Source organism: Aeromonas sp. R4-2, from assembly GCF_040908295.1.
GTDB classification, from domain to species: Bacteria; Pseudomonadota; Gammaproteobacteria; order Enterobacterales; family Aeromonadaceae; genus Aeromonas; species Aeromonas veronii.
The window spans coordinates 115,344-228,831 of the sequence record NZ_JBFODL010000025.1 but is presented as its reverse complement, the minus strand read 5'-3'; the positions used below and the strand labels follow the sequence as shown (position 1 = coordinate 228,831).

At 60.0% G+C, this 113,488-nt stretch carries 108 protein-coding genes (2 of these 108 only partly in view); 61 read left to right on the top strand and 47 right to left on the bottom strand.

Features of this window, described 5'->3' with window-relative positions; all coding sequences use genetic code 11:
• From pnuC to nifJ, 8 genes are all read left to right on the top strand, one after another.
• Positions 1–498, top strand: partial view of a nicotinamide riboside transporter PnuC gene (gene pnuC, locus AB5Y99_RS20525; protein WP_100645328.1) — the 3' portion only. It extends 219 nt beyond the left edge of the window; only the last 498 of its 717 coding nucleotides appear in the window; its start codon lies beyond the left edge, outside the window; its stop codon occupies positions 496–498.
• Between the two features lie 3 nt (positions 499–501).
• Complete coding sequence (locus AB5Y99_RS20520; RefSeq protein ID WP_368210756.1) at positions 502–1,227, top strand: nucleoside phosphorylase; 726 nt, start codon at positions 502–504, stop codon at positions 1,225–1,227.
• A 105-nt stretch (positions 1,228–1,332) separates the two neighbouring features.
• Positions 1,333–2,004: a Crp/Fnr family transcriptional regulator gene (locus AB5Y99_RS20515; RefSeq protein ID WP_075114944.1), complete on the top strand. Its 672-nt coding sequence runs from the start codon at positions 1,333–1,335 to the stop codon at positions 2,002–2,004.
• A gap of 42 nt (positions 2,005–2,046) precedes the next feature.
• Positions 2,047–2,373, top strand: coding sequence for a N(4)-acetylcytidine aminohydrolase (yqfB, locus tag AB5Y99_RS20510; protein WP_368210754.1), 327 nt, complete (start codon positions 2,047–2,049; stop codon positions 2,371–2,373).
• A gap of 87 nt (positions 2,374–2,460) precedes the next feature.
• Entirely contained in the window at positions 2,461–3,381 is a 921-nt protein-coding gene (locus AB5Y99_RS20505; RefSeq protein WP_252412110.1) for an alpha/beta hydrolase, read from the top strand.
• A 61-nt stretch (positions 3,382–3,442) separates the two neighbouring features.
• Positions 3,443–3,823 (top strand): DUF1622 domain-containing protein, encoded by a 381-nt coding sequence (locus tag AB5Y99_RS20500; RefSeq protein ID WP_058055657.1) that lies wholly within the window; start codon positions 3,443–3,445, stop codon positions 3,821–3,823.
• Between the two features lie 200 nt (positions 3,824–4,023).
• The gene (locus tag AB5Y99_RS20495) at positions 4,024–5,664 is read left to right on the top strand and encodes an alpha-glucosidase (protein WP_252412109.1); all 1,641 of its coding nucleotides are present in this window, start codon (positions 4,024–4,026) and stop codon (positions 5,662–5,664) included.
• A gap of 228 nt (positions 5,665–5,892) precedes the next feature.
• Entirely contained in the window at positions 5,893–9,438 is a 3,546-nt protein-coding gene (gene nifJ / locus AB5Y99_RS20490) for a pyruvate:ferredoxin (flavodoxin) oxidoreductase (RefSeq protein WP_368210751.1), read from the top strand.
• 111 nt (positions 9,439–9,549) lie between these two features.
• Here nifJ and AB5Y99_RS20485 read toward each other — a convergent pair whose 3' ends face one another.
• A complete protein-coding gene (locus AB5Y99_RS20485; RefSeq protein ID WP_368210749.1) occupies positions 9,550–10,926 on the bottom strand; it encodes an MDR family MFS transporter in 1,377 nt (458 codons plus the stop codon).
• Between the two features lie 173 nt (positions 10,927–11,099).
• On the opposite strand from AB5Y99_RS20485, the gene AB5Y99_RS20480 reads away from it, so the two are divergent.
• The gene (locus AB5Y99_RS20480) at positions 11,100–11,702 is read left to right on the top strand and encodes an HAD family phosphatase (RefSeq protein WP_111900747.1); all 603 of its coding nucleotides are present in this window, start codon (positions 11,100–11,102) and stop codon (positions 11,700–11,702) included.
• Positions 11,703–11,786: 84 nt separating this feature from the next.
• Here the strand turns inward: AB5Y99_RS20480 and AB5Y99_RS20475 are convergent, their stop codons facing one another.
• The 19 genes from AB5Y99_RS20475 to tapM form a co-directional block, all read right to left on the bottom strand.
• The gene (locus AB5Y99_RS20475; protein ID WP_076491277.1) at positions 11,787–12,047 is read right to left on the bottom strand and encodes a hypothetical protein; all 261 of its coding nucleotides are present in this window, start codon (positions 12,045–12,047) and stop codon (positions 11,787–11,789) included.
• Positions 12,048–12,281: 234 nt separating this feature from the next.
• Entirely contained in the window at positions 12,282–13,079 is a 798-nt protein-coding gene (locus AB5Y99_RS20470; protein WP_368210747.1) for a DUF1338 domain-containing protein, read from the bottom strand.
• A 59-nt stretch (positions 13,080–13,138) separates the two neighbouring features.
• Positions 13,139–14,608, bottom strand: a complete 1,470-nt coding sequence (astD, locus tag AB5Y99_RS20465; protein WP_323888230.1) for a succinylglutamate-semialdehyde dehydrogenase — start codon at positions 14,606–14,608, stop codon at positions 13,139–13,141.
• A 72-nt stretch (positions 14,609–14,680) separates the two neighbouring features.
• A complete protein-coding gene (gene astA, locus AB5Y99_RS20460) occupies positions 14,681–15,700 on the bottom strand; it encodes an arginine N-succinyltransferase (RefSeq protein ID WP_005334994.1) in 1,020 nt (339 codons plus the stop codon).
• 76 nt (positions 15,701–15,776) lie between these two features.
• The gene (locus AB5Y99_RS20455) at positions 15,777–16,994 is read right to left on the bottom strand and encodes an aspartate aminotransferase family protein (RefSeq protein ID WP_040066904.1); all 1,218 of its coding nucleotides are present in this window, start codon (positions 16,992–16,994) and stop codon (positions 15,777–15,779) included.
• A gap of 276 nt (positions 16,995–17,270) precedes the next feature.
• Positions 17,271–17,852: an aminodeoxychorismate synthase component II gene (locus AB5Y99_RS20450; RefSeq protein ID WP_151286599.1), complete on the bottom strand. Its 582-nt coding sequence runs from the start codon at positions 17,850–17,852 to the stop codon at positions 17,271–17,273.
• A gap of 21 nt (positions 17,853–17,873) precedes the next feature.
• On the bottom strand, positions 17,874–18,089 hold the full coding sequence (locus AB5Y99_RS20445) for a hypothetical protein (protein WP_005334997.1): 216 nt from the start codon (positions 18,087–18,089) through the stop codon (positions 17,874–17,876).
• 118 nt (positions 18,090–18,207) lie between these two features.
• Positions 18,208–19,212, bottom strand: coding sequence for a tryptophan--tRNA ligase (gene trpS / locus AB5Y99_RS20440; protein ID WP_005362251.1), 1,005 nt, complete (start codon positions 19,210–19,212; stop codon positions 18,208–18,210).
• A 42-nt stretch (positions 19,213–19,254) separates the two neighbouring features.
• Positions 19,255–19,923, bottom strand: coding sequence for a phosphoglycolate phosphatase (locus tag AB5Y99_RS20435; protein ID WP_064335704.1), 669 nt, complete (start codon positions 19,921–19,923; stop codon positions 19,255–19,257).
• Positions 19,910–20,584, bottom strand: a complete 675-nt coding sequence (rpe, locus tag AB5Y99_RS20430) for a ribulose-phosphate 3-epimerase (RefSeq protein WP_005335006.1) — start codon at positions 20,582–20,584, stop codon at positions 19,910–19,912. Before rpe ends, AB5Y99_RS20435 begins: the two co-directional genes overlap by 14 nt.
• Before the next feature lie 189 nt (positions 20,585–20,773).
• A complete protein-coding gene (locus tag AB5Y99_RS20425) occupies positions 20,774–21,646 on the bottom strand; it encodes a Dam family site-specific DNA-(adenine-N6)-methyltransferase (protein WP_368210743.1) in 873 nt (290 codons plus the stop codon).
• Between the two features lie 70 nt (positions 21,647–21,716).
• Positions 21,717–23,297: an SPOR domain-containing protein gene (locus tag AB5Y99_RS20420; RefSeq protein ID WP_368210741.1), complete on the bottom strand. Its 1,581-nt coding sequence runs from the start codon at positions 23,295–23,297 to the stop codon at positions 21,717–21,719.
• Entirely contained in the window at positions 23,287–24,369 is a 1,083-nt protein-coding gene (gene aroB, locus AB5Y99_RS20415; RefSeq protein WP_368210739.1) for a 3-dehydroquinate synthase, read from the bottom strand. The genes AB5Y99_RS20420 and aroB overlap by 11 nt, the downstream gene beginning before the upstream one ends.
• 14 nt (positions 24,370–24,383) lie before the next feature.
• Positions 24,384–24,902, bottom strand: coding sequence for a shikimate kinase AroK (aroK, locus tag AB5Y99_RS20410; RefSeq protein ID WP_005335014.1), 519 nt, complete (start codon positions 24,900–24,902; stop codon positions 24,384–24,386).
• A gap of 191 nt (positions 24,903–25,093) precedes the next feature.
• Complete coding sequence (gene pilQ / locus AB5Y99_RS20405) at positions 25,094–27,328, bottom strand: type IV pilus secretin PilQ (RefSeq protein WP_368210737.1); 2,235 nt, start codon at positions 27,326–27,328, stop codon at positions 25,094–25,096.
• A gap of 16 nt (positions 27,329–27,344) precedes the next feature.
• Positions 27,345–27,878 carry a pilus assembly protein PilP gene (locus tag AB5Y99_RS20400; protein ID WP_005335020.1) on the bottom strand — a complete coding sequence of 178 codons (534 nt, stop codon included), beginning with the start codon at positions 27,876–27,878 and terminating at the stop codon, positions 27,345–27,347.
• Positions 27,875–28,474, bottom strand: a complete 600-nt coding sequence (gene tapO / locus AB5Y99_RS20395) for a PilO family type IV pilus biogenesis protein TapO (RefSeq protein ID WP_019446350.1) — start codon at positions 28,472–28,474, stop codon at positions 27,875–27,877. Before tapO ends, AB5Y99_RS20400 begins: the two co-directional genes overlap by 4 nt.
• Positions 28,471–29,049, bottom strand: a complete 579-nt coding sequence (tapN, locus tag AB5Y99_RS20390) for a PilN family type IV pilus biogenesis protein TapN (RefSeq protein ID WP_368210735.1) — start codon at positions 29,047–29,049, stop codon at positions 28,471–28,473. Before tapN ends, tapO begins: the two co-directional genes overlap by 4 nt.
• Positions 29,037–30,098, bottom strand: a complete 1,062-nt coding sequence (gene tapM / locus AB5Y99_RS20385; protein ID WP_042082638.1) for a PilM family type IVa pilus assembly protein TapM — start codon at positions 30,096–30,098, stop codon at positions 29,037–29,039. Before tapM ends, tapN begins: the two co-directional genes overlap by 13 nt.
• Before the next feature lie 300 nt (positions 30,099–30,398).
• Here tapM and AB5Y99_RS20380 point away from each other — a divergent pair, with 300 nt between their 5' ends.
• Positions 30,399–32,870, top strand: coding sequence for a penicillin-binding protein 1A (locus AB5Y99_RS20380; protein WP_257725280.1), 2,472 nt, complete (start codon positions 30,399–30,401; stop codon positions 32,868–32,870).
• A gap of 49 nt (positions 32,871–32,919) precedes the next feature.
• On the opposite strand, the gene oxyR is transcribed toward AB5Y99_RS20380, so the two are convergent.
• The 4 genes from oxyR to AB5Y99_RS20360 form a co-directional block, all read right to left on the bottom strand.
• On the bottom strand, positions 32,920–33,819 hold the full coding sequence (oxyR, locus tag AB5Y99_RS20375) for a DNA-binding transcriptional regulator OxyR (RefSeq protein ID WP_005354003.1): 900 nt from the start codon (positions 33,817–33,819) through the stop codon (positions 32,920–32,922).
• 156 nt (positions 33,820–33,975) lie between these two features.
• The gene (locus tag AB5Y99_RS20370) at positions 33,976–35,616 is read right to left on the bottom strand and encodes a methyl-accepting chemotaxis protein (protein ID WP_201992082.1); all 1,641 of its coding nucleotides are present in this window, start codon (positions 35,614–35,616) and stop codon (positions 33,976–33,978) included.
• A gap of 173 nt (positions 35,617–35,789) precedes the next feature.
• Complete coding sequence (locus AB5Y99_RS20365; protein ID WP_368210733.1) at positions 35,790–36,434, bottom strand: DsbA family protein; 645 nt, start codon at positions 36,432–36,434, stop codon at positions 35,790–35,792.
• A gap of 75 nt (positions 36,435–36,509) precedes the next feature.
• A complete protein-coding gene (locus AB5Y99_RS20360) occupies positions 36,510–37,370 on the bottom strand; it encodes a Vmh family MBL fold metallo-hydrolase (RefSeq protein ID WP_368210828.1) in 861 nt (286 codons plus the stop codon).
• A gap of 126 nt (positions 37,371–37,496) precedes the next feature.
• Between AB5Y99_RS20360 and AB5Y99_RS20355 the strand changes: the two genes are divergently transcribed.
• Entirely contained in the window at positions 37,497–38,396 is a 900-nt protein-coding gene (locus AB5Y99_RS20355; protein WP_005362277.1) for a LysR family transcriptional regulator, read from the top strand.
• A 66-nt stretch (positions 38,397–38,462) separates the two neighbouring features.
• Here the strand turns inward: AB5Y99_RS20355 and AB5Y99_RS20350 are convergent, their stop codons facing one another.
• Complete coding sequence (locus AB5Y99_RS20350; protein ID WP_368210731.1) at positions 38,463–39,242, bottom strand: BPSS1780 family membrane protein; 780 nt, start codon at positions 39,240–39,242, stop codon at positions 38,463–38,465.
• 301 nt (positions 39,243–39,543) lie between these two features.
• On the opposite strand from AB5Y99_RS20350, the gene AB5Y99_RS20345 reads away from it, so the two are divergent.
• A complete protein-coding gene (locus tag AB5Y99_RS20345; protein ID WP_368210729.1) occupies positions 39,544–40,365 on the top strand; it encodes a peptidoglycan DD-metalloendopeptidase family protein in 822 nt (273 codons plus the stop codon).
• Between the two features lie 88 nt (positions 40,366–40,453).
• Here AB5Y99_RS20345 and AB5Y99_RS20340 read toward each other — a convergent pair whose 3' ends face one another.
• Positions 40,454–41,791 (bottom strand): MATE family efflux transporter, encoded by a 1,338-nt coding sequence (locus AB5Y99_RS20340; protein ID WP_368210727.1) that lies wholly within the window; start codon positions 41,789–41,791, stop codon positions 40,454–40,456.
• A 155-nt stretch (positions 41,792–41,946) separates the two neighbouring features.
• Here AB5Y99_RS20340 and mscM point away from each other — a divergent pair, with 155 nt between their 5' ends.
• From mscM to AB5Y99_RS20290, 10 genes are all read left to right on the top strand, one after another.
• The gene (mscM, locus tag AB5Y99_RS20335) at positions 41,947–45,228 is read left to right on the top strand and encodes a miniconductance mechanosensitive channel MscM (protein WP_236341903.1); all 3,282 of its coding nucleotides are present in this window, start codon (positions 41,947–41,949) and stop codon (positions 45,226–45,228) included.
• 24 nt (positions 45,229–45,252) lie between these two features.
• Positions 45,253–45,936: a glycerophosphodiester phosphodiesterase gene (locus AB5Y99_RS20330; protein ID WP_368210725.1), complete on the top strand. Its 684-nt coding sequence runs from the start codon at positions 45,253–45,255 to the stop codon at positions 45,934–45,936.
• A 155-nt stretch (positions 45,937–46,091) separates the two neighbouring features.
• On the top strand, positions 46,092–47,969 hold the full coding sequence (locus AB5Y99_RS20325) for a methyl-accepting chemotaxis protein (protein WP_005335052.1): 1,878 nt from the start codon (positions 46,092–46,094) through the stop codon (positions 47,967–47,969).
• 509 nt (positions 47,970–48,478) lie between these two features.
• Positions 48,479–50,263, top strand: coding sequence for a fumarate reductase (quinol) flavoprotein subunit (gene frdA / locus AB5Y99_RS20320; protein ID WP_368210722.1), 1,785 nt, complete (start codon positions 48,479–48,481; stop codon positions 50,261–50,263).
• Complete coding sequence (locus tag AB5Y99_RS20315) at positions 50,256–50,990, top strand: succinate dehydrogenase/fumarate reductase iron-sulfur subunit (RefSeq protein ID WP_005335057.1); 735 nt, start codon at positions 50,256–50,258, stop codon at positions 50,988–50,990. Before frdA ends, AB5Y99_RS20315 begins: the two co-directional genes overlap by 8 nt.
• Positions 50,991–51,006: 16 nt before the next feature.
• Entirely contained in the window at positions 51,007–51,405 is a 399-nt protein-coding gene (locus AB5Y99_RS20310) for a hypothetical protein (protein WP_005335058.1), read from the top strand.
• Between the two features lie 10 nt (positions 51,406–51,415).
• Positions 51,416–51,772: a fumarate reductase subunit FrdD gene (frdD, locus tag AB5Y99_RS20305; protein ID WP_040066869.1), complete on the top strand. Its 357-nt coding sequence runs from the start codon at positions 51,416–51,418 to the stop codon at positions 51,770–51,772.
• A 251-nt stretch (positions 51,773–52,023) separates the two neighbouring features.
• On the top strand, positions 52,024–52,752 hold the full coding sequence (locus AB5Y99_RS20300) for a nucleoside recognition domain-containing protein (RefSeq protein WP_005335061.1): 729 nt from the start codon (positions 52,024–52,026) through the stop codon (positions 52,750–52,752).
• A complete protein-coding gene (locus tag AB5Y99_RS20295; protein ID WP_005335063.1) occupies positions 52,749–53,216 on the top strand; it encodes a YjiG family protein in 468 nt (155 codons plus the stop codon). The genes AB5Y99_RS20300 and AB5Y99_RS20295 overlap by 4 nt, the downstream gene beginning before the upstream one ends.
• 25 nt (positions 53,217–53,241) lie before the next feature.
• Entirely contained in the window at positions 53,242–54,366 is a 1,125-nt protein-coding gene (locus AB5Y99_RS20290) for a M20 family metallopeptidase (RefSeq protein WP_368210720.1), read from the top strand.
• Positions 54,367–54,455: 89 nt separating this feature from the next.
• Here the strand turns inward: AB5Y99_RS20290 and AB5Y99_RS20285 are convergent, their stop codons facing one another.
• From AB5Y99_RS20285 to AB5Y99_RS20275, 3 genes are all read right to left on the bottom strand, one after another.
• Positions 54,456–55,205 carry an ABC transporter substrate-binding protein gene (locus AB5Y99_RS20285; protein WP_110302585.1) on the bottom strand — a complete coding sequence of 250 codons (750 nt, stop codon included), beginning with the start codon at positions 55,203–55,205 and terminating at the stop codon, positions 54,456–54,458.
• A gap of 91 nt (positions 55,206–55,296) precedes the next feature.
• Positions 55,297–56,523, bottom strand: a complete 1,227-nt coding sequence (locus tag AB5Y99_RS20280) for a winged helix-turn-helix domain-containing protein (protein ID WP_110302586.1) — start codon at positions 56,521–56,523, stop codon at positions 55,297–55,299.
• A 107-nt stretch (positions 56,524–56,630) separates the two neighbouring features.
• Positions 56,631–57,224 (bottom strand): TetR/AcrR family transcriptional regulator, encoded by a 594-nt coding sequence (locus AB5Y99_RS20275; protein ID WP_110302587.1) that lies wholly within the window; start codon positions 57,222–57,224, stop codon positions 56,631–56,633.
• A gap of 107 nt (positions 57,225–57,331) precedes the next feature.
• Between AB5Y99_RS20275 and AB5Y99_RS20270 the strand changes: the two genes are divergently transcribed.
• Positions 57,332–58,255: an ABC transporter six-transmembrane domain-containing protein gene (locus tag AB5Y99_RS20270; protein WP_279488257.1), complete on the top strand. Its 924-nt coding sequence runs from the start codon at positions 57,332–57,334 to the stop codon at positions 58,253–58,255.
• 28 nt (positions 58,256–58,283) lie between these two features.
• Complete coding sequence (locus AB5Y99_RS20265) at positions 58,284–59,672, top strand: FAD-binding oxidoreductase (RefSeq protein WP_279488258.1); 1,389 nt, start codon at positions 58,284–58,286, stop codon at positions 59,670–59,672.
• 39 nt (positions 59,673–59,711) lie between these two features.
• On the opposite strand, the gene AB5Y99_RS20260 is transcribed toward AB5Y99_RS20265, so the two are convergent.
• A complete protein-coding gene (locus AB5Y99_RS20260) occupies positions 59,712–60,359 on the bottom strand; it encodes a class I SAM-dependent methyltransferase (protein ID WP_257696536.1) in 648 nt (215 codons plus the stop codon).
• Positions 60,360–60,503: 144 nt separating this feature from the next.
• On the opposite strand from AB5Y99_RS20260, the gene AB5Y99_RS20255 reads away from it, so the two are divergent.
• The 7 genes from AB5Y99_RS20255 (at position 60,504) to AB5Y99_RS20225 (ending at position 67,085) form a co-directional block, all read left to right on the top strand.
• A complete protein-coding gene (locus AB5Y99_RS20255) occupies positions 60,504–61,178 on the top strand; it encodes a thermostable hemolysin (protein ID WP_236289695.1) in 675 nt (224 codons plus the stop codon).
• Positions 61,175–62,641, top strand: coding sequence for an AMP-dependent synthetase/ligase (locus AB5Y99_RS20250; protein ID WP_368210715.1), 1,467 nt, complete (start codon positions 61,175–61,177; stop codon positions 62,639–62,641). Before AB5Y99_RS20255 ends, AB5Y99_RS20250 begins: the two co-directional genes overlap by 4 nt.
• Positions 62,638–63,291: a TenA family transcriptional regulator gene (locus AB5Y99_RS20245; protein ID WP_368210712.1), complete on the top strand. Its 654-nt coding sequence runs from the start codon at positions 62,638–62,640 to the stop codon at positions 63,289–63,291. The genes AB5Y99_RS20250 and AB5Y99_RS20245 overlap by 4 nt, the downstream gene beginning before the upstream one ends.
• Positions 63,292–63,325: 34 nt before the next feature.
• Complete coding sequence (locus AB5Y99_RS20240) at positions 63,326–64,195, top strand: SDR family oxidoreductase (RefSeq protein ID WP_279488260.1); 870 nt, start codon at positions 63,326–63,328, stop codon at positions 64,193–64,195.
• Between the two features lie 67 nt (positions 64,196–64,262).
• Positions 64,263–64,829 carry a tetratricopeptide repeat protein gene (locus AB5Y99_RS20235; RefSeq protein ID WP_234915135.1) on the top strand — a complete coding sequence of 189 codons (567 nt, stop codon included), beginning with the start codon at positions 64,263–64,265 and terminating at the stop codon, positions 64,827–64,829.
• 130 nt (positions 64,830–64,959) lie between these two features.
• Positions 64,960–65,646 (top strand): response regulator, encoded by a 687-nt coding sequence (locus AB5Y99_RS20230; RefSeq protein ID WP_368210709.1) that lies wholly within the window; start codon positions 64,960–64,962, stop codon positions 65,644–65,646.
• The gene (locus tag AB5Y99_RS20225) at positions 65,643–67,085 is read left to right on the top strand and encodes an ATP-binding protein (protein ID WP_325793561.1); all 1,443 of its coding nucleotides are present in this window, start codon (positions 65,643–65,645) and stop codon (positions 67,083–67,085) included. The genes AB5Y99_RS20230 and AB5Y99_RS20225 overlap by 4 nt, the downstream gene beginning before the upstream one ends.
• 94 nt (positions 67,086–67,179) lie before the next feature.
• On the opposite strand, the gene AB5Y99_RS20220 is transcribed toward AB5Y99_RS20225, so the two are convergent.
• The 3 genes from AB5Y99_RS20220 to AB5Y99_RS20210 all read right to left on the bottom strand — a co-directional run bounded on the left by AB5Y99_RS20220 (position 67,180) and on the right by AB5Y99_RS20210 (position 69,615).
• The gene (locus AB5Y99_RS20220) at positions 67,180–68,472 is read right to left on the bottom strand and encodes a phospholipase (RefSeq protein WP_368210707.1); all 1,293 of its coding nucleotides are present in this window, start codon (positions 68,470–68,472) and stop codon (positions 67,180–67,182) included.
• A 33-nt stretch (positions 68,473–68,505) separates the two neighbouring features.
• Positions 68,506–68,982, bottom strand: coding sequence for a CesT family type III secretion system chaperone (locus AB5Y99_RS20215; protein ID WP_234915133.1), 477 nt, complete (start codon positions 68,980–68,982; stop codon positions 68,506–68,508).
• 138 nt (positions 68,983–69,120) lie between these two features.
• Positions 69,121–69,615, bottom strand: coding sequence for a RimK/LysX family protein (locus tag AB5Y99_RS20210; protein WP_199427324.1), 495 nt, complete (start codon positions 69,613–69,615; stop codon positions 69,121–69,123).
• A gap of 381 nt (positions 69,616–69,996) precedes the next feature.
• Between AB5Y99_RS20210 and AB5Y99_RS20205 the strand changes: the two genes are divergently transcribed.
• The 5 genes from AB5Y99_RS20205 (at position 69,997) to AB5Y99_RS20185 (ending at position 74,944) form a co-directional block, all read left to right on the top strand.
• On the top strand, positions 69,997–71,040 hold the full coding sequence (locus tag AB5Y99_RS20205; protein ID WP_005348017.1) for a GMP reductase: 1,044 nt from the start codon (positions 69,997–69,999) through the stop codon (positions 71,038–71,040).
• A gap of 96 nt (positions 71,041–71,136) precedes the next feature.
• On the top strand, positions 71,137–72,333 hold the full coding sequence (gene earP / locus AB5Y99_RS20200) for an elongation factor P maturation arginine rhamnosyltransferase EarP (RefSeq protein WP_368210705.1): 1,197 nt from the start codon (positions 71,137–71,139) through the stop codon (positions 72,331–72,333).
• A 45-nt stretch (positions 72,334–72,378) separates the two neighbouring features.
• A complete protein-coding gene (gene efp / locus AB5Y99_RS20195) occupies positions 72,379–72,945 on the top strand; it encodes an elongation factor P (protein ID WP_005335100.1) in 567 nt (188 codons plus the stop codon).
• Between the two features lie 134 nt (positions 72,946–73,079).
• Complete coding sequence (locus tag AB5Y99_RS20190) at positions 73,080–73,844, top strand: DUF3530 family protein (protein ID WP_368210704.1); 765 nt, start codon at positions 73,080–73,082, stop codon at positions 73,842–73,844.
• 143 nt (positions 73,845–73,987) lie between these two features.
• On the top strand, positions 73,988–74,944 hold the full coding sequence (locus tag AB5Y99_RS20185) for a D-2-hydroxyacid dehydrogenase (RefSeq protein ID WP_368210702.1): 957 nt from the start codon (positions 73,988–73,990) through the stop codon (positions 74,942–74,944).
• Positions 74,945–75,040: 96 nt separating this feature from the next.
• Here AB5Y99_RS20185 and AB5Y99_RS20180 read toward each other — a convergent pair whose 3' ends face one another.
• Entirely contained in the window at positions 75,041–75,523 is a 483-nt protein-coding gene (locus AB5Y99_RS20180; RefSeq protein ID WP_021229759.1) for a YMGG-like glycine zipper-containing protein, read from the bottom strand.
• 487 nt (positions 75,524–76,010) lie between these two features.
• On the opposite strand from AB5Y99_RS20180, the gene AB5Y99_RS20175 reads away from it, so the two are divergent.
• A complete protein-coding gene (locus AB5Y99_RS20175) occupies positions 76,011–76,613 on the top strand; it encodes a nitroreductase family protein (RefSeq protein ID WP_157162097.1) in 603 nt (200 codons plus the stop codon).
• A gap of 112 nt (positions 76,614–76,725) precedes the next feature.
• Here AB5Y99_RS20175 and AB5Y99_RS20170 read toward each other — a convergent pair whose 3' ends face one another.
• The gene (locus AB5Y99_RS20170; protein WP_198304010.1) at positions 76,726–77,403 is read right to left on the bottom strand and encodes an HAD-IA family hydrolase; all 678 of its coding nucleotides are present in this window, start codon (positions 77,401–77,403) and stop codon (positions 76,726–76,728) included.
• A gap of 8 nt (positions 77,404–77,411) precedes the next feature.
• Positions 77,412–77,657 carry a hypothetical protein gene (locus AB5Y99_RS20165; protein WP_128835088.1) on the bottom strand — a complete coding sequence of 82 codons (246 nt, stop codon included), beginning with the start codon at positions 77,655–77,657 and terminating at the stop codon, positions 77,412–77,414.
• Between the two features lie 116 nt (positions 77,658–77,773).
• Between AB5Y99_RS20165 and AB5Y99_RS20160 the strand changes: the two genes are divergently transcribed.
• Entirely contained in the window at positions 77,774–78,682 is a 909-nt protein-coding gene (locus AB5Y99_RS20160) for a LysR family transcriptional regulator (protein ID WP_128835086.1), read from the top strand.
• Positions 78,683–78,776: 94 nt separating this feature from the next.
• On the opposite strand, the gene AB5Y99_RS20155 is transcribed toward AB5Y99_RS20160, so the two are convergent.
• From AB5Y99_RS20155 to AB5Y99_RS20140, 4 genes are all read right to left on the bottom strand, one after another.
• On the bottom strand, positions 78,777–79,715 hold the full coding sequence (locus AB5Y99_RS20155; RefSeq protein ID WP_128835084.1) for a sensor domain-containing diguanylate cyclase: 939 nt from the start codon (positions 79,713–79,715) through the stop codon (positions 78,777–78,779).
• Between the two features lie 199 nt (positions 79,716–79,914).
• A complete protein-coding gene (locus tag AB5Y99_RS20150; protein ID WP_128836583.1) occupies positions 79,915–80,571 on the bottom strand; it encodes an excalibur calcium-binding domain-containing protein in 657 nt (218 codons plus the stop codon).
• 132 nt (positions 80,572–80,703) lie between these two features.
• Positions 80,704–81,270 carry a cysteine hydrolase family protein gene (locus tag AB5Y99_RS20145; RefSeq protein WP_157162096.1) on the bottom strand — a complete coding sequence of 189 codons (567 nt, stop codon included), beginning with the start codon at positions 81,268–81,270 and terminating at the stop codon, positions 80,704–80,706.
• Between the two features lie 49 nt (positions 81,271–81,319).
• Positions 81,320–82,483 (bottom strand): FAD-dependent oxidoreductase, encoded by a 1,164-nt coding sequence (locus AB5Y99_RS20140; protein ID WP_368210696.1) that lies wholly within the window; start codon positions 82,481–82,483, stop codon positions 81,320–81,322.
• Between the two features lie 265 nt (positions 82,484–82,748).
• Between AB5Y99_RS20140 and miaB the strand changes: the two genes are divergently transcribed.
• The 5 genes from miaB to lnt all read left to right on the top strand — a co-directional run bounded on the left by miaB (position 82,749) and on the right by lnt (position 88,420).
• A complete protein-coding gene (gene miaB, locus AB5Y99_RS20135; protein ID WP_005335132.1) occupies positions 82,749–84,182 on the top strand; it encodes a tRNA (N6-isopentenyl adenosine(37)-C2)-methylthiotransferase MiaB in 1,434 nt (477 codons plus the stop codon).
• Between the two features lie 54 nt (positions 84,183–84,236).
• Entirely contained in the window at positions 84,237–85,286 is a 1,050-nt protein-coding gene (locus AB5Y99_RS20130; protein ID WP_005362369.1) for a PhoH family protein, read from the top strand.
• Positions 85,283–85,747 (top strand): rRNA maturation RNase YbeY, encoded by a 465-nt coding sequence (gene ybeY, locus AB5Y99_RS20125; RefSeq protein ID WP_005354089.1) that lies wholly within the window; start codon positions 85,283–85,285, stop codon positions 85,745–85,747. The genes AB5Y99_RS20130 and ybeY overlap by 4 nt, the downstream gene beginning before the upstream one ends.
• 95 nt (positions 85,748–85,842) lie before the next feature.
• The gene (corC, locus tag AB5Y99_RS20120; RefSeq protein WP_005354092.1) at positions 85,843–86,727 is read left to right on the top strand and encodes a CNNM family magnesium/cobalt transport protein CorC; all 885 of its coding nucleotides are present in this window, start codon (positions 85,843–85,845) and stop codon (positions 86,725–86,727) included.
• A 148-nt stretch (positions 86,728–86,875) separates the two neighbouring features.
• Positions 86,876–88,420, top strand: coding sequence for an apolipoprotein N-acyltransferase (lnt, locus tag AB5Y99_RS20115; protein ID WP_323893086.1), 1,545 nt, complete (start codon positions 86,876–86,878; stop codon positions 88,418–88,420).
• 67 nt (positions 88,421–88,487) lie between these two features.
• On the opposite strand, the gene AB5Y99_RS20110 is transcribed toward lnt, so the two are convergent.
• The 3 genes from AB5Y99_RS20110 to AB5Y99_RS20100 all read right to left on the bottom strand — a co-directional run bounded on the left by AB5Y99_RS20110 (position 88,488) and on the right by AB5Y99_RS20100 (position 92,185).
• Positions 88,488–89,672, bottom strand: coding sequence for a MerR family transcriptional regulator (locus tag AB5Y99_RS20110; RefSeq protein ID WP_368210694.1), 1,185 nt, complete (start codon positions 89,670–89,672; stop codon positions 88,488–88,490).
• Between the two features lie 169 nt (positions 89,673–89,841).
• Positions 89,842–91,572 (bottom strand): single-stranded-DNA-specific exonuclease RecJ, encoded by a 1,731-nt coding sequence (gene recJ, locus AB5Y99_RS20105; protein ID WP_216978180.1) that lies wholly within the window; start codon positions 91,570–91,572, stop codon positions 89,842–89,844.
• Positions 91,538–92,185: a disulfide isomerase DsbC N-terminal domain-containing protein gene (locus AB5Y99_RS20100; RefSeq protein ID WP_236319123.1), complete on the bottom strand. Its 648-nt coding sequence runs from the start codon at positions 92,183–92,185 to the stop codon at positions 91,538–91,540. Before AB5Y99_RS20100 ends, recJ begins: the two co-directional genes overlap by 35 nt.
• A gap of 316 nt (positions 92,186–92,501) precedes the next feature.
• Between AB5Y99_RS20100 and mscL the strand changes: the two genes are divergently transcribed.
• Positions 92,502–92,912: a large-conductance mechanosensitive channel protein MscL gene (mscL, locus tag AB5Y99_RS20095; RefSeq protein ID WP_042054731.1), complete on the top strand. Its 411-nt coding sequence runs from the start codon at positions 92,502–92,504 to the stop codon at positions 92,910–92,912.
• A 72-nt stretch (positions 92,913–92,984) separates the two neighbouring features.
• Here mscL and xerD read toward each other — a convergent pair whose 3' ends face one another.
• A complete protein-coding gene (gene xerD, locus AB5Y99_RS20090) occupies positions 92,985–93,884 on the bottom strand; it encodes a site-specific tyrosine recombinase XerD (RefSeq protein WP_368210691.1) in 900 nt (299 codons plus the stop codon).
• Positions 93,885–94,136: 252 nt separating this feature from the next.
• On the opposite strand from xerD, the gene fldB reads away from it, so the two are divergent.
• The 3 genes from fldB (at position 94,137) to AB5Y99_RS20075 (ending at position 97,597) form a co-directional block, all read left to right on the top strand.
• Positions 94,137–94,655 carry a flavodoxin FldB gene (gene fldB, locus AB5Y99_RS20085; protein WP_005335151.1) on the top strand — a complete coding sequence of 173 codons (519 nt, stop codon included), beginning with the start codon at positions 94,137–94,139 and terminating at the stop codon, positions 94,653–94,655.
• A 201-nt stretch (positions 94,656–94,856) separates the two neighbouring features.
• Positions 94,857–96,257 (top strand): TldD/PmbA family protein, encoded by a 1,401-nt coding sequence (locus AB5Y99_RS20080; protein WP_159157480.1) that lies wholly within the window; start codon positions 94,857–94,859, stop codon positions 96,255–96,257.
• Positions 96,257–97,597: a TldD/PmbA family protein gene (locus AB5Y99_RS20075; protein WP_159157481.1), complete on the top strand. Its 1,341-nt coding sequence runs from the start codon at positions 96,257–96,259 to the stop codon at positions 97,595–97,597. The genes AB5Y99_RS20080 and AB5Y99_RS20075 overlap by 1 nt, the downstream gene beginning before the upstream one ends.
• A gap of 84 nt (positions 97,598–97,681) precedes the next feature.
• On the opposite strand, the gene AB5Y99_RS20070 is transcribed toward AB5Y99_RS20075, so the two are convergent.
• Entirely contained in the window at positions 97,682–98,176 is a 495-nt protein-coding gene (locus AB5Y99_RS20070) for a zinc ribbon-containing protein (RefSeq protein ID WP_005335155.1), read from the bottom strand.
• 145 nt (positions 98,177–98,321) lie between these two features.
• Here AB5Y99_RS20070 and leuS point away from each other — a divergent pair, with 145 nt between their 5' ends.
• The 14 genes from leuS (at position 98,322) to lipA (ending at position 112,775) form a co-directional block, all read left to right on the top strand.
• On the top strand, positions 98,322–100,898 hold the full coding sequence (gene leuS / locus AB5Y99_RS20065) for a leucine--tRNA ligase (RefSeq protein ID WP_368210689.1): 2,577 nt from the start codon (positions 98,322–98,324) through the stop codon (positions 100,896–100,898).
• A 98-nt stretch (positions 100,899–100,996) separates the two neighbouring features.
• Positions 100,997–101,479: an LPS assembly lipoprotein LptE gene (gene lptE / locus AB5Y99_RS20060; protein WP_005335160.1), complete on the top strand. Its 483-nt coding sequence runs from the start codon at positions 100,997–100,999 to the stop codon at positions 101,477–101,479.
• Positions 101,479–102,516 carry a DNA polymerase III subunit delta gene (holA, locus tag AB5Y99_RS20055; protein ID WP_042054737.1) on the top strand — a complete coding sequence of 346 codons (1,038 nt, stop codon included), beginning with the start codon at positions 101,479–101,481 and terminating at the stop codon, positions 102,514–102,516. The genes lptE and holA overlap by 1 nt, the downstream gene beginning before the upstream one ends.
• Positions 102,510–103,160 carry a nicotinate-nucleotide adenylyltransferase gene (gene nadD, locus AB5Y99_RS20050; protein WP_335832458.1) on the top strand — a complete coding sequence of 217 codons (651 nt, stop codon included), beginning with the start codon at positions 102,510–102,512 and terminating at the stop codon, positions 103,158–103,160. Before holA ends, nadD begins: the two co-directional genes overlap by 7 nt.
• 103 nt (positions 103,161–103,263) lie before the next feature.
• A complete protein-coding gene (gene rsfS, locus AB5Y99_RS20045; RefSeq protein ID WP_101529552.1) occupies positions 103,264–103,605 on the top strand; it encodes a ribosome silencing factor in 342 nt (113 codons plus the stop codon).
• A gap of 19 nt (positions 103,606–103,624) precedes the next feature.
• Positions 103,625–104,092 (top strand): 23S rRNA (pseudouridine(1915)-N(3))-methyltransferase RlmH, encoded by a 468-nt coding sequence (gene rlmH / locus AB5Y99_RS20040; protein WP_368210686.1) that lies wholly within the window; start codon positions 103,625–103,627, stop codon positions 104,090–104,092.
• Between the two features lie 103 nt (positions 104,093–104,195).
• Positions 104,196–106,118 (top strand): penicillin-binding protein 2, encoded by a 1,923-nt coding sequence (gene mrdA, locus AB5Y99_RS20035; RefSeq protein WP_103250745.1) that lies wholly within the window; start codon positions 104,196–104,198, stop codon positions 106,116–106,118.
• A complete protein-coding gene (rodA, locus tag AB5Y99_RS20030; RefSeq protein WP_005335170.1) occupies positions 106,111–107,214 on the top strand; it encodes a rod shape-determining protein RodA in 1,104 nt (367 codons plus the stop codon). Before mrdA ends, rodA begins: the two co-directional genes overlap by 8 nt.
• Positions 107,214–108,212 (top strand): lytic murein transglycosylase B, encoded by a 999-nt coding sequence (gene mltB / locus AB5Y99_RS20025; protein ID WP_181223919.1) that lies wholly within the window; start codon positions 107,214–107,216, stop codon positions 108,210–108,212. Before rodA ends, mltB begins: the two co-directional genes overlap by 1 nt.
• The gene (locus tag AB5Y99_RS20020) at positions 108,154–109,134 is read left to right on the top strand and encodes a septal ring lytic transglycosylase RlpA family protein (protein WP_201946329.1); all 981 of its coding nucleotides are present in this window, start codon (positions 108,154–108,156) and stop codon (positions 109,132–109,134) included. The genes mltB and AB5Y99_RS20020 overlap by 59 nt, the downstream gene beginning before the upstream one ends.
• A 186-nt stretch (positions 109,135–109,320) precedes the next feature.
• The gene (locus AB5Y99_RS20015; protein ID WP_005335176.1) at positions 109,321–110,517 is read left to right on the top strand and encodes a D-alanyl-D-alanine carboxypeptidase family protein; all 1,197 of its coding nucleotides are present in this window, start codon (positions 109,321–109,323) and stop codon (positions 110,515–110,517) included.
• Between the two features lie 292 nt (positions 110,518–110,809).
• Entirely contained in the window at positions 110,810–111,073 is a 264-nt protein-coding gene (ybeD, locus tag AB5Y99_RS20010; protein ID WP_005335178.1) for a DUF493 family protein YbeD, read from the top strand.
• Between the two features lie 62 nt (positions 111,074–111,135).
• Positions 111,136–111,813, top strand: coding sequence for a lipoyl(octanoyl) transferase LipB (lipB, locus tag AB5Y99_RS20005; protein WP_040066806.1), 678 nt, complete (start codon positions 111,136–111,138; stop codon positions 111,811–111,813).
• A complete protein-coding gene (lipA, locus tag AB5Y99_RS20000) occupies positions 111,810–112,775 on the top strand; it encodes a lipoyl synthase (protein ID WP_005335190.1) in 966 nt (321 codons plus the stop codon). Before lipB ends, lipA begins: the two co-directional genes overlap by 4 nt.
• A 104-nt stretch (positions 112,776–112,879) precedes the next feature.
• On the opposite strand, the gene AB5Y99_RS19995 is transcribed toward lipA, so the two are convergent.
• Together AB5Y99_RS19995 and AB5Y99_RS19990 are read right to left on the bottom strand one after the other, a co-directional pair.
• Complete coding sequence (locus tag AB5Y99_RS19995) at positions 112,880–113,443, bottom strand: NUDIX domain-containing protein (RefSeq protein ID WP_064335642.1); 564 nt, start codon at positions 113,441–113,443, stop codon at positions 112,880–112,882.
• A 7-nt stretch (positions 113,444–113,450) separates the two neighbouring features.
• Positions 113,451–113,488 carry the end of a DUF2989 domain-containing protein gene (locus AB5Y99_RS19990; RefSeq protein WP_005335192.1) on the bottom strand. The gene runs 763 nt beyond the window's last position, so 38 of the gene's 801 nt are visible here — the last part of the coding sequence; its start codon lies off the right edge, out of view; it ends in the stop codon at positions 113,451–113,453.

Genomic DNA, 113,488 nt, shown 5'->3' with positions numbered 1-113,488 from the left:
ATGCTGCAGCTGTTCTTCTTCTGCGCCAACGTCTACGGCTGGTACGCCTGGACCCGCCCGGCCAACGATCAGGGGGATACCCTGCAGATCCGCTGGCTCAGCAGATCCAAACTGATGGTGACCGCCGCCGTGAGCGTGCTGGCCATCGCTCTGCTGACCCGCTATATCGACCCGGTCTTCGCCACCCTGGCGCGCACCTCGGTCTCCCTGCTCAACCTGTTTGGTGCCAACCTTGCCACCCCCGAGCCCTCCCCTGATGCCTTCCCCTTCTGGGATGCCAGCATGACGGTGCTCTCGGTGGTCGCCCAGATCCTGATGACCCGCAAATACGTGGAGAACTGGATCCTCTGGGTCGTCATCAACATCATCAGCATCGGTGTCTATGCCGCGCAGGGCGTTTACGCCATGTCGCTGGAGTACCTGATCCTGCTGTTTATCGCCGCCAACGGCACTCGCCTCTGGGTGATTGCCGCCAAGCGCCAGCCACAAGGTCTGTAAGCCATGAGTCTGTTACCCCATCTCCAGTGCCGCCCCGACCAGATTGCCGAGCGGGTGGTACTGTGCGGCGACCCGGCCCGGGTCGATCGCATCGCCAGCCAGCTCGAACAGTGTGAAGTGCTGGGGCAAAACCGGGAGTTTCGCCTCATCAACGGCCGCTATCAGGGGCTGCCCATCACGGTCTGCAGCACCGGCATCGGCGGCGCCTCGGCCATCATAGCGCTGGAGGAGCTGGTGCAAGCCGGTGCCCGCTCGCTTATTCGGGTCGGCTCCGCCGGTGCCCTGCAGCACGACATCGGGCTGGGCGACCTTATCGTGGTGGAAGGGGCTGTACGCAATGAGGGTGCCTCACAGGCCTATCTGCCCGCCGAGTACCCCGCCTGCGCCGATATCTGGCTGCAGGCCGCCTTGCTCAACCATGTGGCAACCGGCAGCCAGCCTCATTGGCACGGGTTGGTACGCTCCCACGACAGCTTCTATCGGGATGATGAGCAGGAGGTGTGCCGCTACTGGCATGCCCGTGGCGTACTGGGCGCTGACATGGAGACCGCCTCCCTGCTGACCGTGGGTCGCCTGCGCAAGGTGCGGGTCGCCGCCGTGCTCTGCAACGTGGTGCGGTTCGAGCAGGATGTGCAACAAGGGGTGGCGGATTACGCCAGCGCCGAACAGGCGATGATGGCTGGTGAGCAGCAAGCCATCGCCGCCGCCCTCCACGCTCTGGTGCAATAAAGCGCAAACCGTTAACTGCGGCACATCCGCTACCGTGCGGGCTGGTATCCGGCCCGCACTCTTGCTAGCCTCATGGCCCTCGTCATCCGGTGCGACAGGCAAGTCATGCAGCAACAGCCCTACCCCCTCGGCCGTTTTCACGCCGAACTCCAGCAGCTTGAACCCCGCTTTGCCGCGGCGCTCGACACCTGCACCCTGTTTCTGCGCCGCTACCTGCCGGGCGAATTGATCATGCGGCAGGGGGAGCAGAGCGAGCAGCTCTATCTGGTCGAACATGGCCGGGTCTCCCTCAACAGCACAGTGCACTCGGGCCGCCGCTTCCAACTCGGCGAGATTGAGTGTCACAGCCAGATCTTTGGCGAGATGGAGTTCTTCAGCGCCACCCCGGTGCAGTGGAACGTGGTGGCCGAGACCGAGCTGGATGCCCGGGTCATCTGCGCCCACAAGCTGGCCCAGCGGCTGCTGGCCGAACCCGAGCTGACCCTCTTTTTCGCCGCCGCACTTGCCAGCGACTATCTCGATACCCTGGAGATCACCACCAGCCGGCTGCTCCACCCCATCGCCTACAACATCGCCTACGAGTTGTGGCGAGAACGCCAGCGCACCCCCATGCTGGGGTCACGCAAGCGGGCCCATGAGGCGGCGCGCTTCGGCACCACAGAGCGGGTCTACCGCCGCGCCCTCAAGGAGCTGGTCGAACAGGGCATAGTTGCCGACGGCAGCGACGGCCCCGTCATCGCCGATCTGGCCAGGCTGCGCGCCTATCTCGATCTTTGATTTCCTTTCACCTCATTTCGATTCACCCAGTCAGGAGTCACCATGTCTGCCCATTCCTATCCCGAATTCACCTTCTTCAGCCGCTTCGTTGCCGATATTCAGGCGGGCCGCAAGACCATCACCATCCGCGACGAGAGCGAGGCCAACTGGAAGCTTGGCCAGCGGCTGGCGCTGTTCACCAACCCGGAACACCAGCCCTTCGGCACCATAGAGGTGCTCTCGGTCCAGGCGGTCACCTTCGATGAACTGAATGACGAGCATGCCCGTCAGGAGAACATGACCCTCCCTGAGCTCAAACAGGTGATCCGCGATATCTACCCCGATCTGCCGCCGCTCTATGTGATTGAATTCCAGCTGCTTGAAGTCTGATTTTGTGAGCTGCCTCAGCTAACGCCGGTTGCGCTCTCTGGCTAAAGGCGCAAAATAACTGTTTTTATATACAGTTATTGGTGCGTTATGGATATACAACTTGAACCGGCCATTGCGGCCATGGTGGCGGAGTTCATCGCTGCAGGCCGCCCCAAGGCGAGTAGCCTGAGCTGGCAGGCGCGACGTGAAGGCTATCTTGCTTCGGCCATATTGGGCGGTGAACGGGAGGAGGTTGGCGCTATCGAAGAGTGGCAAAACGGCCATTATTCCATTCGCCTCTATCAGCCAGCGCCCACCTCAAGCGCAAACCGTCCGGCCCTGATCTACTTTCATGGCGGCTGTTTTGTCAGCGGCGAGTTCGACACCCACGACCGCCAGATGCGCATGCTGTGTAATCGCGCCGAAGCACTGGTGTTCGCGGTACATACCCGCCTTGCCCCTGAACACACCTATCCTGCAGCACACGACGACGCACTGGCTGCTACGCTCGCCATCATGGCCGATGTGGAGAAATGGCATGGGAATCCGGCACGGATTGTCCTTGCGGGCGACAGTGCAGGCGGCCACCTCGCCCTGATCACCACCTTGCGACTCCAGGAGCAAGGCGCACCCTTGCCTGCAGCCCAACTGCTCATCTATCCGATGCTCGATGCTGCGGGCGACAGTGACAGCTATCGGCAGCTAGGGGATGACTACCTCATCACCCGCGACATGCTGTTAAGCGGTTTTCACGCCTATCTGGGCGAGCTACCCGCCACTCATCCCGAAGCCAGCCCGCTCCACCATCCAGCCCTGTCAGGATTGCCGCCGACCCATATCGTAACGGCGGAATATGATCCGCTGCGCGATGAAGGGGAAGCCCTCTATCGCAAACTGCTACAAGCCGGCGTCACAACCACCTGTCAGCGGCAACTGGGTGTTATACACGGCTTCTTCCAGTTGGCCGGAGTCAGCCCCACTGCGCGTCAGCTCATTGAACAGCTCTCACTGCTTATCAGGAGACTCTGATTTGGCCTTTGCCGAGCGATGTGTTAACAGTGTCCTCTTTTGAATCATGGAGGTGACCCGAGTGTTTGAGGTAGCGAGCCTGAAAGAGGGGATGATGCACGGGGTCGAGCTGTTCCAGCTGCTGTTGGAGATCATCTCCATCGCCTGTGTGGTGATAGGGCTTGGCAAGACCCTCTGGCTGGCGGCAAGAGTGCGAGATCACCAGCCCGGCTTTCCGCGCATTCGCCTCTGTTTCGGCAGTTGGCTCATCTTGGCGCTGGAGTTCCAGCTGGCCGCCGACATCCTGGCCACCACGGTCGCGCCGAGCAAGGAGGAGCTGATCCGCCTCGCCATCATCGCGGTGATCCGCACCTTCCTGAACTACTTCCTCGGCAAGGAGCTGGAGGCGCAGGCGGAACGCCAGCAGGAGCAGCGCAACGAGCAGGCCAAGGCTGCTCAATAACCTGTATTCCTGCAGAGTATCAGTGCTAAGTGCCGTGCCATCCCGACCACCTCCGTGGCCTGGGATGGCACCTTTGTGACCCTTCCCGCACTTTTGGCAATCAGCCAATAATGGAACCCTTTTCAAGGCTTCCCCTGCCCTGTTGACTGCCCGTTCATCTGCGTAAGATAGAAAATCTCTTCCCCCAACCGGCCACGCTGATGAACCCGCAACCCCGCCACACGCCCGCCATCAACCTCGATAGCTGCGTCATCTACCAGATCTACCCCATGAGTTTTCAGGACAGCGATGGCGACGGCATGGGCGATATCAACGGCATCCGCCAGCGCCTCGACTATCTGGCACAGCTTGGTGTCGATATGCTCTGGCTCACCCCCATCTATCGCTCCCCCAAGCGGGACAACGGCTACGACGTGGCGGACTACCGCGCCATCGACCCCGCCTTTGGCACCTTGGCCGAGATGGAGCTGCTGATAGCCGAAGCGGCCGCTCACGGCATCGGCATCATGATGGATATCGTTGCCAACCACACCTCCACCGAGCACGAGTGGTTTATGAAGGCACTGGCCGGGGATCCCCGTTATCAGGGTTATTACGTATTCCGGGATCAAGCCTTTGTCGATGCTCACCCCATTACCTCGATTTTTGGCGGCAGCGGCTGGCAGTATGTGCCAGCGCTTGATCGCTACTACCTGCACAACTTCGATGTGAGTCAGGCCGATCTGGACTGGGACAACCCGGCGGTGCGTGCCGAAATGGCAGAGGTGATCAACTTCTGGCTGGGCAAAGGGATCAAGGGGTTTCGCTTCGATGTGATCGACATGGTGAGCAAGGAGTGGGACCGGCTTGCCATGAGCAATGGCCCGCGCCTGCACGACTATATCCGCGAGCTCAATGCAGCGAGCTTCGGCGGCAAGGGGATCATCACTGTGGGGGAGACCTGGGGGGCCGACCTCGCCCATATGCAGAACTATTCAAACCACGACGGCAGCGAGTTCAGCATGGTGTTCAACTTCGAGCATCTGGGGCTGGGCAGTGACAAGTGGTCATCCCGCTTTGATCTCCTCGCCTTCAAGCGAGCCATGGCCCGCCACCAGCAAGGGCTGCACGGTCAGGGCTGGAACAGCCTGTTTCTCGGCAACCACGACCTGCCCCGCGCCGTATCACGCTTTGGCGATGACAGGTCAGAGTGGCGTGAAACCAGCGCCAACCTGTGGGCCATGGTGCTGCATATGATGCAGGGCACTCCCTTCATCTATCAGGGGGAGGAGCTCGCCATGACCAACCGCCACTGGCAGCCGGGCGAGCTGCGCGATGTGGAGGCCATCAACTACCGCGCCAGCCAGTCAGGGCTGGATCCTGTCGAGCTGAGTCGGCGGCTCGATGCCATCGGCCGCGACAACGCCCGTACCCCGATGCAGTGGGACGCCGGCCCCCACGCCGATTTCAGCACAGCCACGCCCTGGATTGCCCTCAACGCCAATCACATCGAGATTAATGCCGCCGAGCAGCTGGCCCGCCCCGACTCGCCGTTTCACTGCTATCGCCAGCTCATCGCCCTGCGCAAGGCTCACCCGGTCATTCGCCACGGCAATTTCGAGCTGCTGGATGGGGATGATCCCGAGCGCATCAGCTACCGCCGCCACTGGCAGGATCCGGCCAGCACAGAGCGGCACACCCTGCTGCTGCTCGCCAATCTCACGGCGAACCCCTTGCCGATGCCCCACTTCGACAAGGTGACACACAAGATGCGGTTGCTGCTGGCCAATTACCCAAGCGAACCACAGCCACTCTTCGCCCCTTATCAGTGCGCCATCTGGCTGCAAGTGGATCAGGGTTAACCCCGTGCTGACGGGCCATACCAATGGCCCGTCAATCGCCCCACGTTGGCTACCAGCAGAAAATCACGCTCCCACGCGGTGGGATTAAATTAACCACTATTACTGACTTATTAATTGATTATTTATCCCGTTTGATACGCTCTCATTGCCCCTCTTACTATGCCAGCGACCTATCCATTGCCGATGCAACTATCGGCCTTCAAACTGGCATAGCAAAGTGGAAAACAGATGATCACCACAGACGGGAATAACGCAGTCGCCTCGGTGGCGTACCGCACCAGCGAAGTCATCGCCATCTACCCCATCACCCCCAGCTCGGCCATGGCTGAGCAGTCGTCGGCCTGGTCGAGCGAGCGAGGCAAGAACCTGTGGGGGGATGTGCCCCGGGTTGTCGAGATGCAATCGGAAGGGGGGGCCATCGCCGCCGTCCACGGCGCCCTGCAGACCGGCGCGCTGGCGACCTCGTTTACCTCGTCGCAGGGTTTGCTGCTGATGATCCCCAACCTCTACAAGCTGGCAGGTCAGCTCATCCCCTTCGTACTGCATGTGGCGGCGCGCACCGTAGCGGCCCACGCGCTATCGATCTTTGGCGATCACTCGGACGTGATGGCGGTGCGCCAGACCGGCTGCGCCATGCTCTGTGCCAGCAATGTGCAGGAGGCGCAGGACTTTGCCCTGATTTCGCAGATAGCGAGCCTCAACAGCCGCCTCCCCTTTATCCACTTCTTCGACGGCTTTCGTACCTCTCACGAGATCGCCAAGATAGCGCCGCTCGCTGACGACACTCTGCGTGCCCTGCTGCCCGCAGATGCCATCCGTGCTCATCGTGACCGGGCGCTCACCCCCGACAAACCGGTCATTCGCGGCACCGCCGCCAACCCGGACACCTACTTCCAGTGCAGGGAGGCGAGCAACCCCTGGTATGACGCCGCCTATGGCCATGTGAACGATGCGATGCAAGCCTTTGGCGAGCAGACCGGCCGCTACTACCGGCCGTTTGAATATGTCGGCCACCCGCAGGCGGAGCGGATAGTGGTGCTGATGGGCTCGGCCATCGGCACCTGTGAAGAGGTGATCGAACGCCTGCTTGCCCAAGGGGAGAAGGTGGGGCTGGTGAAGGTGCGGCTGTTCCGTCCCTTCTCGGCCGGGCACCTGTTGGCCGCGATTCCCGAGAGTGCCCGCACCATCGCCGTGCTGGATCGCACCAAAGAGCCGGGCGCACAGGCCGAGCCCCTCTATCTCGATGTGATGACGGCGCTTGCCGAAGCGGTCAGCCGGGGCGAGCGGGCAAGCCTGCCGCGGGTCATCGGCGGTCGCTATGGCCTCTCCTCCAAAGAGTTCGGCCCCGCCTGCGCGCTGGCAGTGTTTGCCGAACTGGCGCAGGAGAACCCGCGCCCGCGCTTTACCGTCGGCATCTTCGATGACATCACAGGTCTCTCGCTACCGCTGCCCGCGCTGAATTCGCAAAGCCCCATCCACGGCCAGCAACACAAGCTGGAGGCACTCTTCTACGGTCTTGGCAGCGATGGCACCGTCTCGGCGGCCAAGAACAGCATCAAGATCCTCGGCAACCACACCGGCCTCTATCCGCAGGGCTATTTCGTCTACGACTCCAAAAAGGCGGGCGGCCTCACCGTCTCTCACCTCCGGGTAGGCGAGCGACCGCTCCAATCGGCCTATCTGGTGGAAGAGGCGGACTTTATCGGCTGCCATCAGTGGCAGTTTGTCGACAAGTACCGGATGGCGGAGCGCTTGAAAACGGGTGGTATCTTCCTGCTCAACACCCCCTACAGCGAAGCGGAGATCTGGCAACGCCTACCCAGCGAGGTACAGCACGCCCTGCGCGAGAAAGAGGCGCGCTTCTACATCATCAACGCCGCCAAAATTGCCCGCGACTGCCAGCTCGGCAACCGCATCAATACCGTGATGCAGATGGCCTTCTTCCAGCTCAGCGCCATCATTCCCCCCACAGAGGCGACCAGCCTGCTGAAGCAGGCCATCGCCGCCAGCTATGGCAGCAAGGGGCAGACTCTGGTCGAGCGCAACTGGATGGCACTGGAGGCAACCTGCGCCGCTCTGACCCGGGTGCCGCTGGGTGAGCTGGATCCCGCCAGTCGCCCGCGCCCACCGGTGGTTTCAGCCAAGGCCCCCGATTTTGTCCAGACCGTCACCGCCGCCATGCTGGCGGGACTGGGTGACAGCCTGCCGGTCTCCGCCTTCCCGCCGGATGGCACCTGGCCGGTCGGTACCACCCGCTGGGAGAAGCGCAATATCGCCAAGGAGATCCCTATCTGGGAGGCGGAGCTCTGTACCCAGTGCAACTACTGCGTCGCCGCCTGTCCCCACTCGGCCATTCGCGCCAAGGTGGTAGAACCGGATGCGCTGGTCGCAGCTCCCGCCACTCTCGATGCGCTGGATGTGAAATCCCGCGACATGCGCGGCCAGCAGTACGTGCTGCAGGTGGCGCCAGAGGATTGCACCGGCTGCAACCTCTGCGTCGAGGTGTGCCCGGCCAAGGATCGCAGCAACCCGGATCACAAGGCGATCAATATGGCTTCACGGCTCGATCACCTCGACGAGCAGAAGGCCAACTACGACTTCTTCCTCGACCTGCCAGAGCGCAGCGCCGAGCAGCTGGAACGCATCGACATCCGCACCTCCCAGCTCATCTCGCCGCTGTTTGAATACTCGGGCGCCTGCTCCGGCTGTGGCGAGACTCCCTATATCAAGTTGCTGACCCAGCTCTATGGCGATCGGCTGCTGATTGCCAACGCCACCGGCTGCTCGTCCATTTATGGCGGCAACCTGCCTACCACCCCCTACACCACCAACGCCGACGGGCGCGGGCCGGCCTGGGCCAACTCGCTGTTTGAAGACAACGCCGAGTTCGGACTGGGGTTCCGTCTTACCGTCGATCAACACAGGGAGCGGGTTCGCCGTCTGCTGGCGAGCCTGGGCGACACCATACCGGCAGCGCTACGCGAGGTGCTCGGCGATGCCACCCTGCCGGTTTCCGAGCAGCGGGCCCATATCCAGCAGTTGCGGGAGCTGCTGCAAGAGAGCAAGACTCCGGAGGCCCTTGAGCTGGCTCGCGATGCGGACTATCTGGTGGAAAAATCGGTCTGGCTCATCGGCGGCGATGGCTGGGCCTACGACATCGGCTTTGGCGGACTCGACCATGTGCTGAGTCTGGGGGAGAACATCAATGTGCTGGTGCTCGACACCCAGTGCTACTCCAACACCGGCGGCCAGCAGTCCAAGGCCACCCCGCTCGGTGCCATCACCAAGTTTGGCGAGCAGGGCAAACGCAAGGCACGCAAGGATCTCGGGGCCAGCGTGATGATGTATGGCCACGTCTATGTGGCGCAGATCTCCCTCGGCGCCCAAATGAACCAGACGGTGAAGGCGATTCAGGAGGCGGAAGCCTATCCGGGACCGTCGCTCATCATCGCCTACAGCCCCTGCGAGGAGCATGGCTACGACATGGCCGAGAGCCATGAGCAGATGAAGCAGCTGACAGCCACCGGCTTCTGGCCGCTCTACCGCTTCGATCCGCGCCGCGCCGACGAGGGCAAGTTGCCGCTGGCACTCGACTCGCGGGCACCCAATGCCTCGCTGGCCGAGACCTTGCGCCATGAGCCCCGCTTCCAGCGGCTGGAGCGTCAGCTGCCGGAGGTGGCCAGCCAGCTCTATGAAGAAGCGGAGCAGGAGGCCAACCGCCGCTTCGCCTGGTTGAGTCAACTTGCAGGCAAGGAGAGTCCGGCGCAGGAGTAAGCCACGTATGGCTTGATGGCAACAGCCACGCTATTCGCCAAATAACAATCAGGGCTCCCCGCGGGGAGCCCTGATGCTAGCTATGGTGAGCCAATATCGGCGCAGGCCAAATCAGGCGCTGATGGAGGCCAGCTCGTGGCGCTTCAACGCCAGCAGGGTGATGAGCAGCGCCAGCGTGGCGATCAATGCCATGCCGATATAGGTCGCGCTGAAGCCCGGGGCCAGCAGATCGGGGGCGAGCCGGCTCAGATCGCCACCGCTGCCGGCTGGCAGGCGGAAATGAAACAGCATGGAGCAGATGGCCACGCCGACGGCACCGCCAAGCTCCCGCCCGAAGTTGAACAGCGACATGCCGATGCCGCGATCTTCCCGTGGCAGGGCATTCTGTACCACCACCGAGAGGGCGGGCAGCACCAGACCCAGACCAATACCGGCAAACCCGAGCGCCAGCTTGACCCAGGCATCGAAGTGGATCTGCCACAGAGCCACTGCCGCCAGCGCAAAACCGACCGCAACAAAGCTTTTGTAGTGACCGGTACGGCCAATCAGCTTGCCACCGACAAAGGCCCCGGCAGTGATGCAGATCATGAAGATGACCATGATGGCGCCGCTCTCGCTGGCGCTCATCCCCTTCTGCCACTGCATCTGCAACGGCAGATAGACCAGCACGGCAAACATCAGCAACTGGGAGAGCATCACCAGCAGCACGCTCACCAGATAGCCGGGCAGCCGGGCCAGATGGACAGGCAGAATGGGGTCGTGGGCACGCCGCTCAATCAGAACCAGCAGCAGCAACGCGACGCCCAGCGCCGCCGAGAGCCAGACTGCAGGCAGCGCCGCTTCCGGCGAGAGCAGCAACAGGGTGAGCGTGGTGACGGTAATCAGCAGACCCGCCCCCTTCCAGTCGAAGCGACTGTGGCGGCGCACGTTGAGCTGCTTGAGGTTGCGGTTGATGAGAAAGACCGACAGCGCCCCGAGCGGCAGATTGATCCAGAAGATCCAGCGCCAGCTGAGTTGCTCGGTGAAGTAGCCGCCAAGCAAGGGGCCAGCGATGCTGGAGACTGCATAGACCGCTGAGATGTAACCCTGATACTTGCCCACCTCCCGCGGCGGAATGGTGTCGGCAATCACGGTAAACGCGAGGGCAATCAGGCCGCCGCCTCCCAGCCCTTGCAGCACCCGTGCAGCCAACAGGGTCGGCAGATCCAGGGAGAGCGCGCAGGCCACCGAGCCAGCCAGAAACAGGCCGATGCCGATATTGAGCATCCGCACCCGGCCAAAGAGATCGCTCAGCTTGCCGTAGAGAGGCAACACGGCGGTGGCAGCCAGCAGGTAGGCGGTGACCACCCAGGTAAGGGCGGCCCCAGCGTGCAGCTCGGCGCCAATCATGGGCAGCGGGGTAGTGACTATGCTCTTTTCCAGTGAACCAAGCGCGATCACCAGCGCCACACTGGAGAAAATAGTTTTGGGGGATATTTTCGAGGTCATAAGCGGACTCGCAGATCTGATATGCCAAAGTATCCGGCAATGAACGGATTATTGTCTCACAAATCAGCAAGAGATAGAAAAAACGGCGGCCGCAATCTGCCCAACCATGAGGCCGATCCCACAAAACGCCGACCGTTTCTGCTAGCCTGCTCTATTTGATTCAAGGAGCCCCCATGAGCGAGCGTGAGCAGTACGGGTTTGATCACTACGATGCCCTGATTTTCGATATGGATGGCACTTTGGTCGATTCCATGCCCCTTCATCTGGATGCCTGGGAGCTCACCTGCGCCGAATTCGGCATCCCCTTCGAGCGGGAACAGCTCTATCAGTACGGCGGCATTCCCACCCGCAAGATCATCGCCATGCTGGCCGAGCAGCAGGGGCTGACGGTGGATGTCGAGGCTTTTACCCGTCGCAAGATTGCCCTCTATATGGAACATATCGACAAGGTCAGCGTCTTTCCCAAGATGTGGGAGCTGGTCAGGCACTATCACGGCAAGGTGAAGATGGGGATTGGCACCGGCTCACCGCGCAATCAGGCGGACTCCATCCTGAAAAGTACCGGGCTCGATGCCTATATCTCTGTGGTGGTGAGCGCCGATGATGTCACCAACCACAAGCCGCACCCTGATACCTTCTTGCAGGTGGCCGAATTGCTCGGCGCCAATCCGGCCAACTGTCTGGTGTTTGAAGATACCCGCATCGGGCTTGAGGCTGGCAAGGCGGCGGGGATGGATACCGTGCTGGTTATCGAAGGTGACCTGCACCAGCGCTAAACGGCTCAGGGCAAGCAGACAAACCGATAGGATGGTGCCATCACAGTGGCACCATTTTTTGTTTACGTGAGCTTGGCGGCAGCGTCAGTGCCCAGACAGAGTTGCGATCACCGCCGGAATAGTGGCAACCGTCAGACAAAGGGCGTTGGCGTTGGCCTCATCCTGTAGTGCCTGATGAGTGCGAAGCAGCTCAAGGGCTTCGGCCGGGGTATCTGCAAAGGTGGGGGCGGCGATGGCGGCAAATCCCTGTTCGACCAGTTGACGACGCTCATCGCTATAGCTGGGTGCATTGGCATCTAGATAGGTAAGCGCCTGACCCTGCTTGAAAAAGTGATAGTTAGGCATCGATTGGCCCCGCAAAAATAAAGCGCCATTCTACTCCTTTTTGCTCCACCGCCAGCGTCAATCTGTGTCGTCTCAAGTGATCTAGTTCACATTTTTATCAACACACATTTACCGGTTGAGCGCCGTACAAATCCCCTCCCCACGCGGCGTCAGACAACACTCGCCACCGTCACTCTGCGCCAAACAAAACGCCTCCACAAAGGAGGCGTTGCGACTGAAACAGGGTGGCTCCCGTTACATGGCATTCGTCGATTCGAAGATCTTGTCCGCCGAGGCCTCGACAAAGCCCGGATAGAGCACGCCATCGGCCTGCGGATAGCGCAGGGCAAACTCGTAGAAGCAGCTCGGGATGGTACGCACCCCATCGCTGAACGGCACCTCGGCTTTGTCGGCCATGGTGGAGGATTGCTCCAGCATCACCTGCGGGTCCCCTTTCACCTCGCCACCCACGCTGTTGAGCACAAAACCCGCCGCCTTGAGCGCCGCATTGACCTGATGGATGGTGTCGAAATCCTTCAACTTGTTGATATTGACCGTGAAGTGGTTAGCACGATAGCCCCATGCAGCCATCCAGGCCGCGTACTCGCTCTCCGCCAGCAGGGTCTGATAATCGGCATAGGAGACCTGCCAGGGGGCACCGGTGTAGAGAAATGCCGGGGTATCGGTCAGATGTTCGGGCACCTGATCCGCCAGCTTGTGGATGATGGCCTGCGCCGCTGGGGAGAGTTCTTCCACCTTCAGCTCGCTGATAAACACCTTGGGAGCATCCGAATCCTGATGCTCGAAGTGCTTGGCGTAGAGCTTCTTGGCCTTGAAGACATACTCGCCCTTCTGCTCGTAACCGAGCGCCAGGAAGTGGGCGGCCAGCTTCTCCAGCCCCAGCTTGGGCAGGTTGTAGGTACGAAACGCCACGTGATCGTTGACGATGGGCTCGCCGCCACCCAGCAGGGTGTGCACCTTGAGGGCGCTCGGGGTCACCTTGATGTAGTTGTCCCACAGATGGCTGAACAGGGTGTCGATATCCTTTTGCATCTCTCTTTCCTTTGATTGCGGGTACAGATGGGGGCACCGCTGGATGCCCCGTGTCGTTATTAGAAGCGCAGGCCGGGCGACAGTTGATCCGGCATAGCGGCTTTGCTGTCTTCGACAGAGGCAACCGGATACGCACAGTAGTCTGCGGCGTAGTAGGCGCTAGCCCTGTGGTTGCCAGAGGCGCCAATGCCACCAAACGGCGCTGCACTGGAGGCACCGGTGATGGGCTTGTTCCAGTTGACGATACCGGCGCGGATCCGCTTGAAGAAGTGGTGCCAGTCCGCCTCCTTGTCCCCCAGCAGACCGGCCGAGAGACCATAACGGGTGGCGTTGCCCTGATCGATGGCGGCATCGAAATCGTCATAGCGAATGAGTTGCAGCAGCGGGCCGAAGTACTCTTCATCCGGCAGCTCGCTCACTGAGGTCACATCGATAATGCCCGGGGAGACAAAGCCGGTGCCCGCTTCCAGGTGCTTGAGGGTAAGCAGGCTCTCGCCACCGAGGCGCTGCAGGTTGGCTTGCGCCTCGACCATGCCCTGTGCTGCCTTCTCGCTTATCATCGAACCCATGAAAGGCTGCTCGGCGGCGTCATAGAGGCCGACCTTGATCTGGCCGACCACCTCGACCAGTCGATTGACCAGGGCATCGCCCCGCTCACCGCGCTCGACAAACAGACGGCGAGAGCAAGTACAGCGCTGACCGGAAGTGATGAACGCCGACTGGACGATGGCATGGACGGCGCCGTCTATGTCGCTCACGTCTTTCACGATCAGCGGATTGTTGCCGCCCATCTCGAGGGCCAGAATTTTGCCCGGCTGGCCGGCAAACTGTTGATGGAGGAAATGCCCGGTGCGGGAGGAGCCGGTGAAGAAGAGGCCGTCGATATCCGGGTTGCCAGCCAGCGACTTGCCGGTCTCGACCTCCCCTTGCACCAGATTGAGCACGCCCTTGGGCAGCCCCGCCTCCTGCCACACCTTGACCATGGCTTCGGCCACCATGGGTGTCAGCTCGGAGGGTTTGAACACCACGGCGTTACCCGCAATCAGCGCCGGGACTATATGGCCGTTGGGCAGATGGCCCGGGAAGTTGTAAGGGCCGAACACCGCAACCACACCGTGGGGCTTGTGACGGACAAACGCCTTGGCGCCCGGCATGGCATTTTCAACGGTGCCGGTACGCTCGTCATGGGCACGAATGGAGATGGCAATCTTGCCCTGCATGGCGGCTACTTCGGTGCGGGTCTCCCACAGCGGTTTGCCTGTTTCGCGGGCGATGGTCAGGGCCAGCACCTCTTTCTGCTCGCCAAGCAGGTCGGCATAACGACGCACTATGGCCAGACGATCCTCAAGGCTCATGTCCGCCCAGTGGTAGAAGGCGGCACGGGCGGCCTTGACGGCGGCATCGACCTGCGCCGCACTGGCGGTAGCCCCCTGCCAGATCACCTCGTTCTTGGCCGGATCCCGTGACTCGAACGGCTTGCCTTCACCGGCAAGCCACTGACCGTCGATAAATTGCACTAACTGGCTCATCCATTCACTCCCTGTCGCTGGCAGGCAGCCTCGGCTGCCTGTCTGATAATCGGTTTGCTTGTCCTGTTTGCCTCAGTCGAGGTCAACCACCCGCACCATGTCGCCATCCTGCACCTTGAGTGCCGCCGCCATCTTGGGCGGGATAATGGCTTCGTGCTTGTCGAGATCGACCCGGATATTGCCGTAGCAGGCGCGGTAATGCTCGAAACGGCTGTTGCAGATAAGGTGGGTCTTGCCACCGATGGGCTCGCCCACCAACACCCGCAGCTTCTTGCTGCGGCGCACACTGCGGATATTCTTCACGTCACACTCGACGGTGGGGCCCGCATCGAAGATATCGACGTAGCCACGGTTCACGAAGCCCTCGTCCTGCAGCATCTTGATGGCTGGACGGGTCTTCTCGTGGGTCTGACCGATAACGGCCCGCGCCTCCTTGCTCAGCAAATTGACGTAGATCGGGTACTTGGGCATCAACTCGGCGATAAAGCGCTTCTTGCCGATGCCGGTCAGATAGTCGACGGTGGGAAAATCCATCGAGAAGAAATGGGTTTGCAGCCACTCGTAGAAGGGGCTGTGACCGTTGGCATCGGAGACGCCGCGCATCTCGGCGAAGACGGTCTCGTCAAACAGCTCGGGGTGCTCGGCCATAAACAGGAAGCGGTGCTTGGAGAGCAGGCGGCCGTTGAGCCCCTCGCGGGCACATTCGCGCAAAAACAGGGTGCAAAGCTCGGAGTTGCCGGTGTAGTCGTTGGAGAGGGTCAGGGTTTCAACGACGTTGTAGATGCCGAGCTTGGGAGAAGAGTGCACCACCTTGCCGATGTGGTAGTTGTAAAACGGCTGGGAGAGGCCAACCGCGGCATCGATGGCACAGGTGCCCACCATCTCGCCGGTCTCCAGATCCTCAGCCACGAAGAAGTAAAGGCAGTCCCCCTTGCCTGCGGGCTTGTCGGAAAAAGTCTGGGTAGAGGCATCGATCTTGCGCTGCAGCAACTCATCGTTGACGGGCAACGAGGTCATGCCGGTGCCGGACTCGATGGCGCAGGTCTTGAGCCCGGCAAAATCTTTTTGCTCGATGGGACGGATAACCAACATAAATGACAACTCCCTTTCATTGACGACAGGTGGGGTCCCGGCTCCTGCCGGGAGAGCTCCCCACCTCAATTTGGAATCAGGCGTTAACCACCTGGGCAACCGCCTTCTCGAAGCGGGCCAACCCTTCCTTGATGTCCGCTTCCGGGATCACCAGTGAAGGGGCAAAACGAACCACGTTGGTACCAGCCACCAGTGCCATCAGCCCCTGATCGATGGAGGCCAGCAGGAAGTCGCGGGAACGCCCCTTGTAGGCATCGCTCAGGGCCGCGCCCAGCAGCAGACCCTTGCCGCGGATCTCGCTAAAGCAGTGGTATTTGGCATTGATGGCTTCAAGGCCATCGCGGAACAACTGTTCGCGCTGCTTGATGCCCGCCAGCACCTCCGGGGTATTGATCACATCGATCACCGCTTCCGCCACCGCACAGGCCAGCGGGTTGCCGCCGTAAGTAGAGCCGTGAGTGCCCACTTTCAGGTAAGAAGCAATCTCGTCGGTGGTCAGCATGGCGCCGATGGGGAAACCGCCACCCAGCGCCTTGGCGCTGGTGAGGATGTCCGGCGTGACGCCGAGCCCCATATAGGCATAGAGATCACCGGTCCGGCCAACCCCTGACTGCACTTCGTCATACACCAGCAGGGCATTGTGTTTGTCACACAGCTCGCGCACCCCTTTGGCAAACTCGTCGGTAGGACGAATGATGCCACCCTCCCCTTGCAGCGGCTCCATCACCACGGCGCAGGTGTTGTCGGAGATCACCTCGGCCAGCGCAGCCAGATCGTTGTAGGGAACATGGGTAATGTCACCGGGCTTGGGACCGAAGCCATCGGAGTAGGCTGCCTGGCCACCGACGCTGACAGTAAAGAAGGTGCGACCGTGGAAGCCCTGATTGAAGGCGATGATCTGGGTCTTCTGCTCGCCAAACTTCTCGATGGCGTAGCGGCGAGCCAGCTTGAGAGCGGCTTCGTTCGCTTCGGCGCCGGAGTTGCAGAAGTAGACCTTGTCGGCGAAGGTGGCGGCGACCAGCTTCTTGGCCAGACGCAGGGCCGGCTCGTTGGTCATGACGTTGGAGAGGTGCCACAGCTTCTCGCCCTGGGTTTTCAGGGCCTCGACCAGCTTGGGATGACAGTGACCCAAACCGTTGACGGCGATGCCACCGGCGAAGTCGACATACTCGCGCCCTTCCTGATCCCAGACACGTGACCCTTCACCACGCACCGGGATGATCTTGGCGGGCGCATAGTTGGGAACCATCACTTCATCAAACACTTCACGTGTCACTGCCAACAACTCTGACATATAGCTCTCCTTCGATTCGGCGACAGAATAATCCACCGCCCAAAAGTTAAATCCGTGTAAACGTGACGGGATTATCACAGAAATAAAGTAAAAAGTCTGTAACAAGACGGCCTATAAGGAACAATGTTCGATTGCTCTTGAGATTTTAGGCAACCGCATTGCATAACGACTCAGGGGGGCTTGGCAAGAGATAATTTGGGCAGGAGAGGGGGTGAATAAAGTGTCAGGGAAATTTTTTTTGCCTTCTCTCAAACTTGAGAAGGCGATCACAACTTTTTATGAACGCGCCAGAAAGTTGGCCAGCAACTGATGGCCCTGTTCGCTCAAAATACTCTCCGGATGGAACTGAACGCCCTCGACAGGGAGCGTCTTGTGGCGCAGCCCCATGATCTCGTCAAACGAGCCATCGGCATGCTCGCTCCAGGCGGTGATCTCGAAGCAGTCGGGCAGCGTGTCGCGCTCCACCACCAGTGAATGGTAACGAGTCACCCGAAGCGGGTTGTTGAGCCCCTTGAACACCCCCTCATTGCAATGGCGGATGAGCGAGGTTTTGCCGTGCATTACCTGACGGGCACGCACTACGCGGGCGCCAAAGGCCTGCGCCAGCGACTGATGACCGAGACAGACGCCGAGAATGGGCAGCTTGCCAGCAAAGTGGCTGATAGCGTCGAGAGAGATCCCCGCCTCATTGGGCGTACAGGGACCGGGAGAGATCACCAGAAAACGGGGGGAGAGCTGCGCTATGGCATCAAGCGTCAGTTCATCATTGCGCTTGACCACAACCTCTTGTCCCAGGGCGCCGAAATATTGCACCAGGTTCCAGGTAAAAGAGTCGTAGTTATCGATCAACAACAGCATGAGATAACCAACAGCGGAGAATTAACGATCGAGATAACGACCCTGTTCCATTTCCCGTTCACGCTGACACTCGGCCAGATAGATGGCGGCAGCAACGGCAGGGGTTTTATGGTGCTTGTCGATGGCATTGGAGACCATCAACTGCAGGGTATTGAGGTTTTTCGCCTTGCGAAATTTACGTAGCCAGTGACCTTTGTCACTCAGCTCTTCAGCAGAAATAGTTGGTTGAACAGGCATGCTTTCTCTTGGGGATATTACCCAGGTTAAAATAAAGAAATTAAACAAAATAGCTAGGCAGAAAATAAAGAAAGCCAGGCAAATACCCAGCTCTCTTCTACTACACCTTCCCAGTATGTCAGGCTCGAGGAACGAAGCCGACTACATCATATACGCTGGTCAGGGTTTTTTCAGCTCTTTCGCGCGCCTTTTGTGCGCCTTCTGCCAGAATCGCGATCAGATGGGCCTCATCCTGACGCAACTCATGGAAACGGGCCTGGATCGGTTCCAACAGCGCAACCACGGCTTCGGCGGTTTCGGTCTTGAGGTGACCGTACATCTTGCCTTCGAAGTGCTGCTCCAGCTCGGGGATGGAGCGGCCGGTCACACCGGACATCAGGGTCAGCAGGTTGGAGACACCCGGTTTGTTTTCCGGATCGAAACGCACCACCGCCGGCTCGTCGGAGTCGGTCACCGCACGCTTGATCTTCTTGACGATCTGCTTGGGATCTTCCAGCAGGCCGATGAAGTTGGCTTCGTTGTCATCCGACTTGGACATCTTCTTGGTCGGATCCTGCAAGCTCATCACCCGCGCCCCTTCGGTCGGAATGAAGGGCTCCGGCATGGTGAATACCTCACCATAGAGGTTGTTGAAACGGGTGCAGATGTCGCGGGTCAGCTCCAGATGCTGCTTCTGGTCGTTGCCGACAGGTACCTGATTGGCCTGATAGAGCAGAATATCAGCGGCCATCAGCACCGGATAACCGAACAGGCCGACGTTGACGTTGTTCTCGAAACGGGCGGACTTGTCCTTGAACTGGGTCATGCGCGACAACTCACCCATCTGGGTATAGCAGTTGAGGATCCAGCCCAGCTCAGCGTGCTGCGGCACGTGAGACTGGATGAAGACGGTGCTCTTCTTGGGATCGATACCGACCGCCAGATAGAGGGCGGCTGCGTCCAGACAAGCCTTGCGCAGGGCAGCCGGGTCCTGGCGAGTGGTGATGGCGTGCAGGTCGACGATGCAGTAGAGGCAGTCGAACTCATCCTGCATGTTGACCCACTGACGCAGGGCCCCCATGTAGTTGCCGATGGTCAGTTGACCGGAGGGTTGCGCTCCGCTCAATACGATTGGTTTAGTCATGAGAGTGTTAATCCTTGTTATTCAGCCAGCCCAGCTGCGCTATTAGACCAAAAGTGCATCGAGCTGGGCAAACTGCTCGAATACCCAGTCTGGATGGGAGTCGGCGATGGGACGGCCATAGTTGTAGCCGTATGTAAGACCCACCACCTTCATGCCAGCCGCCTTGGCCGCCAGCACGTCATTTTCTGAGTCGCCCACCATTAGAGTGCGAGCCGGGCTCACCCCCAACTCTTGGCAAGCGTGCAGCAAGGGCTCCGGGCTCGGCTTCTTGACCGGCACGCAGTTGCCGCCAAGCCAGAGTTCGAAACAATCGCTGATGCCAAGGGCATCGAGAATAGGGGCGACAAAGTCGCTCGGCTTGTTGGTGACGATCGCCTGCTTGTAGCCCAGGCTTTGCAGACGGCGCAGACTCTGCGCCACCCCTTCATACATCGCCAGCCCTTGCAGCAGGCAAGCGTTGTAGTGCTGGAAAAAGATCGGTCTGGCCTTGGCAAACAGCTCGGGATCGGCCTCGCGATAGGCGAGCGCCCGCTGGATCAGCTTGTCGGCACCATTGCCGACCCAGGTACGGATAACCACTTCATCAGCTTGTTCCAGACCCAGATCAGCCAGAGTCAGATTGACCGCCAGCGCCAGCTGTGCGGCACTGTCAATGAGGGTGCCGTCCAGATCGAACAGCACCAAATCAAATGCGCGCTCAGCGTGTGACATGAGCCAGCTCCGCACGCATCTTGTCGATCACCGCCTTGTAGTCAGGCTGGCTGAAAATGGCAGAGCCGGCGACAAACATGTCGGCACCCGCTTCGGCGATCTCGCGAATGTTGTCGACCTTCACCCCACCATCGATCTCGAGACGGATATCGCGGCCACTCTCGTCGATCAGGCGACGTACCTGACGCAGCTTGTCGAGGGTACCGGGGATGAAGCTCTGGCCACCGAAGCCCGGGTTGACCGACATCAGCAGGATCACGTCCAGCTTGTCCATCACATACTCGAGGCAGGAGAGCGAGGTGGCCGGATTGAGCACCAGACCCGCCTGGCAGCCCATCTCCTTGATCAGGCCCAGAGAACGGTCGACGTGGTCAGACGCCTCCGGATGGAAGGTGATAAGGGAAGCACCCGCCTTGGCAAAATCGGGAATGATGCGATCCACCGGCTTGACCATCAGGTGCACGTCGATGGGGGCCTCGATACCGTAGTCACGCAGCGCCTGACAGACCATGGGGCCAATGGTCAGGTTGGGGACATAGTGGTTGTCCATCACGTCGAAGTGAACCACGTCGGCACCGGCAGCCAGTACCTTGGCTACATCGTCACCCAGACGGGCAAAATCGGCAGAGAGGATCGAGGGGGCAATCAGAAAGTCTTTCATCAGCATCATCCATTGGCAGCCAGGGAGAAAAAACGGCGCAATTTTAACGTAAAAGGCGGGCGAAAACGACTCGAATGCGGGGTAAATGGGGCAATCGCCTCCCCTCCCCCAGCCACCCGGGTTTTGGGGCATCGGCACGGGCGCGGACTCGCCCATAAAAAACGGCGCCCTTGGGCGCCGCATGGTCTGTTACACCAGTGGCAGTAGTTCACTGTCGCTGGGATAGTAGCCCTGCTCAGGTTCGATTCCGGGGGGATAGAGCGCCAGCAACTCGGCCACCTTGTTGCGGGTGCCGCCGTTGCGACTGATGGTGCGCTTGACCAGGATTTCGTCGAGGCGGGCACCGCGATAAAGCTCACGAGTCAGCTCGATATCGTGGTTGCTGATCAGCACCGGCACCCCTTTGTGAGCCGCTGTGTGGCGGGCCAATCGCGCCAGGATCGCCTGATCATCCAGGGTAAACCCACCGGAGGCATAGGTGGTGAAGCTCGCCGTAGTGGAGAGCGGCGCATAGGGTGGATCACAGTAGATAACCCAATCCTCTTCGGCGCGCTTGATGGCATCGGCGTAGCTCTCGCAGATAAAGGTCGCCTTCTGCGCCTTTTCGGCAAAGGCCCACAGCTCTTTTTCCGGGAAATAGGGTTTCTTGTAGGAACCGAACGGCACATTGAAGCCGCCCTTCTTGTTGTAGCGGCACAGTCCGTTGAAACCGTGACGGTTGAGAAACAGGAACAAGAGTGCCCGCTCGAAGGTGGTCTCGGTCTGATTGAACTGGGTACGCAGCCGGTAATAGGCCGCCTTGTGGTTGTGCTCTGCCACAAACAGCTTGCGCGCCTCGGCAATGAAACTGTCCGGCGTCAGCTTGAGGTGGTTGTACAGGCAGATCAGATCCGGATTGATGTCGTTGAGCACATACGCGTCGTAGTCGGTGTTGAGAAACACAGACCCGGCCCCGACGAAGGGCTCCAGCAACACACGCCCGGCCGGCAGGCGCTCGGCAATCTCTTCAACCAGGGAGTATTTTCCCCCGGCCCATTTTAAAAAAGCGCGTGTTTTTTTCATGGAAATCCGGTGTGTAAGAAGGCAAGACCCAAAAAGGGGGACGATTCTACCCCCTTATCCGGTATCAAGGCTATTGCTTCAGCTCTTTTTGTACCTGTGCAAACGACTTGGGCCAGGGCTGACCTTTCAGCAAAGCTGGCGGAAGCTTGCGAATGGCACTCTTGGCCTGGGTCAGACCGGCATAATCCCCTTGCAGCACCACATACCAGGGGCTACCACGGAATTTGGTCTGATAGACCCATACCTTGCCCGCCAGACCATGCTCGGCGACAAACTGATCCACCGCCTTGGTGTTGCTCGCCCCCATCAGCTGAACGCTGTAGTGGTTACGCGGCTTCTTGTTCAAGGTGGCGACCGGTGTCAGGGCCACCTTGGGTGCTGGCGCGGCAACCGGCTCGTTGCTGGCGGTTTTGGTGGTGGCCGCAGGCGTTGCGGTTGTCACCGGGTTCTGTACCTTGCTAGTGCTGGTTGGTGCTGTGGTTGCGACTGCACCACTGGGGGCTGTGCCGTTCGGGGCCTTGCCGGTCAGCTCGTCCACCACGTCAGTAGGCAGTGCGCCGCTCACCTTGGGTTCGGTCATCAGCTTTTGCACGACCTCGTCAGAGATCACCACCCGACGCCCTTCGTAATTGGTTGATTCGGTGGTCACAGTTTCGCTCTCCACCGATTTGGGCAGCACTTTCGCCTCCGGCTGCCAATCTTTCACAACCCCATTGGGATTACTGGCTGCAGCGCTGTTTTGCGCGCCTTGTGCAGCGGAATCTGTATTCGAACCGCCAGCGGTGAGGGGATCGCCTCCCGCTACCGGGATCGGCAATGCCGTGTTTTGCGCCGGATCCTGCAGTGCCGGTTTGCTTTCATTGTCAAACAGCGCAGGCAGCAGGTAGCTCAGCGCCAGCAGGCCGCCAGCGACCAGCGCGATAGCGGTGGCAATCTTCTTGACAGGCAACTCCGCCTGACGCTTCTTAGGCCTTCTGTCGGTCATGATATCCTCCAGTAACTGCATGATGGTGGACGGATGTCCGTTCGCCGTTTTCAGGATCTCCTCCACTTGCGGCTTGGGCAAGAGGGTCGCCGGGATCTTGAGCTCTTTGGCTTTTTCATACAAGAAGATGCGCTGCTCGGGCGGGCTCAGGGGCGGCACTTCCAGCTCAAGGGCTGGCATGGCACGCCCTTTGAGCTGCGGCCGTTGGGTACGACACCAGACGTCACTGCCCGAGACAATAATGGCCAGCTGATGGGGCGCCGCCAGGGTATCGTTATGACGGATGATCGCCCACAACTCTCCCAGCAGTTCGGCTGGCAACTGGTCGGCCCGCTCTATCAGTAGCAACAGGGTGGCTGGCTTGCTCCCCTCCAGCATGCGAAAGAAGCTCTCCGCCAGCGCATCCTGTGGATTGAAGAGCGGGCGCGCCACCACCTGTGGCAGCAACAGCTGGCGCACATCCACCATCTTCATGGCAGGTGTACCAATCAGGCTTACCACCCGCACTTTTTCCGGCAACACGCCGAGCAGGGATTCGCACAGGGTACCGCGACCACAACCGGGTTTACCGGAGAGAAAAATGAAAGGGTGATTGAATTCAATCAGATGCAGCAGCCGGTCAACCAGCTGCCGCTGGGAAGGAAGTTTTAGCAGTTTATTCGTCACGACCAGACTCGATCACCGCCAGCAACTCGGCATCGGACACATCCCCCACCACCTGCGCATGGCCGATGCCAACCGGCAACACCAGACGCAGCTTGCCTTCCAGCACCTTCTTGTCACGGCGCATATGGCGAATAAAGGCAGCGAAATCCATATCGGCAGGCGCATGAATGGGCAGATTGGCGGCCAGCAGCAGGGCGCGCACTCGCGCAACGTCCGCTTCGCTCATATCGCCACGGGCCTGCGCAGTCCAGGCAGCCAGCATGGTGCCAGCGGATACCGCTTCACCATGCAGCCAGTTGCCATACCCCTGCTCGGCCTCGATGGCATGACCAAAGGTGTGACCAAGATTGAGCAGCGCACGGACGCCGTGCTCGGTCTCATCCTGACCGACCACATCGGCTTTGATCTCGCAGCAGCGTTTGATGGCGTAGGCCAGCGCGGCAGGTTCCTGCTGTTGCAGACGCACCATGTTCTGCTCCAGCCAGCTGAAGAAATCAGCATCCCAAATGATGCCGTACTTGATCACCTCGGCCATCCCTGCGGCAAATTCGCGGGCTGGCAAGGTACTCAGACATTCGGTATCGATAACAACTTGTTTGGGCTGATAAAAAGCCCCAATCATGTTCTTGCCGAGGGGGTGGTTGACAGCGGTTTTACCGCCAACAGAGGAGTCAACCTGGGAGAGCAGAGTGGTCGGGATCTGGATAAAAGGAATGCCACGTTGATAGCTTGCTGCCGCAAAGCCCACCACATCCCCGATCACGCCGCCCCCCAGAGCGATCAGTGTCGTATCGCGCCCATGGTTGGTTTCAAGCAGAGCAGACATGATCTGCTCAAAGGTCGCCAGGTTCTTGTACGCCTCGCCGTCAGGCAGGATCAGGTGTTCAACCTGAAAACCCGACAGCAGAGCGGTTACCTGTTCAAGATAAAGCGGAGCAACGACCGTGTTGGTCACTATCATCACCCGCTTGCCCTTGATGGTCAATACCAGCGCCTCGGGGCGCTGCAACAACCCGGCAGCTATCTCGATGGGATAGCTGCGTTCACCCAGTTCGACCTTCAACCGTTCCATGGACGTCCTCTAGATTACATACCGATCAGCTTTACAATTTGATTGGCAACGATTTTTGCGCTCTGGTCATCGGTGTGCACAACAAAGTCGGCAACCTCTTCATACAGGGCATTGCGCTCTTGTGCCAGACGTTCCAGCACTTCGCGTGCCGGTTCTTCGGTCTGTAGCAGAGGGCGGCGTTTGTCTCGCTGTGTGCGCGCCAGCTGCTTTTCGATAGTGGTTTCGAGGTAGACCACGATGCCGCGAGCAGACAACTTGTTGCGGGTTTCGCGACTCTTGATGGCACCGCCACCCGTCGCCAGCACGATACCCTGCTGCTCTGACAATTCGCCGATCACCTTCTCTTCGCGAATCCGGAAACCTTCTTCGCCTTCAACATCGAACACCCAGCCGATATCAGCACCACTGCGGCGCTCAATCTCATGATCTGAGTCGAAAAACTCCATATGCAGTTGTTCTGCCAGATGTCTACCTATGGTGCTCTTGCCCGCACCCATGGGACCTATCAGGAAAATATTGCGTTTCTCAGCCATGTCTTTTCGTTAGTAATTACAAACTGTACGACCCCGATGAATACTGGATCGGGGTACCTATGAACCTTATCTTGCGATGGATCAGGAGGGGGATTATCTCAATAGATATCGGGACTGGCAACCGCAGCCCTTACGCCCCAGCCTCATTGGGGCGTAAGGTTATATGTGTTTTACCTTCACATGTAAAGCATTCAGAAGGCGTCGGTGACTATCTTGGGCGTCACGAAAATCAGCAACTCCCGCTTTTTGTTCTCGCTGGTGGTCTTGCGGAACAGGGCCCCCAATCCGGGGATATCGCCAAGCAGCGGCACCTTGGTCACATCGCTCTTGATGGTCTGCTGATAGATGCCGCCCAGTACCAGCGTCTCGCCATTGTTCACCAACACCTGAGTGGTGATGGACTGGGCGTTGATGGAAACCGCATCACCGGTACCAGTCGGTACCGTTTCACCCTTGGTATCCTGGGTCACGGTCAGATCGAGAATCACCCGATTGTCAGGGGTGATCTGCGGAGTAACCTTCAGGCTCAATACCGCCTTCTTGAAGGTAACCGAGGTAGCGCCACTGGAAGAGGACTCCACATAGGGGATCTCGGTACCCTGCTCGATCAGCGCCGGTTTCTGGTTCGCCGTGGTCACGCGCGGACTGGCGATAATCTCGGCCTTGCTCTCTTTTTCCAGCGCCGACAACTCGAGATCCAGCAAGGTGCCATCAGCCAGACGGGCAACCTGGAAGGCCAAAGTACCGGCGGCATTGGTCACCGGCAGGTTGACGTTCAACCGATCGTCTGCTGATGGCCGAGGGCTGGGATTAATCGCAGAACTGCCGTTGTTGTTACCAGAGCCATCATTCCCCTCGATGGAGCCGGACGTACTGTTGCCATGACCATCATTCTTGGTCACCCCCCACCGCACCCCGAGCGCTTCATCAAAACCGTCATCAATGGTCACCATCCGCGCCTCGATAACCACCTGCTTGACCGGAATATCGAGAATATCGAGCATCCGTTTGATGCTGCTGATGACATCGGCGGTATCCTTGACCACCAGCACGTTGGTTCGCTCGTCCACGCTGACCGCACCACGGGGTGACAGCAACTTGGTACTTTCGGAAGAGAGCAGGGCAGCCACTTCCGAGGCCTTGGCATAGTTTATCTGCAGATATTCGGTATAGAGCGGAGCCAAATCGGCAACCTGATTTCGGCTCTCCAGCTGTTGCTTCTCGCGTGTTGCGATCTCTTCTGCAGGCGCTACCAGCAAGATGTTGTTATCCAACCGCTTATCCAGACCCCGCACCTTCAAAATAATGTCGAGCGCCTGCTCCCACGGCACCCCATCCAGACGCAGGGTAATATTGCCTGATACCGAATCTGTGGTTACCAAGTTAAGGTTGTTGAAATCGGCAATAAGCTGCAATACGGTACGGACTGGAATATCCTGAAAGTTCAATGAGATGGGCTTTCCCTGATACTGCTTGGATGCCGTGGCCGTCGTCCGCTTTTTCACCTCGATAATGAAGAGCTTGTCTGCCTGATCGTAACGGTAATCAAACTGACCATTGATTGACAATTCAAACAGGGTATCGCTGCCCTGCCGGGAGACTTCAACCTGAGAGACCGGCGTTGCAAAATCCTGCACGTTGATCAGATTAAGCAAGCCATCCGGTACCCGAGTGCCATGAAACTTGGCCAGTACGGTCTGGCCGCGGCTGCTCACATCAACAGCGGCCGAGCTGTTATCCAGCGTGACCAGAAACTCCCCCTGGCCATCTTTGCCACGACGAAAATCCACACCGGTAACCGAGTTGAAATAGGCACCGCCCCCACTGCTCTGATAGTTGTTAAGCACCGGCTTGCTGGCAGGCTGCGTGGCTACCGGCGTTGTCACGGGTGCAACAGGCATAGACCGGGCAACGACTTGAGGATTGAGCAGCGCCGAGGGAGAGGGTGTGGCCGCCATCGAAGAGGGCGCTGGCACAGGAGTAGCCGAGGTTGCGGGTGCAATCAGCGCGCTCTCACCATTGATGAGCCCGGAAGAGGCCCCCTCGCCCAATGACACCAGTAATTTGTTCCCCTGTTGCTGAACCTGATAGGGGGCCAGCTGATCGAGTGCGATCTTGATATCCAGACCTGCGCCCTTACCCTCAACCTTGATATTATCTACCCCCAGGCGCTGGATCGGCAGCGGGTTCACTTTCAGCGCCCCTACCGCACCGGGAACATGCAACAACAACTGATTGGGTTGGTAAGAGAGACGATCGGTAAAGCCCGTGACCGGCTCACTGAAACTGAGCTCCACCAGCAATTGATCGGCAAGCAGCGGATTGACCTTGATCTCCTGCAGGGTTGCCACTGCCCACGCCTGACTGAGGGCGCTGGCGCAAAACAGCAAAGCCACTTTGGATACACTCTCTATTGTTGTTCTCATTGCTGTTCATCCCTGATTATTGTTTTTCTTGCACATTGGCCATTGCCAACTGGGTTTCTCTTGTTACCCAGCACCCCTTCCCGTCCGGAATGGTTTCCAGCAAATCCACGGCAGTGTCAGTGATCTTGATGACCCGGCCCTGATCAAGCCCCATATACTGGTTGAGCCCGACCCGCATCGATTTGCCATCCGGGGTGCTGATCAAGGCCCACAACTGACCCGCCTTACCCAAAGAACCATGCATCGACAGACTGGCCAGCGAATAATTTTCCAGCACCTCTTTCTCACGATCCATCAGGGTCTGTGCACAATCCGGCTGGGCCTTGGCAGTACTTGTACTTCCGACCGTCGCCTCAGGCTGGGGAACCATGAAGGGGCTGCGCAACTCGCGTTGCTGGTAGTGCATAGGGGCAAAAGGCTTCAGCTCGGGCAAGGGCTCGATAGGTATGGGTGGCCTTGCTTTGGTCTGGGCGACATAGCTATCCATGTCCTCCTGACCACCACAGGCCGCCAGCAAGAGGGCAGGCAATAACCAGCAGATGCGTCTCATTGTTTCGGCTCCACTGTTTTACCGTTGTACTTGTAGGTCTTGGCCAGCATCGACATCGAAATCAGCTCCCCTTCATCCTTGCTCTGACCCAGAGTGAAGGAGTCAAGGATGACGATACGGGGCAAAGCGGCCATGTCAGCGGTAAACTTGCCAATTTCATGGTAAGTGCCCACGACTTCGATACGCATTGGTAGCTCGGTTGAAAACTCGTGCTTTACCTCGGGTTCCCAGTTGATCCGGTTCAATTTCAAGCCGTTGTCGGTAGCAATAAAGCTGATATCGTCCAGCAGACCGGCGACCTCATGGGTATTGGGCAACTGCTTGAGCTGGGTATCGACCAGTTGCTCAAGCTGAACCATTTGCGCCTTGTATGCCCCCAGGTTGGCAGCCAGCATCGCCTTGCTTTCAAACTGGGCTTTCAGTTCGGTCTCTTTCCCCGCTTCCTGAGTCAAACTGGTCAGTGAGTTGGCAATCACGTAGTAGTAGATGGCGCCGCCGGTCAACACGCAGCAGAAAAAGATGAAGACCCCTTTTGCCCATTTTGGCCAGCTTGCTATGTCATTGATATCCAACTCGTTGAGTTGCTGAAGGTTCATTGTTGCTCCTTGGCCACATTCCCTGCAGTCGCAGCATTGTTGGCGATCAGGAACATCATGGAAAACTGGCTCAATGACACTGGCGCAACATCAGCCGCAAAAATAGTGCTTATCTTTGCCTGACCCAACCAACCGGAACCATCAATCCGCCGCATCATGCTGGCCACCCGACCATAGGCTTCGGTCTTGCCATTTACATCAATAATATTGTTCTGCATCGAGAGGGTGTTGAGGTAAACCCCGTTGGGCACCAATGAAGGCAGCTGATTGAAGAGGCGGACGGGCACATTGCGGCGCATCTGCAACTGCTCGATGAGCTGCATCCGATCGATCAGTTCCTTGCGACGCTCTTTGAGCAAACGGATCTCCCCCAGCTGGGCATCCAGGATAGTCATCTCCTGAACCAGCCTCTGGTTGCGCTGCTGCTGGGCGACGATCTGGCGATCAACCAGCCAGTTGGCAAAAAATCCCAGCGCGACCGTGGCCAGCACAAAAATCCCCAGCAAGGCCCCGAACTGTTTCTTTTGGCGCTGGGCCCGGGCTTCACGCCAGGGTAGAAGGTTTATATTTGACATGGTGTGAAACTCCTCAGAGCCAACCCGAATGCCGTCATATATTTAGCACCATGTACCAGCTCGGCCTCCCCTTTCGGCTTGCCAAACAGGGCGAACAGATCCGGGTGCAACACCTCGCAATTGACCTCTTCTTTTACCTGTACCAACAAACCGGGTAGCAGACTGCCTCCCCCCGTCAGCACCAGTTTTGCGATGTCGCGATAACCGGATGAACTGCAAAACAGCTGGATATTGCGCCGCACTTGCTGCAGCAGCGAGTTGATGTGGGGCATCAACACATCCAGCTCATGGTCAACAGGCAAGGTACCTTTGGTTTTAGCCTGCTCAGCCTCATCCAGCGTCATGCCATAAAAGGAGGAGAGCGCCTGGCTGTACTGATCGCCGCCGAAGTTTTGCAAGCGGGAGTAGATCACCTCTCCCTTGACCAGCGCCGCAAAGGTCATGGCACTGGCACCGATATCTATCACCCCGATCGGCCGTTCACTCTCCTGCAATTCGGGCAGACAGGCCACCACGGCACGGCCCAGCGCATGGGCGCCCACATCCACCACCTTGACGGCAATACCGGCTTCGGCAAGGGCGCTGACCCGGCCGTTGACACTCTCGGTGCGGGCTGCGCTCAGCAGCACATCTTGACGATCTTCGCTATTGTTGGTGCTCAGCACCTCAAAATCGAGACTCACTTCATCGAGGGGGAAGGGAATGATCTGCTCGGCCTCCAGCTGCACCTGACTCTCCAGCTCCTTGTCGCTGAGGCGGGCATCAATCTGGATCACCTTGGTTATCACGTTGGAGCCGGTCACCGCAGTGGCGGCATAGTCGCTGTGAGCTGGGATCAGCCGCTTGAGAGTCTTGAGAGATTGGCTGACGCGCTCGATATCCTGCAATTGATAGTCAACCAGCGTCCCTTTCGGGGTGGCAATATCGGCGACAGATTCGAGATGAAGCTTGCCAGGTCGGCCACTGAGGGTAACGGCCTTGATGGTCTGGCTGCCAAAATCAATGCCCACCAGAGGGAGGAGGGATCCCTTGTTAAAAAGCCCAAACATATACACATCCATGCGTTATTTGGTTTTATTCCTGAACAGAGTGTAGGACACCCGATCAGAGGAGTGCTTCACTCATCCTAAATGCTCTAACTATCAATGTCATAAAGTTTATGCCGAAAAGTGACCCATCTCGCTTTCTTCATGGCAAGTGGCCCTCCTTGGTTATTGCTCCCTGTAGTGCTAACCTCTCGCATCCTTTTGAGGTGGGTGGCTCGCCACAGGAAAACCTCGAATTCCCGATGGCAAAAGGGCTATACTCTGCGCCCGTTGGCTAATTTTAAGACGATTGGTAGTTCTTCCATGCTGAAATGGCTCGTTCGCCTGTTTATTGTCATGATGCTGGGTGCTGTGCTGGGTGTTGCCAGCCTCATCGGTATCTACTTCTATATCAAACCCCAACTGCCCGATGTCACCGCACTGCGTGACGTCAAGCTGGCAACCCCGATGCGGGTTTACAGCCGGGATGGGGAGTTGATCGCCCAATATGGCGAAATTCGTCGCATTCCGCTGCGTCTGGACGAAATTCCGCAACCCATGATCGATGCCGTACTGGCGACCGAAGATGCACGTTTCTATGAGCACCCGGGCATTGACCCGATAGGTATCATTCGAGCCGCATCCGTCTGGGCTGTCTCCGGCCATGCCCGTCAGGGGGCCAGTACCATCACCCAGCAGGTTGCCCGCAACTTCTTCCTGAGCAATGAGAAGACCATCATCCGCAAGATCAAGGAGGTCTTCCTGGCCTGGCGGATCGAGCAGAATCTCTCAAAAGACGAGATCCTCGAACTCTACCTCAACAAGATCCCCCTCGGTTATCGCTCCTTCGGGATCGGTGCTGCGGCACAGGTTTACTTTGGTAAAGAGGTCAAGGATCTGGGACTGGACGAGATCGCCATCATTGCCGGTCTGCCGAAAGCTCCCTCCATGCTCAACCCCATCCGCTCCCCCGAGCGGGCCTTTGCGCGCCGCAACGTGGTGCTGGGCCGGATGCTGGAAACCGGCAAGATCACCCAGGCCCAGTTTGACGAAGCGTCCAAAATGCCGATCAAGGCCCGTTTTCACGGCGCCGAAGTGACCCTGCACGCCCCTTATCTCGGTGAAATGGTGCGCCAGAAGATGGTCGAGCAGTTCGGTGAAGATGCTTACACCATGGGCCTGCACGTCTACACTACCGTCTCTGCCGAACGTCAACGGGCAGCCAGACAGGCGCTGCTGGATGGCGTTTTTGCCTATGACATGCGCCATGGCTATCGCGGCCCGACGGCTCAGTTGTGGAAGGCTGGCGAGCCAGCCTGGGATTACGAGCAGATTGTCGCTCACCTTGGCAAACAGCCCACTTACGATCCGCTGATGGCGGCGGTCGTGACCAAGCTCGGCGATCGCAGCGCCACGCTGGTACTGAAAAATGGCAAGGAAGCAGAGCTCGGCTGGAACGGCATTAAATGGGCCCGCTCCTTTATTACCGACGACCGTCAGAGCTATGCCCCGAAATCGGCGCGCGATGTGCTGAAAGTCGGCGCCCAGATCTGGGTGCGGGAAGAGGGCGAAGAGTTGCTGCTGGCCCAAATCCCGGACGTCAACGCCGCGCTGGTTGCCATGAACCCGAAAAATGGGGCGCTGGAAGCACTGGTCGGTGGTTTCAGCTTCGAACTCTCCAAATTCAACCGGGTCGATCAGGCGCGTCGCCAGATCGGTTCCAATATCAAGCCTTTCCTCTATGCGACCGCGCTGGAGCATGGCTATACCCTGGCATCGCTCATCAACGATGCGCCGATCAACCAGTGGGATCCATCCAAAGGGCCCATGTGGCAGCCCAAGAACTCCCCGGCCGTTTATGATGGTCCCACTCCGCTGCGTCTGGGACTGGCCAAGTCCAAGAACGTGATGTCGGTTCGACTGATGCGCGCCATCGGTCTGGATACCTATATCGACGGTCTGACCCGCTTTGGCTTCCCCCGCGACTTCATCTCTCCCCATGAGTCGCTGGCACTGGGCGCTGCCGAATTCACCCCTCTCGAAGTGGTGCGTGGTTACTCGGTACTGGCCAACGGTGGCTTCCTGGTGACCCCATACTTCATCGACAAAGTGACCGACAGTCTGGAGAACACCCTCTATCAGGCCAATCCTGCTATTGCTTGCACCACCTGCGAACAGCAGGCCGCACCCGAGCAGAGCACACTGCCGGAGCCAACTGTTGATGGAGCCGCACAAGATGGCACGCAGACCCCTCTCGCGCCAACCATCGCACCGCATACCATCAGTGCCCAGAGTGCGTTCCTGATCACCGACACCCTGAGCACAGCCATCTGGGGTGGCAACGGCTGGCGTGGTACCGGCTGGCGTGCAGCCCGCGACCTGAAACGTCACGACATCTCCGGTAAAACCGGTACCACCAACGAATCGCGGGATGCCTGGTTCTCCGGCTACACCCCGGACATCGTTGCTACTTCCTGGATCGGTTTTGACAACCACCAGCGTGGTCTTGGCCGTGCCGAATTTGGCGGTGGCGCCGCGCAGCCTATCTGGATCGACTTCATGAAAGTCGCCCTCAAAAAGCTGCCTGAGCACAAGATGCCGGTTCCCGAGGGGATCATGACGGTGAAGATTGATAGCGAAACCGGCCTGCTGGCAACCAGTGGCGGAACCGACGAATACTTCAAGGAAGGGACCGAGCCGACCCGCTACGCAGCACCGAGCTCGGATGGCAATCAGGTCTACGGCGGTGACAACCCCGATGTGGAAGGGCCTGTCTCAACCGACGATATCTTCTAAGCTGCTCTCGCGGCAGAAGCAAAACCGGCAGCCTTGGCTGCCGGTTTTTTTATTGGGCCAACTGCTTGCTCATCAGTGTGGCGATCGAGGCGGCCAACTCATTGAAGCAGGGGCGACGCACCGAGTAGTGGCGATAGAGCAGCGAGATGGTACGCCCCGGCACAGGGTCAACCACTGGTCGATAGCTCACCCCGCCCTCATCATGATCGGCAGGTACGGCCAGCTTTGGTACCAGGGTCATGCCGCTACCGGCGGCCACCATGTTGCGCAGCGTCTCCAGACTGGTGCCCTTGAAGCGTTGATCCTCACCTATCCCGCCAGCGAAACAAAATCCCATCGCCTGATCCCGCAAACAGTGGCCATCGGCCAGCATCAGCAATTTCTTGCCCTTGAGATTGCCAAGCGGCACCTGTCTAGCCTGTGCTTCGGGGTGATGGCAAGGCACCGCCAGCCACATCGGCTCGTGGTAGAGCTGGATTGAGCCAAATCCCTCCATCCCCGGCATCTCGGCCAGAATGACGCAATCCAGCTCCCCCTCTTCCAGCCGTTTGAGCAGGGTTTGGGTCTGCTCCTCATAGAGGTAGAACTCCAGCTGGGGAAAACGCTCACGCAGGGTCTGGATAATGCGGGGCAACAGGTAGGGGCCCACGGTCGGAATAAAACCGATATGGATCTCCCCGGACATCGGCTCGGAGAAGTGCTGACCGATGCTCTTGAGCTCGCGCACCTCCTTGAGCACCCGACGCGCCTGATGGGCCATAGCATCGCCAGCCGGAGTAAACAGCACCTTGCGCGAGGTACGTTCGATCAGAATGACCCCGAGTTCATCCTCCAGCTTGCGCAGCTGGCCGCTCAGGGTGGGTTGACTGACAAAGCAGCGTTCAGCGGCTTTGCGAAAATGTTTTTCCTCATCCAGCGCCACCAGATATTCGAGATCGCGAAGATTCATACAGCAAGAGTCCTGCCTGGAAAATGGGCCATCAGCATGCACAATATCGTCCGGCGGGACAAGTCATCCGCTCGCGGTGAACCTCTCTGGCTGCCCCTCCAAAACAGAAAAGCCCGATCACCTTGCGGTAATCGGGCTGTTTGACTCGCCGAGGGATTACACCCTGAAACGGCGCACCATATCCTGCAGTTGGGTAGCCAGATGGTTCAGCTCGTTGCACGCCTGAGCCATCTGGGTGGCACCGGCGGCCACCTCTTCGGAAGCATGGCTGATATTGACCACGTTACGGTTGAGCTCCTCGCTCACCGCCCCCTGCTCTTCGGTGGCTGTCGCAATCTGGATGTTCATGTGGGAGATGCTGCTGACCGAGCCACTGATCTGGGAGATGGACTCGCCCGCTTCCCGCGCGGTAGCAACCGTGGTATTCATCAGCTCCTGACTCTGTTGCATGGTACTGCCCGCCTGTTCGGCACGCTGCTGCAACTCGGCAATGATGGTATTGATCTGAGAGGTGGAGTCCTGAGTGCGCTTGGCCAGAGTACGCACCTCATCGGCCACCACAGCAAACCCCCGCCCCTGCTCACCGGCACGGGCCGCTTCAATGGCGGCGTTCAATGCCAACAGGTTGGTCTGTTCGGCAATACCGCGGATCACCTCCAGCACCATACCGATATTGCGGCTGTCATCGCCCAGTTGGCGGATCACCACCGCGGTACTCTCGATGGCACCGGCGACCCGTTCAATACGTTGAATGGAGTCATTCACCGTTTGCGCACCAAGTTCAGCCGTTTCACTGGCCGAGGTGGCAGCACTGGCCGCATCGCTGGTGTTGCGAGAGACCTCCTGCACCGTAGCCTGCATCTCGTTCATCGCCGTTGCCAGCTGATTCAACTCATGTTGCTGAGCATTCATGTTGTTGGCTGACTGGCTGGCAACAGAGCTGATCTCCTCCGCGGCGGAACTCAGTTGCACCACAGAGCCCGACACTTCACTCACCAGAGTGCGCAGATTGGTCTGCATTTCACCAAACCCTTTGGCAAGGGTTCCCAGTTCATCGTTGTTGAACTGCTGCATATCGATACGGGAGGTGAGATCACCAGAGGAGACCCGCCGGGTCTGTTCCAGCAACGCCATCACCGGATTGCGGATCTGACCGGTCAGCAGCCAGGCAATTGCCACAACAAAACCCAGCGTCACCAGACTGACAATGACGCTCATGGTTCTGGCACTGCTGTAGAGCGCCTCCACATCTTTTGTCATCTGGGCCGCAATCTCGTTATTGATTTCCCGCAGGCGGAAGGATTTTGCTCCCACCTCCTCCAGCGCGACCCGGGTTTCGTTTTTGCGCAGACTTCTGACTCGCTCCAGATCGCCAGCAGCGAAGGCGCTCAACAGTTGGTCATGCACCGCAAAATACTTGGCCCCCGCCGCAACCACCTGCTCATAAACCTGTTTCTCTTCACCTGTAGTGAAAGCTAAAGCACCGTATTTTTGGGCTGCTTGCTCAAATTCCTGCCTGGCCTTATTGAAGGTCAGGGTGCGATCGCTTACCTCTTGATCATCCTTGTTCAGACCACCGATGACCTGGGCCAGCTCTGAGCGGCGCGCATCCAGAATGGCAACATGCATCTGGCTGGCATAGCGGGTTGACGGCAGCAGGTTGTCAGTGATGGTTTCGGTATCATCATAGAGCTTTGCCAACTGGCTGATGGAAAACCAGGCCAAGCCCAGTACCAGCAGTGCCAGGATGGCAAATCCGGCACTCAGTTTCTGGCCGATAGACATGTTTTTGAACATATGGGGGGCTTCCTTGAAATGAGTCTGCACTCCCGCAACATCCGCCGGGAATGGTCACATAGAGCATAGTCTGCAAGCAGAAAGTCGAAGGCTTTCATATCGCTTCTGCATACAGGAATATCGGCCCGTTCACTTCACTTCTAAAGAGACCTTGTCCGTTCACATTCTAATAACTATTCCATCAACTCAAGAAGATGCTGACGCAACCCGGCAGGATCACCCAAAAAGTCAGCCACTCGAACAGCACTCACCTTACCGTTGTGCATCAACCCAAGGGTGGGATAACCCTGACCGCCCAGCCGTTTCATCCAGCCCTGGCTATCTGCCAGATGTTGCAGCAAGGGGGCCTGCAGATAAGCTTGTTGGAATTCCTCGGCTGAAATCCCCTGCTCTGCCGCCAGCGTGGCGAGAAATGCCGGCTCACCAATCCAGATCCCGTCCCGATAGTGGGATTGCTGGATCCGGTGCAACATGACCAGCCCATCGCCCCCCAACGCCGTGAAGGCCAAAACCGCACGGATCGGCGGCTCGGAGTCCAGCAGACAGCCTTCCCGCAGCAGCAGTTCGTTAAAGTAGCGTTCGCCAAAATGCTGGCCGGTCAGCGCTTCGATCCGCTGATCATGGGGGCGCACATAATCACGCAATGCCTCGCCCATCGGCTGACGGCGACTCCCCATCCAGAGACCACCCGCATGCAGCTCGATCTTGAGTCCGGCAATAGTGGCAGCCGCCTGCAACAGGGGGGCGGCACCGTAGCACCAGCCACAGAGCGGGTCATAGACATAATGGAGGGTGGTTTGTTGTTCGCTCATCTTCATTCTCACTTCAATCTCGGATAAAAAACCGGGCCCTTAGGCCCGGTAAAAAAACACAGGGAAAGCAGGCTCAGTGGCTTACCACTTCATCTCGCCGGTATTGACCTTGGCACCGATGGCCAGACCATCGTCAACCGGCAGTGCCGGATAGGCTTTCTTCAGAGCCTCAATCAGCTCACCGGTGTTTTTCGCCTTGGCCAGCTCCTGTTCGAAACGCTCTACATAGTCACGGGTAAAGCTCACAGCAGCAGTGCCTTTGGGAGCCGTGCCCAGGAAGTGGCCCGGTACCACACGCTCGGGTTTCAGGGCCAGCAGGTTGTCCAGCGCCTTGACCCAGTTGCTGCGAGCCGCTTTGGTCTGACTGTCCGCCATCCAGACATGCACCCCGTGGTAAACCGGCACACCACCAAAAGCAGTCTTGATGGAAGGGGCCCAGAGGTAGGCATTCGGGGTATTCATCTCCTTGATTTCAATCTTCTCGCCATCCAGCGTCAGGTGGCTGGCGGTCATCACTTGCGGCACGGTCAGGCTCTTCGGTGCACCCTTCCCGAGGATCGGGCTCCAGTAGCTCAGCTTGGCATCCTTGGTCTGATTGATATGGTCAACCACATGCTGATCGGCCAGCACTTTGACATCCGGGAACGCCGCCATGACCGGCTCCAGACCGAAGTAGAAGTCGGGATCACCGGCACTGATATAGACAGTGGTCAGCTTCTTGCCGCTCTTCTTGATCATGTCGACCAGCGCCTGACCATTTTGCACATCGAATTGGGCATCGATCAGAATGGCCTCTTTGTCACCGGTCACCAGTGAGGAGGAGACCGGGAAGATCGCCTTCTCGCCAGGGTTGTAGACGGTCACGCTCAGGGGGACGGCCAGTACGGCGCCACTCAACAGGGTGGTAGCCAGAGTCAGGTTGCGGATCAGGGTGTTGTTCATCATCTATTCCTCATTAAGTATTCGGGGGTTCATTTGATGGACACAGTGTATTGGATCACTTAAGGTGCAAATACAGCATAAAAAGCGCATCACTGTTGCACATATCGAACATATAGAGAGCCATACATGGATCGACTGACCGCATTGCGGGTCTTTGTCAGCGTAGTCGAACAAGGGAGCCTGAGCGGCGCCGGAGAGAAACTGGATATGTCACGCGCCATGGTGTCGCGCTATCTGGCCGAGCTGGAGAGCTGGATGGGCGCCCGCCTGCTGCACCGCACCACCCGTCGTTTGAGCCTGACAGGGCCAGGAGAGGAGGCGCTGAACCGGGCCCGCGCCATGCTGGCGCTCGGCGAAGAGATGGAGCAGATCGCCGTGAAGGGGGATGACGCCCCAAAGGGGCAACTGCGGATCACCAGCAGCTACTCCCTGTCGGAAGCCTTGCTGGTCGGGGCTGCCAACGACTATCTGGCGCAATACCCGGGGACGGCCATCGACATTCTGCTGCTCGACAGAACCGTCAATCTGGTGGAGGAGCGGATCGATCTGGCGGTGCGCATCACCAACGACCTCGACCCCAATCTGGTGGCGCGTCGTCTCGGCACCTGCCACTCGGTAGTCTGCGCCAGCCCGGCCTATCTGGCCCGTCATCCGATGCCACACAAGGTGCAGGATTTGGCGCTGCACAACTGCCTCACCTACACCTACTTCGGCAAGAGCCTGTGGGAGTTCAATGGACCGGATGGCCCCGAGTCAGTGCCGGTCAGTGGTAACCTGAGCGCCAATATTTCCAACCTGCTGCTGGAAGCAACGCTGGAAGGCGCAGGGATCAGCCTGCAACCCCGCTACTCGGCACAACCCTATCTGGAGCGTGGGGAACTGGTGCCCCTGCTGACCGACTGGCAACCCAAGCGGCTCGGGGTCTACGGGGTATATGCCACCCGCAAGCAGATGTCGCCACTGCTGCGCAGCTTCCTCGATTTTCTGCTGGCCCGCATGGCGGCGGATCCCATCTGGCAGGAGTAAGCACTCCGCACACCCAAACATAACGAAGGGGCCGCTGTGGGCCCCTTCTTCATCTTCATCAGTTGATCAGGCTTCAAATCCGAATGGTTCTGAGTGCGGCGCTTCCGGCTGCGCACTCTCGTCCAGGAAAATATCCCGATAAGCCACATAGATGGAGTAGTTGAGCGCCGGGATCACCACCAGCAGACCGACCAGTAACAGCACAGCGCCAAACAGCAACAAAATGGCTGAGAGCAGTCCCCACCAGAAGAAGGGCCACATATTGCGCCAGCAGCCGAAGAAGCTCAGCCGTACCGCCTGGATGATGCCGATATCGTGGTGGTAGATCAGCGCCGGAGCAAAGGTGACCCCCATCAGCACGGGAATGATGAGCAGCATCCCCACCAGCAATACCAGCAGCAGTTGTTGCAACTGGCTGGCTGAGACCACCATGCTCTCGGGATCCTGCGTCAGCAGCGGGAGCAGCCCCCACATGGAGAGCAGACCGAGACAGACGAGGCCCACCAGGCTGAACAGCAGCAACACCAGCAGACCGCCTAGCATCAGCGGGGTCAGCTTGTGGCGAAAACCGGCGAAGAGATCGGCAAACTGCAGCGGCTCCCCCCGATAACCCCGAGCGGCGACCGCCACCCAACCCGCGCCCCACACCATGTAGAGCAACTGGGAGATAAGGCCACCCGCCGGCAGTTGCTCCAGCAGCATGCCCACCATAAACCAGACCAGCACCATGGCTACGCTGATCCCCATCCCCTTGTTGAAGATATCGAACCCGCTGCGAACCCAAAACCAGCCACGACCTGTCGTGTACCGGGCCGGTGTGGTGCGCAAAGGGGGTAATCCGTTCATATCGTCTCCTCGGAGTGTCAGTGGCATCAGTGCCGGAAGCCGATTCTAGAGCCAGGGCGGGGGCGACTCAATGGCGAAGCAACCCGACCACGACATAAAACCTGACGCAGCGATGAACAAAAGGGGCGTCAGCCACGCCCCGCCTCTGGCTGCCCCGACCATAACGAGGCACAATCTGCCCCCTCCCCCAGCCGCGTCTGTCATGGCCAGCATGTCGTGGTCACCCTTTAGTGATCGACGAATGCCGGATAGGGGGTTGTCATCCCGCCATCCCGGGCGTTTTAACATCGAGTGTATCGTCATGAGAGTTGTTTGTTGTCTGTTGTTGTTACTGGCCAGCCAGTCAGCCCTGGCCGAGGGTTTTATCAGTCGCCTGCTCAACCATCCGGTGCCGGGTGGCGTTGCAGTGATCCCTCTTGGCGCGTCACCCACTGCCCCCACGGCCCGCTATCACGACAAACCCGTGCTGGTAGTGCGCGAAGACAACCAGTGGATCGCCATCGTCGGCATCTCTCTGAAAAGCACGCCCGGCGCCCAGCAACTGACCACAGGCGATGGCCGTACTCTCGGCTTCACCGTGACCCCCAAGCACTACCGCGAACAGCACATCAAGCTCAAGAACAGCCGTCAGGTCAATCCGCTCGCCGAGGATATGACCCGTATCAACCGCGAGCTGGCGGAGCAGGCCCGGGCTTACCAGACCTTCAGCCCCAACCAGCCGAGCAACCTGATGTTCGACAAGCCGGTCAACGGCCCCCTCTCCAGCCCGTTTGGCCTGCGTCGCTTCTTCAATGGCGAGGAGCGCAATCCCCACTCAGGCCTCGACTTCGCAGTGGGCGCCGGCACCCCGATCAAGTCCCCCGCCGCAGGCAAGGTGATCCTGATCGGCAACTACTTCTTCAATGGCAATACCGTCTTTGTCGACCACGGTCAGGGGCTCATCAGCATGTTCTGCCACATGTCGAAGATCGATGTGAAGCTCGGCCAGAGCCTGCCGCGTGGCGGCATCGTCGGGCGAGTCGGTTCGACAGGCCGCGCTACCGGCCCCCATATGCACTGGAACGTCAGCCTCAACGACACCCGGGTCGATCCCGCCATCTTTATCGGTGCCTTCAAGCCCTGAATCGGCAGAGCCCGTTAACAAAAAATCCTCTAAAAAAACAGGCAGCCCATGGCTGCCTGTCTGCTATCTGCACGTCGAACCTGATTACCTATTCGGCCAGTGCGTGGGCGCCGGACTCCCGACGCATCGCCCGCCACATCACCAACACCAGCAATGAGCTGCACGTTGGCAATGCCAGCCAGACCCCGGGCACGCCCCACAGGGTCGAGAATCCCCACAAGAAACCACCGATCAGCACCAGCTTGCCACCGGTGAGCAGGGAGGCGATGCGGGCCCGATTGATGGCCTGGAAGTAGGTGGCCCCCACCAGCAGCAAACCCTCCATCGGCAGCCCCCAGAAGTAGAGCCAGATCCCGAGGCTCGCCACCGGCAGCAGGGTGGCGTTGTTCCCGGCAAACAGATAAACCGCCGCCTCCGGCCACAGATAGAGCGGGATCATGGCGCACAGGGCGATCCCCAACGTCACTCCGAGTGCCAGGTTGCGGATCCGCAGCACCCGCCGCCAGTGACCGGCGCCCGCGTTAAAGCTGGCGATGGGCTGGATACCCATGGCGATCCCCTCAAACACCAGATAGAAGAAGGCCTCGGTGTAACTGATCACCCCGTAGGCCGCCACATGCAGCGAAGTGCCGACCGCCAGCAACGCCTTGTTGTGCAGCGCCAGCACTACCGAGAGATAGAGGTACATCAGAAAACTGGAGACCCCGAGGCGCACCGTCTCCCCCATCAGCCGTAGATCGGGGCGCAAGGTGTCCCAGCTTATCCGCAACTGGCTACGCGGTGTGAAGAAGTGCCACAGGCAAGCAAGGCCCGTTACTGCCTGGGAGAGCATAGTGGCCGTCGCCACCCCGGCCAGTCCGAACGGAAACACCACCATCAGCAGATAGTCGAGCAGCACGTTGAGCAGGCCCCCGACTACCATGATGAGGGTGACAAATCCGGGGCGGCCATCGTTGCGCAGCAGCGAGCTGAACGCCATCGACAGCACCGCAAAGACGCCCAGCCAGGCGTAGGCCTGCAGGTAGGAGAGCCCGGCGGTGAAGATCTCCCCCTCCGCCCCCATCCAGGTCAGCATGGGCTCGCCATAGCGGATCCCGATAAAACTGAGCAGTGCCGAGGCAAGCAACACCATCACCAGCGCATTGCCGACGATATGGCGGGCTTTGGCCGGGTTGCCCTGCCCCAGATAGAAGGAGACCAGCGACGAGGCCCCCATGCCGATCAGCGCCCCCACCGCATAGAGCACGGCGCAGATGGGATAAGCCAGCATCAGACCGGCCATGCCATCCTGACCCAGCACATGACCAACGAAGATGCCATCGATGGTGACATAGATGCCGGTGATCAGCATGGCCGCCACGGTGGGGGTTACGTAACGCCAGAAAAGGCGAGATAGCGGGGCTGTGCCCAGATCAACAGCTGACATATTCGACTCGGTGGAGAGAAAGCGGCCGGGATCATAGCGAAACGGCAGCACGACTTCCTGTTATTTGTGTTATGAATCATTAATATAGACTGCTTTACCCGCCTCCCTGCCCTGTTTTAGGCTAGGGCCACCTCTTCTGAACGGAAACGAGCCTCATGTTGCAACGCCTGCTCACCCTCTTGCTGCTCTCCCTTATCTTGTGGTCGCCAGCCGTGCGCGCCGACGATGCCATTGCCCAGGCCGAATCCCTGTTGCAGAGCGTGCCCAAGAGCGATACCCCGGAAAACCAGAAGCTGCGGGAGAGCTACCAGCAGGCGCTGCAATTTGCCAGAGAGGCCGAGCGTTACCGGGAGCAGAGTAAAGCCTATCAGCAGATCCTTATCGATTACCCCAAGGAGTCGGCACGGCTCAAGGAGAGCCTGCACAACTATCAGCCCGCCGCTCGCCCGCCGCTGGCGAGCCTTAAGGAGGAGGCGCTGCGCCAGGCCATAGGCCTGAGCAGCAACCGTCAGCTCAACCTGCGCAAGGAGCGGCAGGGGGTGATGGACAGCCTCAACCAGCTGGAGAGCACCGGTCAGGAGTATCACCTGCGGGTGGACGATCTGCGCAAACAGCTGCAACTGACCCGCAGCCAGCTGGAGCGACTGAGCTTCAGCAGCGAATCGGATCGCCAGCAGGAGGCACAACTGCTGCTGACCAGAATGAAGGAGCAGAGCCTCTCCGACCGGATCCAGATGCTGGAGCTGGAGCAACTCTCGGCCCAGCAGCGCAACGATCTCGGCAAGCTGAAGCTGCAGGAGCTCAATCTGGCCATCGCCGACGAGGATGAGTGGCAAGCCAGCCTGCTGACCCAGCAGAACCAGCTGCGTAGGGAGAAGACCGAGCAGGCGCTGGAGGAGAGCGAACGGCTGCGCAAGCAGCTCACCACCGACATGCCGCTGCTGCTGGAGCAGCAACAGCAGAATCAGGCGCTCTCCATCCAGCTCGGCACGCTGGAGGATCAGATTGAGCGGGTGCAGGACGAGCAGCGCAGCGTCGACAAGAATCTGTTTGAGCTGAATGAGCTGGTCAACTCGGTACGCGAACAGCTGGAGTGGCTGCAGATCAGTAATGCCTACGGCGAGAACCTGCGCAGTAAACTCTCCGATCTGCCTCCTCAGTTCCCCCTCGACAAGCTGGAGTCCGCCATCGTCAGCGCCCGCATGGCCAAGTACCAGTACGAGAGCGAGCAGGATGGGCTCAAGGATACCCGCCAGCTGCGCGACAAGCTGATGGCCGAAGAGGAGGTGACGCTGGATCGGCCACAGCAAGCGGTGCTCGACAACCTGCTCAAGGCCCGGCGCCAGCTGCTGACCCGGCTCAACGACGCCTCCGACACCCTCATTCAGGAGCAGACCCGTCTCAAGCTGCTCTACAGCCGTCAGAACAGCAAGATCGACGAGATCCGTGAAATAAGCGCCAGCCACCTGTTCTGGATGCCGGATGTGCGCCCCTTTACCCCACAGGTGATGCTCGGTATTCCTGCCGCGCTGACCCTGGCCTTCAACCCGGACAACTGGTTGCAACTGCCCTATGCCATCGCCGAGAACAGCCCGCTGAGCCTCACGCTAGCCGGTATTGGTCTGCTGGTGCTGGCCTGGAGCTGGTTCAAGCTGGCCCGTCACCTGAGCCTCTACTGCGACCATATTGCGCCGCGGATCGGCAAGGTAACCCAGGACAAATTCAGCCTCACCAGCCGCTTGCTGCTGCGCTCCCTGCTTGCCGCCCTCCCCTTGCCCGCCATGGTGCTGATGGTGCGCGGCCTGCTCGAAGGGGCCTGGCAATACCCGTTTGCGGTGGCGGTAGCACGCGGCCTTGGCGAGATCTGGTTTCTGCTGCTGGCACTGGTGATGGCCCGCCACCTGACGCTGGAGCGGGGGATTTTGATCCACCACTTCCGCTGGCCCCGGGAACAGGTGCAAAAGGTGTGGGGGCAGTTTCGCACCCTGCTGCTGGTGCTGATCCCGAGTTTCTTCGTGCAGGGGATGGCCAACAGCTATCAGGAGCACGCCTTCTACGACTCCCTCGGCAGGATGGCCTTCATGATCGGTGCACTCTGGCTGCTGCTCTTCTTTGCCCGTCTCAACCGGGAGCGATTGCCGCTCACCTGGGGCCAGACCGACATGACCAAGCCCCATCTGCTGCACCACTTCATCTGGAACAGCCTGATGCTGGCGCCGCTGCTGGCGGTGATTGGCGCCCTGTTTGGCTACTTCTATACCTCGCGCACCCTGCTGCGCCAGCTGGAGCTTAGCCTGCTGATGGGGCTGGGTTGCCTGCTGGTCTACTATCTGGCCAGACGCTGGATGCTGATCCAGCGCCGCCGCCTCGCCTTCGAGCGTGCCAAGAGCAAGCGGGCCGAGATCCTGGCCCAGCGCGGCCGGGAAGAGGGGCATGACGAGCTCAGCTCCGAAACCCCGGACGTGGTGGAAGAGACTGAGCTGGATCTCGATACCATCAGCGCCCAGTCGCTGGGACTGGTGCGCACCCTGCTGATGCTGGGCTTCACCATGCTGGTGGTGGTGCAATGGTCGGATCTCAACTCCGCCTTCAGCTTCCTCAGCAATATCGAGGTGTGGCAGGTGAGCAGCAAGATTGGCGGCATCGAGCAGCTCTCGGCCATCACCTTGCAGGATCTGATGCTGACCGCCTTCGTTTTCATTCTGACCGTGGTGACAGCCCGCAACCTGCCGGGGCTGATGGAGCTGACCCTGCTGCAACACCTCAGCCTCTCCCCGGGTACCGGCTTTGCCCTCACGACCACCAGCAAGTATCTGGTGATCCTGATCGGCGCCCTAACCGGCTTCTCCATGCTGGGCATCGACTGGTCGAAGACCCAGTGGCTGGTCGCCGCCCTCTCGGTGGGGCTGGGTTTCGGTCTGCAGGAGATCTTCGCCAACTTTGTCTCCGGCCTCATCATCCTGTTTGAGAAGCCGATCCGGCTCGGTGACACCGTCACCATCCGCGATCTCACCGGCACCGTCACCAAGATCAAGACGCGGGCCACCACCATAGTGGATTGGGATCGCAAGGAGATCATCGTGCCTAATAAGGCTTTCATCACCGAGCAGTTCATCAACTGGTCGCTCTCCGATGCCATCACCCGGGTCAAACTGCGGATCCGGATCGGCCTGACCCGGGATCCGAAACTGGTGCAGCGCATTCTGGAAGAGTCCATCCAGGCATCGACCCTGGTATTGGAGACGCCGACGCCAGAGGTCTTCTTGATCGAATTCACCGACTCGGCACTGATCTACGAGATCCGCCTCTACGTCAACAACATGGATCACCGGATGCCCATCACCCACGAGGTTCACTCGCTGGTGCTGGAGAAGATGCAGCAGCAGGGACTTACCCTACCCCATCAACAGATCGACATTCACCTGAGCCGCGGCTGATCCGCGAGGTAAAAGGAGCAGAACATGCAGATTATTGCCCATCGTGGCGCCAGCGGTCTGGCACCGGAGAACACCCTAAAGGCGATGGCCAAAGCGCTGGAGCTGGGAGCATCAGCCATCGAGATTGACGTGCAGGCGGCCGATGGCGAGTTGTGGGTCTTCCACGACCGGCGGCTGGAGCGCTGCACCAATGGCAAGGGGGTGCTGACCGAGCAATCCCGCTCCTATCTGGAGCAGCTCGATGCCGGTGAGGGAGAGGTGATCCCGACCCTGTGGCAGGTAATGGAGATCATCGCCGGACGCTGCGAGTTGCATATCGAGCTCAAGGGGGCCCATACCGCCGATGCGGTGGCAGCCCTGACCCGACGGGCAGAGGCCGAGCTTGGCTTTACTCCCGGCCAGTGGGTGGTTTCTTCCTTCCATCACCCGGAGCTGGCCCGATTTGCCGCCTCGCGGCCCGATATCCGGCTCGGAGCCCTGACCGCCAACCTGCCGCTCAACCTGGCGCAGTTTGCCGACGAGCTGGGGGCCTGGTCCATCAATTGCGATGTTGATTTCATCGACGCCGCGCTGGTCGATGATGCACATCGCCGGGGGCTCAAAGTTCTGGTTTATACCGTTGATTATCCAGAAGATTATGAAACGCTCTCTAGCATGAGGGTCGATGGAATCTTCACCAATCGACCAGATCGGTTTCTGACGCAGTGAGGGGGCGATACGCGCATGGATAACCACTGATTTAGGCACTAACTTTAAATAGCTGACCGGGATACAAAGAGTTCAACTTCAGCCGATAAACAGAGGCTCATAACAATAACTAGATTCCACACACACTTCAGACTGACGCTCACAAGGATGTAACTATGAACTTATCCATTAAAAACAAGCTTGTTCTGGCTATCGGGGTCATCATTCTGGTGATCACCTGCCTGCAGGTCTGGTACAACACCTCGCAACTGCGCAGCGAGACCCAGCGACTGGTCTGGAACATCATCGACGAAAGCTCCATGGCCAACGTCAAGGGGATCTCCCGCTGGGTCGACTCCCGGATCAGCATGGTCAGCACCACCAAGGAAGCATTCGCCAAAGAAGACGAGCCCATCAGTCATCTGGCCCAGTCCATGAATGCCGGTGGCTTCGACCTGGTCTATGCCGGTACCGCAGACGGCAAGATGATCCAGAGCAAACCAACCGACTTGCCCGCCGGTTATGACCCACGTCAACGCCCCTGGTACAAGGACGCGGCCGCCGCAGGCAAGCTGGTCATCACAGCCCCCTATGCCGATATCTCCACCGGCCAGCTGATTGTCACCATTGCCGAGCCGTTCCAGCGCGGCAATACCCAGGGGGTCATCGCCGGTGACGTCTCCATCAGCTCACTGATTTCGGACATTCTTGCGGTCACCACCGAGGGCACCTACGCCATGCTGGTGGACAGCAATGGCACCATCATCGCGCACCCCGATGCCTCCCTGAGCCTCAAATCCGCTACCGCTCTGGCACCGGAGCTGACTGCGGCCTACATCAATCAGGTCGCCCATGACGGCATGATCAACGAGCTGGTGATCAGCGGCAAGAAAGAGGTCTACGACTTTAATGCCATTCCCAATACCAACTGGTATTACGGCATGATGGTGGATGAAGAGATCGCCTACCAGTCGGTACGCCGCATGGTTACCTCCTCCTTCATTCAGGGGCTTATCACCATACTGATCGTGGCAGGCTTCTCTTATGTCGCCATCAACGGCTCGCTGGCCCCTTTGAAAACCCTGGGCGAAGCGATTGCCGATCTCTCCCGTGGCAACGGCGATCTGACCCGCCGCATCAAGATTGAACGTGAGGATGAAGTAGGCGCGGTTGCCAAACACGTCAACACCTTCATAGAGCGGATCCATGTGATGGTGCAGGATATCTCCAACTCCTCCGGCCAACTCAACCAGCAGGCCAAGTCCTCCCACAGCATGGCGGAGAAGGCCAATCAGGGGCTGGCACGCCAGCAAAACGAGATCTCCCAGATCGCCACTGCGGTACACGAGATGTCGGCCACCGCAGTCGAGGTTGCCAGCAACGCCGAGCAGACCGCCGAAGCGGCCCGCAGCTCTTCCAGCAGCTGCGAGCATGGCAAACAGGTGATCGCCCGCAACCAGCGCTCCATCACCGATCTGGCCACCCAGGTGGAACAGGCCTCCAACATCATTCAGGAACTGGAGAAAAACGCCCAGGAGATCAACACCATCCTCTCCACCATTCAGGGCATCGCCGAGCAGACCAACCTGCTGGCACTTAACGCCGCCATCGAAGCGGCACGTGCCGGTGAACAGGGCCGCGGCTTTGCGGTAGTAGCCGACGAGGTGCGCGTCCTGTCACAGCGTACCCACAGCTCCACCGTCGAAATCCGCAATATGATCGAAACCCTGCAACGCAATACCCAGGGAGCGGTCAGCACCATGCACGAAGGCCAGCTGCTGGCCCAGAACAGCGTGGATGACGCCAACAACGCCACCCACGCGCTGGAGCAGATCACCACCTCGATCAACCAGATCTCCGACATGGCGACCCAGATCTCCAGCGCGGCTGAAGAGCAGCGGGCCGTCACCGATGAGGTAAGCCGCAACATTCAGGCGGTGAAAGATGTCTCGGACGAACTGGCAGTGGATGCAGACAGCTCACGCCATCTCTCTGAACAACTTAAAAATATTTCGGGTGAACTGAGCAATCAGGTCGGCATGTTCCGCATTTGAGCATGAGCAAAAGGGGCCGTACAGGCCCCTTTTATTTTTCTAAATAGCGCTTAATTTTCAGTGAGTAATCTCACATTACCCGCCAAATACCCCGCCTTGAAACCCTTGTAATTCGTCTGGGATTATCAGATCACCGCCGTGGTCACCGTAGCATTTCGGATTACCTATTTCTATCCGAACAAATGAATGCCAATAATTCTCATTAAAAAATTGCAATAAAAAACTTAAAATTTTTTTCGCGAGTACCTAAAAAGAGAGGTGATTCGCATTTTATTGAAAGAAAACTACGTACAATCCAGAAGTTAAAGTACTCGTAGCTAGGTGTTCAACTGCTCAGTAACACCAAAAAATGACGATAATAACGACATTTTCATCCAGGGATTTGGGTGTTTTATAGAAAAATAACCAATAAAAAGGGAATAAAACCTAGCAGTTTGACTTGCATCAAGCCTGAATTTTTTTCATAGAGCAAAATCGTGCCCAGCAAATCTATCCCTAAGGAGGCAGATGTGGATATTATCAAGACCGATGTGGCCATCATCGGTGCTGGCGGTACCGGCTTACGCGCCGCTATCGCTATAGCCGAATCACAGCCAGACCTGGACATCGCCCTGATTTCCAAGGTTTACCCGATGCGCAGCCACACGGTTGCTGCCGAAGGCGGCGCCGCCGGTGTCGTCCGTGATGACGACTCCCTCGAAAACCACTTCAACGACACCGTCTCCGGTGGTGACTGGCTGTGCGAGCAGGACGTAGTGGAATACTTCGTCAACAACGCGACCAAAGAGATGATCCAGCTGGAGCACTGGGGTTGCCCCTGGAGCCGCAAGCCGGATGGTAAAGCCAACGTGCGTCCGTTTGGTGGCATGAAGGTTCCGCGTACCTGGTTCGCCGCAGACAAGTCCGGTTTCCATATTCTGCACACCCTGTTCCAGACCTCCGTCAAATACCCGAGCATCAAGCGCTTCGACGAGCATTTCTGCCTTGATCTGATCGTGGACGACGGCCGTGTCCAGGGCGTACTGACCTTCGACATCCAGAACGGTATCACCCGCTTCATACAGGCCAAATCCGTGATCGTGGCAACCGGCGGTGCTGGCCGTGTCTATCGCTACAACACCAACGGTGGCATCGTCACCGGCGACGGCATGGCACTGGCCTACCGTCACGGCGTACCGCTGCGTGATATGGAGTTCGTCCAGTATCACCCGACCGGTCTGCCGGGCACCGGCATCCTGATGACCGAAGGTTGTCGTGGTGAGGGTGGCGTCCTGCTAAACAAGGATGGCTACCGCTACCTGCAAGACTACGGCTTGGGCCCGGAAACCCCGATCGGCCAGCCGAAGAGCAAATACATGGAACTGGGTCCGCGCGACCGTGTTTCCCAGGCATTCTGGCAAGAGCAGCAGAAAGGCCGCGTCATTCAGGGCCCGATGGGCGATGTGGTTCACCTCGACCTGCGTCACCTTGGCGAGAAGTACCTGAAAGAGCGCCTGCCGTTCATCTGCGAACTGGCCAAAGCCTACGTCAACGTGGATCCGGCCAAAGAGCCTATCCCGGTACGTCCGACTGCCCACTACACCATGGGTGGTATCGAGACTGACAACAAGTGTGCCACCCGTCTGCCCGGCCTCTACGCCGCGGGCGAATGTGCCTCCGTCGGTCTGCACGGTGCCAACCGTCTGGGTTCCAACTCCCTGTCCGAGATCGTGGTATTCGGCAAGCTGGCCGGTGAGCAGGCAGGTGAATTTGCCAAGACTCAGAAGCATGGCAACACCGAAGCGCTGGCCGCCAAGGCCGAGGCGCTCATCAAGCAGCACCTCTCCCTGATGGATGTAGACGGTACCGAAAACCCGGCCGATATCCGCAACGAGCTGGGCATGTCCATGGAAGTCGGTGTCGGTATCTACCGTACCGAAGAGCTGATGCAGGGCACCATCGACAAGATCAACGAGCTGAAAGCCCGTTACAAGAAGGTCAAGATCAACGACAAGTCCTCTGTCTTCAACACCGATCTGCTGTACGCCATCGAACTGGGTTACATGCTGGACGTGGCTGAAGCCATGGCGCACTCCGCCATCAATCGTAAAGAGTCCCGCGGTTCCCACCAGCGTCTGGATGGTTACGAAGAGCGCGATGACGTGAACTTCCTCAAGCACACGCTCTCGTTCTACAAAAATGGCGAAACGCCCTCCATCGATTACTCCGATGTGAAGATCACTAAGTCCCAGCCGGCAAAACGCGTGTACGGCTCCGAGGGTGAGAAACAAGACGAGGCTAAGAAGAATGGCTGAGATGATTGAAATTGAGATCCTGCGCTACCGTCCGGAACAGGATAACGAGCCCTGGATGCAAACCTTCCAGGTGCCATACCAGAGAGAGATGTCTCTGCTGGACGCCCTGCAGTACATCAAGGATCACCTGGACTCTACCCTGAGCTTCCGCTGGTCCTGCCGGATGGCGATCTGCGGCTCCTGCGGCATGATGGTCAACGGTGTGCCCAAGCTGGGTTGCAAGGCGTTCCTGCGCGACTATCTGCCGGGCAAGATGACCGTCGAGCCGCTCAACAACTTCCCGATCGAGCGCGATCTGGTGGTCGACATGTCCGACTTCATCGAGAAGCTGGAGAGCATCAAGCCGTACATCATCCCGAGCGAGCCGCGCAGCCTGTGTGATGGCGAGTACATCCAGACGCCGGCCCAGATGGCGCAGTACAAGCAGTTCTCCCAGTGCATCAACTGTGGTCTCTGCTACGCGGCCTGCCCGCAGTACGGCATCAACAAGAAGTTCACCGGTCCGGCGGCACTGGCTCTGGCCTATCGCTACAACGTCGACAACCGTGATGCCGGCGCCAAAGAGCGTATGCGCATCATCAGCCAGGACGAAGGCGTCTGGGGCTGTACCTTCGTGGGCTACTGCTCCGAAGTGTGCCCGAAAGGCGTCGATCCGGCAGCGGCCATCCAGCTTGGCAAGGTCGAAAGCGCCAAGGACTACATGATCGCCATGTTCAAGCCAGATTGAGAGCAGGATTGAGACCATGAACAACACTGATAGCAAACGTAAACCTTACGTCCGCGAAATGAAGAAAGACTGGTGGCTGAAGAACGCCTTCTACACCGGTTACATGATCCGTGAAGGCACCAGTATCTTCGTCTCCATCTACGCCGTTGTGCTGATGTGGGGCCTGATGCGCCTGGTTCAGGGTCAGGAAGCGTTCAACGGCTGGCTGGAATCCCTGCAAAGCCCGATCGCCATCCTGTTCCATGTCGTCGCTCTGGCGGCGTGCCTGTTCCATGCCAAAACCTGGTTCGCCCTGGCGCCGAAAGCCATGCGTATCTTCCGTGGTGAAGACCTGGTACCGGAGAAGCCGATCGTTCTCGCCCAGTATGTGGCGCTGGCGGTGGTGTCCCTGCTTGTCCTGATCATCGTGGCCTGAGGAGAAAACAATGAGACGTTCTGACGAACCAATTTACTGGGGTCTGTTTGGTGCGGGTGGCATGGTCGTTGCCATGCTGCTGCCGGTCATTGTCCTCATCACCGGTCTGCTGGTGCCCATGGGCATCATGGACGTGGAAACCATGAGCTATGACCGCGTGCACGCGTTCGCCAGCTCCTGGTGGGGTGCCTGCATCCTGCTGGTGATCATCGCCCTGCCAGTCTGGCACGGCATGCACCGTATCTACCACGGTCTGCACGATCTGGGGATCCACACCACCAAGCTGCACCACTATGTGTTCTATGGCTTTGCCTTCCTGGTATCTGCCATTACCGTCGGCCTGCTGATGGTGCTGGTACTCCAGTAATCACATCTGACTGATTGACCAAACCGGGCCTCGTGCCCGGTTTTTTTTGCCCCGCTATCCCGCCCCTGTTTTTTATTCACTCAAACAATTCGATAAAAACCAGATTATCGTCCAAGCATATGGCGATCACAGTCACATAACCCCAATACATTCGTCATTTGTAGCAAACCATTTTGACCACCATCAATTTAGTGACATCCATATCAATTATAATTATTCAGATTAAATAATTATTCATATGGAGCTAGCTAATGACAGACAAAACACGCTCGGTGAGCATAGGCAGTTACCTGGCACTGGCCTTCGCCGTGGTCTTCTTCTCCGGACTGTTGCAATCCGGCGAGTGGTACGGGGTATTCGATTTCACCACGCTGAACGGTTCGTTCGGTACCATGGTCCAGAGCGTCAGCGAGAATGGTGACGGCATCAAGACCGCCATGACCGACATGCGCGGCAAGGGGGGCAACGGCGCTCGCGATGGCTTTTTGTTTGCCCTGACCCTAATCCCCACCGTGATGTTTGCCCTCGGTATGATCAATGTGCTGGAGCACTACGGCGCGCTGGAAGCGGCCCGCAAGTTGCTGACCCCGCTGCTGCGTCCGCTGATGGGGATCCCGGGCAACACAGGTCTGGCACTGATCGCTTCGCTGCAGAGTACCGATGCCGGTGCCGCCATGACTCGTCAGCTCAAGGATGAAGGGCTCATCACCAAACGTGAAACCGACGTGTTCACCATGTTCCAGTTCTCCGCTGGTGCCACCATCGTCAACTTCTTCTCCTCCGGCGCCGTGCTGTTCACCCTGACGCTGGCGGATGGCAGCCCGGCGGTCAGCTCCTCCATCGGTCTGGCTGTCATCGTGATGTTCGCCTTCAAATTTGTCGGGGCCAACCTGTTCCGGGTCTACCTCAATATGAGCGAAGGCAAGCAGACCGATAACAACACCCAGCAGACCCTCAACACTCAGGAGCAAGCCAAATGAGCCAGGCCAACATCAAGAAACCCATCGTCACCGATATCTTCGTCGAAGGGGCCAAGAAGGGCTGGGTCATCGCCACCACCTCCACCGTACCCAACGTACTGATGGCCTTCGTCATTATCAAGGCGCTGCAGATCACCGGCGCGCTGGATGCCATGGGCGCCATCTTCTCCCCTGTCATGGCCATCTTCGGGTTGCCCGGTGAAGCGGCAGCCGTGCTGATCGGCGCCTGGATGTCGATGGGCGGCGCGGTCGGTGTGGTCATCACCCTGTTCGATCAGGGGATCCTCAACGGCACCCACATCGCCATTCTGGCGCCAGCCATCTACCTGATGGGCTCCCAGGTGCAGTACATGGGCCGCATCCTCGGCTGTATCGGCACCGAAGGGCGTTATATCCCCATCATGGTCGCCATCTCGGTACTCAACGCCTTCGGCGCCATGTTGGTGATGAACATCCTTCTCTGACCCGAACCTGATAGTGGAGCAAGCAATGACTTTTTCTCTGGATCAATACCTGACCGAACTGGCCCCGCTGATCAATCTGGATTGCGGATCCCTGCACCAACCGGGCATTGCGGCAGTGGCCGACCTGATGGCGGCCAAATATGAGGAGATGGGCGGCTGGCAGATCAAGCGGATCGACTGTGGCGCAGCCGGTGTGGGACTGGAGATCCGCAACCAGCCTGATGCGGCGCAGATCGATGTAATGCTGATCGGCCATATGGATACCGTCTTCCCCCTCGGCACCGCCGCCGCCCGCCCGATGAGCGTCGATGGTGAGCGCGCTTACGGCCCCGGTGTCTCCGACATGAAATCCGGCCTGCTCAACATCGTCTATGCCCTGCGTGAACTGCCCCGCGAGGTGCGCGATCGCCTGAGCATCTGCGTCTGCATGAACCCGGACGAGGAGATTGGTTCCCTCCACTCCAGTGACTGGCTGGCAACGGTGGCCAAACAGGCAAAACAGGTGCTGGTGGCCGAAGCGGCCCGCGCCGATGGCTCGCTGGTCAAGGCGCGCAAGGGGATGGCCCGTTATCGCATCGATTTCACCGGCAAGGCGGCTCACGCGGGCAACGAACCGCAGAAGGGGCGGAGCGCCATCACCGAGCTGGGCCACTGGATCCTGGCCATCAACGCCCTGACCAACTTCGAGAGCGGCACCACCCTCAACATCGGCATTGTCGAGGGGGGCAACGGCGCCAACATAGTGCCGGCACATGCCAGCGCCGTAGTGGATGTCCGCTTCTGGGACAATCAGGAGTACCACCAGATCGACGATCATCTGCTGACCCTGGCCGAGCGGCCGCATCTGGACGGTGTCACCATCCAGCTGACCCGCGAGGCCCACAAACCGGCCATGGTGCCGTCAGAGGGCACCCAGGCATTGATGCAGCTAGTGGAGGAGTGTGGCGCCGAACTGGGGTTACCGATCAGCTGGCAGGAGGTGGGGGGCGGCTCCGATGCCAACCTGACCGCCGCCCTCGGCATTCCCACTCTGGATGGTCTGGGCCCCATCGGTGCCGGTTTCCACAGTGACGAGGAGTATCTGGATCTGGCCAGCATTGCCCCGCGCATCGAGCTGCTGGTGAAGGTACTGACCCGTCTGGCAGCCTGACAAGCTCTCACGTAAAAAAGGGCCAGCCGGTTTGCACCGGCTGGCCCTCTTTTTATCTGCTCCCCCTGAATGACAGCAACCCTTCGCTATTACTCCATTGGCGGCAAGAAGCGGCGCATCACCTCATCCGTATGCCCCCCTTCCTGAAATGCCACCAGCGACTGATTGAGGATGTTCACCAGCTGGTGACCGCGGGGGGAGCCCTTGCTCACCAGCAGATAGAATCCCTTGCGGCTGGGCAGGGCGAGATTGAGCAACCCGCTCTCGCTGCGGTAGATGCCAAGGCTGATGCCAGCCACCAGAGGTTCGATTTCGCTCGGCAGAAAGTCGCAGCGATCCCGCTCCAGCATATCGAGCGCCTGCTGCAACTGTTTAACCCGGCGTGGCTCCTGCGCAAGCCCGTAGGGGGTGTAGTTGTAACCAATCACCCCGCACACCCGGGAACGATTGACCGTCTGCAGATCCGGCGGTTCGGGGTAGCGGCGCTTGAGATAGAAGAAACCGAGGTGGGTGTAATAGAGGGGTACGCTATAGAAGGCAAACTCGGCACGCTCCGGCTTGTAGCTGGCATCCCAGGTCAGCTCACACAGACCGTTCAGGCGATAATCCGCCAGCTCCTGCTGCACCCGCGCCCAGGGCAGATAGCGGATCTGGTGCGAGAGCCCGCTCTGTTGCAGGGCATCGAGCACCAGCGTCGTCGCCGAACCTGTCAGGCGGCTGGTATCGGGCACCCCGTCCTTACGCTCCCAATAGGTAAAGGGGGCCCACTCGTTGCCCTCCCCCAGACAGATCTTCACTGGTGGCTCTTGCCCCCATAGCGCGGGGGACAAGATGGCCATCGCCAATCCCGCCCACCATGTTGCCGCTCGTCTCATCTCCCGCTCCCGGACTGTTTATCCCTCTTGCAGCTTAGCCCAGAAGGGATAGAGCTCACTTTGCAGGGGCGCTTTCATGCCACAACGTCAGCAAATTGGCCGGAATGGCACCATAACGAAGCTGCGGTGTCCGGTGCCAGTCAGCCAGCTTTTGCAGAGCCTTCGCCAGATCCTGTGCAAGCTGGCGGGTCACTCTCACCCCCTCTTCCAGATAGAGGCTCTTGATCTCGAAGATCCCCTGCTGGCGATGGGCCTTGGCATCCATCCTGCCCACCAGCTTGCCACGATGCAGCAGCGGCAACACGAAGTAACCGTACTGACGCTTCGGCGCCGGGGTATAGCACTCGATGCGATAGTCAAAGTTGAATAGTTCACTGGCCCGTTTGCGATCCCACACCAGCGGGTCAAACGGCGACAAGGCGGTGGTATGGGTTGCCTTGAGGGTGCCCGCCTGTGCCCTTGCCAGCTCATCGGCCAGCGAGGCGTGCACAAAAGCGCCGTGCTGCCACCCCTCCACTCGTACCGGCAACAGCTCCCCCTCGTCCGCCAGCTGATGGAGCAGGTTATCGTATTTACCGCGCCGCAGCCGGTAGTAGTCCGCCACCCAACCGGTTTTGACCAGCCCCAGCGCCCGGCAGCTGGCGCGCACCATATCCCGCTGCGCCTGCTCGACGCTCGGCAGGTCCCGCTGGTCGCTCCACTCAGGGATGACCCGCTCGGCCAGGTCATAGACTCGCTGAAAGTTGCGCCGCTCCCGCACCATCAGCTGACCTGTGGTAAAGAGCACCTCCAGATGACGTTTCTCCGGCTTCCAGTCCCACCAGCCGTTTCCCTTGCCGGTTGTGCGTTCAAAGTCGGCCGCCCGCACCGGGCCATGTTGACGAATGCGCTCGATCAGCTGACCGACCTCCTGCTGATGGGTGGCAAGCCAGTTGGCCGAAAACTTCCAGCCCATGGCGACGGGGTCGAGCATCCGATGGCGCAACAGCCGGTAATCTTCGCGGGGCACAAAGCAGGCCTCGTGGGCCCAATATTCGAAGATCTCGCCGTCAGCCAGCAGCTGCTCCAACCAACGCGGTTCGTACTGGCCAAGCCGGCTGAACAGCACCAGATAGGGGCTGCGCGCCACCACCGAGATGGTATCGATCTGCAGCAGCGCCATGCGGCGAATGGTGGCCAGCAGATCAGCCGGGGTCGCCTTGCTGCGACGGGGGGCAAGCAGCCCTTGCGCCGCCAGTTGCAGATGACGGGCATCTTGCAGTGACAAATGGGTAATCGACATCAACAACCGCTCCTTGGTATCTGACCATCGCGCGCCCGGCGGATGGCCAACAAAACCGGGGGAGGCCCCACGCTGGCATGCCTCCCCACCCTTTTTTGCCTGCGCCGCTATGAGTGAGTCGGGGGCAAGACCAGCTGATTGACCACCAGCATGATCTCTTGGTACGTGGCCTCGACCGTCTCGGGGGTCGGCTCCAGAATAAGGTCATCGGCATAGCCGTTGATGAGGGAGGTGATCTGACGCGCCAGTCGCCGGGCATCGCCCGCCACAAACTCGCCGCTGTCGATCCCCTTTTGCAGGATCTGCTCCAGCACCTCGCGCCACGCCAGAATGATTTTGCGGTAGCTCTCGGCAAACACAGGGTCGCGCAGTGACTCGTTCCAGGCATCCAGATAGATGGCCCAGGAGGCATCCTGACTGGTCGGCAGGTTGTCCCGCACGAAGAGCGGCAACGCTTCGCGGGCTGGCAGCGGCAACAGCCACTCCCGTTGCTCGGCGATCTCCTGATAGGTGAAACGCTCCACGGCGCAGAGGCAGAGCTCCTTCCAATCCTTGAAGTAGTGGTAGACGTGGCTGCGCGCCAGACCGGTGCGCTCGGCCACATCACGGGTTGACGATGCCGCCATCCCCTTCTCTCGAAACAGGGCCAATACGGCCTCGATGATCATCTCTTTGCGCTGTTCTGCTGATGGGCGTGCCATCTGACCTCCTGCGATATCAATCGATCTGCTTGACTTTGAGCGGTCGCTCAAACAAACTTTGAGCACTCGCTCAAACTTAGCGTTTCCGACATCTTAGGAGATAACCCATGACAACACCAACCACTTCGGCAGCCAGTTGCGACGAGCAGGCCACGCCGTTGCCACACTCGGCCGGTCGTTCGCTGGGGGCGATTGCGCGGGCCAATCCCCTCAAGCTGGCGGGCACCTTCTCGCTGGTGGCCCTCGAAAACATCCTGCTGGTGGTCTATCCCCTGTTCGCCGGCTTTGCCATCGACGCCATCGTCAAGGGCCAGTGGTGGCAGGCTTCAAGCTACGCCCTCATCGTGCTGCTGTTCTGGCTCATCGGCGCCCTGCGCCGGGCGGTCGATACCCGCACCTTTACCCATATCTATGCGGCACTGGCGGTGCCGGTGATCCTGACACAACGCCAGCAGCAGGAGGGGCAATCTACCATAGTGGCGCGGGTCACCCTGGCGCGGGAGTTTGTCGACTTCTTCGAGAAACATATCCCGATCCTGGCCACCAGCCTGATCTCCATCGTCGGGGCGGCCGTGATGCTGATGGTGATCGAGTTCTGGGTCGGCATCGCCTGCATGGGGGTATTGCTGCTGTTCGGCCTGCTACTGCCCGGCTTTTCGCGCAAGAACCAGCTGCTGCACGAGCGGCTCAACGATCGGCTGGAACACGAGGTCAAACTGGTCACCCATGCCCAGTCAACCAGCCTCGCCCGCCACTACCGCACGCTGGCCTGGCTCCGAATCCGGATTTCGGATCGGGAGGCGCTCGCCTTTCTGGCAGTCGGCGTCAGCGCCTCCCTGCTGTTCCTGCTGGCCATCACCATGTTGATGGCCCAACCCCAGGTCTCGGCAGGCCATGTCTATGCTGTGATGACCTACCTCTGGAACTTTGTCACCAGCCTGGATGAGGGGCCCGGTCTTGCCGATCAGCTGGCCCGGCTGAGAGACATAGGTCGCCGGGTCAATACCACCCAACCCGATGAAATGATTTGATATTTTGTATCTGTAACCGGAGTAGAAGATGAATCCGACCACCCTTTGCCAACGAGCGTTGACCATGTGCATCAGCTGTTTTTTCCTTGCCGCCTGCGGCCCCAAGATGAGCGACTTTGAGCCCAACACCAGCTACTGGTTCAAGGAGAAACCGGCAGAGGAGAGCGTCCCGCTGGCACAAGACATGAAGGTGGATATCGCCATCATAGGTGGCGGCTACAGCGGCCTCTCCAGTGCCTGGCATCTGGCCAAGGCCAATCCGTCGCTCAAGATCGCCATCTTCGAAGCCAAGCAGGTGGGCAGCGGCGCCTCGGGGCGCAATGGCGGCATGGTACTGCCGGGCTCCGAGGTGATGGATCTCTACGAAGAGGGGGAAGCGAGCAAGCGCCACTACGATCTCACCGTCGCCAGCATGCGCAAGCTGCAGGCGCTGGTCGCCTCAACCGGCGTCGAGGCCGACCTCAAGCTTGATGGCTATGTGGAGGCGATCCTCGATGAGGAGGATATCCCCGAATACCGCGACTATGTGAAAACCGCCAATCGCCTCGGCATCCCGCTCCAGTACTGGAACGCCGATACCACCGAAGAGAAACTGGGCACCGACCGCTACGCGGGGGCGGTCTACGACCCCAATGGTGGTCAGGTACACGCCATGAAACTGGTCAATGCCCTGCGCAAGGCGGTGGAGCAGTCGGGCGTCACCATCTACGAGCAGAGCCCGGTAATGGGGATCAAGGAGGGCAAGCAGATCGAGCTCAATGTAGCCGACAAGTACAAGGTGACCGCCGACAGCATAGTGCTGGCGACCAACGGCTATACCTCAAAACTTGGCTACTTCAGCGGGCGAGTATTTCCGGTACACGCCCAGAGCGCCGTCACCGAGCCGCTCACCAAAAAGCAGCTGGCCGCCATCCAGTGGCAGAGTCGGGTGCCCTACTACGACACCCGCAACATCCTGTTCCATCTGGTATTGACCCCGGATAACCGCATCGTCATCGGCGGCGGCAATGCCGAGTACGTCTTCAACGACGGCCTCAACTACAAGGGCGATCTTAACCGGGTCAGCGAGATGATGATGACCGAGCTGGTGACCCTCTATCCGGCCCTCAAGGGGATCAAGTTTGAACAGGTGTGGGACGGGGTTCTCGGCATGACCGGCGACAGCACTGAAGCGGTGGGGGTAATGGGGGATCACAAGAACATCTACTACGCCCTCGGCTACAACGGCCACGGCATCAACCTCTCCTTCCTGTTTGGCGACATCGTAGCCAGCCTCTATCAGGGCAAGGAGCATCCCTGGTTCAACCACGCAGAGCAGACGCTGCCAATGTGGCTGCCGCCAGAGCCGTTCAAGTCAATCGGCGTCAAATCTGCCCTGATGTACTACCAGTGGCAGGACAAGGGCTACAAGGAGTAGCGCCGGACGAACCCGACGAGTAACAGACAAAGGCACGCCTCAGGGCGTGCCTTTCTGCAATACCGCCACATCGGCGTGGGGGAAGCTGAGCTCGGCCTGCCAGCGGGCGGCCAGCACCTGAAACGATGCCTCGGCAAAGAAGACGATGTGGGTCGGGTCGTGGCGATAGCGCCAGTTTTTAAACCGCTCGTCACTGAGCACCCGCTGGGTCTGCAGCACCAGCAGGCCGCCGGGCTTGAGGCAATCCCACAACTGCGCCAGCACCGTACGCGGCTCGGCAATATGCTCGATCACCTCGGTACTGGTGATGAAGTCATACTGACGCGTCAGCAACTCTGGAAAATCGGCGTAGAACTTGTCATACCCAACCATGTCGTAACCCGCCTCGCGCCCCATCGCCACCAGCGCCGGGCCCGGGCCACAGCCAAAATCGAGACCACTGGCAGGAGTTGGCACCCGACTCAGTACCTCGCCAAATGCCCGCATCAGAAAGCTGCGATAACGGGGATCATCAACCTGGTTATCGTGGCCGTCGTAGACCGCCTTCTCCGCCGCCTCATCCAGATGATCCGCCTCATCCAGCCAGACCAGCTCGCACGCGAGGCAGCGATGATAGCGCTTGCCCGCCACCGGCAGGGGATAACTGCGATGGCTGGCACACAGGGGGCAGCTGACGGTGGATGACATGACGGTTCCTCTTGGGGGCTTCCTGTTGGATAACAGCGGCGCAGATTGCCTGCCCGCTGCCTCGCTGACAACTTTTTTTGCTCCTTAAGGGTTTCTTAAGTTTGCCCTTTTACTCTCAAACCATCGCAAGAGAAGGAGTCACCCATGACCATCGAGATCCAGGCCCCCTACCGATTGCTGCTAGCCAAGTCCCCGCAGCAGGTCATGGCGCTGCAAACCTATATCCAGGCAGCCTACACCCTCGAGTTCAACGCCCGCATCCCCCATTTCCTCCCCTGTCTGCTGGGGCTATATCGGGCGGACGGGACGCTGGTCGGTGCCTGTGGTCTCAATCATGCCAGTGAGGGGCCTCTCTATCTGGAACAGTATCTGGAGCAACCCATCGAGGCCGCCATCAATACCCGCCTCGGGGTCTATCCGGCACGCAATCGCATTATCGAAGTGGGCAATCTGGCCTGCAGCGAGCCGGGCAATGCCCGACTGATGTTCGCAGCCCTGTGTCGTCTGCTGTGTGAAAACGCCCTCGACTACGTGGTCTTTACCGGCACTGCCAAGCTGCGCAACAGCTTTGCCCGCCTGCAACTCAATCCGGTGGAGCTGGCCCCCGCCCAGGCCCATCAGGTGGGAGCCGACGCCGACGCCTGGGGTGAGTACTACCGCTGCCAACCCAAGGTGATGGTGGGTGACATCAATCAGGGGCGCGAGGTGCTGGCCCAGCGCAGCCTGCTGCTCAATCTGCTGGCCCCCATGCCGACCCTGTTTGAGGATGCAGGCAAGTGCAGTGATAACCAGACCCATCAAAAAAGGTGCGCCCAATGAGCCTGTTCGACGCCATCGCCAAACATGCCCGCGAGAATCCGCAATCCCCTGCGCTACTGAGCGGCCAGCAGCGTCTCGATTACCAGACCCTGTGGCAACAGATCCAGCGTCTGGCCAGCCAGCTGCAACAGCTCGACATCAGCCGTCTGGCTCTGCAACTGGACAACGGCCTGCCCTGGGCGCTGCTGGATCTCGCCTGCTCCCGCGCCGGTATCGTTGTCATCCCGGTGCCCCACTTCTTCAGCCTTGAGCAGCAAGATTGGCTTCTGAAGAGCAGCGGCGCCGATGCGCTGGTGGGCCCATATCATCAGGGGTGGCATGCCGCCGAGCCGCTCTCGCTGATCACCGGCGAGCTGCCGCTCTGGCGCTATATCCCGGCCAATCGACCAGCGCTGCCCAAGGGCACTGCCAAGATCACCTACACCTCCGGTACCACGGGCCAGCCCAAGGGTGTCTGCCTGTCACTGACCCAGATGATGGCGGTGAGCCATGCGCTGGCCGAGCGAGTCGCGTCAGCCAAGGTGGAAAAACACCTCACCCTGCTGCCGCTGGCCACCCTGCTTGAAAACATCACCGGCCTCTACGTGCCGCTGCTGACCGGCGCTTGCAGCCGCATTCCGTCCCTCGGGGAGCTCGGTTTCACCGGCTCCAGTTCGCTCAATGCGGCCATGCTGGGGGAAGCCCTGCTGCGCTGGTCGACCCACAGTCTGGTGCTGGTGCCCGAACTGCTGCGCCTGCTGCTGGCGCTCTGCACCAGCACACCGACGCTGGCCCAACAGCTCAAGAGCCTGCGCTTTATTGCCGTCGGTGGCGGCAAGGTGGCCCCCGACCTGATCAAACATGCCCGCCAGCTCGGCCTGCCGGTGTATGAGGGATATGGCCTCTCGGAGTGTGGCTCCGTGGTGGCGCTGAACAGCCCGGATGCTGACAAGCCCGGCAGCGTCGGCCGCCCCCTGCCCCACTGTCAGGTCACCATCGCCAGCGACGGCGAAATTATGATGAGCGGCAGTGCCATGCTGGGTTATCTCGGCAGCAACGAACCGACTCCCGAACAGATCGCCACCGGCGATCTGGGTCATCTCGATAATGAGGGCTACCTCCATATCACCGGGCGCAAGAAGAATGTCCAGATCACTGCTTTTGGCCGCAACTTCTCACCGGAGTGGGTGGAAGCCGAGGCCCAGCTCTGCCCCGCCATCGCCCGCATCGTGGTGTTTGGCGATGGTCAGCCTGCCAACGTGGCGCTGATCCAGCCCCTGCCGGGGAAAGAGGCGGATCTGCCACGCCAGATCGCAGGTCTGAACCAGCGGCTGCCCGATTATGCCCGGCTGCACCACTGGTTGCCGGTGGCGCTGGATCAACATCCCGGGCTGCTGACCGCCAACGGGCGCCCCCGTCGCAACGAGATTTACCAACACTTTTCCCGGCAAATCAGCCAATGCCTTACAGGAGAATCGTCATGAGCTTCTACCAGACTCTGCAACAAGCCACAGCTCAGGAGCGTGAGCATCTGTTCAACGCCCCCATTATCGAAGCCTGTCGCCGTGGCGATATCAGCCGTGACACCTATCTCGCCTTTCTGGCGCAGGCTTACTACCACGTGCGCCACACAGTTCCGCTGCTGATGGCCACCGGCGGCAAGCTGGGTCAGGAGTACGAGTGGGTGCGTGGCGCCATTGCCGAGTACATCGACGAGGAGTATGGCCATCAGGAGTGGATCTTAAGCGATATCCGCGCCTGTGGCGGTGATGCCGAGGCAGTGCGCCACGGCCAGCCCGGGCTGCCCATCGAGCTGATGGTCGCCTTCCTCTACGACCAGATCCAGCGCGGCAACCCCATGGGCTTCTTCGGCATGGTGCAGGTACTGGAAGGCACCAGCGTCGCCATCGCCATCACCGTCGCCGACCAGCTGAAAAAGGGCCTCGGCCTGCCACCCCAGGCGATGAGTTACCTGAGCTCCCACGGCGCCCTGGATCAGGAGCACCTCAAGTTCTTTGAATCCCTGATGGATCGGGTCGAGAGTCCGGCGGATCAGGCCGCCATCATCCACGGGGCCAAGGTGGTTTATCGCCTCTATGGCGAGATGCTCTACAACCTCACCGCCACACCGTAAGTCGGCAGCAGACAGCAAAAAGGGAATCCATACCATGAACCTTGAAGGGAAACTCGTGCTGCTCACCGGCGCCAGCGGTGGCATAGGTGAAGAGCTGGCGCAGGAGCTGGCGGCCCAGGGGGCACACCTGCTGTTGCACGGTCGTCGCGGCCCGGCACTGGAGCGGCTGTGCAAGTCACTGCCCCACCCCGAGCGCCATCAGGTGGTGCTCGCCGACCTCGGCTCTGCGCAGGAGCGGGCCAAGCTGTTGCAACACCCTGCGCTGGAGGACGGGATCGACATCCTGATCAACAACGCTGGCTGCAACCAGTTTGCCTGGCTGGAAGATCAGAGCTTTGAGCAGGTGGAGCGCCAACTGCTGCTCAATATCGAGGCGCCCATCCAGCTCACCCGTGCCCTGCTGCCAACCATGCGCAAGCCGGGGATCATCATGAACATGGGCTCGAGCTTGGGCAGCATCGGCTACCCCGGTTACAGCGTCTACTGCGCCAGCAAATTTGCCTTGCGCGGCTTTAGCGAAGCGCTGGGACGGGAGCTGGAGGGGAGTGGCATCAAGGTACTACATTTTGCCCCCCGTGCCACCCGTACCAAGCTCAACTCCGAGGCCGCTTACGAGATGAATGCAGCGCTTGGCACCCAGACCGACAGCCCGCAGCAAGTCGCCGAAGATGCGGTCATCGCCCTGTGCAACGAAACCCGCCGCAGCTGGCTCGGCTGGCCGGAAAAACTGTTCGTGCGGCTCAATGCCCTGCTGCCCGGCATCGTCGACAAGGCGCTGGCCAGACAGCTACCGCTCATCAAACGTTATGCCCGTCATCTTCAGCCAGGGACGGCTGATACCGGCGCCAACAGTACGCCACAACCAGACTTGTCCCGCCCGATCCCGACCAAGAAGGAGCATTAATATGAACTTTTTCCGTCAATCAGTGACCTCTTGTGCTATCGCCATCCTGCTGGGGTCCTCCTCGGTCATGGCCGCGGGTGATGCCCTCGTCCCCATCCAGCAACAGTGGGCCGTCTGCCAGTATCAACAGACCGGCAAGGCGAAAGAGAGCTGCCTCGAAACCCTGAGCACCCAGGCCGAAGCGGCCAGCGCCAAGGAGCCTTTTCGCGCCGATCTGCTGATCTGGTCGGCCATCGTCAAGAGCACCTGGGCGGGGGCCAAAGGGGGGCTGGGGGCACTGGGGCTGGTGAAAGAGGCCAAGGCCAAGCTGGAGCTGGCGCTCAAGCAGGATCCCAAGGCGCTGGATGGCTCTGCCTACACCAGTCTGGGCTCCCTCTACTATCAGGTGCCCGGCTGGCCGGTCGGCTTTGGCGATGACGAAAAGGCAGAGCAGCTGCTCAAGCAGGCGCTGGCCATCAATCCCGATGGCATCGACCCCAACTTCTTCTACGGTGACTTCCTGCTGGATCAGGGTCGCAAGGCCGAGGCCAAAACCTACCTCGACAAGGCGCTGGCTGCCCCGGCCCGCCCGGGTCGCGAAGTGGCCGACGAAGGGCGCAGAATGGAGGTCCGCGAGCGGCTGGCCAAGCTATAAAACCCTGATGGATCAAAGAACTATTTAAACTCTGCCCACCAGCTTGCATACTGGTGGGCAGGGTTGTTTATGCCACGGCACGCCCTGGCGCTGAGCCAGATCACGACACCCAACAAACAGGGAGAAAAGAATGCGGATCCTGCTGGTAGAAGATGATGTGATGCTAGGGGATGGTATGCAGGATGCACTGCGCCATAGCGGCTACACGGTGGACTGGCTGCAACAGGGGTTGCCCGCTCTGGCAGCCCTCAAGAGCGACGAGTTCGCCGCCCTGATCCTCGATCTCAACCTGCCCGACATCGATGGCCTCAGCCTGCTGCGCAAGTTGCGGCGAGAGGGACACCAACTGCCTGTGCTGATCCTCACCGCCCGCGATGCGCTGGACGATCGGGTGGTCGGCCTCGATGCCGGCTCCGACGACTACATGGTCAAGCCCTTCGCCCTGCAGGAGCTCAACGCCCGTCTGCGCGCCCTGGTTCGCCGCAGCAAGGGGCAGGCTCAAGCAGTGCTGGAGTATGGCGATATCCTTATCTATCCCGAATCCCAGCAGGTCACCTATCAGGGGGAAGCGGTCAAACTCACCCCCCACGAATACAAACTACTGCAAGAGCTCATCAGCCAGAGCGGCCGGGTGCTGAGCAAGGATCAGCTGCAACAGAGCCTCTACGGCTGGGATGAAGGGGCCGAGAGCAACGCGGTAGAGGTGCATATCCACCATCTGCGCAAGAAGTTCTACAGCGACCTCATCCGCAATATTCGCGGGGTCGGCTACATCATTCCCCAGATCGAACAGCCAAGCCGGACACCCGCACGATGAAACGTCCCCGCTCCATTCGCCGCTTTCTGCTCACCGGTATCCTGACGCTGGTGAGCCTGAGTCTCACCATCAGTGCCTTTATCGGTTACATGGAGGCGAGCCACGAGATGGAGGAGCTGTTTGATGCCCGCCTAGCCCAGTCGGCCCGCATCACCAACCAGCTGCTGGCCCGCTACATGGCCCAGCAGGGGCAGTTGCCCGCCAACGGCACCGTCTATCAGGAGTGGGAGGCGCAGAACCCCGATGAGTGGCAAAAAGACCCCGGCCTCAACCTGACCGGCGAAGATCGGGAGATCACCCCCTACGGCCACGAGTTCGAACGCAATCTCTACTTCCAGCTGCTCGATGAAAAGGGCGGCTTGCTGCTGCGCGCCCCCAGCGCCCCGGAGCAGCCGCTGGTCACCCTGGCTATCGGCTTCGACACGGTCGAAAAAGATAATCACCAGTGGCGCACCTTCACTCTCTACAACCAGCAGGAGCAGACCTGGCTGGTGGTGGCCGAGCGGGACGACGAGCGCAGCGAACTGGCCAGCAAGATGGCCACCCTCACCATGCTGCCGCTGCTGATCACCCTGCCCTTTCTGCTGGCCCTGCTCTGGTGGCTCATCACCCGCGGGCTGGCCCCCCTGCGTCAGCTGGCCCAGGCCATCAGCGAACGTCACCCCGCCAACCTGAGCCCGCTCAGCCTCAAGATAAGCGCTCAGGAGCTGACCCCCCTCACTAACGAGATCAACCGGCTGATGCAGGCGCTGGCGGAAACCATAGAGCGGGAGAAGCAGTTCACCAACGAGGCGGCCCACGAGCTGCGCACCCCGCTGGCGGTGCTGCGGATCCACAGTGAAAATGCCCTTGCGGCCGAAGATGAAGTGAGCCGCCAGCAATCCCTGCACAAGATGCTGCAGGCCCTCGATCGCAGCGATCGGCTGATCCGCCAACTGCTGACCCAGGCCCGCATCGACAACCAGCAGGGGCTGGTATTGACCGAACTGGAGGTGGGTCACCTGCTGCAAGGCACCCTGGCAACGCTTGCTCCCATCGCGCTCAAGAAGGATCAGCAGCTGTCGCTGGAGTGTGAATTGCCGCTGCTGGTGATGGGGCAGGCCACCCTGCTCGAGCTGCTGTTCAGCAATCTCATCGACAATGCGCTGCGCTATACCCAGCCGGAGGGCGAGATCAGGGTGCGGGTACTGCGAGAGGGCAACCGGGTGAGGGTGGATGTGAGCGACAATGGCCCCGGCATTCCCGCCAGTGCCTTGCCCCGGCTGTATGAACGCTTCTTTCGGGTCAATCCCCAGCAGGGGGATGGCGTGGGTCTCGGCATGGCCATTGTTTCGCGCATCGCCCAGCTGCACGGCGCCGACCTCGATGTCCACAACCGGCCGGAAGGGGGGCTGGAGGTGAGCGTCTGGCTACCGACCCACACCCACTCCCTGCCCTGATCCGAAAATGACAACGCCTCCCGAGGGAGGCGTTGTTTATAGATAATTAGCACGCTGATGCTACGCGACTTGTCGCCGCGCCATCACCGGCAGATCAGGCAAGCAGTGCATCCAAACCTGCCGTCACCGCCTCCATGCGATGCCCGCCAGAGTGTTCAATCACATAACGCTTGCCCACCTGGGAAGAGGCATCCAGCCCGAACACACCGTGTTCCACCTTCTGGCTCAGCGGATCCCCGCTGGTGTTGACGTGGGTGACATTGGCATCGTCCAGCTTGTGAGCGAGGCGATCCCGCAATCCGACATGCAGCCCCATGCTGTTGAACGCCGTGACCTTGAGCCCGTGCTTGATGCCGGCATATTGCGCCAGACCGCCCCCCAATGAGTGGCCTAGCACCTCGACCTTGCCGCCATACTGCTGGGCAAAGGCCTTCACCAGCCGGTCGGCATCTTGAAACGCGCTGTCCTTGATGCCAAGGGCCGCGCCAGCATCGCTCTTCAGGGTGCCGGGGCGTTTGGCAGGCTGAGTGCCCACAAACGAGAGCACCATGGTATCGCCACGCTTGTAAACGGCGACCTTGAGCGCAGACCAGGCATCACCTGTCAGGATAAAGGGGTCATTCTCGTTCTTGCCTGGGGTGACATGAAGTGTCAGGGCACTCCCGGTGCCACCGGAACCATCTTCACGGCGGGGCAATATCGAAGGGGGAATATCTGCCAGCGTGGCGTGACTGTAGCCTGCCGGCATCTCCCGATAACTGCTGGAGCAGCTGACCCGCGCCAGCTGGGCCGCATCCATCACCGCTCTCGCCCCCTCGGCAGTCAGTGGTTCCTGCTGCGCCTTCGCCACGAAGGCCGGTTTGATGATCCCCTTGGCGGCACTCAAGGCCTGCTGTGAGCCTTGTTGCAACCGCTCTGACATACCGAGCGGCAGATGGGAGGCCCCCTTCATCACGCTACCCGCCAACCCCAGAGAGGAGGAGGCCACCAGACGCGCCGCTGACTCGCCAAGGTTTTTCACCCCGGCCACCCCGGCCGTCACCGCACCGCTGGCCACGCTGCTGACACCACCGGTGATATTGGCCAGCCCTTTGATGATGGCGCCCGTCCAGTAACGAGCTTTGCCCTTGGCACTCTGGGCATGGGAATCATGGCCGCCCTGGATGGCGATGCCAATCTTGCGAGCCGGGGCACTGAGGGTCAACCACTTGAGCGAGGTGTTCAAGACCTTGCCCGGCTGAACCCGGGAGCCGAAGCCGAGGCTGGTATAGTGAGAAGCCAGATTATGATGAACCGAGTGCTGGCGAGATGAGGATTGCACCTCCCCATGCTCATGAGAGGCCACAGCGCTAGCACGCTGGGGTTGTACAATGCTTTGAATAGACATCTTCTACTCCTGATTAATACCAATGACGATCCATCAACACTGGATCATGACGCCAGATAACGGGGAGGGAATGGCAGCTGTCTCCTGCCGGGCGTGCAACGCCTGCAATTGCGTCTGCAAGGTGACGCCGAGATCAAGAAATTCACCCAGGGTCTGCATAAACAGAGTTTTATCGAGCATTTCGATGAGAGAGGAAAAAGTCAGCACCAGATGGTTGCTGCGACTGTCCAGACTGATCTGGCTTCCCCCCGTGGTCAAACCAAACATGTTCAGCTCAAGGGCCGAGCGGGTCAGCTGCAACTGACTTACCGCATCGTCAGGCAGACGCAGCAAGGGGATATAGAGGTAGCATGCCTGCAGATCATCGTTATCGGGCACTTCGACCAGGCACTCGCCATCCAGACCGAATGGCACACGGCAGTGGCCATCGCTGCCCAGACTCAAGGCTACGCCCTGCTGTTCGCCCGCGAGCAATAGCCATTCAGATACGATTTGTTGATAGGGTTTCACTATGATGCACTCCACGCTCAAGCCCTTGCTGGCGAACGAGCTCGCACGCTTCAGGGTATGGTGGAGATGCTACCTCTGGCAGAGGCGCGGGGATTTAGCTGTGAAACGGCGTTTTTTAGATTCACGCCGAAATTGCCCCTAACGGCAGGCGGGCTGTACGGTAAAGGTTCGACTGGCATCTACCGGGCCCAGCTCCGCCAGCAGACGGCGGCCCAGCAGCACCGGATAGATCATCTTGCTGCGATCCCGCAGGGTGAACCACTCCTCATACACCTTGTCCCCCAGACAGATAGACATGGTCACCGTTGGCCGCTGCGCCATACCACCCGCCCCGCGCACCGTCACGCTGCGCTCGACCCGCCGTTCGAACTGCTGCTTGACCAGTTTGCCGCTGTCGGCATCGGTCACCACCAGCATGAAGCGCACCCAGGGCTTGCCATCCCGTTTGAATCTGGTAATGGAGCGTGCATCGAGGGAAGAGGTGAGCGCCCCGGTGTCGAGCTTCATCTTCACCGCCACGCCGGTAGGCAAAATAAGCCCCTTCTCGATCCAGCCATAGCTGGTCGGGGTCTCAGCCAGCGCACTGCCACACAGTGCCAGCATCAGGGTGATCCCCACCATCATCTTGCCCATTTTAGTGCCCTGCCTTGTCAATCCTGCGCCCAGATCTACCACAGTCCCATTGTGGGTCAATCCGATTTATTTCAGCTACTTGGATAATATCTGGCGGGTCAGGAGAGAGACGACAAAGAGTGGCCGAACGGCGGCCCAAGCGGGCGGGAATATCGAAGGAGAGCAAGGCACCGAACGGTGCTGGATGAAACTGGTGGTTAACCTCAGGTTGTGACGCCAAAGGCTACCACAAGGATTTACAAATTATCAGTCTTGTTCTGAAGGGATTTTTGCCTACACTGTTGTAAACCGGAGGGCCTGAAAACCACCGGTTTTTTTGCGCCTGCCGAAAATTTGCCACTGCAAAAGTGACTTTCAACAAGGCTCAATAAGGAATTTGTAATGCGTATCGAAGAAGACTTGAAGCTCGGTTTCAAGGATGTCCTGTTCCGCCCCAAGCGCTCTACTCTCAAGAGCCGTTCCCAAGTAAGCCTGACCCGTCAGTTCACCTTCAAACACACTCAGACCCAATGGCAAGGCGTACCCGTTATCGCCGCCAACATGGATACCGTCGGCAGCTTCGCCATGGCGCGCACGCTGGCCGGTTTCGAGATGATGACCGCGGTACACAAGCACTACAGCCTTGAGCAGTGGCAAGCTTTCGTCAACGAGACCGACCCGGCGCTGCTGGGCCATGTGATGGTCTCCACCGGCACCTCGGCTGAAGATTTCGCCAAGACCCGCCAGATCCTCGCCATGTCCGAAGCGCTGCGCTTCATCTGTGTCGATGTGGCCAACGGCTACTCCGAACACTTCGTCGAGTTCGTGCGCAAGATTCGTGAAGCCTGCCCCAACCACGTCATTCTGGCGGGCAACGTGGTGACCGGCGAGATGGTCGAAGAGCTGATCCTCTCCGGCGCCGACATCGTCAAGGTCGGCATCGGCCCTGGCTCGGTCTGCACCACTCGCGTCAAGACCGGTGTCGGTTATCCGCAACTCTCCGCCATCATCGAGTGTGCCGATGCGGCCCACGGCCTCGGCGGCCAGATCGTCGGTGACGGCGGCTGCACCTGCCCGGGCGACGTCGCCAAAGCCTTCGGCGGCGGCGCCGACTTCGTGATGCTGGGCGGCATGCTGGCAGCCCACGAGGAGTGCGGTGGCGAGATCGTCGATGTAGACGGTGAGCCTTTCATGAAGTTCTACGGCATGAGCTCCTCCAGCGCCATGGACAAGCACGCCGGTGGCGTCGCCGAATACCGCGCCTCCGAGGGTAAAACCGTACTGCTGCCCTACCGCGGTCCGGTCGAGAACGCCGTGCGCGACATTCTGGGCGGCGTGCGCTCCACCTGTACCTACGTCGGCGCCAGCCAGCTGAAAGAGTTGACCAAGCGCACCACCTTTATCCGGGTACGCGAGCAAGAGAACAACGTCTACGGCAAGGAGTAACCTGCCACAGACCGCCGTCACGCGCTGACGGTTAGAAGCCAGTCAACCGGTGTGCTACCCTGCGCACCGGTTTTTTTGCATCTGGGACCCCGAGCCATGACCACTCCCCTGCCCCCGTTTGACTGGGACATCTTCTGCTGCGTCGTCGACAACTTCGGTGACATCGGTGTCACCTGGCGACTAGCCCGCCAGCTAAAACGGGAGGGGAATATTGCGGCACATGGCGATGAGGTTCAGGTGCGGCTCTGGGTGGACGATCTGGCAAGTTTCGCCCGCATCTGCCCCGGGCTCGACCCGGCGCAGGATGGCCAGTGGGTCGAGGGCATCTATATCCAGCACTGGCATGAGACCCTGCCGAGCGACATGGCACCGGCCAAGGTGGTGATCGAGGCCTTTGCCTGCGAGCTGCCCGCCCCCTTCATAGAGCTGATGGCAAGCCAACCCAACCCCCCATGCTGGATCAATCTGGAGTACCTCTCGGCAGAGAGCTGGGTCGAGGATTGCCACGGCCTCGCCTCGCCCCAACGTGTTGGCAATAAAAGCCTCAACAAATACTTCTTCTTCCCGGGCTTTACCGCTAAAACCGGCGGCCTTTTGTGCGAGCACGACCTGATCGCCGAACGGGAGCTGTGGCAGCAAGATGATGCGGGACTTACCGCCTACTGGTCCAGCCTCGGTTTGCCGCCCAGACAAGAGCACGAGCTGCGGGTCAGCCTCTTTACCTACGAGAGCGATGCGCTGAAGAGTCTGGTCGAGAGCTGGTGCCAGAGCGCCACGCCCGTTACCCTGCTGCTGCCGCTGGGGCGCTCTCTCAACGATGTGCTCACCGGTGCCGGTCTGACTAATGCCATCTCTGCAGCCAAAGCGGGGGATATGCTCCACGCGGGCAACCTCACCATCAAGCTGCTGCCGATGACCGATCAGGCTGGCTACGATCGACTGCTGTGGAGCTGCGATCTCAATCTGGTGCGTGGGGAGGACTCCTTCGTACGGGCCCAGTGGGCGGCTCGTCCTTTCCTCTGGCACATCTACCAACAGGAGGAGGAGGCCCATCTGGTCAAGCTGGAGCAGTTCCTTGACCACTACTTATCCGGTCTACCCGCCGAGTGCGGCCAATGGCTGCGCCGGTTCAATCTGGCTCTCAACCGTGACGAAGATTGCAGCGAACTTTGGGCCCAATGGCCCCGATATAGCGCCATTTGGCAGCAACATGGGCGAAGCTGGTCACAGAAGTTGCTCCGGGATGGGGATCTCGTCACACGGTTGGTGAAATTTTTAGAAAGCCGTATATAATCTGGCAGTTTTTATCCGTCCGTTTCACGAACAGGAATTTTTTACATGAAAACCGCACAGGAAATCCGCGCTGGTAACGTAGTCATGATCGGCACCGAGCCGATGGTGGTTCAGAAGGCTGAATTCAACAAATCCGGCCGTAACTCCGCCGTGGTCAAAATGAAGCTGAAGGGCCTGCTGAACGGCAGCGCTACCGAGACCGTCTTCAAGGCCGACGACAAGCTGGACGTTGTTCAGCTGGAACGTAAAGAGTGCACCTACTCCTACTTCTCCGACCCCCTGTATGTCTTTATGGACACCGAGTACAACCAGTACGACGTAGAGAAAGACAACCTGGGTGACGTGCTGAACTACCTGGTAGACGGCATGGAAGATCTGTGTGAAGTGACTTTCTACAACGAGAAAGCCATCTCCGTAGAACTGCCGACCACCATCGTGCGCGAAGTTGAGTACACCGAACCGGCAGCCCGTGGCGACACCTCCGGTAAAGTGACCAAGCCTGCCCGTCTGAAAGGCACTACCTACGAGCTGGCTGTTGCCGCTTTCGTAGAGATCGGTGACAAGATCGAAATCGATACCCGCACCGGTGAATTCAAGCGTCGCGTCAACTAATTGACCGCTTTGAATTGATTACAAAAAAGCGAGCCAACGGCTCGCTTTTTTATTGCCTCCGAGTTGCCATCACACCGCCCGCCTTCAGAAAATCCCGCCGCCGCCGCTAACCCAGATAACCGGGGGAGCACACTATGGCCAGATTATCCTTATCACTGCTGTTATTGACCTTGCTGGCTGGCCATGTCGCGCAGGCGAGCGACGTTGCACAGCCCATCGCGGAGCCACTGCCCCTCGACCACTGGCAAGCCAGCGACTGGAAAGGGTTGCCCGATGCTACCCAAATCGACAAGCAGACGGTGCTGTTCGCCAAACACGACAGTGAAAACTATCTGGGGCTCGCCATTTTACTGCCCGACTGGCAGCGCAGCGGCCAACTCTGGCAACTGACCCGCACCCTCGGCCGACTGGGCTTTGATACCCTGCTGCTGCTCCCTTCCCCCCAGCAGACCGAATTGGACCCCGCCGCCGAGAAAAAAGCGAAAAACAGCGATGAGTTTCGCAAGCAGTTTGCCGAGCGGATCAGCAAGCTGGCGGATGCCAAGCTGCAGGAGGGGGGCTTCAAGCTGATCCTGGCGCAAGGTACCGGCGCAGCCTGGACTGCCAACCTTATCGCCAGCGAACAGTTGCCCGCCCCCGACGCGCTGGTGCTGCTCGATGGCTTCTTCCCCAACCAGCAGAGCAACCAGACCCTGGCCAAACAGGTAGCTCAAGCAGCCATCCCCACTCTGGACCTCTATCAGGAGGATGGCGGTCGCTGGCCACTGCTGGCCGCCGAGGCCCGCAGGAGCGAAACGCGCCGCAGCCACAAACTTAACTACCGTCCCTACGCCCTGATGGAGCTGGAGGAAACCCCCACTCGCATTCAGGGCTGGCTCAACCATCTGGGCTGGCTCTAAACCGACCGCTAGCGTGGCGCAATAAAGCGTGCAAGCTCACATCTGCCGGATAAAGCCCCGCCATGACATAGCGGCAGGCTGGCCCTGACTGCATCCTCTTTGGCATCATGGCCTCTCGAACCTGAACAATGGCAGGAAGGCCCATGCAGCAGATTGTGTTTCTCGACAGCGATACCCTGGATGCGGGCATCACCCTGCATCACCCCGACTTCCCCCACCACTGGCAGAGTTATCCCAGCACGGCCCCGGAACAGGCGGTGGAGCGGCTCAAAGATGCCAGCATCGCCATCATCAACAAAGTACGGATCGGAGCCGCCGAGCTGGCCCAACTGCCAGAGCTCAAACTCATCGCCCTGGCCGCTACCGGCAGCGACAACGTGGATCTGGAGGCGTGCCGCGCCGCCAACGTCGGGGTGTGCAATATCCGCAACTACTCGGGCCCCTCGGTGCCGGAGCACGCCATGGCGCTGATGCTGGCCCTGTCGCGCAACCTCTTCTGCTGGCGCCAGTCGCTGCTGGAGGGGCGCTGGCAACAGAGCGGCCAATTCTGCTTCTTCGACCACAACATCATGGATCTGCACGGCAAGCAGCTTGGCATCATCGGCAAAGGGACGCTCGGACAGGCGCTCGGCGAGCGGGCCAAAGGCATGGGGATGACAGTGCGTTACGCCCAGAGCCAGATCGGCGCCAGTCACGACGAGGACCGCTTGCCCCTCGACGAGTTGCTGCAAAGTTCGGACGTCATCAGCCTGCACTGCCCGCTCACCCCCTACACCCGCAACCTGATTGGCGAGCGGGAGCTGGATCTGATGAAACCGGGCGCCCTGCTGATCAACGTCGGCCGCGGTGGGTTGGTGGATGAGGAGGCGCTGCTGCAAGCGCTGGCCAACGGTCGCCTCGGTGGTGCCGGTTTCGATGTGGCGAGCGTCGAACCGCCGCCTCCCGACCATCCCTTGATGAAGGCGCTGCAATACCCCCACTTCATTCTGACCCCTCATGTGGCCTGGGCCAGCGAGGAGTCGATGCAGCGACTGGCCGACCAGCTTATCGACAACATCAACGCCTTTGCCGCCGGTCGCCGCCAGCACCGGCTGGTGTAACCGCACGAGCGAGTCACCGCAAAATCGAGTGACCACACCATGCAAAACGGGACCAACAGGCCCCGTTTTGCATCTTCCGCACTCACTGCACACGCATCAATCGTCGTCATGCCATCTGTGCTTCTTATGCTTTTTGTACTTCTTGTGGTGCTTGTGATGGTGATGATCGTCGTCATCATCGTAATAGCGATCCTGGCTCTTGTGGCCATCGCCGGTCTTGGCACCGATGGCCGAACCACTCGCCCCGCCGACCCCGGCGCCGATCAGCTGACCGGTATCACCACCGACACTCTTGCCGATGGCGGCACCGCCCAGCGCCCCCACAGCGCCGCCAAGGGCCGCTTCATTCTTGTTGCCCTTGTTGGCCGTCGCAGCCCCACCGGCAGCACCGCCCAACGCAGCCCCCACCAGCGCACCGGTATCTCCCCCCAGCTCCTTGCCGATCATGGTGCCCGCCACACCACCTGCGCCGCCACCCAAAATGGTATTGAGGGTCTCGGAGGCGTACACGGTCGTGCTGCCAGCCAGCAAGGCGCCCAGCAGTGCCAGTGCGCGAAGAGCACGCGAATTCATCTCCATGGGTACTCCTGTCCAATCTGATTAATTTCCTCTGCACTATACAAACCGGCAGGCAGCAAACCAGTGGGTGACTAGCGGCAAGTAGATTTTCACTTGAAACCCGGCAATAGGCGTGACCGACAAGTCCGAATTCAATCTCTTGAATAACCACAAGAAATTTTTTATTTCACAGGTATGGCGTGTCCCTCGGCAGGGGCGGGAGGCTGTCGCAGCCCCACCCCAACTACTGGCGATCGGACAGCTCCTGTCACCTGCGCAGGGTTGGGTGGCGCAATCTCAGCTGGGCTGGCAGTTCAGCGCGTCTCAACCCCGTTCACTGGGGAGCAACAGGATCGCCTATGTGCGGGGTGTTAACCCTCAGTTGAAAGTGTCACCACTGCATGTAAACGCCCGGAAGATAATCGGGTGGTATAGTCTATAGCTTGAACAACAGGGGATGGCTGGCCACAAGGCTGGCGCCCGGTGACTATCAAGCAAAGGAGATGTTATGAGCAGTCCGTTTATCGAACAGATCAAAGCACGTCGTACCATCTATGCCCTGGGCGACCAGGTGTCCCATACACCGGAGCAGCTGACGACACTGATCCAGGATGCCATCAGGCACAGCCCCTCCTCCTTCAACTCCCAGAGCTCCCGTGCCGTCATCCTGTTTGGCGCCCAGCACCACAAGCTGTGGGATATCGTCAAAGCCGAGCTGAAAAAGATTGTGCCGCTGGAAGCCTATGCCCAGAGTGAGGCCAAGGTGGATGGCAGCTTCCGCGCAGGCTTCGGTACCGTGCTGTTCTTCGAAGACACCGACGTCATCAGGGATCTGCAGCAAAAATTTGCCCTCTATGCCGACAACTTCCCCATCTGGTCGGAACATGCCACCGGCATCGCCCAGTTTGCGGTCTGGGCGACGCTGGCGCAGGAAAAAGTCGGAGCATCACTGCAGCACTACAACCCGCTGATCGACGAGGCGGTACGCAAGGAGTGGAACCTGCCCGCCAGCTGGCTGCTGCGTGCCCAGATGCCCTTTGGCAGCATCAAGCAACCGGCCGGCGACAAGACCTTTATCGACGACGCCACCCGTTTCCGCGTCTTCAAATAACGGTCAGATGGCAAAACGCCCCCGCAGATCGGGGGCGTTTTTATTGCAACATAGAGTGCGGATGGCGCTGGTTCATAGCGCATATGCAGCCACAATCCATTATCTCCATCGCTCAGGCGGGCAGTGTCACCAGCAGGGAGTCGTCTTCCCCCAACTCCACCTTCACCTCGCGCCAGTCGCGGATCACCGCCACCACTGCCGGATTGAGCGGCGCCTCGCCCCCCACCTGTACCACGGCGCAGCCTGCGTTCAGGGCGCTCTCGATACCGGCCGGGGCATCCTCAAATACCAGACAGCGAGCGGGTGGCACGCCAAGCCGTTCAGACCCCAGCAGATAGGGCTCGGGATCGGGTTTGCCATTGACCACAGCTTCGGCCCCCACCAGCAGGTTGGGCAGCGGCAGACCGGCACAATCCAGGCGGTGACGGGCAATCCGCTCACTGGCGGAGGTCACGATGGTCCAGCGCTCTGGCGGCAAGCGGCGCAGCAACTCGCCAGCCCCGGCGATGGCATTGCCGCCGGTATACAGCATCTCCAGCTCGTCGAGCCGCGCCGCTTCCCGCTCCACATCCAGCTGCGCGGCCAACGCCCAGATCACCTCACGTGAGCGCATACCGTGGCACATAGCCAGTACCGGCTCAGGGGCAAGCTGATGATGCTGACACCAGAGCCGCCACACCTGCTCCACATCGCCGGTCGAGCAGACCAGGGTGCCATCCATATCGAGCAGCAGGGCGGCGACCGCCACGGTTTTTGTGCCGCCTGTACAAACGCCCGGTTCGCGACTCATGCCGGTAATCATGCCGATACTCCCGTAAGCTCAGGCTCAGCTCCCTGCAACGCATCGGCAAAAGCCTGCTGCTGGGCGGCACGCTCATAACAGGCCAGCGCCTGTTCGGCGCTGCCAGCCCACACCTGCAGCGGGCCGACCACAAACCCCTGTTGCAGCAGGCTGGCGAGCAGCTCCCCCGTTTCAGGCGCGGCCAGCGGCTGGGCCAGCACCAGCTTGCCCTTGATCAAAAAAAGATAACGTTGAGTGGACATGATATGGCTCCTTGTTCCGGTTCAGAGGAGGGCGATTCCCCCCTTGCAGAGCCATTAGAACAAGGCGATTAGATAATTTATAATCAATAAATCGCCACTTTGGATAACCAATTGGAATGAAATTCGACTTGAGGCAACTACAGGCGTTTGTAACGCTGGCCGACACCGCCAACTACCGGGAAGCGGCCAGCCGCCTCTTTATCACCCAACCGGCCCTCACCAAGCAGATCCAGGGGCTGGAGCAGACGCTGGGCTGCACCCTGTTCAAACGGGGCCGCCACGGCGCCGAGCTGACAGCGCTCGGTGCCCAGCTGCTCACTCAGGCGAGTGCGCTGGTCGAGCACGGTCGGGAGTTCGAAAGCCATGCACTGGCGGTGGCGAGCGGGGTAGCCGGTCGGCTCAAGATTGGCTTTGGTCTGTCGAGCTTTGCGCTTGCACCCTCACTGGTGGCCCGCTTCAAGCAGCAGGTCACGGACGTGATAGTCCATCTGCAGGATATGCCCTCCGCCATCCAGCAGGAGCAGCTGCTCTCCGGCCAGTTGCAGCTTGGCTTTATGCGCAGACCTCAGACGCCCCAGTTGCAGGAACACAGGCTGCTGATCGACCGGCTGGTGCTGGCGGTGCCGACACGAATGACCGAACCAGACCCGGCCGCATTCGACGTCCAGCAGGCACTGACCAGTCAACCCCTGTTGCAGATGGTGGGCCACCGCTGCCCCGGTCTCAGCCAGCAGATCGCCGGTTTTCTCGGCGCCAATCGGCTGACCGGCATGGTCCAGGAGGCCGAGGATATCCAGACACTGGTGGCGCTGGTCGCGGCGGGCATCGGCAACGCCATCCTGCCACGCAGCGTCAGCTTTATCGCAGGGCCCGATGTCACCCTCTATCCCCTCTCAGGCCCCAGCTCCGAGTGGGAGGTCAGCATGGTATGGAATCCGGACTTTGCCGACCCCATCCGGGATCACTTCGTCAGGCAGGTGATCGCCAGCCATCCCCTGCCGGTGTCGGCCACACCCGAGCGCTGAAACCAACCCTTGCTGGTAGCTAACACCGTGACCAGCCAAAAAACAGTGCGCCCCCATCAAGGGGGCGCATGCAGGACAAAAGCGGCAATGCGGCTCAACAGCTGGCGCAGTGACTACGGTTTTTACCCGCCCCCTTGGCGCAATAAAGCGCCGCATCGGCCGCGGCCAGCAACACCCCTTCTCCCTCCAGCGGTTGCTCTGCCGTGTAGGTTGCAATGCCAATGCTGGCGCTAAGCTGAATATTATTTGCCACCACGATGTCGAGATCGTTGATGGCCTGGCGGATCTCCTCTCCAATCCGCTGGGCCGCATCTCGATCGGTATTGCCGAGGATCAGAGCAAACTCGTCACCACCAAAACGACAGGGCAGATCCGCCGGACGCTGGCAGAAGGATTGCAGAAGATGGCCCACCAGCTGGAGGGAGCCATCCCCCATCTGATGACCAAGATGGTCATTGCACGCCTTGAAGTTATCCAGATCCAGCATGATGAGGGAGAGCGGGGTATGTTCACGCATGCTGCGCCGCCACTCGTTATGCAAAAAGCTGTTGAACAGCCGCCGATTGGCCAGTCCGGTCAGGGGATCATGTTGGGAGAGGCTGGCAACTTCCAGCTCCAGCAGCTTGCGCTCGGTGATATTGATATGGGCGATGGAAAAATACTCGGCATCAAGCCCGGGTACCGGCGCTACTCGCATCATAAACCAGCGCTGGGTGTCGGGGCTGTGGCAGGGGTATTCCAGATAGAACTTATCCTGCTGATGACGGATAACCCGGAGGATCCCCTCAACGGCAGCCAATCCCGAGGGCTCGGCTTCATCGTCACAAGCCCCCATGTAATTGACTCCGAGCCAGTTATATCCCTTGGGCATGCCGTTTTGTTCACCAAACAGCTCCCAGGCGAGATTGGTGTAATGAATCACCCCATCCCGGTCTATCACCGATATCTGGTCTTCCAGCGAATCCAGCAGCGCAGCCAGATAATGAGCCCGCTCGGAGAAGTGACTTCGCGGCCTCTGTATATCATCCACCATGATGGCCATCCTGTGGCAAAAGTGGCATACCGCCATCTATTAACAATTAAGTTAGCAGATAGAGTAAAGCACCCAATTTCCACTTGGCCAACTGAGACCCAATTTCACCATCGAACAACATCCGGCAAGGTTTCAGGCCAGTTTCCCTGTTCCGGATAACAAGAGCACATCATGAGCATATGTATTTGATAAGTCACATTTAATGACCACACCACTGATTTTCGCAGGGGATGCCATCGCCCTCTCCGTCCATTTTGGTGTTCAGGCAGTTTTGTAAAAACCAGGTTGCCTCCTCGCAGGAGGTCATCTGGGAACAATGCTGCCGACCATCACACTGGCGAATAAAGGTCGTTGCCTGTGGCGTGCTGACCTCCTCCTGATTGAAAGAGGAGACCGGCAATGGCGCCATCGACTCGGCCGAGAAACGGGAATAGATGGAAAAGAGGCCGACGAGCACCAGCAGGGGGATCAATTTGCCACTCCAGCTGCTCTTGCGACGTCGATAGGGGTTACTTCGCTCTCTGGTCGAGGTGGGTCGTGGCGGCTGACTTGCCGCCCGAAATGATGGTGCCGCTGATGATGCGGACGAAGGCACGGCATCCGCCAACGTGAGCGGGCGATCGGGGAAAAAGACCTGTAACGCCCTCGGTTTGCCATCCTGGCCACTGCCGATCAGATAGGTGACACGCTCCCCCGGCTCGGGCACGCGGCCATCTGATTGCAGCGCCGTAACGTGCACAAACAGCCCTGCACTGCGTGCTCCATTGATTGCCTGCTCGGCGCCATTTTGCTCCGGTGTAATAAATCCAAAGCCGCGCGCCTCGTTCCAGCTCGCGATCCGTCCCTGATAACGCATCTGTCCATCCTTGTTGTTATCCATGTGAGCACTATCTTGCCCGACAATCATGTTGCCCAAAAGCACTGCGGCCCGACAGGGAGCCGCTGAGTCAATCTCAACACGGTGCTCGGGTGCTGCCTGCGTTAAGGATCAAGCCAGCCGGGACACCTTGATGATCTCGGCGATGCGACCCAGCATCCGCAGCGAGGTGTGATGCTCGGTAGCATCTGCGGCGGCGCAGGCATCCTCCAGAATGGTGATGGCGTAGTCGCGATCGTGGCCATCCCGCGTTGCCGCCTGAATGGCCCAGCTGGTGCTCACCCCGCACAGATAGAGGTGGTCGATGTGGTTGGCCCGCAGCGCAGGCTCCAGCGCCGTGCCATAGAAGGGGCTGACCCTGGGCTTGGCCAACACCAGATCACCGGGTTGCACATCCAGATCCGGGTGAAAGTCGGTGCCTGGGTCGGTAAGCGAGAGCGCACCCTGCTGGTGAGCGCGACCAAACATGGGGGAGCCTTTGGGTTGCAGCTGATAGCCGCCGTCAAAGCCCACCTTGATCAGCACCACCAGCCAGCCGTGGGCGCGGGCATGGGCCAGCGCCTGATTGGCATGCGCAATGGCATCCTGCTCCACCACGTGGGCTGCGGAGGCGGCAATGCGCCCGTCGGGATGGGCAATATCGTTGATAAAATCGATCACCAGCAGTGCCTTGTTCATCACCTTTGCTCCTTCGCGAATTCAGCCCGTATTACCTGGTTTCTACCTGTCAAACCAGCCCCAGTGCATAGCGCAGCGCCATCTCCTTGAGCGGGCCCGCCTTGTCCGCCAGATTGAGAGCAAGATTGCGGGCCAGCTTGAGGGGGCCAATCTCGTTGCTGAATACCCCGTAGAAGAGATCCATTCCCGACTGCATCAACAGGTTGTCGGGGCGACGGCGTCGCTCGTAACGCTCGGCCAACGCCGGCTGATGCCAGTCGGCGCCAGCTCCTTGCAGCAGATCAGCCCAGCAGGCCACATCCTTGAAGCCGAGGTTGACCCCCTGCCCCGCCAGTGGGTTGATGGTGTGGGCAGCATCGCCAAGCAGCACCACCCGACCGACGTGATAGTCGTTGGCGTGGCGGCGCACCAGCGGGAAGCTCCCCTTGCCGGTGACGGTAAATCCGCCGAGGCGGCTTGGGAAGTGGCGGCGCACTTCGGCGGCAAGCCCTTCGTTGCTCATGGCCGCCAGCGCGCGGATACGGGCCGGGTTGTCATACCACACCAGGGAGCCGTGCTGACCGGGCAGTGGCAGGAAGGCGCGCGGGCCGCTCGGGGTGAACTGCTGCCAGGTGATATCTTCCTGCGCAAAGTCAGTGTCGATATTGATCAGCATGCAGTGCTGGCGGTACTCGAAGCGCGATACGCCGATACCGGCCAGCTTGCGGGTGTGGGATTCGGCACCGTCGCAGGCCAGCACCCAGCGGGCCGCCAGCTCGGTGCCGTCGTCCAGAGTCAGCACAGCTTCATCTGTACTCTGGCACAGGCTGGTCACCGCCGCCGGGGTGTGGGTCTGGATGGTGGGAAAATCCTCCATCCGTTTGAGCAGGGCGAGCTGCACCAGCCGGTTTTCGATGATGTAGCCGAGCTGGGGCAGACCGAGATCGGCGGAATTGAAGCGGGTGGCAAAACCGTCCAGCTCCCAGGTCTCCAGCCGGCGGTAGGGGCAGAGCCGCATCTGCAGCAGATGGTGCCAGGCACCGGCCTGCTCCAGCAGCGCCACCGAGGCCTGACTGATGGCGGAGACCCGCAGATCCAGCGGCTGCTCCGGCGCGTAATGCTCCGGCAGTTGGGTCTCGATGACCCGCACCGAGAGACCCTGGGCCGCCAGCAGACAGGCGGTGGCGGCGCCCACCATGCCAGCGCCGACGATGGCGATATCACACTGTTCCATACATTTATTCCTGAAAGGGTGCGTCCGGCGACAGCGCCCGGACGTGAACCGGATGGCAGCATGATAGCGCAAGGGCGGCTGATAAACAGTGAGACAAACGGGGAATTGCTGCGTCAAATCAAGGAGAAAGCTTATTGAGCTTGCTGGCAACAGGTATCGGGTGAGCACCATTGCCAGCTGGATATTAGCTAGGCAGTATCCAGATTGCGGAGTAAAATGCGCGGTCCTTTGACCATGCCGATTTCAAAACAAGTCAAGAGAAGCAATGAGCAAGAAACTTCACATTAAAACCTGGGGTTGCCAGATGAACGAGTATGACTCGTCCAAAATGGCCGACCTGTTGGATGCCAGCAATGGCTACACCCTTACCGAAGAGCCCGAAGAGGCAGATGTCTTGCTGCTGAATACCTGCTCCATCCGCGAAAAGGCGCAGGAGAAGGTGTTCCACCAGCTGGGACGCTGGAAAAAGCTCAAGGCTAACAAGCCCGGTCTGGTGATCGGCGTGGGTGGCTGCGTTGCCTCTCAGGAGGGCGATGCCATCCGCCAGCGCGCTCCCTATGTGGATATCGTGTTCGGCCCGCAGACCCTGCATCGCCTGCCCGCCATGATCAAGGAAGTGCAAGAGGGCCGTGGTGCCCAGGTTGATATCGCCTTCCCCGAGATCGAAAAATTCGACAGCCTGCCCGAACCGCGCGCCGAAGGGGCTACCGCGTTCGTCTCCATCATGGAAGGCTGCTCCAAATACTGTACTTACTGCGTGGTGCCCTACACCCGCGGTGAAGAGGTGAGCCGACCGCTGGACGACGTGCTCTACGAAATCGCCCAGCTCGCCCAGCAGGGCGTGCGCGAAGTGAACCTGCTCGGTCAGAACGTCAACGCTTACCGCGGCCCGACCTTTGATGGCGGCATCTGCACCTTCGCCGAGCTGCTGCGTCTGGTGGCCGCCATCGACGGTATCGATCGCATTCGCTACACCACCAGCCACCCGATCGAGTTCACCGACGACATCATCGAAGTCTACAAAGACACCCCGGAAGTGGTCAGCTTCCTGCACCTGCCGGTGCAGAGCGGCTCTGATCGCATCCTGACCATGATGAAGCGCCCGCACACCATCCTGGAGTACAAATCCAAGATCCGTCGCCTGCGTGCCGCCCGTCCCGACATCACCATCAGCTCCGACTTCATCGTTGGCTTCCCGAACGAGACGGACGAAGACTTTGAAGCGACCATGAAGCTGATCGAGGATGTGGGTTTCGACATGAGCTTCAGCTTCATTTTCAGCCCGCGCCCGGGCACCCCGGCCGCCGACATGCCCGACGATGTCGACATGGAAGTGAAGAAAGCCCGTCTGGCCCGCCTGCAGCATGTCATCAACAACCAGGCGATGCAGATTGGCCGTGCCATGCTGGGCACCACCCAGCGCATCCTGGTGGAAGGGCCCTCCAAGCTCGACCCGATGCAGCTGTGTGGTCGCACCGAGAACAACCGGGTGGTCAACTTCGAAGGCCAGCACACCCTGATCGGCGGCTTTGCCGACGTGGAGATCACCGAGGTACGTCCCAACTCCCTGCGCGGCAAGTTCATCCGCGGCGAGAGCGAGATGAACCTGCGGATCGCCACCGCACCGAGCGAAATCCTGGCCCGTCGCCCGGATAACGTACCGGACGAGCTGGGCGTTGCCGCCTTCACTCCCCATTAATCCCCTCCTCCCCATTCGCCCGGCGGATGGGGAGCGCCTTGAGACGAGGATATTTTGAGCCGACACATCTCGACCCTGAATCTGCATCTGGAGCCCGCCGACAACCAGCGCCTTGCCAGCCTGTGCGGCCCCTTCGATGACAACATCAAGCAGCTGGAGCGCCGCCTCGGCGTCGAGATCAGCTACCGTGACAGCCACTTCCAGTTGGTGGGCAAACCGGCCCAGCTGGATGCCGCCGCCGTCATCCTCAAGCACCTCTATGTGGAAACCCAGCCCCTCAAGGGTGGCAAGGTGACCGATATCACTCCCGATATGGTCCATCTGGCCATTCAGGAGTCTCGGGTGCTGGAGCAGGATGACGAACCGGCGCCGAGCATCCCCTATGGCAAGGAGGTGACGGTCAAGACCAAGCGCGGTCTCATCAAGCCACGCAGCCCAAATCAGGCCCAGTACATCGCCAATATCGTGCGCCACGATATCTGCTTCGGCATAGGCCCGGCCGGTACCGGCAAGACCTATCTGGCGGTCGCAGCGGCAGTAGATGCGCTGGAGCGTCAGGAAATTCGCCGCATTCTGCTGACCCGCCCAGCGGTGGAAGCAGGCGAGAAGCTAGGCTTCCTGCCTGGGGATCTCTCCCAGAAGGTGGATCCTTACCTGCGCCCGCTCTACGACGCCCTGTTCGAGATGCTGGGCTTTGAGCGGGTCGAGAAGCTGATGGAGCGCAACATCATCGAGGTGGCGCCGCTCGCCTATATGCGCGGAAGAACCCTCAATGACGCCTTTATCATTCTCGATGAGGCCCAGAACACCACCACCGAGCAGATGAAGATGTTCCTCACCCGGATCGGCTTCAACTCCAAGGCCGTGGTCACCGGCGACATCACCCAGGTAGACCTGCCGCGCAACGCCAAATCCGGCCTGCGCCACGCGCTGGAAGTGCTGCCAGGGGTCGATGGTCTGTCGTTCAACTTCTTCGAATCCAAAGACGTGGTGCGCCACCCGGTGGTGGCCCGTATCGTGCAGGCTTATGAGGCATTCGATGCCAAACAGGCAGCCGAGAAGGTTGCCGGCCAAACAAACGCCAGCAAAGAGAGTGAGCAATGAGCGTAACCCTGGATCTGCAGCTGGCCAGTGCCAGCACTGACGGCCTGCCCACCGAAGCCCAGTTGCAAGGCTGGCTCGACGGCACCATTCTCGGCTTCCAGCAGGAGGCAGAAGTGACGGTGCGTATCGTCGACGAGGCGGAGAGCAACGAACTCAACCTCACCTATCGCGGCAAGGACAAGCCCACCAACGTGCTCTCCTTCCCGTTCGAGGCGCCACCCGGTCTGGAGCTGCCGCTGCTCGGCGATCTGGTGATCTGCCGTCAGGTGGTAGAGCGCGAGGCCGAGGAGCAGGGCAAGCCCCTGATGGCCCACTGGGCCCACATGGTTGTGCACGGCAGTCTGCATCTGCTAGGTTATGACCATATCGAGGATGAGGAAGCCGAAGAGATGGAAGCGCTTGAGCGCGACATCATGCAGGAGCTCGGTTTTGCCGATCCTTATCTGAACGACGAAGAGTAAAACGCCGGACGGTCATCGACTTGAAACAGCAGATGGCCATCCTTATATAACCCGAACTATTTCAAGTGTGTTCATACGAGTAACCAAGAGAGAAAATGACCGACGATCACCCTAGTACCGGCTCGCCGAAGAAAACCTGGCTCGACAAACTCAGCCAACTCTTCCAGGGCGAGCCAAAAGACCGCAATGATTTGGTAGACGTGATAGCCGATGCCGAAGAGCGCGACCTCATCGATCAGGACACCAAGGACATGATCGAGGGGGTGCTGGAGATCGCCGATCTTCGCGTGCGCGATATCATGATCCCCCGCTCCCAGATGGTGACCATCGAGAAATCCCAACCGGTGGATGCAATCCTGCCGGTGATCATCGAGTCCGGTCACTCCCGCTTCCCGGTGATCAACGAGGACAAGGACCATGTGGAGGGCATTCTGCTCGCCAAGGATCTGCTCCCCTTCGGGTTTGGCGGCCATCACGCCAGCGAGCCGCTGCAGCTCGAGAAAATCTTGCGCCCCACGGTGATCGTGCCGGAAAGCAAACGGGTTGACCGTCTGCTCAAGGAATTCCGTGAAGAGCGCTACCACATGGCCATTGTGGTCGACGAATTTGGTGGCGTCTCCGGTCTGGTGACCATCGAAGACATACTGGAACTGATCGTTGGCGAGATCGACGACGAGTTTGACGACATCGAGGATGAGCCGGACGAAATCCGCCGCCTCAGCAAGCGGGTCTTCTCCATCAGCGCCCTGACCGAGATCGAGGATTTCAACGACTTCTTCGGCACCAAATTCAGCGATGAAGAGGTGGATACGGTGGGTGGTCTGGTAATGCACGCCTTCAGCCACCTGCCCAAGAAGGGCGAGGAGATCGAGCTGGACGGCTACCTGTTCAAGGTGATGCATGCCGACCGGCGCCGTCTGCAGCAACTGCAGGTGAAGATCCCCGAGCACCACGCGGCGGCGCAATCCGAGCCGCAATAAGCAGATCCGCTCGATGTGTGAAACAACGCCCCGACCTCGGGGCGTTGTGCTCTCTGCCACCGGCATCGAGGCTCGCCGTTGCCCCGCTTACAGGTTAAGATACCGGCCATTCGACCCCAGTTGCACACCAAGACGAGCACCATCGCCCGTGAGATTATCCCCTGTTACTTCCAAAATTCTGTTAAGCCTCAGTGCATTGGCCTCTGGTGCCATCGCCGTGCTGGCCTTCTCCCCCTTCGGCTACTGGCCGCTGGTGATCCCCTCCCTGCTTGGCCTCTACGCCCTGCTGGACAAAGCCACGCCGAAACAGGCCGCCTGGCGCGGTTTTGGCTACGCCATGGGACTCTTTTTGCCGGGACTATGGTGGATCCATGTCAGCATGACCGAGTTTGGCGGCATCCCGCTGCCGGTCGCCTTCGTGCTGCTAGCCGGGCTCTCCGCCTATCTGGCACTCTACCCGACGCTCGCCTGCTGGGTCTTTGCCCGCTTCTTTGGCGGCCGTCACTGGAGCCGCTGGCTGCTCGCCTTCCCGGCCCTCTGGTTGGTCGCTGACTGGCTGCGCGGCTGGGTGATGACCGGCTTCCCCTGGCTCTGGTTTGGTTACAGCCAGATCGACGGCCCCCTCAAGGGCTTTGCCCCCATTCTCGGGGTGCAGGGCATCACCCTCGCCCTGTTGCTGTCCGCCTCCGCTATCTGGCTGGTGTGGAAGTCCCGCTCCCCGCTCTGGCTGGCGGTGCCTGCCCTGCTGGTGGCCGGTGCCCACGGTCTGATGCAGCTCAACTGGGTGACCCGTGGCGAGCCGGTCAAGGTGGCACTGGTGCAGGGCAATATCGCCCAATCCCTCAAATGGGATCCGGAGGCGCTGGCCCCCACGGTGCGCACCTATCAGGACTTGAGCCGCGAGAATCAGGATGCTGACATCATCATCTGGCCGGAGTCGGCGATCCCGGCCATCGAGAAGGCGATGGGCCCCTATCTGGAGAATCTGGACAAGGCGATGAAGGTGAACGATACCGGCCTGCTGGCCGGGATCATTCACTACGACGAGCAGCAACAGCGCTTCTACAATACCGTGCTCGGCATGGGGGTGCAGGATGCGGATGGCAAGGAGTCCTACTTCTACAACCACTCCAACCGCTACAACAAGTACCACCTGCTGCCCATCGGCGAGTTCGTGCCGTTTGAAGATCTGTTGCGCCCCATCGCCCCCTTCTTCAACCTGCCGATGTCCTCTTTCAGCCGAGGTGACGAAGTACAGACAAACCTGATCGCCAAGGGGCTCAAGTTTGCCGCCGCCATCTGCTACGAGATCATCTTCCCGGAAGAGGTGCGCCGCAACGTCAATACCGATACCGACTTCCTGCTGACCGTCTCCAACGACGCCTGGTTCGGCACCAGCATCGGCCCTTGGCAACATATGGAGATCGCCCGGATGCGCGCGCTGGAGCTAGCTCGTCCGCTGCTACGGGATACCAATACCGGCATCACCATCGTTACCGAGATCGATGGCAGCATCATCGGCCAGATCCCGCAGTTTGAAGCGGGCGTGCTGCGCAGCGAGGTGCGTCCCGCCCACGGTGAGACCCCCTATATGCGCTTTGGCAGCTGGCCCCTCTACGGTCTGACCGTGCTGCTGCTGGGTCTGGCGCTGGCGCTGCGCCCCAAGGCTCACCCCTGGGCCCGCGAGCTGTAATGGCCATCCACCATCCCTGATAAACAACGAGGCGCCCGCAGGCGCCTCGTTTTTTTACGACAGCTAATCACGCATCTTTTTGCAGGCAGCAGATCACATAGCCGTAACTGCCCAGATATTGGCGGTGGATGGCCACTTCCCGGCTCAAGTCCTGCCAGGCGGCACTCTCCCCCAGCTCGTCACGATAGCGCTCCAGATTGACCTCGATGGGATCCAGATAGTTGTTCCAGGCGCTCATCGGCAAGGGGGTGTGTGACAGGCAGCGGTAGCCTGCCGCTTGTACCGTCTCAAGCAGGCCCGCCAGCGTCTGCATGGCGGGATAATCCTGCTGCCAGAATGCCAACGCCGCCTCTGGCGGGTTATCGGTCAGCCAGACCACATCACTGAGCACGATGCAAGCCTGTGGGCTCGCGAGCAGTGGACGCCACGCCTTCAGTGCATTGGCAACCCCCATCACGTAAGCGCTCCCCTCTGCCCAGATGAGGTCGGCCGGGACCAGATCGTCCGGCAGTGCCGCCATGTTGGCGCAGAGGGTGGAGACATGCTCAAAGCCCGCAGCACGGGCAGAGTGCGCCACGGCGGCCAGCGCCTCCTCTTCCAGATCGATGGCCACAATGGCGGCATCGGTCACCTGAGCCAGCGCCATGGTCGAGGCACCGCGCCCGCAGCCCATGTCGAGGATACGGCGCGGCCGGATGGGCAAGGCGGCAAACTGCTGCTGGGTGAAGGCGCGATCCCCCGGCCCCCAGTAACTCATGCCATCCAGCAGCTGGATAAAGTCCTTGATGTAACGCTCATGTTCATTCATGTCTTTGCTCAACCATTGCAAGTGGTAGCGATCTTTCTCGCTAAAACCCTGTTTCATCACCCAAGCGAAGTAGGCCTCCGGTGCCTCGCGCTGCAGTTGCAGCTGCCAGGCCTTGAATTCCTCACCGGAGCGCGGGCGCAGCCCTGCCAGATCCGCCAACAGATCCCGGGCGCGCTGCATCCGCGCCAGCTCCTCATCCAGCTCCCTGACCCGGGCCAGCAATGCCGCCTGATCTATCTCGCCAGCCAGACAGGCGAGGCACTGCTTGAGGCTGAGGCCACCTGCCTGCAGGGCCTGAACCATCTGCAGTCGCTGCAGATCCCCCTCGTCATAGTGGCGATAGCCGTTGGCGGCCCGGGTACCGGTAATCACCCCCAGCTTCTCGTAATAGAGCAGGGTGGAGCGGGCGAGGCCGCAGCGGCGGGCCAGTTCGGATATTTTCATGGCAATCACTCACGGTGCGGGCCCTCAGGTGACCCGATAGAGACGAGCTTAAACTGTAAAGCTATAGACAGGTCAACGCCCTTTTCCAGAGATCTGCCAACAAAAACGGCCACCCGAGGGTGGCCGTTTTTGTTGGCGCTATCTGCGATAAAGCAGCGATGCTCCCAGCTCAGAGACCGGCTGCCTCCAGATGCTCCACCAGCAGCTGCACGCTGCGGTTGCCGCGCCACTCGTTGACATCGAGCCGGTAGACAAGCCGCACCCGCTTCACCGAGGCATCGGGCCAGCGCTTGAGATCGACGCCGAAGGCGATGGCATCCACCGCGTGACCAGAATCGGTTGTCAGCATCATCTTGAGGTGCTTCTCCCCCACCAGCCGCTGCTGCACCAGCACGAATTCGCCGTCAAACAGCGGCTCGGGGAAGGCCTGACCCCAGGGGCCGGAGGCGCGAATCAGCTCTGCCAGCTCGAGAGTGAGCTCGTCCGGCAGCAGCTCGCCATCGGTGAGCAGCACCCCGGTCAAGAGCTCCGGTGTCACCAGCTCGCTGATGACTGCCTCAAAGGCCCGACCGAACGCCTCGATGTTGGCCTTGGGCAGGGTCAGCCCCGCCGCCATGGCGTGGCCGCCAAACTTGCCCATCAGCCCCGGATGGCGGGTATCGAGCAGTTCCAGTGCATCGCGCAGGTGCACGCCGGGGATGGAGCGGCCGGAGCCCTTGAGCTCGGTCTCGCTGCTCTCGGCAAAGGCAATGACCGGGCGGTAGTACTTCTCCTTCACCTTGGAGGCTACCAGCCCCACCACCCCCTGATGCCACTCGTTGCGGTGCAGCACTATGCCCGACGGCACCTCGCCATCGCGAAAACGGATCTGCTCCAGAGTGGCGAGGGCCTCCTGTTGCATCCCCTGCTCGATCTCCTTGCGCTCCTGATTGAGGCTGTCCATCTCGGCCGCAAGCTGGCGCGCCAAATTGAGATCATCGCAGAGCAGACAGGCAACCCCGAGGGACATATCATCGAGACGGCCCACCGCGTTGAGGCGCGGCCCCAGCGCAAAGCCGAGGTCGGCGGCGGTGAGGCGGCGACCATCGCGGCCCGACACATCCACCAGCGCCTGAATGCCGGGGCGACAGCGCCCGGCCCGGATCCGCTGCAAGCCCTGATGGACCAGAATACGGTTGTTGCCATCGAGCGCCACCACATCGGCGACCGTGCCTAGGGCCACCAGATCGAGGTAATCCGCCACATTGGGGGCGCGCAACCCTTGCCGTTCGTACCAGCCGAGCTGACGCAGATGGGTGTTGAGGGCCGCCATCAGATAGAAGGCCACCCCCACCCCGGCCAGCGACTTGGAGGGGAAATCGCAACCATGCTGGTTCGGGTTGACGATGGCATCGGCGTCAGGCAGCTCCTGACCCGGTAAATGGTGATCGGTAACCAGTACCTGCATGCCCGCCGCCTTGGCTGCCGCCACCCCGGCGATGCTGGAGATGCCGTTATCCACCGTGATAAGAAACTCGGCGCCACGGGCCACCGCCAGCTCGACAATTTCGGGGGTAAGGCCGTAGCCAAACTCGAAGCGGTTGGGCACCAGAAAATCGATGTGGCGACCGCCCATGGCGCGCAGGGCCAGCACACACAGGGCCGAACTGGTGGCACCATCGCAGTCGAAGTCGCCGACAATCAGGATCCGTTTCTGGGCAGTCAGAGCCTCCGCCAGCAGCGGCACCGCCTGCTCCATGCCATAGAGGCGCTGGGGCGGCAACAGCTGGCTGGCACTGCGCTCCAGCAGGGCGGGATCCTCTACGCCACGGCTGGCGAAGATTTGGCGAAGCAGGGGATGCAAAGTGGCAGGCAGATGGGAATCATCAACTCGCGGACGACGACGGATTTGCAGGGACATCAATATGATCCAGTATCTTGAGCAGCTGTTCGGGGCTCTGATACCCGCGCACCAGATCCCCATCGGAGGAGACCCAGGCCGGCAGTACCTTGACCCCCAACCATTGGCTCAGGCCAATATTTTGGATAAGGGTCTCACTACATGCCGTTTGAGGCAAATAGGCTTTTAACGGATCATTTTGCAGTAGGGGATCGCTGCACCAGTCGGCGGCCCGTTCGGCGTGATCAATCACCGGATAGAGTGCCACGCTCACCCCGGATGCCTGCAGGTGTTGCAAGGTGCCGGAGAGCTGACGGCGCTTTGCGTCCTGCTCGCCGAGAAACAGCGCAACCCGGTGACGCTCATCACGGGCCTTGAGCACGACGGGGACATGAGCCACCTGCGCCAGACCAAGTCGGCGCTGCTCGCGCATACCCGAGATGGTCAGGTTCTTCATGTCGCGGGTCATATCCAGCATGACCCCCTGCACCACATAATCCCCTTTGGCATCGCTGTAGAGCACCCCCTGTGAGGTGCCCAGCATATACAACCCCGCGATCGGGGTCGGTTCAACCAGATAGACGGGGACCCCCAGCCGGGCTGTGATGGTCTGTTTCAAGGCTTGGGTATCCATCCCCGCTCTGGCAGCAAATGTGCACAAAAGCATCATTCCCAGTAGTAAATACTTCACTTGTTTACTCACGTGGTATGAATGAATCGACCCAGCAAACTACAGCAGCACAGCTCATCATTCAACCAGCTACTTACCAAAAAATTAATATCACTTTGTACCAAAAAAATGGTTCCCCCCGATTGCCAAGGACTCATAACGCCCGCAAGCTAGTCAGGACGACAGGAACAACGCGGCTTCGCCTCTGTTTTTCCTGACAAGAGTTCGCCCTTTGGCAAGGGTAATCAACGCGCTATCTTGTTTAATTTCGGAGGAAATAATGAGTCTGATTCAAGAGTTCAAAGCCTTTGCCGCACGCGGCAACGTTATCGATATGGCGGTCGGTATCATCATTGGTGCCGCCTTCGGCAAAATTGTCTCCTCTTTTGTCGGTGACGTGATCATGCCGCCCATCGGCCTGATCCTGGGCGGCGTGGACTTCAGCGACCTGGCGGTCACCCTGAAGGCCGCAGAAGGTACAACACCCGCCGTGGTCATCGCCTATGGCAAGTTCATCCAGACCATCATCGACTTTCTGATCATCTCCTTCGCCATCTTCATGGGACTGAAGGCCATCAACACCCTCAAGAAGAAGCAGGAAGAGGAAGCCGCCGCCCCGGCAGGCCCGACCAAGGATCAGGAGCTGCTGACCGAGATCCGTGATCTGCTGAAATCCCAGCAAGGGAAATAAGCGCTATCTCCTGTCGTGTAGAGATAAAAAAACCGCCTGCTGGCGGTTTTTTGTTTTTGGGAGGCCAGCCACTCAGGCTCTGGGGTGGTGCTCCCCGTGCAGCACCTTGAGTCGCTCGTTGGCCACATGGGTGTAGATCTGGGTGGTGGAGAGATCCGCATGGCCCAGCAGCATCTGTACCACTCGCAGGTCGGCGCCGTGGTTGAGCAGATGGGTGGCAAAGGCGTGGCGCAAGGTATGGGGGGAGAGCTCGCCGTTAATCCCGGCCCGCAGGGCATAGAGCTTGATGCGGTGCCAGAAGGTCTGGCGGGTCATCATGCGCGCCTGCTTGGAGGGAAACACCACATCCGAGCTGGTGCCCCCCAGCAGCAGGGTGCGGGCCTCCCGGTAGTAACGCTCCAGCCAGTGCATCGCCTCCTCGCCCATCGGCACCAGCCGCTCCTTGTTGCCCTTGCCCACTACGCGCACCAAGCCCTGACGCAAACTGACATGCTCGGCAGTGAGCCCCACCAACTCGGAAACCCGCAAGCCGGTGGCGTAGAGCAGCTCCAGCATCGCCTTGTCCCGCAGCTCCAGCGGGTCATCCACCAGCGGCGCACTCAGCAGAGCTTCCACTTCCGTTTCGCTTAAATCTGAGGGGAGTTTTTTCGGCAGCTTGGGCCCCTCCAGCAGCACGGTCGGATCGTCGCTGCGCAGCTTCTCGCGGTTGAGATACTGGTAAAAGCGGCGCAGGGTCGACAGAAAGCGGGCAGTGCTGCTGGCCGCAAACTGGTGATCCACCCGCCAGGCGAGGTAGTGCTGGATCTCGTCCATCCCCGCCAGCAGCAGCGAGCTCCCCTGCTCGTCGAGCCAGAGGGAGAACTTCTCCAGGTCGCTGCGATAGGAGCTGACCGTGTTGTCAGACAATCCCCGCTCCAGCCAGAGGGCGTCGAGAAAGGGTTCAATCAGGGGATGGGGGTCGGGTTTGCTCATGGTGCGCTGCAATCAGGGGATCGATGGCCCATTGTAACGCGCCAACTCCTTGGAAAGACAAGGCACTTTCATTGGAAAGATAAGGCACGTTTGCCCCCCCCCCCTTGCCGGGCGGTGAAGGTCGAATGGCAATCTGCTAGACTGGCGCCCTCCCCTTACGTTACCCATCGTGTTGCCAACATGGCGCAGCCCACACGAGCATGCGAGAACGCGCCAAAAGCAAGCGAGAAAGCGCCAACAGAGAGAAGAGCGATGAAGATTGGTCTGTTTTACGGTTCCACCACCTGCTACACCGAGATGGCTGCCGAGAAGATCCGCGCCCTCATCGGCCCCGAGCTGGTGGATATTCACAATATCAAGGATGTCTCCCTGCGCCGGATGGAGGATTACGAGATCCTGATCCTCGGCATCTCCACCTGGGATTTTGGCGAACTGCAGGAGGACTGGGAGTCCCGCTGGGAAGATATCGCCGATCTCCATCTGGAGGGACGCATAGTGGCCCTGTTTGGCCTCGGCGATCAGCTCGGTTATGGCGAATGGTTCCAGGACGCCCTCGGCATGCTGCACGATCAGCTGGTGCCAAAAGGGGTCAAGCTGGTGGGCTACTGGCCCAACGAAGGGTACGAATTCGATGCCTCCAAGGCACTGATCGACGATGGCCGTCACTTCGTCGGGCTGGCGCTGGACGATGCCAATCAGTATGACCAGACCGATCCGCGCATCGAGCAGTGGGTCGAACAGATCCTGAGCGAAATCCACGCCCTGCTCTGATCTTTTTCACTCATCTCAAGGCGGCCACTCCCTGTGGATGTGGCCGCCCGGGCGCAGTTATCGCACCGATTTTCTCAATCGGTATCATCGCATGACGCTATAGCGACTTTTTTGTGCTGGTCTGCAACAATGGACTCGACATCCCATAACAATCAGAGCCGGATGTCGGAAGCAAACGGACAGACCAGAAAAGGATATTCTATGACCCCATTCTCCCTGTTGGCCCCCGCCATCGCCCGTGACGTGCTCGATCACGCGCTGGCGCTGGGTGCCGATTTCGCCGAGCTGTTTGTGGAGCGCAAGCGCCGCAGCCAGCTCAGCCTGCTCTCCAGCCAGATAGAGAACATCAGCGGTGGCCTCGATTTTGGCATCGGCGTGCGCCTCTGTTACGGCCACAAGGTGCTCTACGGCTACACCAACCAAGCCAGCCGCGACGAGCTGCTGCGCATCGTCACCCTGCTGGCGGCCAAAGACCGCCGCGACCCCGTGGTGACAGCCACCGCCTTCGATTTCACCCGCCTGAGCGATCGCAACCCGGTGGCGCTGCCGCTCTCGGCAGACAAGCTGCTGGAGCAGAAGATCGCCTATCTGCACGCCATGGATGCGGCGGCCCGCGCCGAGAGCAGCAAGGTGAGCCAGTTCTCCGGCAACGTGCTGGGCTGGGAGCAGGAGGTGGAGATCTTCAACAGCGAAGGAGTGCAAGTGGCCGATCGCCGCCACTACAACCGCATCATGGCCCAGACCATCGCCATGGAAGGGAGCGAGCAGAGCGTCGGTTACGAGGCCCCCGGCGCCCTGATGGGCTGGGAGCATGCCGATCGCATCGATCCGCGCGAGCTGGCCCTCACCGCCACCCGTCAGGCACTGGTGAAACTGGGCGCGGCTCCCTGCCCGAGCGGCACCCTGCCGGTCATCATGGAGAACGGCTTTGGCGGCGTCATCTTCCACGAGGCGTGCGGTCATCTGCTGGAGACCACCTCGGTGGCCAAGAAGGCGTCGGTATTCCACGACAAGATGGGCCAGCTCATCGCCAATCCGGTGGTCAATGCGGTGGACGAGGGACTGCAAGGCAACGCCTGGGGCTCCATCAACGTCGATGACGAGGGGATGGCGACCCAGCATACCCAGCTCATCAAGGACGGCGTTCTGACCGGCTTTCTGGTGGACAGAATGGGCGCCCTCAAGACGGGTTACGCCCGCACCGGCTCCGGGCGGCGCGAATCCTACAAGTACGCCCCCACCTCGCGCATGCGCAACACCTATATCGAACCGGGCAACCACAGCCTCGACGATATGCTGGCCACGGTGGAGCACGGCATCTACGCCAAGAAGATGGGGGGCGGCTCGGTACAGCCCGGCACCGGTGAATTCAACTTCAATGTGCAGGAGGCCTACCTCATCGAGCACGGCAAAATCACCAAGCCGCTCAAGTCAGCCACCCTTATCGGCACCGGCCCGCAGGTGCTCAAAGAGATCTCCATGGTGGGCCGCAATCTGGCGCTGGCCGCCGGTATGTGCGGCTCTGTCTCGGGCTCGGTCCCCACCTCGGTGGGCCAGCCGGCCCTCAAAGTGGACAATATTCTGGTGGGAGGGAACGCCTGATGAGCCAGCTCGACATGAACCAACTGCTCACCCGCCTGCTCGACAAGGTGGCCGACCTCAACGCCGAGGCAGACATCATCGCCAATCAGGAGAAGGCCTTCTCCCTCAAGGCAGACAAGGGCGAGCTGGGTGAATACAAGGTCACCAGCAGCCAGCAACTCGGTATTCGCCTGATAAAAGAGGGTCGGGTCGGCATCGCCTACTCGGAATCCCTCGATGAGCTGGCGCTGGATGCCATGCTGCAGGATGCGCTCGATGCCAGCCGCTTTGCCAAGGTGGATGCGGATCAGCGCATCTCGGTGGCCAATAGCCGTATCACCACAGATTGCGCCGAGATCAATCAGCCTGATACCACGCCGGTTGAGGAGAAGATCGCTCTGGCCCTGCGCCTGGAATCTGACATGCTGGCCATGCCCGATGTGAGCGGCGCCCCCTACAACAGCTTCTTCGAAGGTGAGAGCCAGCTCTGGCTCGCCAACAGTCAGGGCACCCTCTGTCAGCACGGCGAGTTCAGCGTCGGCTGCTACAGCTCGGCGCTGGTGGAACGGGATGGCCGCCAGTCGATGCACTCGCAGGGGCAGTATGGCCGTCGCTTCGACGAGCTGGATAGTCAGGCCCTGATCGAGCAGATCTACGCCATCGCCGATGGTCTGCTGCCCGGTGAAGCGGTGCCGAGCGGTCGCTACAGCGTCATCTTCAGTACCAACTGCTTCGCCAGCCTGTTTGGCTGCTTTCAGGGCGTGCTGTCGGGCAAGTGGGCCCAGCAGGGGATCAACCCCTGGCGCAGCAAGGTCGGCCAGAGCGTGGCGTCACGCTGGCTCACTCTGGAAAGCCGGGTCTATATGCCTGGCGGCATGAACATCAAGGCGTTTGATGGCGAGGGGGCGGCCAGCTCGGATCTGCTGCTGATTGGCGAAGGGGAGCTGAAGACCCTGCTCCACAACAGCGCCACGGCCCGCCACTTTGGCGTCGCCAGCAACGGCTCGGCCGCTCGCGGTGCCCGCAGCGCCCTCGATGTGACCGCTCGCCATCTGGTGTTTGGCGCGGGCCCCCACTGCGAAACGGAAGTGCAGAGCGGCGACTATCTGGAGCTGGTCAAGCTGGATGGCCTGCATTCGGGTGCCGATGCGGTGAGCGGCGACTTCTCCTTTGGCGCGTCAGGGTTCCTCTGCCGCGATGGGGTGCGACTGCAGCCGGTGCGCGGCATCACGGTAGCAGGCAACTTCTACCGCCTGCTGGGCGAGCTGGAAGCGGTCGGTGACACCCTGCACCACAACGATGGCAAGGGCTTCTACGCCCCGCTTATCCGTTTTGGTGGCCTCTCCGTCGCAGGCAAGTAAACGTCCCGACGAAACCTGCAAGTAAGAAAAAGGCGCCTGATGGCGCCTTTTTGCTCGTTATCTCGTCCGCCTTGATGGCATGACTCAGGGCGAGAGCGGCTCGCGATGATACTCGGCGCAGCCGCACTCGGGGCAAGTATCGAGCTGTTGTGGGTGTAGCACGGTATGGCGCCAGCCACACTGGTCGCACACCATGACCCCGAGCCCCACCCAGTCACCCGCTTCGTAAACACCCTTATGCTCCAGCTCGTCGGCCAGCTCCCGCCACTCCACCTGGGCGCGGTCGGTCACATCCGCCAGCCAGGACCAGGCGGTGTCTTTGAGGGCCAGCATAAAGGCAGACTCTTCCACCTGCGCACTATCGTCATGGCGCCCCTCGTCATAGTTGCCCAGATCCCGCTTCACGTACTCGGCGATGAGCGCCAGTTCGTCCTGAGTCAGGTCGCTGGCAGCCTCCAGATAGGCCTGCACCTTGGCAATCATCCGGTTGAGGCGCTCCCCCTGGAACTCTTCAGTCTCTTGCCACTGTTTTTGCAGCTCGGCAATGAAGGCTTCGTACCCTTTTTGACGTTTGTCCATGGCTCTAACTCCTCTACTAAACCCTGATCTGGCCCGGCTTAAGGCCCAAGGGACGCTGGCGGTTGTTGCCGCCGCAGGATATGGGTATTCTATTGCGATTTCCCAGCTGATTTATCTATTCATTTCACAGATCCGGATGTCACCAATGCAAGAGCAATACGTTCCCCAATCAATCGAACCAGCAGTGCAAAAGCACTGGGATGCCAAGAAAACCTTCAAGGCCGTGGAGAAGGTAGACAAGGAGAAGTTCTACTGCCTGTCCATGTTCCCCTATCCGTCTGGTCGACTACACATGGGGCACGTTCGTAACTACACCATAGGTGATGTGATCTCCCGTTATCAACGCCTCAATGGCAAGAACGTGCTGCAACCCATAGGTTGGGATGCATTCGGTCTGCCGGCCGAGAACGCCGCGATCAAAAACAATACCGCACCGGCGCCCTGGACCTACGAAAACATCGAATACATGAAGAACCAGCTGAAGATGCTGGGTCTGGGTTATGACTGGGATCGTGAAGTCGCCACCTGCAAACCGGATTACTACCGCTGGGAGCAGTGGTTCTTCACCAAGCTCTACGAAAAGGGTCTGGTCTACAAAAAGACCTCCTCCGTCAACTGGTGCCCGAACGACATGACAGTGCTGGCCAACGAGCAGGTAGTCGACAACTGCTGCTGGCGCTGTGACACCCCGGTCGAGCAGAAAGAGATCCCCCAGTGGTTCATCAAGATCACCGACTACGCCGAAGAGCTGCTCAACGACATCGACAATCTGGAAGGCTGGCCGGAGATGGTCAAGACCATGCAGCGCAACTGGATTGGCCGCTCCGAAGGGGTCAACATCAGCTTCAATATCGAGGGTCAGGCTGAACAGCTGGAGGTCTACACCACCCGTCCGGACACCTTCATGGGCGTCACCTACGTCGGTATCGCCGCCGGTCACCCGCTGGCGCTGCAAGCAGCCCAGAACAACCCGGAGCTGGCAGCCTTCATCGAAGAGTGCAAGAACACCAAGGTCGCCGAAGCAGAACTGGCCACCATGGAGAAGAAGGGCATGGCCACCGGCCTCTATGCCATTCACCCGCTGGATGGCCGCAAGGTACCGGTCTGGGTCGCCAACTTCGTGCTGATGAACTACGGCACCGGCGCCGTGATGGCAGTTCCGGCCCACGATCAGCGTGACTTCGAATTCGCCACCAAATATGGCCTCGACATCAAGGCGGTCATCAAGCCGGTTGATGGCGACGTCGACGTGAGCGAAGCCGCTTACACCGAGAAGGGCGTGCTGTTCAACTCCGGCGAGTTCGACGGTCTCGACTTCCAGGGCGCCTTCGATGCCATCGCCAGCAAGCTGGAAGGGCTCGGCAAGGGCAAGCGCACCGTCAATTACCGCCTGCGTGACTGGGGTGTCTCTCGTCAGCGCTACTGGGGTGCCCCCATCCCGATGCTGACCCTGGCTGACGGCACCGTAGTGCCGACGCCGGAAGATCAGCTGCCGGTACTGCTGCCGGAAGATGTGGTGATGGACGGTATCCAGAGCCCAATCAAGGCTGACGCCGAGTGGGCCAAGACCACTTACAACGGTCAGGAAGCGTTCCGCGAGACCGATACCTTCGACACCTTTATGGAGTCCTCCTGGTACTACGCGCGCTACTGCTCCCCGGACTACGACAAGGGCATGCTGGATCCGGCTGCTGCCAACCACTGGCTGCCGGTGGATCAGTACATCGGCGGTATCGAACACGCCTGTATGCACCTGCTCTATGCCCGCTTCTTCCACAAGCTGCTGCGTGACGCAGGCCTCGTGAACAGCGATGAGCCGTTCAAGCGTCTGCTCTGCCAGGGCATGGTGCTGGCCGACGCCTTCTACTACAAAGACGAGAAGGGCGGCAACGTCTGGGTCAGCCCAACCGACGTCAAGGTAGAGCGTGACGAGAAGGGTCGCATCACCAAGGCCATCGACAACGAAGGTCGTGAGGTAATGCACTCCGGCATGACCAAGATGTCCAAGTCCAAGAACAACGGCATCGACCCGCAGCTGATGGTCGAGCGTTACGGCGCCGATACCGTCCGTCTGTTCATGATGTTCGCCTCTCCGGCCGAGATGACACTGGAGTGGTCCGACTCCGGCGTAGAGGGGGCCCAGCGCTTCCTGCGTCGCCTGTGGCGCGTCACCTTCGAGCACGTTTCCGGTGGCGCCGTTGCCGCACTCGATGTAGCTGCTCTCACCAACGAGCAGAAAGCGGTACGCCGTGAACTGCACAAGACCATCGCCAAGGTGAGCGATGACGTGGGTCGCCGTCAGACCTTCAACACCGCCATCGCCGCCATCATGGAGCTGATGAACAATCTCTCCAAGCTGGGCAGCGACGAGCAGGACCGCGCCCTGATGCAGGAAGCGCTGGAAGCTGTGGTAGTCATGCTCTACCCCATCACTCCGCACATCGGCTTCGAGCTGTGGAAGATGCTGGGCAAGGGCGACGACATCGATCACGCAGCCTGGCCAGTGGCCGATGAAGCGGCCATGGTCGAGACCGAGAAGCTGGTGGTGGTGCAGATCAACGGCAAGATGCGCGGCAAGCTGACCGTACCGGCCGAGATCAGCCAAGCCGACGTCGAGAAGCTGGCGATGGCTGATGCCTCCGTGCAGAAGTTCACCGACGGTCTGACCGTGCGCAAGGTGATCTATGTACCTGGCAAGCTGCTCAATATTGTCGCTAACTGATCGGTTGCCAACTGATCATTGCCAATCTGTGACAGCAAACGGATGATAACGGCGGGCCCTGCGCCCGCCGCTTTCCCTTAATGCAAAGAGGATTTTCTATGGGCACCATCTTCACCCGCTGGATGGCCATCGTGCTGGCTGGTCTGCTGCTGCAAGGCTGCGGCTTTCACATGCGCGGCAACGGCATTCCGAGCGAGCTGATGACCATGAAGGTCGTGGGCGACAACAAGAGCGACTTCTACCGGATGGTTACCACCCGTCTGAAGGCCTCTGGCGTGACCCTGGCCGACAAGGAGGGCATTCCGGTGCTCACTCTGGGCGGTGTAGGCAGCACCAGTCAGGTCGCCTCGGTCAACGCGCTGGGGACGGACACCGAATATGTGCTGGGCTTTGGTACCCAGTTCACCATCTCGGTACCGGGCAAGCCGACTCAGGTCTTCCCCATCAACTTCAACCGCAGCTTCCTCAACAAGCCGGATGCAGCGCTCGCCTCCTCCCGTGAGCAGGAGCAGCTCAACCGCGAGATGCAGGAGCAGGCGGCCAATCAGGTGATCCGGCAGTTGAGTCAGGTCAGCTTCTGATGCGGATTTACCCGGAACAATTTGGTGACCACCTCAAAGCAGGGCTTCGGCCCTGCTATCTCGTTTTTGGCGACGAGCCCCTGTTGCGACTGGAGGCCATCGATGCCATCCGTCAGGTCGCCCGCAAGCAGGGTTTCGATGAGCGCCACACCTTCGTGGTGGAACAGGGGCTGGACTGGAATCAGGTCTACGATGCCTGTCAAGCCATGAGCCTCTTCTCCGCCCGCCAGATCATCGAGCTGGAGCTGCCCGCCAAGGTGGACAAGGATCTTGCTGCCCGTATCAGCGAAATCGGCAAACAGCTTCATCCCGACCTGCTGCTGGTGCTGAGTGGAGGTCGCCTCAACCAGACCCAGATGAAGGCAGCCTGGTTCGACAAGCTCTACCAGATTGGCACCTATGTACCGGTCAACCATCCGGAGCCCAAGTTCTTCCCGCGCTGGATGAGCGCCCGCTTTGCGCGTTTCGGCCTCAAGGCGCTGCCGGATGCCATCAACTTCATGTGCCACTCCTACGAGGGCAACCTGCTGGCCGCCAGCCAGGAGATCGAGAAGCTGACCCTGCTCTCGCCGCCCCAGCCCATCAGCGTCACCTATCTGCAAGAGACCATTATCCGCCACGCCCACTTCACCCCGTTCCAGCTGGTCGATACCCTGCTGGAGGGCAAGGTGAACCGGGCCCAGCGCATTCTGGCCGCCCTGCGGGCCGAAGGTACCGAGCCGGGGATGCTGGCCTGGACCCTTTGCCGCGAGCTGGAGCAGCTGACCGAACTCTCGCTGGCGATGCGCAACGGCCAGCCGCTGGGGGAGCACTTCAGCCGCCTGCGCATCTGGCAGAGCCGCCAGCAGCTCATTCAGCAAGCACTGACCCGCCTGCCATTTGCCAAGTTACAGCAACTGTGGCAACTGATGGCCCAGCTGGACGATGCCCAGCGCCGCTTCGATACCGAACAGGCCTGGCTGATGCTGCAGACCATTGCCCTCGGCTTTCGTGATGGCACCCCGCTGCCGCTGGTGATGGAGAGCAGCCCGTGCTGAAGGCGCCCATTGGCCTGCTGGGGGGCACGTTCGATCCTATCCATATCGGCCATCTGCGCCCGGCCATCGAGGCGCGCGATGCCCTCGGGCTGGCCGAGATGCGGCTGATCCCGAACCATATCCCGCCCCACCGTGCCAATCCGTTCTGCTCCAGCGAACAGCGCCTTGCCATGGTCAAACTGGCGGCGGCGGAGAACCACCACTTTGTGGTAGATGAGCGTGAGCTGAGACGGGACAAGCCCTCTTACACCATCGATACCCTGATCGAGCTGCGTCGTGAACTGCCCGAGACGCCGCTCTGTTTTCTGATGGGGATGGATTCCCTGCTGAGCCTGCCAAGCTGGCACCGCTGGCAGGAGCTGCTCGACTATGCCCATCTGGTGGTGAGCGTGCGGCCGGGCTGGCAACCGGATTATCCGGCCGGGGTGGCGCAGCTGCTGGCGCGCCATCACACCGCGGATGCCAACGCGCTGCATCAGCGTCTGGCCGGTCATATCTGGCTGGCGGACAACCAGCCCATCGAACTGTCAGCCACCCGACTGCGGGCCTTGCTGGATGGGGGGCAAGACACCCGCTACCTCTTGCCCGAGTCGGTTGCGCACTATATTGATCAACAGGGGCTCTACCGCGCCAACCGCCGCTAGCCCCTGTCGTAATCCCGCCCCACCCGATGGGAAACGGGAGTGACCATGATATAATCCGCCGCCCTGACGCAAACGCTGCGCGCCGGAATACAGGAGAGACTCATTGCAAGGCCAAGAATTGCAAGCCTTTATCATCGACAAGATCGATGACATGAAAGGCCGCGACATCATCACCCTCGATGTACGCGGCAAATCCAGCATTACTGACACCATGATCATCTGTTCCGGCAACTCCAGTCGTCACGTCAGCGCCATTGCCCACCATCTGGCCAGCGAGGCCCGCCACGCGGGTCTGGATCTGCTGAGCGTGGAAGGGCAACTGAGCGGTGAATGGGTGCTGGTAGATATGGGCTCGGTGATCGTGCATGTGATGCAGGATGAACATCGTGACTTCTACCAACTGGAAAAGCTGTGGAGCGGTGCCGCTCAAATGAATACGCAATAAGAGCACAAGTGTAACGACCATGAAGATCCAGTTGATTGCGGTGGGCACCAAGATGCCCGCCTGGGTAGAGCATGGCTTCGAAGAGTATCGTCGCCGCTTCCCCAAAGACATGCCGTTTGAACTCGTCGAGATCGGCGCAGGCAAACGAGGCAAAAATGCCGACATTCCCCGCATCCTGCTGAAGGAAGGGGAAGCCATGCTGGCGGCTGCGGGGCGCTCACGCATCGTCACCCTCGACATTCCGGGCAAGACCTGGACCACGGAGCAGCTGGCGACCCAGCTGGAGGCGTGGAAACTCGATGGCCGTGACGTTGCTCTGCTGGTAGGCGGGCCGGAAGGCTTGTCCCCCGAGTGCAAGGCTGCCGCCGAACAGAGCTGGTCACTGTCACCGCTCACCCTGCCCCATCCGCTGGTGCGGGTGCTGGTGGCAGAGAGCCTCTATCGGGCCTGGAGCATCACCACCAATCATCCGTATCATAGAGAGTGAGCCATGCGTCTCTGGAGTCTCACCTCTCATATTCACCCCTATCACAGAGAGTGAACAATGCAGTTCCTGCTCTTATTGCCCCCAAGGGTCTTGAGGTAAAGGCATGCTGAAACAACGCATCGAAATGCGCGATCACAGTGCCGAGGGCAATCTGTTCTTCCGGCGCACCCTGGTAGCCTACATCGGCATCGTCGTGCTGATGCTGGTGCTGCTGGGCAATCTCTATTATCTGCAGGTCGAGTCCTACGACACCTACCAGACTCGCTCCAACTCCAACCGAATCCGCGTGGTGCCGGTGGCACCGCCACGGGGCCTCATCTATGACACCAACGGTGTGCTGCTGGCGGAAAACCGCCCGGTCTACAGTCTGGAAATCGTGCCGGAAGAGACCAAAGATCTCGAAAAAACCGCCGACCAGCTGATCACCCTGCTGGGTCTGCCGGAAGGCACCAAGGAGAAGTTCCTCGCCGAAGTGAAGCGCCAGCGCCGCTTCAAGCCGGTCCCCCTCTACGAGAAACTGACCGAATATCAGGTAGCCCTCTTCTCGGTCAATCAGCATAACTACCCGGGCGCCAGCATCGAGGCCTACCTCAAACGCTACTACCCGTTTGGTGACACTCTCACCCACGCATTGGGCTATGTGGCCAAGATCAATACCCGTGACGTGGAGCGCCTCGAGAAGGAAGAAAAACTCGCCAACTATGCGGCCACCAAGGATATCGGCAAGCAGGGAGTGGAGAAGTATTACGAGGATGAGCTGCACGGTGTGGCGGGCTATCAGGAGGTCGAGGTGAACAACCGCGGCCGGATTGTCCGCACCCTCAAGTTCCAGCCGCCTATTCCGGGCAAGGATATCTACCTCAATATCGACGTCCGGATGCAACTCAAGGCCCAGCAACTGCTGGCTGGCCAGCGCGGTGCCATCGTGATGATGGACCCGAAAACCGGCGCCATCCTGGCCCTGGAGTCGAGCCCCAGCTATGACCCCAACCTGTTCGTGACCGGTATCTCCAGCGCCAACTACTCGGCGCTGCTCAACGATCCGGCGCGGCCGCTGGTGAACCGCACCACTCAGGGCATTTATGCCCCTGCCTCCACCGTCAAGCCCATGATGTCCATCATGGGTCTCAACGAGGGGGCCATTACCCCGGGCTACCGCTATTTCGGCGGCCCGAGTTTCTCCATTCCCGGCACCACCAAGAAGTTTCGCGACTGGCGCCGCTGGGGTCATGGCTGGCTCGATGTCTATCGCGCCATCGAGGTCTCGGCAGATACCTACTTCTACGATCTCGCCTATCGGGTCGGCATCGACAAGATCCACAGCTACATGACCAAGTTTGGCTTCGGTCAGTACACAGGGGTCGATCTTTATGAAGAGACCAAGGGGGTCATGCCGTCCCGTGACTGGAAGATGGCCCGTTGGCGCCAGCCCTGGTATCAGGGTGACACCATCTCTGTCGGTATCGGTCAGGGCTACTGGAGCGCCACCCCGCTCCAACTGGCCAAGGCGATCAGCATCCTGACCCAGAATGGTCACGACGTCACCCCGCACCTGCTCAAGAGCACCGCCTCCCAGGCGGGGGTGGTCGATGCCCCCATCAACCCCAATATCGCCCTCAAGCTCAAGAACGACAGCTTCTGGAAAGTGGCGCAGGATGGGATGTGGCGAGTCAACCATGGCAGTGAAGGCAGTGGCCGTCACTCGTTTGCCAAGGCGCCTTACTCCTCAGGCGGCAAATCGGGCACAGCCCAGGTAGTCGGTTTGAAGGAAAATCAGGTTTACAACATCAAGACGGTTAAGGCGGAGCATCGCGATAACGCTTTGTTCGTTGCTTATGCCCCCTTCGAGGCGCCCAAAGCGGTGGTAGCTCTGGTACTGGAAAACTCCATCGGAGGTGGTGGTGGTCGAGCTGCATCGCCCATTGCACGCCAGATGCTGGATGCCTATCTGCTGCCCCCTGATCCGCAACTGCCACCGGCACCGGAAAAGCCGTCCCAACCGAGTGAGGTCGCTCCCAATGAGTAATTCTGCCCGCCAGCAGAGCATCTGGTACAAGCTGCATATCGACTTGCCCCTGCTGCTCGGTCTGCTGGCCGTGATGACCCTCTCCATGGTGGTGCTCTACTCCGCCTCCGGTCAGGATATGGACTCCATCGTGCGCCAGCTGGTGCGCGGCGGTCTCGCCTTTGCTCTGATGATCGGTCTGGCCCAGCTGCCCCCCTCCCTCTACGCCCGCTGGTCGGTGCCGCTGTTTGCCGTGGTGGTGCTGATGCTGATTGCGGTGGACGTGTTCGGCCACATCGGCAAGGGGGCCCAGCGCTGGCTCGATCTGGGCTTTATGAAGTTCCAGCCCTCCGAGGTGATGAAGCTCTCCATGCCGATCATGGTGGCCGCCTGGCTCAGTCGCCACTCGCTGCCCCCCAAGTTCAGCCATGTGGTGATCGCCCTCATCATGGTGCTGCTGCCCACCCTGCTGATCGCCGCCCAGCCTGACCTTGGCACCTCCATTCTGGTGGCCGCCTCCGGCTTCTTCGTCATCTTTCTGGCGGGGCTCAGCTGGTGGCTGATCGGTTTGGCGGTCCTGCTGATGCTGGCCTTTATGCCGGTGCTCTGGTTCTTCCTGATGCACGACTACCAGCGCCAGCGAGTGCTGATGCTGCTCGACCCGGAGAAAGACCCGCTCGGCCGCGGCTACCACATCATCCAGTCCAAGATTGCCATCGGCTCCGGTGGCGTCTTTGGCAAGGGTTGGCTACAAGGGACCCAGTCCCAGCTTGAGTTTTTACCAGAACGGCATACCGACTTTATCTTCGCGGTATTTAGCGAGGAGTTCGGTCTGGTGGGGGTTGCCCTGCTGCTGGTGCTCTACCTCTACGTCATCAGCCGCTGCCTGTTTATCTCGATGCAGGCCCAGAACAGCTTCGAGCGACTGCTGGGCGGCGCCATCACCCTCACCTTCTTCGTCTATGTGTTCGTCAACATGGGCATGGTGAGCGGCATCCTGCCGGTGGTGGGGGTACCCCTGCCGCTGGTGAGTTATGGCGGCACCTCCATGGTGACCCTGATGGCCGGATTCGGTATCCTGATGTCCATCCAGACTCATAGAAGACTGCTCGCCTGATGAAACGGGCCGGATTGCTGCTCTCGCTCGCCACCACGATGGCGACCGCCGCCGTGGCGCCGGATCGGTTGGCCCTGCTCGCCGAACAGCAGCAGGTGCCGCTGGCGGAGTTGCAGGCCGCCGTCGCCCGCGCCCAGTTACGGCAGGAGGTGCTCGACACCATCAGCAAGCCGTGGGAGGCCAAACCCTGGCATCGCTACCGGCCGCTGTTCGTTACCCCGGATCGCATCCGTGATGGCCAGCAGTTCTGGCAGCAACATGCCGAGACACTGGCCCGCGCTGAGCAGACCTATCGGGTGCCCGCCTCGCTCATCGTGGCCATCATAGGGGTAGAAACCTTCTATGGTCGCCAGATGGGCCGTCATCCGGTGCTCGATAGCCTCTACACCCTGGGGTTTCACTACCCCGAGCGGGCCGACTTCTTTGCCAAGGAGTTTGCCCAGCTGGTGGTGCTGGCCAAAGAGGAAGGGTGGCAACTCGATGCCCTCAAGGGCTCCTATGCCGGCGCCATGGGGATGGGGCAGTTCATGCCCTCCAGCTACCGCCACTACGCCGTCGATTTTGACGGGGATGGCAAGCGGGATCTGTTTGCCAACCCGGTCGATGCCATCGGCAGCGTGGCCAACTATTTTGCCAGCCACCAGTGGCGCTGGGGCGAATCCGTGGTGGAACCGGCCCAGATCGGGTTGATGGCAGTCGAACCTCTACTCAGGCCTGAGCCCGAGTTAACACAACAGTGGTCAGAACTGGCGGCGGCAGGGATTGAGCTCGCCACGCCGCTGGCCCCACAGACGCCGGTCAAGTTGCTGGCGTTTGCCCAAGCCGATGGACCGGAATACTGGGTCGCACGGCATAACTTTTATGTGATCACCCGTTACAATCGCAGCCCACTCTATGCGATGGCGGTGTATCAACTTAGCCAAGCCATTCAGGAAGCGTATGCATCTTCGTCACAAACTCCTCCCGCTCAGCCTGAGCTTGTTGCTGGCCGCCTGTAGCAGCCAGCCGGAACAGAGCGCCCCCGTCGAGCCGCAAGCACCGGTCAGCAAGCCACCCGTTATCGAGATCCCGCAAGCCACCGGCGCCATTCCGCGCCCCGAGCCCCTGAGTGCCAGCGGCAACCGGGACTACTGGATCGGCAAGCAGAAGCACGAGGTGTGGCGCGACATCAAACACTACAGCGAAGAGGGCACCGCCAGCTGGCTGTCGCCGGATCTGGACGGCCAGAAGACCGCCAACGGCGATGTGCTGGACAGCAAGCTGTTCAGTGCCGCCCACCGCAACCTGCCCATCCCGAGCTATGTGCGGGTCACCAATCTGGACAACGGGCTGGAGACCATAGTGCGGGTCAACGATCGCGGCCCGTTCAACAGCCCGCGCCTGATCGACCTATCCTACGCAGCGGCCAAGCAGCTGGAGATGGTCGACAGTGGTGAGGCCCGAGTACGGCTGGAACTGATCAGCGACACCCCGGATCAGATGGTGATCATGGAGCCGATGAAGCCCATCGAAATGACTCCGACCACCCCAGCTGCGGCCTCCAACACGCTGTCGCAAGATGGCTTCCTGGGTGAACCGACTGCGCTGGCGATGGCCACTCCCGCTGCCGAACCCGCTCCCGTCAAGGCACCCACGGCCAAGCCCGCCAAAGCGGCACCTGTCAAACCAGCTCCCGCCAAGACCGCAGCTCCTGCCAACAGTGGTGATGGCAAGATGATCCAGGTACTGGCCAGCGGCTCCCGGGATCGGGCCGAGGCGATGGGCAAGGTGATGACCCAGCGTTACGGCGTGCCTTACCGGATCGATGCTCATGGCGCCATTTTCCGTGTGCTGATTGGCCCGGTCGCCGCCGACCAGCAGGCAAGTGTGCTGGAAAAAGTACGTCAGGGCGGGCTGGAACAGGCCTTTATCGTTCCCTGATCGCCCCCTTTTGCTGCGGATGTGACTAACCGCTTACTCACTGTCATCACGTCGTTTTATGGCGTGATGACAGTGAGTGATGGATAAAAAACCAGTTCTGATCGCCATCTCGGGCTATAACCTGCGGGCGCATCTGGTATAGTTAGGCCCGCATTTTATCCCCATCTGGCTCGCAGGAATTTCAAGATGTCCAAATTTGCCCGTTCAGTTCTTCTGGCCTCACTGATCAGCGTAACCGCCCAGGCCAATACGCCGGTGCCGACACCGACCCCGAATGCCATGCCCATGGTGGTACCCGCCGCGCCGGAGATCTCCGCCAAGGCCCATATTCTGATCGATTACTACTCCGGTCAGGTGCTAGCCGAGCAGAATGCCGAAGAGCGTCTGCCGCCCGCCAGTCTGACCAAGATGATGACCTCCTACATCATCGGCCAGGAGCTGCTGAAGGGGAACATCAAGCGCACCGACATGGTGACCATCAGCCAGAACGCCTGGTCCAAGAACTACTCCGACTCCTCCAAGATGTTTATCGAGGTGGGCAAGCAGGTCTCCGTCGATGATCTCAACAAGGGCATCATCATCCAGTCCGGCAACGACGCCTGTGTCGCCATGGCTGAGTTCCTGGCGGGCAGCACCGACTCCTTCGCCAGCCTGATGAACAGCTGGGCCGCCAAGCTCGGCATGAACGACAGCCACTTCATGAACCCGCACGGTCTGGATGCGGAAGGTCACTACAGTACCGCTCACGACATGGCCCGTCTGGGTCAGGCGCTGATCCGCGACCTGCCGGAGGAGTACAAGATCTACTCCCAGAAATCCTTCGTGTTCAACGGCATCACCCAGCACAACCGCAACCGCCTGCTGTGGGATCAATCCCTGCAAGTGGATGGCATCAAGACCGGCCACGTCAGCCAGGTCGGCTATAACCTGGTCTCCTCTGCCACCAACAACGAAGGCATGCGCCTGATCGCCGTGGTGCTGGGCGCCAGCAGCGAAGCCTCCCGCGCCGCCGAGAGCAAAAAACTGCTCACCTATGGCTTCCGCTTCTTCCAGAGCCTGACCCCGTACAAGGCAGGCACCGAGCTGGTCACCCAGAAGATCTGGATGGGCGACAAACCGGAAGTGAAACTGGGCGTCGACAAAGATGTCTCCGTGCTGGTCACCCGCGGTCAGGGTAACAACCTGAAGGCTGACTTCCAGCTCGACAGCGAGCTGAAAGCGCCGCTGGCCAAGGGTCAGCGCGTCGGTACCGTGTTCCTGAAACAGGGTGACAAAGAGATCAAGCAGGTGCCGCTGGTAGCCCTGGAAGAGGTGCAGGAAGGTGGCTTGATGAGCCGTCTGTGGGACTATCTGGTACTGCTGGTCACCAGCTGGTTCAAGTAATCCAACGCACAATCCTCACCAAACAGCGGCGCCAACAGGCGCCGCTGCTGTCTGTGACCGGCAAAGGCAGTGAATAACCCTGTAAACTGCAGGTTCCGCCTTACCCTGATTTGTGGTAAAAAGCAGCACTTCCATCCTTGTCTGACCGATCCTGGCCTTGATCCCGGTCCGGGCAGCGCCCATATAGTTATGAGCCGTGCCCATATAGACTTGAAATGGCGGCCTCCACGGGCCATCGGCCACTAGCCATCCAAGATGAAGTCATCCCGGTGATGACGCAAAAGGTGAGTAAATGAATACCAAGTTTGATGAACTGCTGGAGTTTCCCTGCAAATTCCCGTTCAAGGTACTCGGCGTTGCCGACCCGGCACTGCCGGAAATGGTGGTTGAAGTGCTGCAGCAGCACGCCCCCGGCACCTACAGCCCGACAGTCCAGCCCAGCTCCAAGGGCAACTACCACTCGGTCCGCGTGACCGTGACTGCCCAGAGCAAAGAGCACATCGAAGCGATGTACCACGCCCTTGGCAAGATCGAGCTGGTGAAATACGTACTGTAATTTCTCTCTCGCCCCGTTCTGCGGGGCGACTGTTTTTGGCCGCAGCACGCCGCGAGGACGCCATGTCATCCCAGATCCCCGCCCAGTCCAGCCTGATTGTCAGGCAGCTGGGTCGCCGCCCCTACCAGCCGGTATGGGACGCCATGAAAGCCTTCACCGACAACCGCACCAGCGATACCCCGGACGAGTTCTGGGTGGTCGAGCACGATCCCGTCTACACCCAGGGTCAGGCCGGCAAGGCCGAACATCTGCTCAATCCGGGCAATATCCCGGTGGTGCAGAGCGATCGCGGCGGTCAGGTGACCTATCACGGACCGGGCCAGCTGGTGCTCTACGTACTGGTGGATGTCCGCCGCTGCAAATTCTCGGTTCGCGAGCTGGTGACCGCGCTGGAGACAGCCATCATCAACACCCTCGCGAAAAGCGATATCCAGGCTTATGCCAAGGCCGATGCCCCCGGGGTCTATGTGAAAAATGACCTTGGCATGGAGGCAAAACTGGCCTCGCTGGGGCTGCGCATCCGCAAGGGGTGCTCGTTCCACGGACTGGCCCTCAATATCAACATGGACATGACCCCTTTCCTGCACATCAATCCGTGCGGCTATGCGGGCATGGCCATGACCCAGACCAGCGCCCTGGGCGGCCCGCAAAGCGTGGCCGAGGCGCAATCCATTCTGGTGGCCGAACTGGCCCGCCTGATTGGCTATCAAACAATAACAAACACCGAGAGTGAATCATGAGCAAACCCGTTCGTATGGAGCCGGGCGTCAAGCTGCGCGATGGCGACAAGATGGCCCTGATCCCGGTGAAATTCATGCCGGATCCCAACGAAGAACTCCTTCGCAAGCCGGACTGGATGCGGATCAAGCTGCCCCCCTCCAGCCAGAAGATCGAACACATCAAGAGCACCTTGCGCAAGAACAAGCTGCACTCGGTGTGTGAAGAGGCCTCCTGCCCCAATCTGGCGGAGTGCTTCAACCACGGCACCGCCACCTTCATGATCATGGGCGCCATCTGCACCCGCCGCTGCCCCTTCTGCGACGTGGCCCACGGCCGCCCGCTGGCACTCGATCCGGAAGAGCCGAAGAAGCTGGCGCTGACCATCAAGGAGATGAACCTCAAGTATGTGGTGATCACCTCGGTGGACCGCGACGATCTGCGCGACGGCGGTGCCCAGCACTTCGCCGACTGCATCCGCGAGATCCGCGAGCACAGCCCGCAGACCCGCATCGAGATCCTGACTCCGGATTTCCGTGGCCGGATGGAGCAGGCGCTGGAGGTGTTCCGCGAGACCCCGCCGGACGTCTTCAACCACAACCTAGAAACCGCGCCGCGCATGTATCGCGTCGCCCGCCCGGGTGCCGACTACAAGTGGTCGCTGGAGCTGCTGCGCCGCATCAAGGAGATGCACCCCCACGTACCGACCAAATCCGGTCTGATGATGGGCCTTGGCGAGACCAACGAAGAGATCGTCGAGGTGCTCAAGGATCTGCGCGCCCACGGCGTCAACATGCTGACCCTGGGTCAGTATCTGCAGCCGAGCCGCCACCACCTGCCGGTGAAGCGCTACGTGCCGCCAGCAGAGTTTGACGAGCTGAAAGATGTCGCTATGGAGCTGGGCTTTACACACGCCGCCTGTGGTCCTTTCGTTCGCTCTTCCTACCATGCTGATCTGCAAGCCAAGGGCGAAGAGGTCAAATGATCTCGCACGACAGAGTGGCCAAGTAACCGCCACCCTCACAATGAAAAAGAGCGCCTATTGGCGCTCTTTTTGTTGGTATCACTGACCGTTTCCATTTGATGTGCTCAACAATCGTTGTCGAAGATCCCCTGCTGATGCCAGCGTTGCAGCTGGGCCAGCACCCGGGTCTCTCGCGCCGTCCACTGGGGACAGGGCCCCGCCAGCTGGGTCTTGTTGGTCTGCAGCGCTTCGTCGAGGGCAAACCAGCCGGGCACGAAGCCAAGGCGGATCTCGTAGGGCTGCGGCTGCGGGGCCACCAGCTGATCGCCAATCCGGCACAAGTAGTAGAGCGAGCGGATGCAGTAGGCATCGAACCCAGGCTCGCGGGCGGCGCGATATTCACGGGTCTCGCCAAGCAGGCCCCCCACTTCCCGCAGCTCGGCACCACACTCCTCCAGCAGCTCGCGAGCGAGCGCCACATGGTGGCTCTCCCCCGCTTCAATGCCGCCCCCGGGGAACATCAGATCGCCGTTGACCCGGGAGTGAACGAGCAGCAGCTCGTCGCCACGGGGCACCACGGCGCGCACCGTGAGGCGCTCAAGCGTGCGGCCATCGGTACGTACCTCGCCATGAACGAAAGAGAGATCGAACGGATTGGGCCAGCAGCTGGCCGGAGAGAACGTCGTCATCACTGCCTCAGGGCCGGTAGTTGCCATGCTTTAGCTGCTCGACAA

Bases quoted from the DNA above. Each gene is read 5' to 3' on its own strand.
- AB5Y99_RS20180 (WP_021229759.1), bottom strand. From the start codon at position 75,523: ATGGAGATGAATTCGCGTGCTCTTCGCGCACTGGCACTGCTGGGCGCC.
- AB5Y99_RS20365 (WP_368210733.1), bottom strand. From the start codon at position 36,434: ATGAAGATGAGCGAACAACAAACCACCCTCCATTATGTCTATGACCCG.
- earP (WP_368210705.1), top strand. From the start codon at position 71,137: ATGACCACTCCCCTGCCCCCGTTTGACTGGGACATCTTCTGCTGCGTC.
- AB5Y99_RS20330 (WP_368210725.1), top strand. From the start codon at position 45,253: ATGCAGATTATTGCCCATCGTGGCGCCAGCGGTCTGGCACCGGAGAAC.
- ybeY (WP_005354089.1), top strand. From the start codon at position 85,283: ATGAGCGTAACCCTGGATCTGCAGCTGGCCAGTGCCAGCACTGACGGC.
- rodA (WP_005335170.1), top strand. From the start codon at position 106,111: ATGAGTAATTCTGCCCGCCAGCAGAGCATCTGGTACAAGCTGCATATC.
- AB5Y99_RS20325 (WP_005335052.1), top strand. From the start codon at position 46,092: ATGAACTTATCCATTAAAAACAAGCTTGTTCTGGCTATCGGGGTCATC.
- AB5Y99_RS20295 (WP_005335063.1), top strand. From the start codon at position 52,749: ATGAGCCAGGCCAACATCAAGAAACCCATCGTCACCGATATCTTCGTC.
- mrdA (WP_103250745.1), top strand. From the start codon at position 104,196: ATGCTGAAACAACGCATCGAAATGCGCGATCACAGTGCCGAGGGCAAT.
- AB5Y99_RS20150 (WP_128836583.1), bottom strand. From the start codon at position 80,571: ATGCGTTATCAGGGACGGATCGCGAGCTGGAACGAGGCGCGCGGCTTT.
- AB5Y99_RS20340 (WP_368210727.1), bottom strand. From the start codon at position 41,791: ATGTCAGCTGTTGATCTGGGCACAGCCCCGCTATCTCGCCTTTTCTGG.
- AB5Y99_RS20435 (WP_064335704.1), bottom strand. From the start codon at position 19,923: ATGTCACACGCTGAGCGCGCATTTGATTTGGTGCTGTTCGATCTGGAC.
- aroB (WP_368210739.1), bottom strand. From the start codon at position 24,369: ATGGAACGGTTGAAGGTCGAACTGGGTGAACGCAGCTATCCCATCGAG.
- efp (WP_005335100.1), top strand. From the start codon at position 72,379: ATGAAAACCGCACAGGAAATCCGCGCTGGTAACGTAGTCATGATCGGC.
- AB5Y99_RS20250 (WP_368210715.1), top strand. From the start codon at position 61,175: ATGAGCCTGTTCGACGCCATCGCCAAACATGCCCGCGAGAATCCGCAA.
- AB5Y99_RS20070 (WP_005335155.1), bottom strand. From the start codon at position 98,176: ATGGACAAACGTCAAAAAGGGTACGAAGCCTTCATTGCCGAGCTGCAA.
- AB5Y99_RS19995 (WP_064335642.1), bottom strand. From the start codon at position 113,443: ATGACGACGTTCTCTCCGGCCAGCTGCTGGCCCAATCCGTTCGATCTC.
- AB5Y99_RS20355 (WP_005362277.1), top strand. From the start codon at position 37,497: ATGGATCGACTGACCGCATTGCGGGTCTTTGTCAGCGTAGTCGAACAA.
- AB5Y99_RS20290 (WP_368210720.1), top strand. From the start codon at position 53,242: ATGACTTTTTCTCTGGATCAATACCTGACCGAACTGGCCCCGCTGATC.
- AB5Y99_RS20155 (WP_128835084.1), bottom strand. From the start codon at position 79,715: ATGGTGGATGATATACAGAGGCCGCGAAGTCACTTCTCCGAGCGGGCT.
- AB5Y99_RS20165 (WP_128835088.1), bottom strand. From the start codon at position 77,657: ATGTCCACTCAACGTTATCTTTTTTTGATCAAGGGCAAGCTGGTGCTG.
- astA (WP_005334994.1), bottom strand. From the start codon at position 15,700: ATGTTGGTTATCCGTCCCATCGAGCAAAAAGATTTTGCCGGGCTCAAG.
- AB5Y99_RS20265 (WP_279488258.1), top strand. From the start codon at position 58,284: ATGAATCCGACCACCCTTTGCCAACGAGCGTTGACCATGTGCATCAGC.
- rlmH (WP_368210686.1), top strand. From the start codon at position 103,625: ATGAAGATCCAGTTGATTGCGGTGGGCACCAAGATGCCCGCCTGGGTA.
- AB5Y99_RS20205 (WP_005348017.1), top strand. From the start codon at position 69,997: ATGCGTATCGAAGAAGACTTGAAGCTCGGTTTCAAGGATGTCCTGTTC.
- lipB (WP_040066806.1), top strand. From the start codon at position 111,136: ATGTCATCCCAGATCCCCGCCCAGTCCAGCCTGATTGTCAGGCAGCTG.
- AB5Y99_RS20270 (WP_279488257.1), top strand. From the start codon at position 57,332: ATGACAACACCAACCACTTCGGCAGCCAGTTGCGACGAGCAGGCCACG.
- oxyR (WP_005354003.1), bottom strand. From the start codon at position 33,819: ATGAATCTTCGCGATCTCGAATATCTGGTGGCGCTGGATGAGGAAAAA.
- AB5Y99_RS20225 (WP_325793561.1), top strand. From the start codon at position 65,643: ATGAAACGTCCCCGCTCCATTCGCCGCTTTCTGCTCACCGGTATCCTG.
- AB5Y99_RS20515 (WP_075114944.1), top strand. From the start codon at position 1,333: ATGCAGCAACAGCCCTACCCCCTCGGCCGTTTTCACGCCGAACTCCAG.
- AB5Y99_RS20245 (WP_368210712.1), top strand. From the start codon at position 62,638: ATGAGCTTCTACCAGACTCTGCAACAAGCCACAGCTCAGGAGCGTGAG.
- AB5Y99_RS20345 (WP_368210729.1), top strand. From the start codon at position 39,544: ATGAGAGTTGTTTGTTGTCTGTTGTTGTTACTGGCCAGCCAGTCAGCC.
- corC (WP_005354092.1), top strand. From the start codon at position 85,843: ATGACCGACGATCACCCTAGTACCGGCTCGCCGAAGAAAACCTGGCTC.
- AB5Y99_RS20175 (WP_157162097.1), top strand. From the start codon at position 76,011: ATGAGCAGTCCGTTTATCGAACAGATCAAAGCACGTCGTACCATCTAT.
- AB5Y99_RS20475 (WP_076491277.1), bottom strand. From the start codon at position 12,047: ATGCCTAACTATCACTTTTTCAAGCAGGGTCAGGCGCTTACCTATCTA.
- AB5Y99_RS20230 (WP_368210709.1), top strand. From the start codon at position 64,960: ATGCGGATCCTGCTGGTAGAAGATGATGTGATGCTAGGGGATGGTATG.
- AB5Y99_RS20075 (WP_159157481.1), top strand. From the start codon at position 96,257: ATGAGCCAGCTCGACATGAACCAACTGCTCACCCGCCTGCTCGACAAG.
- AB5Y99_RS20445 (WP_005334997.1), bottom strand. From the start codon at position 18,089: ATGCCTGTTCAACCAACTATTTCTGCTGAAGAGCTGAGTGACAAAGGT.
- AB5Y99_RS20315 (WP_005335057.1), top strand. From the start codon at position 50,256: ATGGCTGAGATGATTGAAATTGAGATCCTGCGCTACCGTCCGGAACAG.
- frdD (WP_040066869.1), top strand. From the start codon at position 51,416: ATGAGACGTTCTGACGAACCAATTTACTGGGGTCTGTTTGGTGCGGGT.
- AB5Y99_RS20235 (WP_234915135.1), top strand. From the start codon at position 64,263: ATGGCCGCGGGTGATGCCCTCGTCCCCATCCAGCAACAGTGGGCCGTC.
- AB5Y99_RS20485 (WP_368210749.1), bottom strand. From the start codon at position 10,926: ATGACCTCGAAAATATCCCCCAAAACTATTTTCTCCAGTGTGGCGCTG.
- holA (WP_042054737.1), top strand. From the start codon at position 101,479: ATGCGGATTTACCCGGAACAATTTGGTGACCACCTCAAAGCAGGGCTT.
- mltB (WP_181223919.1), top strand. From the start codon at position 107,214: ATGAAACGGGCCGGATTGCTGCTCTCGCTCGCCACCACGATGGCGACC.
- AB5Y99_RS20275 (WP_110302587.1), bottom strand. From the start codon at position 57,224: ATGGCACGCCCATCAGCAGAACAGCGCAAAGAGATGATCATCGAGGCC.
- pilQ (WP_368210737.1), bottom strand. From the start codon at position 27,328: ATGAGAACAACAATAGAGAGTGTATCCAAAGTGGCTTTGCTGTTTTGC.
- tapM (WP_042082638.1), bottom strand. From the start codon at position 30,098: ATGTTTGGGCTTTTTAACAAGGGATCCCTCCTCCCTCTGGTGGGCATT.
- AB5Y99_RS20110 (WP_368210694.1), bottom strand. From the start codon at position 89,672: ATGAAAATATCCGAACTGGCCCGCCGCTGCGGCCTCGCCCGCTCCACC.
- AB5Y99_RS20140 (WP_368210696.1), bottom strand. From the start codon at position 82,483: ATGGAACAGTGTGATATCGCCATCGTCGGCGCTGGCATGGTGGGCGCC.
- miaB (WP_005335132.1), top strand. From the start codon at position 82,749: ATGAGCAAGAAACTTCACATTAAAACCTGGGGTTGCCAGATGAACGAG.
- AB5Y99_RS20505 (WP_252412110.1), top strand. From the start codon at position 2,461: ATGGATATACAACTTGAACCGGCCATTGCGGCCATGGTGGCGGAGTTC.
- AB5Y99_RS20220 (WP_368210707.1), bottom strand. From the start codon at position 68,472: ATGTCTATTCAAAGCATTGTACAACCCCAGCGTGCTAGCGCTGTGGCC.
- aroK (WP_005335014.1), bottom strand. From the start codon at position 24,902: ATGGCTGAGAAACGCAATATTTTCCTGATAGGTCCCATGGGTGCGGGC.
- AB5Y99_RS20455 (WP_040066904.1), bottom strand. From the start codon at position 16,994: ATGTCAGAGTTGTTGGCAGTGACACGTGAAGTGTTTGATGAAGTGATG.
- AB5Y99_RS20480 (WP_111900747.1), top strand. From the start codon at position 11,100: ATGAGCGAGCGTGAGCAGTACGGGTTTGATCACTACGATGCCCTGATT.
- lptE (WP_005335160.1), top strand. From the start codon at position 100,997: ATGGGCACCATCTTCACCCGCTGGATGGCCATCGTGCTGGCTGGTCTG.
- nifJ (WP_368210751.1), top strand. From the start codon at position 5,893: ATGATCACCACAGACGGGAATAACGCAGTCGCCTCGGTGGCGTACCGC.
- mscM (WP_236341903.1), top strand. From the start codon at position 41,947: ATGTTGCAACGCCTGCTCACCCTCTTGCTGCTCTCCCTTATCTTGTGG.
- AB5Y99_RS20185 (WP_368210702.1), top strand. From the start codon at position 73,988: ATGCAGCAGATTGTGTTTCTCGACAGCGATACCCTGGATGCGGGCATC.
- AB5Y99_RS20470 (WP_368210747.1), bottom strand. From the start codon at position 13,079: ATGCAAAAGGATATCGACACCCTGTTCAGCCATCTGTGGGACAACTAC.
- AB5Y99_RS20370 (WP_201992082.1), bottom strand. From the start codon at position 35,616: ATGTTCAAAAACATGTCTATCGGCCAGAAACTGAGTGCCGGATTTGCC.
- lipA (WP_005335190.1), top strand. From the start codon at position 111,810: ATGAGCAAACCCGTTCGTATGGAGCCGGGCGTCAAGCTGCGCGATGGC.
- AB5Y99_RS20310 (WP_005335058.1), top strand. From the start codon at position 51,007: ATGAACAACACTGATAGCAAACGTAAACCTTACGTCCGCGAAATGAAG.
- AB5Y99_RS20190 (WP_368210704.1), top strand. From the start codon at position 73,080: ATGGCCAGATTATCCTTATCACTGCTGTTATTGACCTTGCTGGCTGGC.
- AB5Y99_RS20285 (WP_110302585.1), bottom strand. From the start codon at position 55,205: ATGGCCATCTTGTCCCCCGCGCTATGGGGGCAAGAGCCACCAGTGAAG.
- AB5Y99_RS20100 (WP_236319123.1), bottom strand. From the start codon at position 92,185: ATGGATACCCAAGCCTTGAAACAGACCATCACAGCCCGGCTGGGGGTC.
- AB5Y99_RS20280 (WP_110302586.1), bottom strand. From the start codon at position 56,523: ATGTCGATTACCCATTTGTCACTGCAAGATGCCCGTCATCTGCAACTG.
- AB5Y99_RS20240 (WP_279488260.1), top strand. From the start codon at position 63,326: ATGAACCTTGAAGGGAAACTCGTGCTGCTCACCGGCGCCAGCGGTGGC.
- fldB (WP_005335151.1), top strand. From the start codon at position 94,137: ATGAAGATTGGTCTGTTTTACGGTTCCACCACCTGCTACACCGAGATG.
- AB5Y99_RS20380 (WP_257725280.1), top strand. From the start codon at position 30,399: ATGCTGAAATGGCTCGTTCGCCTGTTTATTGTCATGATGCTGGGTGCT.
- AB5Y99_RS20210 (WP_199427324.1), bottom strand. From the start codon at position 69,615: ATGGGCAAGATGATGGTGGGGATCACCCTGATGCTGGCACTGTGTGGC.
- AB5Y99_RS20255 (WP_236289695.1), top strand. From the start codon at position 60,504: ATGACCATCGAGATCCAGGCCCCCTACCGATTGCTGCTAGCCAAGTCC.
- tapO (WP_019446350.1), bottom strand. From the start codon at position 28,474: ATGAACCTTCAGCAACTCAACGAGTTGGATATCAATGACATAGCAAGC.
- AB5Y99_RS20350 (WP_368210731.1), bottom strand. From the start codon at position 39,242: ATGAACGGATTACCCCCTTTGCGCACCACACCGGCCCGGTACACGACA.
- AB5Y99_RS20300 (WP_005335061.1), top strand. From the start codon at position 52,024: ATGACAGACAAAACACGCTCGGTGAGCATAGGCAGTTACCTGGCACTG.
- yqfB (WP_368210754.1), top strand. From the start codon at position 2,047: ATGTCTGCCCATTCCTATCCCGAATTCACCTTCTTCAGCCGCTTCGTT.
- AB5Y99_RS20495 (WP_252412109.1), top strand. From the start codon at position 4,024: ATGAACCCGCAACCCCGCCACACGCCCGCCATCAACCTCGATAGCTGC.
- AB5Y99_RS20145 (WP_157162096.1), bottom strand. From the start codon at position 81,270: ATGAACAAGGCACTGCTGGTGATCGATTTTATCAACGATATTGCCCAT.
- AB5Y99_RS20015 (WP_005335176.1), top strand. From the start codon at position 109,321: ATGTCCAAATTTGCCCGTTCAGTTCTTCTGGCCTCACTGATCAGCGTA.
- AB5Y99_RS20400 (WP_005335020.1), bottom strand. From the start codon at position 27,878: ATGAGACGCATCTGCTGGTTATTGCCTGCCCTCTTGCTGGCGGCCTGT.
- astD (WP_323888230.1), bottom strand. From the start codon at position 14,608: ATGAGCCAGTTAGTGCAATTTATCGACGGTCAGTGGCTTGCCGGTGAA.
- recJ (WP_216978180.1), bottom strand. From the start codon at position 91,572: ATGTCCCTGCAAATCCGTCGTCGTCCGCGAGTTGATGATTCCCATCTG.
- AB5Y99_RS20520 (WP_368210756.1), top strand. From the start codon at position 502: ATGAGTCTGTTACCCCATCTCCAGTGCCGCCCCGACCAGATTGCCGAG.
- leuS (WP_368210689.1), top strand. From the start codon at position 98,322: ATGCAAGAGCAATACGTTCCCCAATCAATCGAACCAGCAGTGCAAAAG.
- rpe (WP_005335006.1), bottom strand. From the start codon at position 20,584: ATGAAAGACTTTCTGATTGCCCCCTCGATCCTCTCTGCCGATTTTGCC.
- ybeD (WP_005335178.1), top strand. From the start codon at position 110,810: ATGAATACCAAGTTTGATGAACTGCTGGAGTTTCCCTGCAAATTCCCG.
- AB5Y99_RS20170 (WP_198304010.1), bottom strand. From the start codon at position 77,403: ATGAGTCGCGAACCGGGCGTTTGTACAGGCGGCACAAAAACCGTGGCG.
- AB5Y99_RS20425 (WP_368210743.1), bottom strand. From the start codon at position 21,646: ATGAAAAAAACACGCGCTTTTTTAAAATGGGCCGGGGGAAAATACTCC.
- AB5Y99_RS20020 (WP_201946329.1), top strand. From the start codon at position 108,154: ATGCATCTTCGTCACAAACTCCTCCCGCTCAGCCTGAGCTTGTTGCTG.
- AB5Y99_RS20260 (WP_257696536.1), bottom strand. From the start codon at position 60,359: ATGTCATCCACCGTCAGCTGCCCCCTGTGTGCCAGCCATCGCAGTTAT.
- tapN (WP_368210735.1), bottom strand. From the start codon at position 29,049: ATGTCAAATATAAACCTTCTACCCTGGCGTGAAGCCCGGGCCCAGCGC.
- AB5Y99_RS20360 (WP_368210828.1), bottom strand. From the start codon at position 37,370: ATGAACAACACCCTGATCCGCAACCTGACTCTGGCTACCACCCTGTTG.
- xerD (WP_368210691.1), bottom strand. From the start codon at position 93,884: ATGAGCAAACCCGACCCCCATCCCCTGATTGAACCCTTTCTCGACGCC.
- mscL (WP_042054731.1), top strand. From the start codon at position 92,502: ATGAGTCTGATTCAAGAGTTCAAAGCCTTTGCCGCACGCGGCAACGTT.
- AB5Y99_RS20080 (WP_159157480.1), top strand. From the start codon at position 94,857: ATGACCCCATTCTCCCTGTTGGCCCCCGCCATCGCCCGTGACGTGCTC.
- AB5Y99_RS20450 (WP_151286599.1), bottom strand. From the start codon at position 17,852: ATGCTGTTGTTGATCGATAACTACGACTCTTTTACCTGGAACCTGGTG.
- AB5Y99_RS20160 (WP_128835086.1), top strand. From the start codon at position 77,774: ATGAAATTCGACTTGAGGCAACTACAGGCGTTTGTAACGCTGGCCGAC.
- trpS (WP_005362251.1), bottom strand. From the start codon at position 19,212: ATGACTAAACCAATCGTATTGAGCGGAGCGCAACCCTCCGGTCAACTG.